At 47.7% G+C, this 115343-nt stretch carries 103 protein-coding genes, 2 tRNA genes and 1 other RNA gene (2 of these 106 only partly in view); 61 read left to right on the top strand and 45 right to left on the bottom strand.

Going from position 1 to position 115343, the window contains the following annotated elements:
* The 8 genes from aroA to BCT27_RS09285 all read left to right on the top strand — a co-directional run.
* On the top strand, positions 1-161 hold the end of the coding sequence (gene aroA, locus BCT27_RS09320; protein WP_102317711.1) for a 3-phosphoshikimate 1-carboxyvinyltransferase. It extends 1123 nt beyond the left edge of the window; the window shows 161 of its 1284 coding nt (coding positions 1124-1284); its start codon lies off the left edge, out of view; its stop codon occupies positions 159-161.
* 168 nt (positions 162-329) lie between these two features.
* On the top strand, positions 330-1016 hold the full coding sequence (gene cmk, locus BCT27_RS09315) for a (d)CMP kinase (RefSeq protein WP_026024552.1): 687 nt from the start codon (positions 330-332) through the stop codon (positions 1014-1016).
* Between the two features lie 103 nt (positions 1017-1119).
* A complete protein-coding gene (gene rpsA / locus BCT27_RS09310) occupies positions 1120-2790 on the top strand; it encodes a 30S ribosomal protein S1 (RefSeq protein ID WP_102317710.1) in 1671 nt (556 codons plus the stop codon).
* Between the two features lie 74 nt (positions 2791-2864).
* On the top strand, positions 2865-3146 hold the full coding sequence (gene ihfB, locus BCT27_RS09305) for an integration host factor subunit beta (RefSeq protein ID WP_017009646.1): 282 nt from the start codon (positions 2865-2867) through the stop codon (positions 3144-3146).
* 169 nt (positions 3147-3315) lie between these two features.
* A complete protein-coding gene (locus BCT27_RS09300) occupies positions 3316-3600 on the top strand; it encodes a LapA family protein (protein ID WP_017009647.1) in 285 nt (94 codons plus the stop codon).
* Between the two features lie 6 nt (positions 3601-3606).
* Positions 3607-4776 (top strand): lipopolysaccharide assembly protein LapB, encoded by a 1170-nt coding sequence (gene lapB, locus BCT27_RS09295; protein ID WP_102317709.1) that lies wholly within the window; start codon positions 3607-3609, stop codon positions 4774-4776.
* 6 nt (positions 4777-4782) lie between these two features.
* Positions 4783-5478 (top strand): orotidine-5'-phosphate decarboxylase, encoded by a 696-nt coding sequence (gene pyrF / locus BCT27_RS09290; protein WP_017009649.1) that lies wholly within the window; start codon positions 4783-4785, stop codon positions 5476-5478.
* Between the two features lie 239 nt (positions 5479-5717).
* A complete protein-coding gene (locus BCT27_RS09285) occupies positions 5718-8489 on the top strand; it encodes a M16 family metallopeptidase (RefSeq protein WP_102395632.1) in 2772 nt (923 codons plus the stop codon).
* 124 nt (positions 8490-8613) lie between these two features.
* Here BCT27_RS09285 and BCT27_RS09280 read toward each other — a convergent pair whose 3' ends face one another.
* The 6 genes from BCT27_RS09280 to pspF all read right to left on the bottom strand — a co-directional run bounded on the left by BCT27_RS09280 (position 8614) and on the right by pspF (position 14989).
* Positions 8614-9420: a peptide ABC transporter ATP-binding protein gene (locus BCT27_RS09280; protein ID WP_017012179.1), complete on the bottom strand. Its 807-nt coding sequence runs from the start codon at positions 9418-9420 to the stop codon at positions 8614-8616.
* Positions 9404-10414 (bottom strand): peptide ABC transporter ATP-binding protein, encoded by a 1011-nt coding sequence (locus BCT27_RS09275; protein WP_102317707.1) that lies wholly within the window; start codon positions 10412-10414, stop codon positions 9404-9406. The genes BCT27_RS09280 and BCT27_RS09275 overlap by 17 nt, the downstream gene beginning before the upstream one ends.
* Positions 10414-11301: a putrescine export ABC transporter permease SapC gene (gene sapC, locus BCT27_RS09270; RefSeq protein ID WP_017012181.1), complete on the bottom strand. Its 888-nt coding sequence runs from the start codon at positions 11299-11301 to the stop codon at positions 10414-10416. Before sapC ends, BCT27_RS09275 begins: the two co-directional genes overlap by 1 nt.
* Positions 11288-12250 (bottom strand): ABC transporter permease, encoded by a 963-nt coding sequence (locus BCT27_RS09265; protein WP_017012182.1) that lies wholly within the window; start codon positions 12248-12250, stop codon positions 11288-11290. Before BCT27_RS09265 ends, sapC begins: the two co-directional genes overlap by 14 nt.
* Before the next feature lie 3 nt (positions 12251-12253).
* Entirely contained in the window at positions 12254-13873 is a 1620-nt protein-coding gene (gene sapA, locus BCT27_RS09260; RefSeq protein ID WP_017012183.1) for an ABC transporter substrate-binding protein SapA, read from the bottom strand.
* Between the two features lie 111 nt (positions 13874-13984).
* Entirely contained in the window at positions 13985-14989 is a 1005-nt protein-coding gene (gene pspF, locus BCT27_RS09255) for a phage shock protein operon transcriptional activator (protein WP_102317706.1), read from the bottom strand.
* 186 nt (positions 14990-15175) lie between these two features.
* Between pspF and pspA the strand changes: the two genes are divergently transcribed.
* The 6 genes from pspA to tyrR all read left to right on the top strand — a co-directional run bounded on the left by pspA (position 15176) and on the right by tyrR (position 21006).
* The gene (gene pspA / locus BCT27_RS09250; protein ID WP_017012185.1) at positions 15176-15841 is read left to right on the top strand and encodes a phage shock protein PspA; all 666 of its coding nucleotides are present in this window, start codon (positions 15176-15178) and stop codon (positions 15839-15841) included.
* Positions 15842-15869: 28 nt separating this feature from the next.
* Positions 15870-16097: an envelope stress response membrane protein PspB gene (pspB, locus tag BCT27_RS09245; protein ID WP_017012186.1), complete on the top strand. Its 228-nt coding sequence runs from the start codon at positions 15870-15872 to the stop codon at positions 16095-16097.
* A complete protein-coding gene (gene pspC, locus BCT27_RS09240) occupies positions 16097-16483 on the top strand; it encodes an envelope stress response membrane protein PspC (RefSeq protein WP_017012187.1) in 387 nt (128 codons plus the stop codon). The genes pspB and pspC overlap by 1 nt, the downstream gene beginning before the upstream one ends.
* Before the next feature lie 176 nt (positions 16484-16659).
* Positions 16660-18054, top strand: a complete 1395-nt coding sequence (locus tag BCT27_RS09235; RefSeq protein WP_102317705.1) for a YcjX family GTP-binding protein — start codon at positions 16660-16662, stop codon at positions 18052-18054.
* 8 nt (positions 18055-18062) lie between these two features.
* Positions 18063-19088 (top strand): YcjF family protein, encoded by a 1026-nt coding sequence (locus tag BCT27_RS09230; protein WP_102395631.1) that lies wholly within the window; start codon positions 18063-18065, stop codon positions 19086-19088.
* A 379-nt stretch (positions 19089-19467) separates the two neighbouring features.
* Positions 19468-21006, top strand: coding sequence for a transcriptional regulator TyrR (gene tyrR / locus BCT27_RS09225; RefSeq protein WP_102317703.1), 1539 nt, complete (start codon positions 19468-19470; stop codon positions 21004-21006).
* A 247-nt stretch (positions 21007-21253) separates the two neighbouring features.
* Here the strand turns inward: tyrR and BCT27_RS09220 are convergent, their stop codons facing one another.
* A complete protein-coding gene (locus BCT27_RS09220; RefSeq protein WP_102395630.1) occupies positions 21254-21733 on the bottom strand; it encodes a methylated-DNA--[protein]-cysteine S-methyltransferase in 480 nt (159 codons plus the stop codon).
* 29 nt (positions 21734-21762) lie between these two features.
* On the opposite strand from BCT27_RS09220, the gene rimJ reads away from it, so the two are divergent.
* Both rimJ and BCT27_RS09210 read left to right on the top strand, forming a co-directional pair.
* Complete coding sequence (gene rimJ, locus BCT27_RS09215) at positions 21763-22350, top strand: ribosomal protein S5-alanine N-acetyltransferase (protein WP_102395629.1); 588 nt, start codon at positions 21763-21765, stop codon at positions 22348-22350.
* Positions 22351-22366: 16 nt separating this feature from the next.
* Positions 22367-22954, top strand: a complete 588-nt coding sequence (locus tag BCT27_RS09210) for an HD domain-containing protein (protein ID WP_198597542.1) — start codon at positions 22367-22369, stop codon at positions 22952-22954.
* 115 nt (positions 22955-23069) lie between these two features.
* Here BCT27_RS09210 and BCT27_RS09205 read toward each other — a convergent pair whose 3' ends face one another.
* A complete protein-coding gene (locus BCT27_RS09205) occupies positions 23070-23432 on the bottom strand; it encodes a HopJ type III effector protein (protein WP_102317699.1) in 363 nt (120 codons plus the stop codon).
* Positions 23433-23811: 379 nt separating this feature from the next.
* Between BCT27_RS09205 and galK the strand changes: the two genes are divergently transcribed.
* From galK to BCT27_RS09140, 12 genes are all read left to right on the top strand, one after another.
* On the top strand, positions 23812-25011 hold the full coding sequence (galK, locus tag BCT27_RS09200) for a galactokinase (RefSeq protein WP_102395628.1): 1200 nt from the start codon (positions 23812-23814) through the stop codon (positions 25009-25011).
* Positions 25008-26066, top strand: a complete 1059-nt coding sequence (gene galM / locus BCT27_RS09195; RefSeq protein WP_102395627.1) for a galactose-1-epimerase — start codon at positions 25008-25010, stop codon at positions 26064-26066. The genes galK and galM overlap by 4 nt, the downstream gene beginning before the upstream one ends.
* A gap of 108 nt (positions 26067-26174) precedes the next feature.
* Positions 26175-26265 (top strand) — tRNA-Ser (locus tag BCT27_RS09190).
* A 151-nt stretch (positions 26266-26416) separates the two neighbouring features.
* Positions 26417-26555: non-coding RNA, RtT sRNA (locus BCT27_RS26040), on the top strand.
* Between the two features lie 441 nt (positions 26556-26996).
* Positions 26997-28505, top strand: a complete 1509-nt coding sequence (locus BCT27_RS09185) for a DUF3360 domain-containing protein (RefSeq protein ID WP_102395626.1) — start codon at positions 26997-26999, stop codon at positions 28503-28505.
* Between the two features lie 740 nt (positions 28506-29245).
* Positions 29246-29848, top strand: a complete 603-nt coding sequence (locus tag BCT27_RS09170; protein WP_102395624.1) for an SLATT domain-containing protein — start codon at positions 29246-29248, stop codon at positions 29846-29848.
* Positions 29849-29884: 36 nt separating this feature from the next.
* Positions 29885-31162, top strand: a complete 1278-nt coding sequence (locus BCT27_RS09165; protein ID WP_102395623.1) for an SIR2 family protein — start codon at positions 29885-29887, stop codon at positions 31160-31162.
* A complete protein-coding gene (locus tag BCT27_RS09160) occupies positions 31159-33117 on the top strand; it encodes an ATP-binding protein (RefSeq protein ID WP_102395622.1) in 1959 nt (652 codons plus the stop codon). The genes BCT27_RS09165 and BCT27_RS09160 overlap by 4 nt, the downstream gene beginning before the upstream one ends.
* A gap of 415 nt (positions 33118-33532) precedes the next feature.
* On the top strand, positions 33533-34519 hold the full coding sequence (locus BCT27_RS09155) for an amidohydrolase family protein (RefSeq protein ID WP_102395621.1): 987 nt from the start codon (positions 33533-33535) through the stop codon (positions 34517-34519).
* Positions 34509-35063, top strand: coding sequence for a non-canonical purine NTP pyrophosphatase (locus tag BCT27_RS09150; RefSeq protein WP_017012882.1), 555 nt, complete (start codon positions 34509-34511; stop codon positions 35061-35063). The genes BCT27_RS09155 and BCT27_RS09150 overlap by 11 nt, the downstream gene beginning before the upstream one ends.
* Positions 35063-35851: an SIR2 family NAD-dependent protein deacylase gene (locus tag BCT27_RS09145; protein WP_017012883.1), complete on the top strand. Its 789-nt coding sequence runs from the start codon at positions 35063-35065 to the stop codon at positions 35849-35851. The genes BCT27_RS09150 and BCT27_RS09145 overlap by 1 nt, the downstream gene beginning before the upstream one ends.
* Before the next feature lie 87 nt (positions 35852-35938).
* Positions 35939-36313: a hypothetical protein gene (locus BCT27_RS09140; protein ID WP_102395620.1), complete on the top strand. Its 375-nt coding sequence runs from the start codon at positions 35939-35941 to the stop codon at positions 36311-36313.
* A gap of 480 nt (positions 36314-36793) precedes the next feature.
* Here the strand turns inward: BCT27_RS09140 and BCT27_RS25470 are convergent, their stop codons facing one another.
* On the bottom strand, positions 36794-36967 hold the full coding sequence (locus BCT27_RS25470; protein WP_157939234.1) for a hypothetical protein: 174 nt from the start codon (positions 36965-36967) through the stop codon (positions 36794-36796).
* Between the two features lie 473 nt (positions 36968-37440).
* Entirely contained in the window at positions 37441-37746 is a 306-nt protein-coding gene (locus tag BCT27_RS09130; RefSeq protein WP_102317691.1) for a monooxygenase, read from the bottom strand.
* A gap of 154 nt (positions 37747-37900) precedes the next feature.
* Between BCT27_RS09130 and BCT27_RS09125 the strand changes: the two genes are divergently transcribed.
* Complete coding sequence (locus BCT27_RS09125) at positions 37901-38821, top strand: LysR family transcriptional regulator (protein WP_102395619.1); 921 nt, start codon at positions 37901-37903, stop codon at positions 38819-38821.
* Positions 38822-39133: 312 nt separating this feature from the next.
* On the opposite strand, the gene BCT27_RS09120 is transcribed toward BCT27_RS09125, so the two are convergent.
* Positions 39134-40990 (bottom strand): MFS transporter, encoded by a 1857-nt coding sequence (locus BCT27_RS09120; protein ID WP_102395618.1) that lies wholly within the window; start codon positions 40988-40990, stop codon positions 39134-39136.
* Between the two features lie 253 nt (positions 40991-41243).
* Here BCT27_RS09120 and BCT27_RS09115 point away from each other — a divergent pair, with 253 nt between their 5' ends.
* Positions 41244-42089, top strand: a complete 846-nt coding sequence (locus tag BCT27_RS09115) for a hypothetical protein (RefSeq protein ID WP_102395617.1) — start codon at positions 41244-41246, stop codon at positions 42087-42089.
* 19 nt (positions 42090-42108) lie between these two features.
* Positions 42109-42465, top strand: coding sequence for a hypothetical protein (locus tag BCT27_RS09110; RefSeq protein WP_102395616.1), 357 nt, complete (start codon positions 42109-42111; stop codon positions 42463-42465).
* A 105-nt stretch (positions 42466-42570) separates the two neighbouring features.
* Here BCT27_RS09110 and BCT27_RS09105 read toward each other — a convergent pair whose 3' ends face one another.
* The 3 genes from BCT27_RS09105 to BCT27_RS09095 form a co-directional block, all read right to left on the bottom strand.
* The gene (locus BCT27_RS09105; RefSeq protein WP_102395615.1) at positions 42571-43416 is read right to left on the bottom strand and encodes an enoyl-CoA hydratase/isomerase family protein; all 846 of its coding nucleotides are present in this window, start codon (positions 43414-43416) and stop codon (positions 42571-42573) included.
* Positions 43417-43518: 102 nt separating this feature from the next.
* A complete protein-coding gene (locus BCT27_RS09100; protein ID WP_102395614.1) occupies positions 43519-44301 on the bottom strand; it encodes a CmcJ/NvfI family oxidoreductase in 783 nt (260 codons plus the stop codon).
* Between the two features lie 170 nt (positions 44302-44471).
* Positions 44472-45371 carry a LysR family transcriptional regulator gene (locus BCT27_RS09095; RefSeq protein WP_102317685.1) on the bottom strand — a complete coding sequence of 300 codons (900 nt, stop codon included), beginning with the start codon at positions 45369-45371 and terminating at the stop codon, positions 44472-44474.
* A gap of 129 nt (positions 45372-45500) precedes the next feature.
* Between BCT27_RS09095 and BCT27_RS09090 the strand changes: the two genes are divergently transcribed.
* Positions 45501-45926 carry a PACE efflux transporter gene (locus BCT27_RS09090; RefSeq protein ID WP_102317684.1) on the top strand — a complete coding sequence of 142 codons (426 nt, stop codon included), beginning with the start codon at positions 45501-45503 and terminating at the stop codon, positions 45924-45926.
* Positions 45927-46299: 373 nt separating this feature from the next.
* Entirely contained in the window at positions 46300-48144 is a 1845-nt protein-coding gene (locus tag BCT27_RS09085) for a hypothetical protein (protein ID WP_102318754.1), read from the top strand.
* Between the two features lie 290 nt (positions 48145-48434).
* On the opposite strand, the gene BCT27_RS09080 is transcribed toward BCT27_RS09085, so the two are convergent.
* The 3 genes from BCT27_RS09080 to ppsA form a co-directional block, all read right to left on the bottom strand.
* Entirely contained in the window at positions 48435-49919 is a 1485-nt protein-coding gene (locus BCT27_RS09080) for a diguanylate cyclase domain-containing protein (RefSeq protein ID WP_241908543.1), read from the bottom strand.
* A 14-nt stretch (positions 49920-49933) separates the two neighbouring features.
* Positions 49934-50458, bottom strand: coding sequence for a hypothetical protein (locus BCT27_RS09075; RefSeq protein WP_102395613.1), 525 nt, complete (start codon positions 50456-50458; stop codon positions 49934-49936).
* A 376-nt stretch (positions 50459-50834) separates the two neighbouring features.
* Entirely contained in the window at positions 50835-53204 is a 2370-nt protein-coding gene (gene ppsA, locus BCT27_RS09070) for a phosphoenolpyruvate synthase (RefSeq protein ID WP_102395612.1), read from the bottom strand.
* Positions 53205-53379: 175 nt separating this feature from the next.
* Here ppsA and ppsR point away from each other — a divergent pair, with 175 nt between their 5' ends.
* Both ppsR and BCT27_RS09060 read left to right on the top strand, forming a co-directional pair.
* Positions 53380-54213 (top strand): posphoenolpyruvate synthetase regulatory kinase/phosphorylase PpsR, encoded by an 834-nt coding sequence (ppsR, locus tag BCT27_RS09065; RefSeq protein WP_017010095.1) that lies wholly within the window; start codon positions 53380-53382, stop codon positions 54211-54213.
* A gap of 424 nt (positions 54214-54637) precedes the next feature.
* Entirely contained in the window at positions 54638-55828 is a 1191-nt protein-coding gene (locus tag BCT27_RS09060) for a diaminopropionate ammonia-lyase (protein ID WP_102395611.1), read from the top strand.
* An 85-nt stretch (positions 55829-55913) separates the two neighbouring features.
* Here the strand turns inward: BCT27_RS09060 and BCT27_RS09055 are convergent, their stop codons facing one another.
* Positions 55914-56405 carry an Lrp/AsnC family transcriptional regulator gene (locus BCT27_RS09055; RefSeq protein WP_102395610.1) on the bottom strand — a complete coding sequence of 164 codons (492 nt, stop codon included), beginning with the start codon at positions 56403-56405 and terminating at the stop codon, positions 55914-55916.
* A 262-nt stretch (positions 56406-56667) separates the two neighbouring features.
* Here BCT27_RS09055 and BCT27_RS09050 point away from each other — a divergent pair, with 262 nt between their 5' ends.
* The 6 genes from BCT27_RS09050 to BCT27_RS09025 all read left to right on the top strand — a co-directional run bounded on the left by BCT27_RS09050 (position 56668) and on the right by BCT27_RS09025 (position 63174).
* Positions 56668-57429 carry a maleate cis-trans isomerase family protein gene (locus BCT27_RS09050; RefSeq protein WP_102318748.1) on the top strand — a complete coding sequence of 254 codons (762 nt, stop codon included), beginning with the start codon at positions 56668-56670 and terminating at the stop codon, positions 57427-57429.
* Between the two features lie 64 nt (positions 57430-57493).
* Complete coding sequence (locus BCT27_RS09045; RefSeq protein ID WP_198597541.1) at positions 57494-58711, top strand: M20 aminoacylase family protein; 1218 nt, start codon at positions 57494-57496, stop codon at positions 58709-58711.
* A gap of 161 nt (positions 58712-58872) precedes the next feature.
* Entirely contained in the window at positions 58873-59916 is a 1044-nt protein-coding gene (locus BCT27_RS09040; protein ID WP_074925957.1) for a TRAP transporter substrate-binding protein, read from the top strand.
* 159 nt (positions 59917-60075) lie between these two features.
* Entirely contained in the window at positions 60076-60615 is a 540-nt protein-coding gene (locus BCT27_RS09035; protein ID WP_102395608.1) for a TRAP transporter small permease, read from the top strand.
* Complete coding sequence (locus BCT27_RS09030) at positions 60615-61958, top strand: TRAP transporter large permease (protein ID WP_102395607.1); 1344 nt, start codon at positions 60615-60617, stop codon at positions 61956-61958. The genes BCT27_RS09035 and BCT27_RS09030 overlap by 1 nt, the downstream gene beginning before the upstream one ends.
* 37 nt (positions 61959-61995) lie before the next feature.
* On the top strand, positions 61996-63174 hold the full coding sequence (locus tag BCT27_RS09025) for a M24 family metallopeptidase (RefSeq protein WP_102395606.1): 1179 nt from the start codon (positions 61996-61998) through the stop codon (positions 63172-63174).
* 69 nt (positions 63175-63243) lie between these two features.
* Here the strand turns inward: BCT27_RS09025 and BCT27_RS09020 are convergent, their stop codons facing one another.
* The 3 genes from BCT27_RS09020 to BCT27_RS09010 form a co-directional block, all read right to left on the bottom strand.
* Positions 63244-63903: a Qnr family pentapeptide repeat protein gene (locus BCT27_RS09020; RefSeq protein ID WP_102395605.1), complete on the bottom strand. Its 660-nt coding sequence runs from the start codon at positions 63901-63903 to the stop codon at positions 63244-63246.
* Between the two features lie 330 nt (positions 63904-64233).
* Positions 64234-64845 (bottom strand): response regulator transcription factor, encoded by a 612-nt coding sequence (locus tag BCT27_RS09015; protein WP_102395604.1) that lies wholly within the window; start codon positions 64843-64845, stop codon positions 64234-64236.
* Positions 64846-66657, bottom strand: coding sequence for a sensor histidine kinase (locus BCT27_RS09010; RefSeq protein WP_241908542.1), 1812 nt, complete (start codon positions 66655-66657; stop codon positions 64846-64848).
* Between the two features lie 352 nt (positions 66658-67009).
* On the opposite strand from BCT27_RS09010, the gene BCT27_RS09005 reads away from it, so the two are divergent.
* The 8 genes from BCT27_RS09005 to BCT27_RS08970 all read left to right on the top strand — a co-directional run bounded on the left by BCT27_RS09005 (position 67010) and on the right by BCT27_RS08970 (position 75674).
* Entirely contained in the window at positions 67010-67996 is a 987-nt protein-coding gene (locus BCT27_RS09005; RefSeq protein WP_102395602.1) for a sulfurtransferase, read from the top strand.
* A 49-nt stretch (positions 67997-68045) separates the two neighbouring features.
* A complete protein-coding gene (locus tag BCT27_RS09000) occupies positions 68046-69842 on the top strand; it encodes an FAD-dependent oxidoreductase (protein WP_102395601.1) in 1797 nt (598 codons plus the stop codon).
* The gene (locus tag BCT27_RS08995) at positions 69839-70609 is read left to right on the top strand and encodes a heterodisulfide reductase-related iron-sulfur binding cluster (protein ID WP_102395600.1); all 771 of its coding nucleotides are present in this window, start codon (positions 69839-69841) and stop codon (positions 70607-70609) included. Before BCT27_RS09000 ends, BCT27_RS08995 begins: the two co-directional genes overlap by 4 nt.
* Positions 70610-70767: 158 nt before the next feature.
* On the top strand, positions 70768-71445 hold the full coding sequence (locus BCT27_RS08990; RefSeq protein ID WP_102318736.1) for a TVP38/TMEM64 family protein: 678 nt from the start codon (positions 70768-70770) through the stop codon (positions 71443-71445).
* 140 nt (positions 71446-71585) lie between these two features.
* Positions 71586-72740: an ABC transporter substrate-binding protein gene (locus BCT27_RS08985; protein ID WP_102395599.1), complete on the top strand. Its 1155-nt coding sequence runs from the start codon at positions 71586-71588 to the stop codon at positions 72738-72740.
* Between the two features lie 4 nt (positions 72741-72744).
* On the top strand, positions 72745-74451 hold the full coding sequence (locus BCT27_RS08980) for an ABC transporter permease (RefSeq protein ID WP_102395598.1): 1707 nt from the start codon (positions 72745-72747) through the stop codon (positions 74449-74451).
* A complete protein-coding gene (locus BCT27_RS08975; protein WP_102395597.1) occupies positions 74417-75061 on the top strand; it encodes an ATP-binding cassette domain-containing protein in 645 nt (214 codons plus the stop codon). The genes BCT27_RS08980 and BCT27_RS08975 overlap by 35 nt, the downstream gene beginning before the upstream one ends.
* Positions 75054-75674 carry a CDP-alcohol phosphatidyltransferase family protein gene (locus tag BCT27_RS08970; RefSeq protein ID WP_102395596.1) on the top strand — a complete coding sequence of 207 codons (621 nt, stop codon included), beginning with the start codon at positions 75054-75056 and terminating at the stop codon, positions 75672-75674. The genes BCT27_RS08975 and BCT27_RS08970 overlap by 8 nt, the downstream gene beginning before the upstream one ends.
* Positions 75675-75805: 131 nt before the next feature.
* On the opposite strand, the gene BCT27_RS08965 is transcribed toward BCT27_RS08970, so the two are convergent.
* From BCT27_RS08965 to BCT27_RS08925, 9 genes are all read right to left on the bottom strand, one after another.
* Positions 75806-76813 carry a substrate-binding domain-containing protein gene (locus BCT27_RS08965; RefSeq protein WP_102395595.1) on the bottom strand — a complete coding sequence of 336 codons (1008 nt, stop codon included), beginning with the start codon at positions 76811-76813 and terminating at the stop codon, positions 75806-75808.
* A 12-nt stretch (positions 76814-76825) separates the two neighbouring features.
* The gene (rbsK, locus tag BCT27_RS08960; protein WP_102395594.1) at positions 76826-77752 is read right to left on the bottom strand and encodes a ribokinase; all 927 of its coding nucleotides are present in this window, start codon (positions 77750-77752) and stop codon (positions 76826-76828) included.
* A gap of 307 nt (positions 77753-78059) precedes the next feature.
* Positions 78060-78941 carry a ribose ABC transporter substrate-binding protein RbsB gene (gene rbsB, locus BCT27_RS08955; RefSeq protein WP_102318729.1) on the bottom strand — a complete coding sequence of 294 codons (882 nt, stop codon included), beginning with the start codon at positions 78939-78941 and terminating at the stop codon, positions 78060-78062.
* 110 nt (positions 78942-79051) lie between these two features.
* A complete protein-coding gene (gene rbsC / locus BCT27_RS08950) occupies positions 79052-80038 on the bottom strand; it encodes a ribose ABC transporter permease (RefSeq protein WP_102395593.1) in 987 nt (328 codons plus the stop codon).
* Positions 80035-81540 (bottom strand): ribose ABC transporter ATP-binding protein RbsA, encoded by a 1506-nt coding sequence (gene rbsA, locus BCT27_RS08945; protein ID WP_102395592.1) that lies wholly within the window; start codon positions 81538-81540, stop codon positions 80035-80037. The genes rbsC and rbsA overlap by 4 nt, the downstream gene beginning before the upstream one ends.
* Before the next feature lie 22 nt (positions 81541-81562).
* A complete protein-coding gene (rbsD, locus tag BCT27_RS08940) occupies positions 81563-81982 on the bottom strand; it encodes a D-ribose pyranase (RefSeq protein ID WP_102395591.1) in 420 nt (139 codons plus the stop codon).
* Positions 81983-82343: 361 nt separating this feature from the next.
* Positions 82344-82778 (bottom strand): flagellar protein FlgN, encoded by a 435-nt coding sequence (locus tag BCT27_RS08935; protein WP_102395590.1) that lies wholly within the window; start codon positions 82776-82778, stop codon positions 82344-82346.
* Positions 82779-83060: 282 nt separating this feature from the next.
* On the bottom strand, positions 83061-83831 hold the full coding sequence (locus BCT27_RS08930; RefSeq protein WP_102315430.1) for a helix-turn-helix transcriptional regulator: 771 nt from the start codon (positions 83829-83831) through the stop codon (positions 83061-83063).
* 39 nt (positions 83832-83870) lie between these two features.
* Positions 83871-84401 (bottom strand): YbhB/YbcL family Raf kinase inhibitor-like protein, encoded by a 531-nt coding sequence (locus tag BCT27_RS08925; protein ID WP_102395589.1) that lies wholly within the window; start codon positions 84399-84401, stop codon positions 83871-83873.
* A gap of 295 nt (positions 84402-84696) precedes the next feature.
* Here BCT27_RS08925 and BCT27_RS08920 point away from each other — a divergent pair, with 295 nt between their 5' ends.
* Both BCT27_RS08920 and BCT27_RS08915 read left to right on the top strand, forming a co-directional pair.
* A complete protein-coding gene (locus BCT27_RS08920; protein ID WP_102395588.1) occupies positions 84697-85104 on the top strand; it encodes a GNAT family N-acetyltransferase in 408 nt (135 codons plus the stop codon).
* Positions 85105-85132: 28 nt separating this feature from the next.
* A complete protein-coding gene (locus tag BCT27_RS08915; RefSeq protein ID WP_102391355.1) occupies positions 85133-85672 on the top strand; it encodes an isochorismatase family protein in 540 nt (179 codons plus the stop codon).
* A gap of 110 nt (positions 85673-85782) precedes the next feature.
* Here BCT27_RS08915 and BCT27_RS08910 read toward each other — a convergent pair whose 3' ends face one another.
* Positions 85783-87258 carry an OmpA family protein gene (locus tag BCT27_RS08910; RefSeq protein WP_102395587.1) on the bottom strand — a complete coding sequence of 492 codons (1476 nt, stop codon included), beginning with the start codon at positions 87256-87258 and terminating at the stop codon, positions 85783-85785.
* A 378-nt stretch (positions 87259-87636) separates the two neighbouring features.
* Here BCT27_RS08910 and BCT27_RS08905 point away from each other — a divergent pair, with 378 nt between their 5' ends.
* Together BCT27_RS08905 and BCT27_RS08900 are read left to right on the top strand one after the other, a co-directional pair.
* Entirely contained in the window at positions 87637-88734 is a 1098-nt protein-coding gene (locus BCT27_RS08905) for a redoxin domain-containing protein (protein WP_241908541.1), read from the top strand.
* Between the two features lie 60 nt (positions 88735-88794).
* Entirely contained in the window at positions 88795-90546 is a 1752-nt protein-coding gene (locus BCT27_RS08900) for a hypothetical protein (RefSeq protein WP_133153376.1), read from the top strand.
* A 31-nt stretch (positions 90547-90577) separates the two neighbouring features.
* Here BCT27_RS08900 and corA read toward each other — a convergent pair whose 3' ends face one another.
* Positions 90578-91534 (bottom strand): magnesium/cobalt transporter CorA, encoded by a 957-nt coding sequence (gene corA / locus BCT27_RS08895; RefSeq protein ID WP_102395584.1) that lies wholly within the window; start codon positions 91532-91534, stop codon positions 90578-90580.
* A 204-nt stretch (positions 91535-91738) separates the two neighbouring features.
* Positions 91739-92509 (bottom strand): transporter substrate-binding domain-containing protein, encoded by a 771-nt coding sequence (locus BCT27_RS08890; RefSeq protein ID WP_102391350.1) that lies wholly within the window; start codon positions 92507-92509, stop codon positions 91739-91741.
* A gap of 235 nt (positions 92510-92744) precedes the next feature.
* On the opposite strand from BCT27_RS08890, the gene BCT27_RS08880 reads away from it, so the two are divergent.
* The gene (locus tag BCT27_RS08880) at positions 92745-93632 is read left to right on the top strand and encodes a DMT family transporter (RefSeq protein WP_102395672.1); all 888 of its coding nucleotides are present in this window, start codon (positions 92745-92747) and stop codon (positions 93630-93632) included.
* 49 nt (positions 93633-93681) lie between these two features.
* Here BCT27_RS08880 and BCT27_RS08875 read toward each other — a convergent pair whose 3' ends face one another.
* A complete protein-coding gene (locus BCT27_RS08875; protein ID WP_102395582.1) occupies positions 93682-94584 on the bottom strand; it encodes a LysR family transcriptional regulator in 903 nt (300 codons plus the stop codon).
* Positions 94585-94694: 110 nt separating this feature from the next.
* Here BCT27_RS08875 and BCT27_RS08870 point away from each other — a divergent pair, with 110 nt between their 5' ends.
* Positions 94695-95021: a hypothetical protein gene (locus tag BCT27_RS08870; RefSeq protein WP_102395581.1), complete on the top strand. Its 327-nt coding sequence runs from the start codon at positions 94695-94697 to the stop codon at positions 95019-95021.
* A gap of 38 nt (positions 95022-95059) precedes the next feature.
* Here BCT27_RS08870 and BCT27_RS08865 read toward each other — a convergent pair.
* From BCT27_RS08865 to BCT27_RS08840, 6 genes are all read right to left on the bottom strand, one after another.
* A tRNA-Gly gene (locus BCT27_RS08865) sits at positions 95060-95134 on the bottom strand.
* 115 nt (positions 95135-95249) lie between these two features.
* On the bottom strand, positions 95250-95978 hold the full coding sequence (gene btsR / locus BCT27_RS08860) for a two-component system response regulator BtsR (protein WP_102395580.1): 729 nt from the start codon (positions 95976-95978) through the stop codon (positions 95250-95252).
* Between the two features lie 22 nt (positions 95979-96000).
* The gene (locus BCT27_RS08855; RefSeq protein ID WP_102395579.1) at positions 96001-97668 is read right to left on the bottom strand and encodes a sensor histidine kinase; all 1668 of its coding nucleotides are present in this window, start codon (positions 97666-97668) and stop codon (positions 96001-96003) included.
* A 150-nt stretch (positions 97669-97818) separates the two neighbouring features.
* Complete coding sequence (locus tag BCT27_RS08850) at positions 97819-99303, bottom strand: carbon starvation CstA family protein (protein WP_102391344.1); 1485 nt, start codon at positions 99301-99303, stop codon at positions 97819-97821.
* A gap of 297 nt (positions 99304-99600) precedes the next feature.
* Entirely contained in the window at positions 99601-101364 is a 1764-nt protein-coding gene (locus BCT27_RS08845) for a sensor domain-containing diguanylate cyclase (RefSeq protein ID WP_198597533.1), read from the bottom strand.
* A gap of 489 nt (positions 101365-101853) precedes the next feature.
* Positions 101854-105057, bottom strand: a complete 3204-nt coding sequence (locus tag BCT27_RS08840) for a glycoside hydrolase family 3 protein (protein WP_102395578.1) — start codon at positions 105055-105057, stop codon at positions 101854-101856.
* Between the two features lie 409 nt (positions 105058-105466).
* Between BCT27_RS08840 and BCT27_RS08835 the strand changes: the two genes are divergently transcribed.
* On the top strand, positions 105467-105751 hold the full coding sequence (locus BCT27_RS08835; RefSeq protein WP_102259709.1) for a Bor family protein: 285 nt from the start codon (positions 105467-105469) through the stop codon (positions 105749-105751).
* A 170-nt stretch (positions 105752-105921) separates the two neighbouring features.
* On the opposite strand, the gene manA is transcribed toward BCT27_RS08835, so the two are convergent.
* Both manA and BCT27_RS08825 read right to left on the bottom strand, forming a co-directional pair.
* On the bottom strand, positions 105922-107118 hold the full coding sequence (manA, locus tag BCT27_RS08830) for a mannose-6-phosphate isomerase, class I (RefSeq protein WP_102395577.1): 1197 nt from the start codon (positions 107116-107118) through the stop codon (positions 105922-105924).
* A gap of 211 nt (positions 107119-107329) precedes the next feature.
* Entirely contained in the window at positions 107330-109240 is a 1911-nt protein-coding gene (locus BCT27_RS08825) for a PTS fructose transporter subunit IIABC (RefSeq protein WP_102318708.1), read from the bottom strand.
* A gap of 397 nt (positions 109241-109637) precedes the next feature.
* Here BCT27_RS08825 and BCT27_RS08820 point away from each other — a divergent pair, with 397 nt between their 5' ends.
* Positions 109638-110498, top strand: a complete 861-nt coding sequence (locus tag BCT27_RS08820) for a helix-turn-helix transcriptional regulator (protein ID WP_102318707.1) — start codon at positions 109638-109640, stop codon at positions 110496-110498.
* Between the two features lie 23 nt (positions 110499-110521).
* Here the strand turns inward: BCT27_RS08820 and BCT27_RS08815 are convergent, their stop codons facing one another.
* From BCT27_RS08815 to BCT27_RS08805, 3 genes are all read right to left on the bottom strand, one after another.
* Positions 110522-111319, bottom strand: coding sequence for a PTS sugar transporter subunit IIA (locus BCT27_RS08815; protein WP_102395576.1), 798 nt, complete (start codon positions 111317-111319; stop codon positions 110522-110524).
* Positions 111316-111618 (bottom strand): PTS fructose transporter subunit IIB, encoded by a 303-nt coding sequence (locus tag BCT27_RS08810; protein WP_102318705.1) that lies wholly within the window; start codon positions 111616-111618, stop codon positions 111316-111318. Before BCT27_RS08810 ends, BCT27_RS08815 begins: the two co-directional genes overlap by 4 nt.
* Positions 111619-111710: 92 nt before the next feature.
* Positions 111711-112091: a C1orf53 family protein gene (locus tag BCT27_RS08805; protein WP_338417997.1), complete on the bottom strand. Its 381-nt coding sequence runs from the start codon at positions 112089-112091 to the stop codon at positions 111711-111713.
* A gap of 273 nt (positions 112092-112364) precedes the next feature.
* On the opposite strand from BCT27_RS08805, the gene BCT27_RS08800 reads away from it, so the two are divergent.
* The 4 genes from BCT27_RS08800 to BCT27_RS08785 form a co-directional block, all read left to right on the top strand.
* Complete coding sequence (locus BCT27_RS08800) at positions 112365-113216, top strand: ABC transporter ATP-binding protein (RefSeq protein ID WP_102318703.1); 852 nt, start codon at positions 112365-112367, stop codon at positions 113214-113216.
* The gene (locus BCT27_RS08795; RefSeq protein WP_102395574.1) at positions 113213-114163 is read left to right on the top strand and encodes an ATP-binding cassette domain-containing protein; all 951 of its coding nucleotides are present in this window, start codon (positions 113213-113215) and stop codon (positions 114161-114163) included. The genes BCT27_RS08800 and BCT27_RS08795 overlap by 4 nt, the downstream gene beginning before the upstream one ends.
* A complete protein-coding gene (locus BCT27_RS08790) occupies positions 114160-114645 on the top strand; it encodes a hypothetical protein (protein WP_102318701.1) in 486 nt (161 codons plus the stop codon). Before BCT27_RS08795 ends, BCT27_RS08790 begins: the two co-directional genes overlap by 4 nt.
* 370 nt (positions 114646-115015) lie before the next feature.
* Positions 115016-115343, top strand: the start of a protein-coding gene (locus BCT27_RS08785; protein WP_102318700.1) for a dicarboxylate/amino acid:cation symporter. Its footprint extends 1022 nt past the window's final position; 328 of the gene's 1350 nt are visible here — the first part of the coding sequence; the start codon lies at positions 115016-115018; the stop codon falls past the right edge of the window.

The raw sequence follows: 115343 nt of genomic DNA, 5'->3' as shown, positions 1-115343 counted from the left end.
TCAAACACGCAGCGATTGATACCTATGACGATCACCGCATGGCGATGTGTTTCTCTCTGGTTGCATTGAGTGATACCCCAGTGACGATTAACGATCCGAAGTGCACATCAAAAACCTTCCCTGACTACTTCGAGAAGCTTGAAGGGCTGGCGGAAAGATAACGCAACAGGGTGTAATAAAAATGAGAGCAGGCCAGTTTACAGCTGGCCTGTTTTTTTTGTCTTAACTTCCTTATAATACGCCCCCGATTCTTCGGAGTAGGTATTGCCGTACTGCATCTGATGATGCTCTGCTAACCTATTCTGAACGTAAATGATTTGGAGAAAAGAATGTCTACCCAAGCGCCTGTAATTACCGTTGATGGTCCAAGTGGAGCCGGAAAAGGAACTCTTTGTATGCTATTGGCGGAAAAGCTGGGCTGGCATCTGCTGGACTCTGGCGCGATTTATCGCGTGCTGGCGTTGGCGGCTATTCACCACGGTGTAGATCCTGAATCTGAAGATGCGCTAGTGCCTCTGGCTGCGCACCTTGATGTGCAATTCAAAGCAGAAGGAGAGCTTGTAAAAGTGATCCTTGAAGGCGAAGACGTCTCGAGCGAATTGCGCAAAGAAGAAACAGGTATGGCCGCATCAAAAGTGGCGGCATTGCCACGTGTTCGTGAAGCATTGCTGCGTCGTCAGCGTGCATTTGCAGAAGCGCCAGGATTGGTTGCTGATGGTCGCGATATGGGCACAGTGGTTTTTCCGAAAGCAGAAGTGAAAATCTTCCTTGATGCAAGTGCTGAAGAGCGCGCCACTCGCCGCATGAACCAGTTGCAACTAAAGGGGTTAGATGTTAACTTTGACCGCCTTTTGAACGAAATTCAGGAACGTGATGATCGAGATCGCAACCGCGCAGTCGCGCCATTACGTCCCGCGGACGATGCACTATTGCTAGATTCAACCTCTCTCAACATTGAGCAGGTGCTCGAGCAAGCTTTGTCCTATATTGAAAGTAAATTTACCGTTACTTCTTGAAGTAGCGGCAAAGCCGTTGGTCGCAAGGATGATGACCGACATTAATATCAACCCCACGCGGTAGGATACCCGTGGACGTTTAAACTAATTGAAGATCAAATTAATGACTGAATCTTTTGCTTCACTCTTTGAAGAATCGCTAAAAACGATTGAAACTCGCCCAGGTGCCATCGTTAAAGGTACTGTTGTAGCTATCGCGAACGGTTACGTTCTTGTTGATGCTGGCCTGAAATCAGAGTCTTCTATCCCTGCAGAGCAATTCAAAAACGCTGCTGGCGAACTAGAAATCGAAGTTGGCGCTGAAGTTGACGTTGCACTTGACGCTATCGAAGATGGCTTCGGTGAAACTCAACTGTCTCGTGAAAAAGCAAAACGTCACGAAGCTTGGATCCAACTTGAGAAAGCTTACGAAGAAGCTGAAACTGTTATCGGTGTTATCAACGGTAAAGTTAAAGGCGGTTTCACTGTTGAGCTGAACGGCATCCGTGCGTTCCTACCTGGTTCACTGGTTGACGTTCGTCCAGTACGTGACACTGCTCACCTGGAAGGCAAAGAGCTGGAGTTCAAAGTTATCAAGCTAGACCAGAAGCGCAACAACGTTGTTGTTTCTCGTCGTGCTGTTATCGAATCTGAAAACAGCGTTGAGCGTGATGAACTGCTTGCTTCTCTGCAAGAAGGTATGGAAGTTAAAGGTATCGTTAAGAACCTAACTGACTACGGCGCATTCGTAGATCTAGGCGGTGTTGACGGCCTGCTTCACATCACTGACATGGCTTGGAAACGCGTTAAGCACCCATCAGAAATCGTTAACGTTGGTGACGAAATTCTGGTTAAAGTTCTTAAGTTCGACCGTGACCGTACTCGCGTATCACTAGGTCTTAAGCAACTTGGCGAAGATCCATGGGTAGCAATCGCTAACCGTTACCCAGAAGGCCACAAGCTGACTGGTCGTGTAACTAACCTAACTGATTACGGCTGCTTCGTAGAAATCGAAGAAGGCGTTGAAGGTCTAGTACACGTTTCTGAAATGGACTGGACTAACAAAAACATTCACCCATCTAAAGTTGTTAACGTGGGTGACGAAGTTGAAGTTATGGTTCTGGACATCGACGAAGAGCGTCGTCGCATCAGCCTAGGTCTGAAGCAATGTAAAGCGAACCCTTGGAACTCGTTTGCAGACATGCAAAACAAGGGCGACCGTGTAACTGGTAAGATCAAGTCTATCACTGACTTCGGTATCTTCATCGGTCTAGACGGTGGCATCGACGGTCTTGTTCACCTGTCTGACATTTCTTGGAATGTTGCAGGCGAAGAAGCAGTTCGTGACTTCAAGAAAGGCGACGAAATCTCTGCAGTAGTTCTTCAGGTTGATGCTGAGCGTGAGCGTATCTCACTTGGTATCAAGCAAATGGAAGAAGACCCGTTCAACAACTATGTTGCTGACAACAAAAAAGGCACCATCGTAACGGGTAAAGTGACTGCTGTTGACGCTAAAGGCGCAACTGTTGAGCTAATCGAAGGCGTTGAAGGTTACCTACGTGCTTCTGAAGCATCACGTGACCGCGTTGAAGATGCAACTCTTGTTCTAGCTGTTGGCGACGAAGTTGAAGCGAAGTTCACCGGTGTTGACCGTAAGAACCGCGTAATCAACCTTTCTGTACGCGCGAAAGACGAAGCAGACGAGCAAGAAGCTATGGCTACTCTGAACAAAGCAGACGATGCTTCGTTCGGTAATGCAATGGCAGATGCTTTCAAAGCTGCGAAAAGCGAATAATTTAGTGCAATGAGGGGGAAATATTCCCCCTCTATGTTTATACTGTTGAGAAACTTACTAAAAGCGGGGTATTCATGACCAAGTCTGAGTTAATCGAAAGACTGTGCAGTCAGCAAACCCATCTTTCTGCCAAACAGGTAGAAGATGCCATCAAGGAAATCCTTGAGCACATGGCCACTACGCTCGAAGAGGGGGACCGAATCGAGATCCGTGGTTTCGGCAGTTTCTCATTGCACTATCGCGCTCCTCGCGTTGGACGCAATCCAAAAACTGGCGATAAAGTTGAGTTGGACGGTAAATACGTTCCTCACTTCAAACCTGGCAAGGAGCTTCGTGATCGCGTCAACCTTGGTTGATTCGCTTTCGAACAAAAAAACGGCATGCTATACGTATGCCGTTTTTTTTATGTCTAATGCAATGGTCTGACAAGCCAAATTACTGCATAATCACACATAAATAGCTCGGCGAATGATATTGGCTTATTCTCGGTATTCGCTGATGGCTGAATTTTAAGAGGGAGTGACTGTGAAGATTATTGGTATCGTAATACTCGTTCTGTGTTTCCTAATCACACTCGCCTTAGGCGCGCAAAACCAAGAAGTGGTTAACTTCAATTATTTGGTCGCGCAGGGAGAGTTCAGATTATCATTGCTCCTGGGTGTAGTGTTCGGCACTGGATTTGCACTCGGTTGGCTGATTTGCGGCATGCTCTACCTTCGAGCTCGTATGTCTACAGCGGTATTGAGAAAACAAGTTAACAAGCAACGCCAAGAGCTGGACAAACTGCGTACGGACCCAGTTAAGGAATAATCGTAAATGCTTGAGCTGTTGTTTCTATTGCTGCCAATTGCCGCCGGTTACGGTTGGTATATGGGTAATAGGAATGCTCGTCATCGTCGTCAGGATCAGTCTCACCACCTATCACGTCAATATGTAGCGGGTTTAAACCTTCTCTTATCTGATCAGTCTGATAAGGCGGTTGACCTCTTCATTGAGCTGCTCCAAGTCGATAACGAGACGATTGATACCCATTTAGCGCTCGGGAACTTATTTCGTTCTCGCGGGGAAGTCGATCGTGCGATTCGCATCCACCAAAACCTTATAGCTCGACCCAATCTAACGCTCGACCAACGCAACCTTGCTTTACAGCAACTCGCGAAAGATTACATGGTCGCTGGTTTCTTTGACCGCGCAGAAAAAATCTTCCATCAACTCATTGATGAACCCGATTATCGTGAGTTTGCATTGCAACAATTGCTCGCCATTTATCAGCAAACCCGAGAGTGGGAAAAAGCCATCGACATTGCCAGTCGTTTGGTGAAAGGCGGCAAGAGCAAGCTCAAGCGAGACATCTCGCACTTCTATTGTGAACTTGCCATGCAATCGAAGGCAGACAGCGACGAAAAGGCCGTAAGGCAATTGCTGCGAAGAGCATTATCGATTGATAAAACCTGTGTACGTGCGTCTTTGATGCTGGCTAGCATCGACATTGATAACGACGATTACAAAAGTGCGGCGAAATCCCTGGAGTCTGTCCTCGACCAAGACCCTGATTTTGTCAGCGAAGCACTTCCTATGCTTGAAGACTGCTATCAAGAAATGGACAAAGAAATGGCCTTGGTCCGTTTCCTCAAGCATTGCATCGAAAAGAACACCGGTGTGTCTGCTGAATTAATGATGTCTGATATCATTAACTCCCACGAAAGTGCCGCCATGGCGCAAACCTTCCTGACTCGACAACTCACGCGAAACCCAACAATGAAAGGCTTCCACAAATTGATGGAGCTTCATGTCGAGCAAGCCGAAGAAGGGCGCGCAAAAGCCAGCTTGAACACGCTAAAACACCTTGTAGAAGAACAATTAAAAATCAAACCGCATTACCGTTGTCGTAAATGTGGCTTTTCAACACACTCGTTATACTGGCACTGCCCTTCGTGCAAAGGGTGGGGCTCAATTAAGCCTATCAGAGGGCTAGACGGAGAATAAGCAAGAATGCAGGACCCTAAAGTAATAGTTGCATTGGATTACCCAAACATTGATCAAGCGTTAGCCTTTGTTGATCGCATCGAGCCGGGTAGTTGTCATCTGAAAGTGGGTAAAGAGATGTTTACCCTATATGGTCCTGACTATGTGCGTCAGTTACACGCGCGTGGCCATACTGTGTTTCTTGACCTTAAGTTTCATGATATTCCAAACACCTGTGCACGTGCTGTTGCGGCAGCGGCAGAACTTGGCGTATGGATGGTGAACGTTCACGCAACGGGCGGCGAACGCATGATGGTTGCGGCGCGTGAAGCGCTGGAACCTTATGGTAAAGACAAACCTCTACTGATCGGTGTTACCGTGCTGACCAGCATGGAACAAAGTGACCTTGAAGGCGTGGGTATTGCCCGTGCACCACAAGATCATGTGATGTCTTTGGCAACCCTTACCCGTAACAGCGGACTGGATGGCGTTGTATGCTCAGCTCACGAGTCGAGCATGTTAAAAACGTCACTAGGGAGTGATTTCAAACTTGTTACTCCAGGTATTCGCCCTGCAGGCAGTGACGCTGGTGACCAACGCCGTATCATGACTCCGGTTGAAGCCGTGGCAGCGGGTTCAGATTACCTTGTGATTGGTCGTCCAATTACACAAGCGGCCGACCCTATGGCTGTTCTGACTGAAATTAACGCCTCACTGGCGTAAGCAAACCCCATACGTTTATCTTAAGGCCGCTCAATGAGCGGCTTTTTTGTTTCTGAAATTCAAAGGCATTCATCGTTTGAACACGCAGTGCCATTGTGTGGATGCTAGAAGAGCCAAACTACATCTTTGATGTGAATTCTCTCGCAACATATTGAATGCTCGGTGGGTGTTAATGGTTGGTGCTCGTTTGTATTCAGGATGTGAATTACTATTAATCCCTATTTTACAAGGAGGTAGTGATGAAGTTATTCGTTGCGTTGGTTACCCTGTTTCTCCTGATTGGGTGTCAAAGTACGTCGAGCAGCAAGCTGGACGCAGATCCTGAATGGGTGAGAGGGGAACTAGAAAACGGTCTGACTTACCATATTTACGCGTCAGACAAACACACACCCGTCTCTCTCCGATTTGTATTTGAAGCGGGCAGCCTGCAAGAAACAGAGACGCAGCTGGGGTATGCGCACTTTGTTGAGCACATGGCGTTCAACGGATCTGAGCACTTTGAACAGAATGGTATTCTCGATTACATGCGGAGTATTGGTGCAACCTTTGGCCCTGATGTGAATGCCTACACCAGCGAGAAAAACACGGTGTATGTTCTCGACCTTCCCAATAATGCTCACCTCGACAAAGCCTTTAATTGGTTCAACGACATTGCAAATGGATTGAACCTTGACGCGAATGAAGTTGAGAAAGAAAAAGGGGTCATTCTTGGTGAATGGCGTGACTCCCGAAGTGAGAACAAATCTGCTTACACCTATATGTACGAGAAGGCAGTTGAGCAATCTCAACTTGCAGCGCGTGATCCTCTCGGCACCATTCCAAGCATAGAAAGCGCGACGGACGCTTCTCTTCGTCAATTTTACCAAACTTGGTATCAGCCGCAGCTAGCGCACCTTGTTGTCGTGGGTGATGTTGCCGTTGAAGAGATTGAAGCGCACATTCAACGTGAATTTGGGGCATGGCAGCGAGGGGACACTCTTGCGCCAGAAACCTACGTCATCCCAGCCCCGCTTCCTGAAACCGTGTTGTACCCAGCATTGTCTACTGAAGGGGCTTCCGTCAGTTTTACCTATGATTTAGGACCGACGGCGACGGAAAACAAAGGGCAGCTCTTTACTCAATGGACCAACGAAGGCACGGCGTATTTGATTCGTGAGCGTTTATCGGATGAACTGTTGAGCATTACGGGTAAGCCGAACAGTGTCGAGGTGGGAATTACGAGCGCGGGAGAGCGTGATTTCCTCGTGGTCCGTGGGTTATTTCCTGCTGAACGTCGTGCAGAAGCGCAAACCGAGATTGCTAAGATACTCGCCAGCATGCGTGATCGTGGCGTAGACGAAAAAGCGGTCGGTAACCTTCGCTGGTATGACGATTCGCGAAAATACTATCAACAGTATGACGATAACTTGTTGCCTAAAGATCGTATTAGCAACTTCACGTGGGCGTTAATGCGTGGAGAGCCTTCCATTGGTAAGGAAGATCTCTTGTCATTACGTCTCGCATGGTCAAGAACACTTAATCGTGACGGTGTGAGCGATCACCTTGAAACCATGCTGTCGAGTGAGCCCGTGGTGTTTGGTTTTTGGTTAGACGATGAGCAAGAAGCACAGGTTGAACACCTGCTTGTCGACGCGCATACACGTCTCATGGAGCAAGGAAAGAAGCGAGGTTCTCGTGGCGGTAATACCTTGTTGGCCGGGGTAACACATAAAGGGACGGTGGTTTCTGAGCAGAAGAAAACCGAGACGCTCAATGTGTGGACATTAAGCAATGGCGTCGAGGTGTGGTATCAACAAAACCCGAAAGCTAAAGAACAAGTGCGTATTGTTGTCGGTGATAAGGGCGGTCGTGCTCTGCTTCCTGAACCGTTGGTGGCAGCAAGTTTCTTGATGCCGGATGCACTCTTCTTGTCTGGTTTTGCAGGACAGGATGCGCAAGGTATCTCGCGTTATCTCAATGAGCGCAGTACCGCGATTTGGCCTGAGATTACGCCAACACGACACGCCATGCACATTGATACCAACCGCTACTACATGGACGATGCATTAGCGCTTGTTCATCACCTCATTCAAAGCCCTGCGTTTACGGAGGAAGGGTTGGCGCTGTCCAAGCAGAAGGTGAGTGAAGACTTCAAGAACTTCCATGCATCCATCAATGGAAAGTATGACGATGCCGTCTTCAGTAAACTGAGAGACGACAACCCTGCGTACCGTTTATCGACGGTAGAAGACATTGATGCTACGTCGCTTGCGGATATATCCGCCGTGCACGATGTGTATTTCAGCAAGGCGAGAAACACCAAGGTATACATCGTAGGTAACCTGTCCCCGAACCGCTTAAAACGTGTCGTGGCGAAAAATCTAGGGGGAATCGTGTTTGCGGAGCCTTCTGTATCAGAAAAGAACATTCAACCGGATACTTGGTCGCCAGTGTTGTCTGATGTGCTTGGCGTTTCTGAGGAAGAAAAGGGCAAGGGGCTGTCTGCACTGTATGTGTTGTCTGAGGTGGAAAACGATCAAAGTGCTGAGGTTGTGTTCATTGATGACATCCTTAGCCGTATTGCCACCCGAAAAGTACTGAACAGCGTGCGCGAGCAAGCCTCTTTGTCGTATTCGCCAGGGTCGTTTGAGTTATCGATTGATAATGAAAAGTACACGGGGTGGGCGTTTGCTGCATCGGTGAACCCGCGTGAAGCCAAACAAGCGAACGACCTCTTTGAAGGTGTTGTTCAAGACATGGCTCAGGGCGTAAGCGACGATGAAGCAAATGTGGCATCGACACAGTTAAGAGAAGCGCTTCAAGGCTTAGATGAAAATGCCCATCACCAAGCGAATACCTTTAGTCGTTATCTCTTCAATGGATGGGGCGTGGATGCACTGCTTGATGTGAATAAGACCATTGACGGTATTTCACCGGAAGAGATCTCAGATCGTGCGAAGCTCATCTTTGGCAAACAGAGTAAGGTCGTAAGGGCCTACAACATGCCGGAAGGTGTGGCGTTGCCAGAGTAAGGCATCGAGCACTTAAAGTATTGGCCTGTTAGCTAGGCTGTTAAAGCGAAAAACGCCCCGCAATTTGCGGGGCGTTTTACCTTGAAGCTTTCATATTTAAGCTTAACAGCTAACAGCTAACAGCTTAAACCGCGTTGTAGCGAGAACGTCTATCCAGTGATGGCGCCGTGAAATGGCTTTCAATCAAGCGTTGCGTCAGTGCGTGTTTAGGGGCGGAGAACACCTCTTCCGTTGCACCGACTTCAACCACTTCGCCGTTTTGCATCACCATGACCTTATCAGCCATGTGCTTTACCACACCCATGTGTTGAGACACATACACGTAAGACAGGCCCATCAACTCTTGAAGCTCAATCAGAAGGTTGAGTATTTGCGAACGCATGGACATGTCCAAGCCGTTCAAAGCTTCATCGGCAACCAATACGCAGGGTTGAAGAATAATCGCTCGTGCGAGTGATACACGCTGTTTCTGGCCCGTCGCAAGCATCTGCGGATAGAAATACGCATGCTCGGGCAGCAAACCCACTTGGCGAAGCGTGTCTGATACGCGTCGCTCTCGCTCTTGCGGTGTCATGTTCGTGTTTCGTTTTAACGGGCTTTCTAAGATCTGGCCGATCTGATTACGTGGGTTGAGTGAGGTGTTTGGATCTTGAAAAATCATGCGGATCAACTTACAACGCGTTTTGTAGTCGTTGGGTTGCATGATTTCGCCATTCACACGGATTTCACCACCCGAGGGATCAACAACGCCCGCGAGCATTTTTGCCAGCGTCGATTTTCCCGAGCCATTTTCGCCAATGATTGCCAATGTCTGACCCGCATCCAACGAGAAAGACACGGGTTTTACCGCCTCAATCACGCGTTTGGTAAACAAGCCTGTGCGGTACTGATAGTTCTTACACAAGCCATCAACTTCAAGCAGTGCGGTCATGCTTTTTGACTTCCATATTGAGAGGGAAATGGCAGGCAAATTTGTGGTTCTTCACTTTTCGCGTGCGTGGTACTTCAACACATTTACGTTGCGCATACGGGCAACGCGGGCCTAAACGGCAACCAATCGGTAAGTGTTGAAGCGGTGGAATTGCACCGGGTAGCGCTTCCAGTTTGCTCTTGTGAGGGATGTCTTTACTGAAATCAGGCATTGCGCGTAACAAAGCATCGGTATACGGGTGGTGTGGCGATTGAAGAATCTGTTTTCGGCTAGCTGATTCCACCGATTGCCCACAATACATGACGGTAATACGGTCAGCCCATTGGGTGACAGTGGTTAAGTCATGGCTGATCAGCAAAATCGTGGTGTTTGAAAGCTGATTGGTTCGACTCAACAAACGGAAAATCTGGGCCTGCGTAATGGGGTCCAAATCGTTGGTGGGTTCATCGGCAATCAAAAGGCGAGGGCGGTTAGCAATCGCCATGGCAATCATGACCTTTTGACACTCTCCGTCGGTTAGCTCATACGGATAGCTGTTCATGATGCGCTTGTGGTCTTTGATACCCACTTTGTGGAGCAAGGCAATGGATTGCTGCTTACGCCAATTCAAACGCTGCCACCAACTGCCACTGAATGAGCTCGGTGGAATGGCTTCTTCAAGCTGATAGCCCACGGCCTCCGAAGGGTCGAGACAGGTCGATGGTTCTTGGAAGATCATCGCAATGTCTTTACCAACCACATGTCGGCGATCGCGCGCAGGCAGAGAGAGCAAATCGATGTTACCCAGACGCAAACGGTCAGCACTGATGCGCCAATTATCTTTGGTCACGCCACAAATGGCTTTTGCCACCAAACTCTTTCCGGAACCGGATTCACCCACAAGACCACGAATTTCACCATCGTTGATCGTCAAACTCATACGATCGACGGCTTTAACTGGCCCTTGAGGCGTGTCGATTTCAATGGTCAGGTGTCGAATATCTAACAACGGCATTATTCAGTCCCCGAGTTAATCGCTTGAGTCAGCCCATCGCCGACGAGGTTAACGACCAAGACACTCATCATGATAGCCAAGCCCGGTAAGGTCACGGTCCACGGTGCGGTGAAGACGAGTTCAATGGAATCGCCCAACATGGTGCCCCATTCTGGTGACGGTGCTTGCGCGCCCAACCCCAAAAAGCCGAGAGCAGCGATATCCAAAATAGCCACTGAAATCGCACGTGTCAGCTCAGTGCTGAGCGTGACGAAGATGTTCGGCAGCACCGAGTGATATAGCAAATAGAAACTGTTAGCCCCATCGAGACGGGACGACAAGATGTATTCTTTTTCCATTTCCGCGTGAACAGCGGTATACACCGAGCGGATAAAACGTGGGATCAACGCCAACCAAACCGCCAACAGAATGCTAGTTTCACCGGGGCCGTAAAACGCCACCATGATAATGGCGAGTAGCAAAGACGGGATGGACAGCACAGTATCAAGTAAGTGGTTTAGGAGGCTGGATTTCAAACCCGATGTCATCCCCGCCAAAATACCAATAAAGACCCCGATGATACCTGCGGCTAAGGCAACAGAGATGGCGTAGCCAAAGGTTAATCGCGAACCGGCAATCAAGCGAGACAACATGTCTCGGGTCAGGTCATCAGTCCCAAGGAAGTAATCGACCGAACCCAAATTATCCCAAGACGGTGGCAGCAAAAGCTGAGCCGTTTGGTACTGAGGGCCGTAAGGCGAAATCCATGGGGCGAAAATCGTAATAAGGATAAGCAAACATAAACACCACAAACCAAATACGGCGAGGGTATTTTCACGAAACGCATACCAACAGCGTTCAAACTGATTGGGAATGTGCTGCTCTAGGTAAACACTATTTGAGGGCATACCATTCCTTCCTTGCCAGTGGGCTGATCGCAGCGCCGGCTAAATCGGAGAAAATATTGGCAAGCAATACGATGCTACCTACGGTGAGTACGCCAGCTTGAACTGCGACGTAATCTTGGAAACTCAATGCATCAAGCAGCCAAGTGCCAATGCCTGGCCAGTTAAAGATGGATTCCGTGATAATGGCGAATGTCATCATGGTGGAAATCTGAATACCAAATTTAGGGATGATGGGGGGCAGGGCATTTTTCAACACATGGCGCATCACGATTTCTGATTTAGACAAGCCTTTCGTTGCCGCCGCCTTGATGTAGTTTTGCCCCATCACGTCAGACACTGAATCACGCAACAAGGTGATGATTTCCGTGGTAGGCGCAACCGCAAGTACCAAGGTTGGCATAATCAAGTGACGAATAATGTCTTCGAGTGCCTGCGAGCGTTGAGGGTGGTTCGACATCAACACATCCACCAAGGCAAACCCGGTGACTTGAGGGATTTCGAAGAGCAGGTTGTAACGACCGGACACCGGCAGCCAACCCAAGTAAAGCGAAAACACCATGATCATCAAAATCGCCATCCAGAAAATAGGGATGGAGAACGTCAATAAGGTGATTGATGAAATGGCGATGTCAGCGGGTGAACCACGGCGAATGCCTGCAAGTGTTCCTAAAGGAATGCCAATGATCAGCGCTAACAGGAACGCAAAAAAGCACAACTCCAATGTCGCTGGGAATACCCGCGCCAGTGACTCAGTGATCGGTGTGCCATTCGCTGCAACCCCCAAATCACCTTGTAAAAGTTGTTTCAAATAATGCATCCAGCCGACCCAGAATTCTTGCTGGTTAAAAATGGAAGAAGGGTCGAGTCGTAAAATGTTGTAGCCAATCAAGGTGAGGATCAGCAACGTGATGATGAATAGATTGAGCCGACGCAAAGCATAGATCAACATAGATCAGCGGCTCCTAGACACGTTTGCAAAAGATTTATCTCCGAAAGGACTAAGCGTAATACCCTGCAGTGTGGCGTTTCTCGCTTGATAATGAACACCGTGGGCAAGAGGGATAATTGGCATACGTTCGCGCAAAATCCCTTGCGCTTGCAGATAAAGATCGCGACGGTCGGCGCGCACATCAGTTGCAATGGCAGCGTCGAGGAAACGGTCAAAATAGCGGTTACACCAGTTCGATAAATTCCATCCGGTAAATTTAGCGTTGCATGTAAGTAGTGGACGTAGAAAGTTATCAGGGTCGCCATTATCGGCAATCCAGCCCGTTAGCACCATATCTAAACTGTCTAAATCTTCCCTTAATTGCTTGCGGTTGACGTCTTCTTGAGCAATCAGCTTCACCGTGATGCCAATGGCCTTCAAATTCGATTGAATCAACTCAGCGGTTTTGCGCGGACTCGGGTTGTAAGGTTTTGGGGTGAGCGGCACAAGAAGGTTCACACTAAAGCCATGGCGATACCCTGCTTTTGCCATTAAACCAATGGCGAGTTGAGGGTCGAAATAGGTTTGTGTCTTCTCGTTATACGCCCAAGACATGGGTGGCAGCATGCCCGTTGCTGGCGTGCCTGTGCCGTAATATACAGATTGGATCAGCGCTTCACGATTGATTGCCAAGCTAATGGCTTGTCTGACTTCAAGCTCAGACAGCGCAGGGTGTCGCGTATTGAGCGACAGAAACGCCACGTTCATGCCGGTTTGTGAAGAGAGAATAAAATCAGGATCTTTTTCGATAACAGAAAGCTGGCTGGCGATGGGGGATGACAGTACATCACACTCACGTGTGACCAATTTTGCCAATGTACCCGTTCCGCGAATACTTACGTCATACACCACCTGTTCCATGGGGGCTGCGCCGTTCCAGTAACCCCAATGGCGTTTCAAGCGAATGATTTGCTGAGGCTTGTATTCATCAAGGTAGAAGGCACCAGAACCAACAGGGTGTGTGTCGATGCGCGAAAGAGTATCTTCGCGGCGCAATTTTTCAGCGTATTCCGCAGAATGCACAACAGCGTAAGTGGTGGCTAGCGTAGAAAGGAACGACACATCAGGGCGAGAGAGGGTGAACTTAACAGTGTAATCATCGAGGGCTTCAACCCGTTCGACTAGGCCGGAAAAATCCATACTGTCGAACCACGGGTATTCACCGCCTGACACCTCGTGGAACGGGTGATCCGAGTCAATCAAACGATTGAAACTGAACACCACGTCTTCTGCATTCACACCGCGATGGGGAATGAACCAGTCCGTGACTTGGAATTTCGCACTGCGACGTAGCGAGAAGGTGTATTCCTTGCCGTCAGGACTCACCGTCCAGCTTTGCGCAAGCATAGGCACAGGTTGATACGTTTTCGGATCAAGCTGCAGCAGACGGTCAAATATCTGACTTGAAAGTGCATCCGCTGTCAGCCCACCATCGGTCAACTGTGGGTTGAATGTGTTGGGTTGACCCGGACCACAGTAAATAAAGCCGCGGTTGCGAACTGAATTGTCTGAGAACGGATCTTCGCATCCTGCCAAAAGGAGAATGGTTACGCTTGCCAATAGCAAGCGGCTTAGTGCTCTCATAAGCCAATGAATACGTAATAAAGTTAAGTGAGACAATTTACCACTTTAGCGCGCTTGTCACCAAGTAGCCGTATGAATATCGGTTAAAAATCAGGACATATGGCGGCGATTCTATTCAGATTCATCTTTTTCATCGCCAACCAGATTGTACTTTCGCAATAATCCCCTTACTTGATGGTAGCTTAACCCGAGTTGCTCTGCGGCGCGTCTTTGGTTGTACTTGGCTTGTATCATCGCAAATTCAACAATTTCTTTTTCTTGCGCCTGTTGCCATTGGCGCAAATCCATTGGCAGCGAAAAGGCAGGTGAAGAAGCCTCTTTCTCATCCACAACAAGGGTCTGCCAAGGCGCGATGAAGGGGTCTAAGTGAATGGTATCAACCGGAGAATTTTCATCGTCATGGCGATAAATCGCCCGTTCGACCACGTTTTTTAGCTCACGCACGTTACCCGGCCAGTGATACGTGTTTAAGGTGTTTTCTGCCTCTTTGGTAAAGCCCGCAAAGTAGCCGTAACCCAGTTCACGGCACATTTTCAGCGCGTAATACTCCGCCAGCAGCGAAATATCGCCATGGCGCTCACGCAAAGGCGGAAGGTGAATCACGTCAAACGCCAAGCGGTCGAGTAAATCAGCGCGAAACTTTCCTTCTTCGGCCAAGCGCGGCAAATCTTCATTGGTGGCGCAGATCAGCCTGACATCGGCATTGAGAATGTCGCTGCCGCCCACGCGTTCGTACTCGCCGTATTCAATCACGCGCAGTAATTTTTCTTGCACGCCGAGCGGGGAGGTTGCCAGCTCATCCAAAAACAAAGTGCCGCCTTCCGCACGCTCAAAGCGCCCTTTATGACGGCCTTTTGCGCCACTGAACGATCCCGCTTCATGGCCGAACAATTCTGAATCAATCAACCCATCACTGAGCGCAGCACAGTTTAAGCTCACCAAGGGGCCATCCCAACGACGTGACAAATAGTGCAGGCGTTTCGCGATAAGCTCTTTACCCGTGCCTCGTTCACCCAAAATCAAGAGAGGGCGGTTGAGAGGCGCAATGCGGGAGACGTGATCGAGCACAGAAAGGAAGTGGTCGGATTCACCAATCAGGTTGTCAGGCTTTTGCATGGTTAAATTTACCAACTGTTAGTTTATTTCATCATACGCGGATTGGCATAAAATGCACATAAGATGTTAAGTGTATGATATTTATGATTTATAAAAGTTGGCACGCACTTTGATATAGGTATGACATATGAGGATTACCTCGTCACCTGATAGCGCACTCAGCGCGATTGTAAAAGGAGCATCACAATGGGTATTTTTTCTCGCTTTGCAGATATCGTGAATGCAAACGTAAACTCACTGCTTGATAAAGCAGAAGATCCACAAAAAATGGTTCGCCTGATTATTCAGGAAATGGAAGACACCTTGGTTGAAGTGCGTACTTCATCAGCACGTGCTCTTGCTGACAAAAAAGAGCTAGCGCGTAAAGTCGATAGCATTGAACGTCAAATGCACGACTGGCAAGAGAAGGCGACACTGGCACTGCAGAAATCTCGTGAAGACTTGGCGCGCGCAGCATTGATTGAAAAGCAAAAAGTGCATGATATTTTGCTGACGCTAAAAGAAGAGTACAACTTGGTTGAAGAAACCATTGGAAAACTCGGAAACGAAGTGGCGGAGCTGGAGACCAAACTGACAGAAACCCGTGCGCGTCAAAAAGCCTTGGTGATGCGTCGTGAAGCAGCGGGTAATCGTCTTGATGTTCGCCGTCAATTGGACACTGGCCGCACTGATGAAGCAATGGCAAAATTCGAACAGTACGAGCGCCGCATTGATGAGCTTGAAGCAGAAGCCGACAGCCTCAGCATAGGTAAAGGCAAGCGTTTAGAAGACGAGTTCGCCGACCTTCAAGCGCAAGACGACATTGAAAAAGAACTGGCTCGCATGAAAGCAGAGCTGAAAGACAAAGAATAATTATACCTGCTTAGGTAAGGAGAAAAGCATGTCAATGGCGTTTCTATCAATCCCACTGGTGGTGTTTCTGGTATTCGTTGCACCCATCTGGCTATGGCTCCATTATCGCAGTAAGCGTCAGGTTGGTCAGGGTTTGAGTGGTGATGAATTCGCACAGTTACAAGCGTTGGCAGATCGCGCAGAGTCACTGCAAGACCGTATCCATTCCCTAGAGCGCATTCTTGATGAAGAAGCGCCAAACTGGAGACACAAATAATGAGCAAAACGCTGTATCGTGACCCCGTAAACGGGAAAATCGGCGGTGTTTGTGCAGGCGTCGCCGATTACTTTGGTGTTGAAATATGGTTAGTGAGGATACTCACCGTGACAGCATTTCTTATCGGCATGGGCTTCTTTGTGTTGGTGGCGTATCTCGCAGCAATGCTGATACTCGAAAAAATGCCACCGGAAGAAGTGCAGCAAACGCAACACATGCGTGATCACCAAGTAAAGCAAAAACCTTGGCAACGCGGTAAAACAGCGAACGATTTGTTGGTTGATATCGACAGTGAAATGAAAGAGATGGAGCAAGATGTGGCAAAAATGGAGGCGTATGTAACGTCGTCAGAGTTTGACTTAAACCGTAAGTTTAAACAGCTATAAGCACATTCCTCTCATTCCCCCGCATCATGCGGGGGACATACCCAAATTTCTTCTTATCATGTTTCTCGGTTTGGTTTCCTCTTTCGGCGTAAACTCTTCCGTGAGCCTTGTTGGGCTGAAGATGTTTTCACACAGAAGTGATTTGGGTATGTGTTTATTAGGAGTCATTGCTTTTAATGAAATCCGTTAAAAATCAGGTTAACAAATGGGTTAACCGTGGCTTAGATCGCCATGTTCGTCTTGCTGTTACTGGCCTTTCAAGGGCGGGTAAAACGGCGTTTATTACGTCGATGATTAACCAGCTTCTTCATAGCGCGACAAACCCAAGAATGCCGCTTTTTCAGCCTGTCAGAGATGGGCAAGTCTTGGGTGCGCGCCGCGTTCAGCAAACTCAGCTTCATATTCCTGCGTTTGATTACGACATCGGCATTCAGTCATTGCGTTCTCAGCCGCCGACGTGGCCTTCGCCAACCCGAGACGTGAGTGAAATTCGCTTAGCGATTCGCTATCGCCCGAAAAAAGGCGCCATGAAGCTGTTGCAAGAAACCGCCACCTTATACCTCGACGTGGTGGATTACCCCGGCGAGTGGTTGTTGGATTTGCCGTTGTTGAGCATGAGCTTTGATGAGTGGTCGCGTAAGCAAGCCGCCATTTTGAAAGGGAAACGCAAAGCACTGGCTGATGATTGGCTTCAAGCGCTGGATGCATTTGACCCATTGGCAGAAGCCGATGAACAGCGCATTGCGGCGTTATCAGAAGGCTATACCTCGTACTTGCATGCCTGCAAAGATGAAGCGGGTTTACATTGGGTGCAACCTGGTCGGTTTGTGTTACCGGGTGAATACGCCGGTGCACCAGTGCTGCAATTCTTCCCATTGGCCAATGGGCAATACAGCGAGAGCCAATTGGCGTCGGCATCGCCGAACAGTAACTACGCCATTTTGAAGCAGCGTTACGACTATTACTGCCAGCACATTGTGAAAGGCTTTTACAAAGACCACTTTTCGAAAGTGGATCGCCAAATCGTGCTGGTGGATACCTTGCAACCCCTAAATGCAGGGCCTGAGTCGTTCAACGATATGCGTTTGGCGCTCGAACAATTGATGCAGAGTTTTCGTTACGGCAAGAGCGGTTTGCTCCGCCGTTTGTTCTCGCCGCGCATTGATAAGATTTTGTTTGCCGCGACAAAGGCAGACCACGTCACGCCCGAGCAGCACCCGAACTTGGTGTCCTTGTTACAACAATTGATTCATGAAGCGTGGCAATCTGCGGCGTTTGAAGGCATTGATATGGAATGCGTTAGTCTCGCCTCCATTCAAGCCACTGAACCTGGCATGGTTGACCATAAAGGCGACACCCTTTCAGCACTGCGAGGCACGTTAGAAAACGGTGAGCCGATGCTGATGTACCCAGGCGATGTGCCTGCACGGTTACCGGGGGATGCGTTCTGGCAAAACAACCATTTTGAGTTTCGCCAATTCCGCCCGATGCCGTCAGATGTGGATGAACCTTTACCCCACATTCGTGTTGATAAAGCGCTGCAATATTTGCTGGGCGACAAGCTCAGATAAGGTAAGACATGACTGAATATAAAAAAGCGATTGTGTTTGATGAGCCTAAAGACGACGCCGATGTTTCGCCAGAGTTAACGGCTCAGCAACAATTCGATCATGACGCGACGAATTTCGCCATCACAACCGTGAACGAAGACAGCGACGCTGAACAAGCACTTGAAGCCACGTTAGCACCGCGTAAAAAGCGCTGGGGCTTGCGTGCATTGGCTGCTGCTGGCTTGGCGTTGGTGGGTTGGCAAACCGTTGATAACGTGGTCACCGCAGTCCAAACTGCCGATTGGCTTGCCGTCGGTTGGAGCGGCTTTGTTGCGGGCCTTGCCGTGCTGGGCGTGTCTGCGCTCGGAAAAGAATTTCTCGCGCTTCGTCGCTTAAAGGGCCGCCAAGATGAGCGCGACACTGTTCAAGCGATCATCGATGCAGATGGCATTGGGAAAGCGAAAGCCGTTTGTGAAAAGCTGGCGCATCAAGGCCATGGCGAACTGACCGCAGGGTTTGATCGTTGGCAGAATTCCCTCGCCGCGACCCACAATGACAAAGAAGTCTTTGAGCTTTACGACAGCATGGTCGTGACAGAACAAGATGTCGCCGCGAAAAAAATGGTCACCAAATACGCCAGCGAAGCCGCTGTCATGGTTGCCATGAGCCCGTTAGCGCTGGCTGACATGCTGCTGGTGGCGTGGCGTAACTTCCGTTTGTTGGAACAAGTGGCGACCATTTACGGTGTTGAGTTGGGTTACTGGTCTCGCATTCGCTTGCTGCGTTTGGTGCTCGCAAACATGGCCTTTGCGGGCGCAAGTGAAGCGTTAACGGATGTTGGTGCGGATTTGCTTTCGGTTGATCTTGCGGGTCGATTGTCAGGGCGGGTTGCGCAAGGCTTGGGTGTCGGTCTGCTCACCGCACGTTTGGGTTATAAAGCGATGGCACTGATGCGCCCGCTGCCTTACTTGAGTGCGCCAGCCCCTAAGCTGTCAGACATGCGTCGTCAACTGCTTGGCAAGCTGACACCGAAAGGCAGTTCATCAAACGGTTAATGTAAACAGCGAACGCAAACAGTGAACGTAAACAGGCAGGGCTTCGGCCCTCTTTGCTTTCCCGCTTTCCCTTCGAATCCTTTTCTCGCCTCTCGCTTAGTGCGCGCCAAAGCACGCTTTTTCGTCAGCGTTTGCAGCGAAAAAGGCATTCCTTCCCCTCATGTAAATTTCTTTCTCACGTTTTCTAGCACATCGCTTGACTCATACAGTGTTCGGGCGCAAACTTCTGAAACTGTCAACATTTCCTGACACTTTTTACATGCGCTAATTTGCGCAAAAAATGTACGTGCCAGAAAGTGCGAGCTTCTTTCCTGATCAACATGTCGGAACGCAGAAGTAACACATACAGTGTGTTTCGACTTTCAAGTAGGACATCAACGTGAGATTACAGGTCTATTGTGAAGATCGACTTGGATTAACCCGCGAACTTCTCGACATTCTCGCAAGACGCAGTATCGACCTCCGTGGTATTGAAATCGATCAAGTCGGCATTATTTACCTTAATTGCCCCGAAGTAGAGTTCGATGAATTCAGGCAACTTATGTCTGAAATCCGCCTTATTAGCGGCGTCACAGACGTACGAAAAATCCAATTCCTACCCGCAGAGCGCGAACATCGCGAGCTGCGTGCATTGCTAGAAACCCTGAGCGATCCCGTCTTTTCCCTGAATCTTACGGGGAAAGTGGACATGGCCAACAAATCTGCTTTTAGGCTAATGGGGTCGCACCATGAAAACCTCATTGGTGAATCGGCCAATGTGTTGTTCCCCGATTTCAATTTTGCACATTGGTTAGAGCGAGAAAAAGCCAGCCAAGTGTGTCGACAGGTGGTGTTAACAGGCATTGATTACTTGATGGAAGTGATGCCCGTGTATGTTACCGACAGTGAAGACAATGATGTGTTAGCCAGTGCTGTGGTGCAGCTAAAACAAGTGTCGATGAATCACCTGCCAACCACCTTGTACCGCACGCCGGGCGAGCACGGTTTTGAGCACCTTGTGGGTCAATCCAGCAAATTTCGCGCCTTGGTCAATCAAGCGAAAAAATTTGCACTACTTGATGCGCCATTGCTGATCCAAGGTGAAACAGGCACGGGTAAAGAACTGCTCGCGAAAGCATGTCATCAACGCTCGCACCGCGCAGAGCACCCGTTCTTGTTAGTGAACTGTGTGTCCATGCCAGACGATGCGGCAGAAACCGAATTGTTTGGTTGCGCGCCTGGCCCTGAACGCGAAGGCAAGAAAGGCCAGTTCGAACAAGCGGATGGCGGCACAGTATTCTTGTACGAAGTGGGTGAAATGAGCCCGCATCTGCAAATCAAATTACTGCGTTTCATGCAAGACGGAACCTTCCGTCGCGTGGGCGAAGAACACGAAGTTAAAGTGGATGTTCGCGTTATCTGTTCAACGCAGAAGAACTTGTCAGAGTTGGTCACAGCAGGGCAGTTCAGGGAAGATTTGTATTACCGTTTGAACGTGTTGTCACTCACGGTGCCACCGCTACGTGAGCGTCCATCGGATGTGCAACCGTTGGCGGAACTGTTCTTGAACCAGTTCTCTGCCGAGTTAGGTCAAGAGCGCCCAGCATTGCAATCCGGTGTGCCAGATTTTCTGTCGCAATACTCATGGCCCGGTAACATTCGCCAATTGCGTAACGTGCTTTTCCGCGCGGTCACGCAAATTGAAGATGGCACATTAACCAAAGAAGACATTCAGCTGCCAGAAACCGAACAAAGCGCCTTCTTAACCGAAGAGTCTATGGACGGTTCGTTGGATGACATCATGAAGCGCTACGAGTCCGGCATTTTGAGCAACTTGTACCGCAGCTATCCGTCAACGCGTAAGCTGGCTAAACGTTTGAGTGTGTCGCATACCGCGATTGCCAACAAACTGCGTGAATACAGCATCGGCAAAAAGTAGTGTGGGTTCTGTTTATCTGAATGGGAGCGTGTAAGCGCTAAATCTGCTAAATCCGCTTAGGGCGAGCAACCCAATTTACCCTGAGCAACCCAAGTTACAGTAAGCAACCAAACGAAAAAAGGTGACAGAATTTCTGCCACCTTTTTTGATCAGCGTATCTCTCTGATCGGTCTATATCTTTATGATCGGTCTACACCTAAGCAGTCTGCACGTCAGGTTGCTTGGGTATAAGTAAAGCGAGAACAGACTACTCCGTTACAATCGGGCAACCCTCAATATCGAGCAGTTTTTGTTTGATCTCAAGGCCGTAACGGTAACCTGTTAATTCACCTTTGCTGCCGATAACGCGGTGGCAAGGAATGATGAAGGGAATCGGGTTAACGTTATTCGCCATGCCGACAGCGCGACAGGCTTGAGGATTTCCAATTTCGTTAGCGATTTGACCGTAAGTGCGGGTTTCGCCATAAGGAATGCTGCGAAGTTGCTGCCAAACCTTGTGTTGGAATTCGGTGCCTTCGGGGGCGAGGGGCAAATCAAACGATGTCCGCTCACCAGAGATAAACTCGATAAGCTGGGTGCGATACCCCGAAAGTTGCGCCGGAGAGTGATGCCAATCACGGCTATGCTCAAAAGGATGCCTTAAGCATAACGTCAATTGTCGAAGGCCAGTATCATCGGCCAGAAGGTGTACTTTTCCCAAATCTGTTTCAAAACTATCATAGAACATAGGCATGCTGCATTTAGACTGGAGGCAAGTTGACTGTCGAAATTATAAACCCTTTCCCGTGTTTGAGTGTGGATAATCTTGTCGTACGTGCAATACAGAAGGCAGATGTCGCTCGAATTGTTCGCTATTTCCAATTAAATCGCACTTATTTGACATCTTGGGAGCCACTTCGCCCTGAAGGATTCTTCACTTTCGAGGGGTGGGAGCGACGTGTTATCCAGTTGGTGGAGCTTCAACGTCACGGTTTGGCCTACTATTTCCTGATCTTCGAAAAAGACACCGATGAGATAGCGGGCGTGATCACCTACAACAACATCATGCAGTTTCCTTTTCACGCCTGTAATGTGGGTTACTCCCTCGCAGAAGCCGCACAAGGCAAAGGATTCATGCGACGTGCGCTCAACTTAACGAACCAATGGCTGTTCGATAACCTCAACATGCACCGCATCATGGCCTCTTACATGCCACGAAATACACGCAGTGAAGCGGTATTAAAAGCGGCAGGCTTCCAAGAAGAAGGGCACGCGAAAGACTACCTCTTGATCAATGGGCAGTGGGAAGACCACACACTGACATCACTGATTAATCCAAATTGGGTGGCAGCTATCAATGAATAAGGTGTCTGAAACGTCACTGTCACGGCTGGAAAAACAGCTCGCACTGCTGATTGAAATCGACAAACTCAAAGCCGTGCTGCGAAGAACGCGTATTAAATCCGACAATGCACGTTTAGAAAATTCCGCCGAGCACAGTTGGCAAGTCGCACTCATGGCGCTCTTGCTCGAAGAGCACGCGAATGAACCTGTCGATATCGCCAAAGTCGTGAAAATGCTGCTTATTCACGATGTGGTGGAAATTGATGCGGGCGATACCTTTGTTTACGACCTAGAGGCCGCAAAGTCTCAGGAAGAAAATGAAAAGAAAGCCGCAGCGCGTTTGTTCGGTATGTTGCCGAGTGACCAAGGCGATGAGTTGCTTGCGTTATGGCATGAATTTGAAGCCGCGCAATCGCCAGAAGCACAGTTCGGCAAAGCGTTAGATAGGCTTATGCCCATGCTATTGAACGTCAATACCAACGGACAAAGCTGGAGGGAACACGGCATCTCTTTAGAGCAAGCACTTACCGTGAACAGCAAAATTGAAAAAGGCTCGACAACGCTGTGGGACTATACCCAAACCATGTTGAAAGACGCCGCAGACAAGGGCTGGTTAAAGCAGTAGTCTTTTGCTGAAAAGTCGGCAGCGCTTTGACGCCAGAAATGAAACCAGAAACGAAAAAGGGAGCGTGATGTGATCATCACGCTCCCTTTTCTTATGCTTGTTGGTTGAACGTCGCTTAACTGGAAGACACCGTTGCTTTGGGTGTTAACGCAGGGCGATCAAACTGAACACCTTTCCAGCCCGACACCATAAAGTTGCGGATGTTCTGATGGTCATTCCCTGATGGATGACAAAGTACATCATCGCGGTAGTAACCCCCGAAACACGCAAGCACCGCGCTTTCTTCTAACTCATGCAACTGACCAAACGACAATATTTTGCATGATCCTGAATTTTGCCCCGCTTTGTTAACGAGATCGCCATTGGTAAAGCGTGTAGGCGAGAAATCGTATTGCCCATCGATAACACGCATGGTGTCTTCAAATTCAATAAGCGCAGGGGTATTCGCCAGTTTTGCGAGAAAGTCGTTGAGTTGCATTCTGTTCCTGTTTCGATGTGTCGCGTCCATTTCTCCCCCTTGTATCAGGATGACGCGCCAAAGTGAAGTGCCAATCTTGAATCTCGTGGGGCTCTGCAAAGCTTTACTCAACCAACGCGATTTATTGCATCTCTTTTACCGTCTAGCAGGTTGTTCTTTGATTCACTGTCTACAATTATCATAACAATTGGAAACGTTTACATTTTTCTCGTGTACTTTAGGTCACTGACGGTGATTTTATGACAACGCATTCTTGAGCAAGGGAGCGGCAGCTCACCTTGGGTATTCTCTCAGTAGTCGATTGATTTTATTGTCAAAGCAATCCATGACACCGTGGTGGCGCGTTAGGTACAGGGAGTGATTTTTTGTTGAGGTGAAAATGACGGATCAGCAGCGCAATCAACAACAGCGCCAGTTTGTACAATCGACGTTCGAGCACCATTTCGGTTTTGCTCCTACGCATTTATTCAGAGCGCCAGGCCGCGTTAATCTCATTGGAGAGCACACCGACTACAACGACGGCTTTGTGCTGCCTTGCGCTATCAACTACCAAACAATCATTGCAGGCCGAGCGCGTACAGACGGCATCGTGCGTGTTATCGCAGCCGACTACGACAACGCGGAAGACACCTTCTCCCTCAATGACGTCATCGCTCACAACCAAGAGGCGCAGTGGACGAATTACGTGCGCGGTGTGGCGGTGCACTTAATCAAACATGGATTAACGCTGACCGGCGCAGACATTGTCATCACAGGTAACGTCCCACAAGAGGCGGGGCTGAGCTCTTCGGCGTCGCTGGAAGTCGCCGTTGGGTTGGCGTTGTCGCACTTAAGCCAAGATGCGGCTTCTGATATATCACTGCAAGACATCGCGCTGGTGGGGCAAGCGGCAGAGAACTATTTTGTCGGCTGCAACTGCGGGATAATGGATCAGCTGATTTCCGCGCTTGGCGAGCCGGGACATGCATTGCTGATAGATTGCCGATCGTTAGAAACGAAGCCTGTCAGCTTAAACAGCGACATGGCAGTCATGATCATTAACTCGAACAAGCAACGTGGTTTGGTGGACAGTGAATACAATAGCCGCCGAGAACAATGCGAAGCCGCCGCAGATTTCTTCGGCGTGAAAGCGCTTCGAGACGTGTCTGTTGAAACGTTTGAAGCGCAGAAACATGAGCTTAATACCGTCATCGCGAAGCGTGCCAAACATGTTGTCACCGAAAATGCCCGCACCTTGGCCGCAGCCGATGCGTTCGAACGTGGCGATTGGACAACCCTTTCCACCTTAATGGCGGAATCTCACCGATCGATGCGCGATGATTTTGAAATCACCGTGCCAGAGATCGATGCAATCGTCGATATCGTGTCTAGTGTGATCGGTAATGAAGGTGGCGTAAGGATGACGGGCGGCGGCTTTGGCGGCTGTGTCGTTGCGCTGGTGCCTGTTGCTCAAATTCAATCGGTGACCGATGCTATTGTGAAACAATACGATCTCACATCAGGCCTCGTGGCCGACATTTATGTATGTAGTGCTGAGAATGGCGCAGAAGTGATTGTGCTCAAGGAGGATGCACTATGACAACACACGAAAAAGAACCAATACAAGGCGTTCACACCCACACCCCCTCGGATGGAGAGTCTCCGAATCTGTATGAACTGACCAATGCCAACGGCATGTCTATTGCCCTTATGGATATCGGCGCAACATGGGTAAGTTGTCTTGTCCCTGTCAATGCCACCAAACGAGACGTGATACTAGGGTGCTCAAGCGCCGAAGATTACGCAAAACAAACCGCTTACTTTGGCGCGACGGTAGGGCGGTACGCAAACCGGATTTCCAAGGCGCAGTTCTCGCTTGATGGGGAAACCTATTCCCTTTCAAGCAACCAAGCAGGGAACACCTTACACGGCGGGGAAGCCGGCTTTGATAAACAGCGCTGGCATGCAGAATCCCTCAGCCATAACTCCGTCACCTTCTCGCTCATCTCGCCAGATGGCGACCAAGGCTTTCCTGGCACACTCAAATTGTCGGTGACTTACACGCTGAACGATGACAACGCCGTAACCATTCGTTACCAAGGCGGTTGTGACAAAGCTAGCCCAGTGAACCTCACCAATCACGCCTATTTCAACCTTTCAGGCACCGATGAAGATTGCCTCTCACACCGGCTTCGACTCAATGCCGACCATTATGTTGATGTGGATGAAAACCTGATCCCCACAGGCACCTTGATTGCGGTTGATGGCGATGACATGGATTTTCGCGTGAGCAAAGTCATTGGCCGAGATCTCATGCAAAGCCCAACCCAACGCATTGCCGAAGGGTATGATCATGCTTATCTACTGAATGACGAGACAGCAGACGCGAGAGAAGTGGCTGCATCACTCATTTCACCTGATCGTAAACTGATGATGGAAGTGTTCACCACCAAACCCGGTTTGCAGGTGTACACCGGCAATTACTTAGCGGGCGAACCCTCCCGTTCAGGCCTATACAAAAAACACAGCGGCGTGGCACTCGAGACAGGTTATTTGCCAGATTCACCAAATCAGCCAAGTTTTCCCAATTCCGTGCTGCCGAAGAACGCGCCTTACAACCATGAGACCACGTATAAATTTACGATCATGGGGTAGTGTTGATGTGATTATCACCAGATTGCTGAGAAAGTGCGCGAACGAACGAATTTAGGGAAAAAAGGGTTTACAGCCCCCCGAGAGGACTATAATATTCGCCGCAACCACGGAGAGATGGCTGAGTGGTTTAAAGCACCGGTCTTGAAAACCGGCGAGGGTTTATAGCCCTCCTAGGGTTCAAATCCCTATTTCTCCGCCAAATTGAAAAGGCCGCTGTTCTTACAGCGGCCTTTTTGCATTTCAGCGATGGTGATTTCAGGCAGGGATTTGAAAATCCCTCTATACCTCGATCTGGCTCCGCAAAATTAGATTAAGCCCGCTCATTGAGCGGGCTTTTTCGTATCTGGAGTAAACCTCTTAGATAGGGATGCAGAACCCTAGTCAGGGTTCAGCCGAGCGAAGCGAGACAACGTTGCCCCGACGCAGTCGGAAAAGGCAACGGCCCGAAGGGCAAGGGAACGAAGTGACCAAGTAAATCCCGCTTTCGTTTTTCTCTTGGCTCCGCCAAATTGAAAAGGCCGCTGTTCTTATATAAAAGAGACAGCGGCCTTTTTGCATTCTGGCGATGGTGATTTCAGGCAGGGATTTGAAAATCCCTCTATACCTCGATCTAACTTCGCGAAATGAGATTAAGCCCGCGAGCTCTTATTAACAGGAGCGAGCGGGCTTTTTCGTGTCTGGAATCTGCCTCAATTCAGGACAGTTAGACATTAGTCGTACCTTACGACTAATGTCTAACTGTCTGAGACTATTTGTGTTTTTTCGTTTGGTATAAGGTACTAGCAACTACATTCCAAAGGTTCATAAAAATCCGTCATCGAGTTCTTGTGGCAGAAAAGAAATAGACAACTGCTCGCTTAATCTTCGTTTGGTGAGTAAACAACGCTGGTTGGAAAAACACACCTTAGAGTGTGAACGAAAGGAATCATAATGAGCACTACGTTAGAGTCCGCACACATACCAAAAGATAAGCCTCAAGCCAATGAGGATGCACTCACTTATGAACAACAACATAAACCGAGATCGGAATTTGATTCCCGCGAACAGTATCTAGAACATGAGTTACAAATCATGGCGCCTAAACGCTGGCGTCCTAATTTGCCGTTTAAAGATTATCGATTCGAGATAGAAGACACCATTCCAGCGATGGCAGCGACCATTGGTAAAGTCGTTATGGTGGGTGCCATTGCAGCAACGTTTGCCGGAGCGCTAGGGCTGAATGAAGGCTTTGTTTTAGAAAATGTGCGTTATGAACTACTCATCGCCTCTGTTTTCATCATTCTTTTCTCAGGCTTTCTATTGCCGACCGCGAACCTCGCGGGTACACACGGCCCACTCATCCCTTTAATACCTATCGTCGTTGCAGCAGGCGGACACCCAATGGCGTTTGGCTTGCTGATTGGCGCTTTTGGCTTACTCTTAGCCATCAGTAAAGGTGGCAGCATGTTGGCAAACCTCACCAGTAAAGGCGTGTGTGGCGGTCTACTGCTCTACCTTGGCTTTGTTGGAACCGCTTCTCAAGTGAAAAAGCTGTTCGCTTGGGCTGAGGGCATCGGAATGAGCCACATCGCTTTTGTCGTGATCTTTTGCACCATTATTCTGTATGCGTTATTGGAACATTTCCGTAAACGTTGGCTAGCCGTCCCTCTTAGTTGCTTGCTGGGTGGTACGTTAGCTTTCGCCATGGGTGCGCCGTTCTCTTTCCAAACCGAACCCGGTTTACCCAACATGAACCCAATGTATTGGTGGGGAGAAGATACAGGCTGGATGCTAGGCCTACCGACGCTTGAACATTTCATGGTGGTGTTACCGTTTGCGATTCTAGCTGTGGCGATGTGGTCGCCAGATTTCTTAGGGCATCAAGTATTTCAAAAAATCAGCTACCCAAAACGTACCGAAAAAGTACACATGAACATCGACGACACCATGACCACAGCTTCCATTCGTCAAACGTTCGGTTCACTGCTTGGCGGTACAAACTTTACGTCTTCATGGGGGACTTATATCGTACCGGCAGCGATTGCTAAGCGTCCTATTCCTGCTGGCGCGTTGCTCACGGCGCTGTTCTGTATCATCGCTGCTATTTGGGGTTACCCGATGGATTTAGCTATCTGGCAACCTGTGCTTTGTGTCGCGCTCATTGTTGGGGTATTTGTGCCTTTGCTAGAAGCTGGAATGGAAATGACGCGTGAGGGTAAAACCACACAGTCAGCAGCGATTGTTGTCTTTTCTTCAGCGCTCGTTAACCCTGCATTTGGTTGGGCTCTCACCATGCTGTTGGACAACTTAGGCTTAGTCGGTTGTAAAGAACGCAGTAGTGAGCTGAGTAAAATGAGCCGTTGGGTGTTGCCTGGCATTATGTTTATCGTGCTAAGCAGTGTGATGGCATTGGTGGGTTTACTTCCAGGGATACCAGCGATTATCCCAAGCTTTCGTTAACCCTTGAATAAGCGCTTTTAAATTGGCAGCAGGATAGAAAACTGGTTTGCGTTTATAGCGCATCGGGGGTTCAGCCAAGCGAAGCGACCGAGTAAATCCCGCTTTCGCTTTTCTTGGCTCCGCCAAATGAGATTAAGCCCGCGAGCTCTTACTAACAGGAGCGAGCGGGCTTTTTTGTATTTGGAATTTGCCTCAATGCAGATAGGTATGCAGAACTCTAGTTCTAGTTCTAGTTCTAGTTCTAGCTGCTTTTGATTTTGATCCTCCCCACTTTTCAAGGGGGGAGTTAGAGGGGGGTTATTGCTACGGAGAGAGGTGTTTGGTGGAGAACATTAAATGGTTTTTCCCAAAAGTGTGTTACCCAATTTTTCAATAGTTTCCAATTGAGGAATATATTCATGGAGAGGTATTTTTTAGGTGTTATCCATTCATTAAACAAATCTTGCTTCCATTTCTGCTTAATCATTCGTCACTCTCTCTGCTATGAGATCGCAATCAAGTATTGCTTTATGCACTTCGTGCTACATTCCAGCCGGATAATTTAGACAGTGATGGCGTGTTGCATGCCGATGAGCAAAGGGCGGTAGCGCAAGAAAGTTTTGCCCCAAAATCATTTAGAGCAAAAAAGCCTTTCATACTATTGAAATATGAGTTCACCCTACATAACTTCATCCGAAAACAAGTGATTGAATGTGTTTTTGCGTTCAAAGTAATACTCAACATGTTGAGTAAGATGTAGAATGTTGCTCTTTTTACTCCGCAGTATCACTTCCTTAATGAACCAGAGAAAACAGAACGATAGTGATTTTAAGCTCCCAGAAACCATCTGTATATTGCACTCATGGCTCAATCGTTGCCGAAATGCGCGCGATAGTCATTACAAGAGAGCAGAAAAGCTCTTTGAACTATCAAACTTCCTTGGCTATGTACTTATTTATTCAACTGTATTTGTCACAGTATTCTCGTTTGTTTCTCATAACTCTGCATCGACTCTATTTGGTATCAATAAGCAGCATGTTGTAGTGCTTGTCGGATGTATTGCAGCAGTCATATCAGGGATAGTGACCCAAGCAAGATTTGGTGAAAGAGCTGAAATGCACCGTTCATCTGGTGCTCGCTACGCCAACTTAGCTAGAGACATTGAAGAACTACAAATAAAGATTAATGCTGGTCTCATACCCGATGACGCACTATCTATTCAAGTCAGCTTAATAATAAAGGAATGGAATAACTTATCTGAGGACTCGTTGTTAACTCCGCATAACAAAACTCACTCAAAATATACTCTTCACATCCTCATTGCATTATTTTTTATCACAATGTTTTTCTTTGTTGCAATCTAATGACGTCGAAAAATCGTTTTATAGGAATATCTAGTCATGTGTGAAAATACAGACGCAAAGCAGCTTGCTAAAGACCTGCTTATTTTCAAGCAAGGTCAGGACTCACTATTTGGTGAGTCAGACGGAGTTGAGGAGGGACTTGAGAAAATTAGAAGTAAGATGTCTGATCTTACTAACATCAAGAACCTTCATTTCCTTTTAGGAGCTGGAGCTAGTGCTGATGCAATACCAGCAATGGAGCCATTGATAAAAATTGTCGAGGATGAGGTAAACAGCGGAAATACAGAAGCGCTTGTAGCACTAGAGGAATGCGCTTTTAGTCATCACGACTTAAAAGAAGGGTTTCAGGCTGTTAAGAAGCACTCACCTAAAAACCTTGAGAACATATTGGGAACTCTCTATTCAAAGCGCTCTTACATGAATGGGGTTGGAGAAGTTGACAAAATTAATGATTACTTAATCAACTTAATTGAATCGCAGATTTATAAATCTATCAACATTGATTGCAATGCAAGCGATGCTGAGAAATCGCTTAGCTTATACAAGCAGCTATATCAAAAACTATCACTGCGAAACAAAGATCTTGCCAGAGTTAATGTATTCACCACAAACAATGACCTGTTAAGTGAAACTGCCCTTGGCTATCTTAACGTCAACTACAACAATGGCTTTAGTGGTGGTCTATCTCGAACCTTCAATCCTGCGCGTTTTTCTTACACCTTTTCCCGAAAAATTGACTCAAACATGGAGAAGTACGAACCATTAGAAAACATGGTTTATCTATACAAATTACATGGTTCGATTAGCTGGATTGAGTCTGATGATAATTCTTTTTTTAATATCAAGGAGGTCGATGTTGAGCCAACTCAGGCACCACCAGAAAAAAACATTCTCATCTACCCAACCCCTTTAAAGCAAAATAAGAGCTTAGGTTCACCCTATGCTGATTTGATTCGAGAGTTTCAGAACAAGTTACTACTCCAGCATGGAGTGTTAATTGTCATTGGTTACAGCTTTAGCGATGAACACATTAACAATGCTATTTATGCAGCACTTGCATCGAACTCAAGTTTAAGCGTGGTAATATTTGGAGATTATTATCCTACAGAAAACCTTACAAAACTGACAGACAGACGCATCTATCAAATATCTGGAGAAATAGTTGAAAATATTGAAGGGGGCAAAGAATCTATAAAGATACATTACTTCGAATACATAGTTAACAATCTGATACCTGATCTAGATAAGAGTCGTGACAGCGACTTACTTGAGGACTTTATTTCATCACTTAAGCAGGCAAGGGGTGAGAAATGAGAGTTGGAACAATTACCTCAGTTAACTTTAACCAGTTTAAAGTTAAGGTCTCAACAGAGATTCGGGGCAACTCAGTCAATCTTGCAGGTGTTATCTACTACTTCGGTAACATTGGTAGTTACCTGAAAACTATCAACTCGATCGGTGAGCAACTTATCTGTGAAGTGGTCTCTATCTTTGACAGTGACATGAAAGTTGGCAGTGCGGCTTATGACGTAGATAGCAGTAGGGAAATACTCCTGAAGCCTATCGGCACGATTACGAGAGAGGGCCGATTTAATCTTGGGGTTGGAATATTTCCCTCTATATACAGTGAAGTCAACATTGTAACGTTTGAAGATATGGAGTTGATACTCCAAACTAACAGAGATAAAGAGCTGTGCAAAAAAGTCCACCAAAGCTTTCACTTGGGGGAGAGCAAGAACTTAATCAACTACCCCATCGATATCTCTATCAACTCGTTTTTTAATATTCACACTGCCGTACTAGGAAACTCTGGTAGTGGTAAATCGAATACGATTGCCCACATCATTCAAGATATCCATAAGAAAAAAGACTACTCCGCTATTGGCTCTAGGATATTGATTTTTGACGTTAACGGGGAGTACCGCAATGCGTTTGAAGCCCATCAAAAATGCCAAAATTTAAGTGTCCGATTTCTTAAACCAAATATTGAAGCTGCAGAAGATGGTTATGAGCCTTTTTTTCTACCTCACTTTTTGATGAGCATTGACGAGTGGAGTGCCTTCTTGATGGCAACAGACGCCACTCAACGTCCATTCTGGGACAAGGTGCTACAGGAGAGCTATAAGTTCTACATGATCTCGACTCGTGAGGGGCATGAGCGCCAAAAATTAATCAACTACCTGAGATTTAAGATTTGCAATCTGCTCCAGACTCTCCATGCACAAGGTGACAGTGAAACCGCGATTATTACTGCTGCAAAGAGCATTATCTATGGAATTGTGGAACTTATTAAAATTGATGGTGAATTAAGTACAGCTTGTCGAGAAGAAGGAATTATTGAAGATCTTCAAAATTTGTTAGCTAGTTGTACTATTTCATTCGGCGAAAATAAAGACAGGCTAAAGAATGCTCTCCAAGTCGTTCGTCAGAAGGTAGACGATGATTATGTGCGTGAAGTGATGGATTTCAGGGCTACGAATGAGGAGTTTTTCGACTACCGCTTTCTAAAACAAGCTGCAAACATGGCTCTACTTGAGGAAGACGCCCGAGGTAACGGTCGAATCAGAGAGTACACATCTACGATGATGACTCGATTGGATTTTTTCCTTGATAACGATAATTGCTTATTCATGCGAAGAAGCCCTGAAAGGGTTAAAAAAATTGAGGATTACCTCGATTGGCTGTGGCAGTCCAAATGTACCGTTTCTCCACAGACCAATATGGTGATTATTGATACTAGTGAGCTGTCTAGAGATGCACTTGAAACCTTAACTTCAGTGACATCTAGGTTGCATTTCTCTTTCAGGAAAAAGCTTAAAGGCACTGAAAGGCGTGAGAAACCAATCCATCTAGTGTTGGATGAGGCTCATCGCTACATTAAGAAGGATTCAAAGTATCTTCTGAGAGAGAACATTTTTGAGCAGATAGCTCGTGAAGGACGCAAGTACGCTCTGTATCTATTGATTTCTTCACAACGTCCGTCAGAACTATCTGGAACCGTATTATCACAGTGTTCTAACTTCATTATTCATCGTATTCAAAATGAAGTTGATATGAACTATGTCTACTCTATTCTGCCTTATTTCTCAGATGATTTTGCAAACAAAATCAAACAGTCAGTTCCGGGGGAGGCGCTAGTCTTTGGCAACTGTGTTTCAATGCCTTTGCATGTACGCATCCAACAGGCATTTCCTGAGCCAAATAGTGAGAATTGTAAAGTGCATGAAGAGTGGTTTAAGGAATTTCAGGTGCCACCTCCAGAGTCTTAGTAGGACATAGCTAGCTCAGGTAATTTCTCCATGCCTGAGCTAATTTATGGATTACTAAATTAGCAAGGCCACTAACTCACTTCTGTCCATAATCGTGCGAGACAGATCTTCTCTAGCACGTTTCTGCCCCAAAGTGAGCTAGGCTATTTCTCTGCTCGTATAATAGCTCCCCCGATTGGCCTTATTCTTTCTAATCTGAACCGACTTTTTACTGTTGATAATAAATGAAATTTTGGCGCTTTTTCACAAATCTACATCTTAAATGATTTGAAAATATATTAAAATCAGAAGTTAATGAGCAGATAAAGTATAATGCATTTTTATTAAAGGATAAAATGTCGTATCTAACTCCGACATTTTGTCATCTAATACACTGTTAGCTGCTCTTAATTATTCGAATTCCAAGTGATTGACGATGAATAAAAATGAAATTCAGTTAATGAAAAAAGGTGATCTTCACGTTCATTTAAATGGATTGGTGAGTACTGATGTTATTCGAAGCTTATTGGTAAGAGATAGATCTGAACTACCTTCCGGATTTGATTTGGAAAGAGATTTGAACATATCACTACCCGCAAATTCTCTAGCCTCATACTTGAAACCCTGGCAGGCGTTACGACTTATACCTAAGAGTAAGAGTAGCCTTAGACTGATTGTGGAAAGTGCTTTTCTAAATTTGAAGTCTCATAATATTACATTTGTTGAGATTCGTAATAGTGTCATTTACATGGCTTTGTTAAATAATATTTCGGTAGATGAAGCTTTGTACTGGGTTGTATCTGAAGTTGAAGAGGCATCTGAAAGGCATAAAATAAAAGCAGGATTGATTTTAACAGTTTCTAGAGGTGATTATGCTCAAGAGCACTTGCGAGCTCTTTTAGATGCATATGAAAAACTAGGCAGGCCGAATACTGTGGTTGCGCTTGATTTAGCGGGTAATGAAGATATTACATCACCAATTGAAATTGGTTCGCTTTTTTTGCATGCAAAAGATAAGTATGGACTTAAAGTGACAATTCATGCGGGAGAAACTGGAAGAGTTGAAAATATAATTAGTGCAGTCAATGACTTTGGCGCTGATAGAATTGGTCACGGAACTGCTGCGTCAAAATCAGTTGAGGTAATGAATTTGTTGAAAGATCGAAATATATGTATAGAGGTTTGCCCCATTAGTAACAGATTAACTAATGCAGTTAATGAAAATGAGTCTCACCCTGTTATTGACTTCATTGATCATAAGGTTCCGTTTGTTATATGTTCTGACAACCCTTCAATACATTCATCGACCCTTACTGATGACTATTTAGAATTTTATCGTGAGACAAATTCGTCACAGCATTTACGCGACATGTATACCAATCAAAAAAAATATAGTTTTATTAGGGGGTTGTATGGAAATTAACTTCGTTACAAAGAATTCTCATAAAGCTCAAGAGGTGGAAGATATTCTGGGAAATATTGGTGTTTCAATAGTCCACGCGCCTTTAACAATTCATGAAATACAGACAGAAGATGTTAACGATATTGTAAGGGATAAAGTTTTAAAGGCGTTCAGTAAAGTTGGACGACCTGTATTTGTAGAGCATACTGGCTTATATATTGACAGCTTACAAGGATTTCCTGGCGGCCTAACCCAAGTGTTCTGGGATAAATTAAAGGCAGAAAAGTTCTCTGAACTATTTGGGGGGTTAGAAAATACGGCGCTAACGGCAAAAACCATCATTGCATTCTGTGACGCCAAAAGAGTTTATACGTTTGAAGGGGCTGTAGAAGGAAACATTGCTCCCGAGCCAAGAGGTAATCAAGATTTTCAATGGGACTGTGTCTTTATACCCAAGGGCTTTCAAGAAACATTCGCTGAAATGGGCGAAAAGAAGAATGAGATATCTATGCGAAAATTAGCTTTTGACAATTTTAGAAAATTTCTTGTTTCGGAGATTCTGTAATGGATGACCTTATTGCGTCTTATCGAGAAAGAAATGTCATCCTTTTTGTGGGTGCAGGCGTATCCAAAAACCTTGGCCTTCCGACATGGTCAGAACTAATAAATCATATTGCTGATGAGCTAGGATATGACCCTGAAATATACAAATCTTTTGGTGATAGTTTGGCCTTGGCGGAATACTACAGAGTGAAAACAGGTGGCATTGGCCCTCTCAGAAGCTGGATGGATACAAATTGGCATTCTGCCAATGTAGATTTGCAAGGCTCAGAGATACATAAGCTTATTGCAAATTCTAAATTCCCAATGGTTTACACTACGAATTATGATCGATGGCTAGAGAAATCATATGAACTATATGAAAAGAAATACACGAAAATTGCGGGCGTATCCGATATTGCCAAGATTAAAGACGGTGTAACTCAAGTGATAAAATTCCATGGTGACTTTGATAACGATGACACTATCGTATTAGACGAATCAAGTTACTATGAGCGCTTAGAATTTGAAACCCCTTTAGATATTAAACTTAGATCAGATGTTCTTGGGAAATCCGTCCTATTTATTGGATACAGTCTAACTGATGTAAATCTTAGATTTCTTTTTTTTAAGCTGGCCAAATTATGGAAATCTAATAATGGAGGCGGGGTTCAGCCCAAGTCTTATGTCTTTACACATAGACCAAATCCGATTCAAGAAACAATATTAGAACAATGGGGTATAAAAATGCTTACCTCAAAGGAAAATGATCCGAAAAAAGCATTATTAGAGTTTCTATCGAAGTTCCAGTAATGCAGCTAACAAACGCGTCAATTAGTACGCTAGCAAGCTCGCGCCTATTACGCGGTCGTTAGCTGAATTGAGTATAGGGAAAGTAATATGCGCTTGATAAGAGAAAAGGATGATGTACGTATTTATGAACTCGAAGGTAATGAAGTAAAGTTAACAGTTGATGAATATTCTGTCCGAGTCGTTGACCATAATAATTGCAAGGTTGGTCAATTTGAGTTTGATCGAAGAGAAGAATATCGCAGTGATTATTACATTATTACTAATATGTATTTAGATGAGCAGGGAGATAAATATCTTAGAAAAGGTATTGGCGAGCAGTGCGTTAAATTTTTCAAGGATTATCATGATACGCCAATCGCCACCGGAGGTAATAATGGGTACAAGAGTGACGATGGTACTCATCTCACTGGTAATGGTCCTTCGTTTGCTGAAAAAATGCGCAGAAAGCGACTTATTAGTTAATGATTTCTTTAGATTTTAATTAACTGAGAAATTAATTGGTTATCAATGCAAAGTGAAATTGCGTGCGCTGAAAGTAATTCAGCTAACACATATGAGCCCTTCTCCGGTCTATAGGCAATAGCATTATTTTGGCTGCATTTGAAGCCAATGTTCTCGAACATTAAAGCCGTCTACTCCGTTTGCCAGAATCTGAGGTTATCCGAGTTAGACGACTGAGGGCACCGCCGCCAACTCACTTCTGTCCAAGAACCATTCAGCACTAGCCTCAAAATCCAGCTCTCCGTAGCAATAACCCCCCTCTAACTCCCCCCTTGAAAAGTGGGGAGGATCAAAATCAAAAGCGGCTCATACCCGTTGTTCTAAGAAATTCGGGGCTGATTCTGTTCGAGAACCACAATAGCTCCACAAAAACACCAAAACCCAAAAGGCCGCCAACGCTTATACAAAAGAGCTGACGGCCTTTGTCGCATCTAGCACCCATTAATTCAGCAACAACTCTCGCACCTGTGCTTTCGCTACATGGCGGTCTACCGTGTCTGAATGCATCGTTTCACCGATGTTCACCTCGAGTTTTGACCAAAAGCGCGCAGGGCGGGTGGTGAGGGCGTGGCCGCCTTTGTGACTGAAGAATGACCCCCACTGAATTTTAAGCATGCCTGTCCTTAGTTTGTTGTTAGTTTGTTGAGAGTGGTGTTTGGTGGCCAGCGCTTAAGGAAAATAGGGACAGACATTCTAAGAAAACCATAATACTTCGCCGCCTCTTCAATAAAGGCTATGGGTTGACGCTAAAAGTTGGTTGGCAACAGGCACGCGCATTGAGCAAGTTTGTATTGTCGGCAAGGAAACTGCCATAAAAGCGGCATTACCTCACTTGCAGCGGGAGCGATTTTCCGGTGCTAGACTGCCAAACAGCTAAAAAACGCCCCTCCAGAAAAAACGAATACTCAGGCACTAGCTTGAGGTTTTTGCTGCGTGTCATTCAGTCAAACTCTGTAATTTATTACTCTTACCTAGGGATAAGATATTTTTGCTTGAAAGAATGAATTGTTCTACAGAGTGAAAGCGTCACTTCTTAAGCATGCCTGTCCCTAGTTTACCTATTATTTCTATTTTCACTCAGAGGTAAACTAAACGCTCAGTGGACCTTTATTGATGTTAGATAATGGTTGGTTCACATCAAAAATCATACCGCGTACTTCTTCCACGCCCATCTTTTTTAAGCGTGCGGCATGCATTGTTAGGTAAGCTTCTGCACTGCTTTGATCTTCAAAAAGGTAGACGCCACCAGCTACATTGGCAGCTTGATCTTCCGTCCAAATTTTCCAGATCATACCTGGCTCATCGTTAATAGACTTTGCTAGGTCAACGAGAGCGTTTGACATTTCTTCACCAAATGGGCCGTTAAATGCAAAATCGACTTGTAACAGTTTCATAGTTTTTTCTCCAAATAGGTACTGGGTATTGCGCTAAGACTTATTGTCATATTGCAGAATCTAAGAGGCTTGATTGCCTGACTAAAGATATTACCTGTAAAAAAAAGACAGAAAAGTTCATAATATTGCCATTAACTGTTAGGAATTTAGACCAATGAGATTGAAGACCACCCTAGATCAATGGCAAACACTCTATGAGATAGATCGCGCTGGTAGCATTCAAGCTGCGGCATTGCGACTGAAAAAGAGCCATACCACATTGATTTATGCGTTGAGAAAACTAGAGGATCAGCTCGGTGTATCGTTGGTTCAAGTTGAAGGTCGAAGAGCTGTCTTATCTGAAAATGGCAAAGCATTATTGCGCAGAGCCAGCAGTATGTTGGAGCAGGCTAGAGAGCTTGAGCTTATCAGTGAACTGTTAGTTCAGGGGATTGAGTCTGAAATAGTCGTTACGGTTGATCATTTGTGTAGCCTTGAGCGCCTGTATGAGCCGATGGCTAATTTTCTGGCGGAGAACAAAAGTACATCAATACAAGTAATAGAAACTTCGCTATCGAGGACGACGGAAGTGGTCACACAAGAATTGGCGGACGTTGCCATCATTAATCTACCAATAACTAATTACTCTGCTGAAGCTTTTGGTTTTACGAAAATGATGCCTGTTGTAGCAAGTTCGCACCCATTAGCTAAGTCGGAGTCGATATCACTTAACCAGTTATCCTCACTGCCACAAATTGTTGTGAGAGATCTAGGGTCGGTAGAAAAACTAGGCGAGAAAAAAAATGCAGGGTGGCTGAAATCGAGACAACGAATTACAGTTGATAATTTTGACCATGCATTTAATGCGGTAGTGCAAGGAGTGGGGTATTGCAGATTACCTAAACATATTATTGACAGTCGAGGTAATGAAAAACTGACGGTGCTTAATGTGGAAAATGGAAGTAGTTATCAGGTTCCGCTGCATCTCTCTTTACCTAAAGGGGTCAAAACAGGACCTGCAACACAACGCTTTTATGAATTGCTTCTTGAGTCAGTTACCCCTTTATCTTCTGAGCAACTTTCAAATCAAATATAATATGAAGTTAGCAAGGCAGTTTTCCGTAGAGGAGTTACAAAATTAGTAATGTAATTAGCTCACTTTTGTCCATAAACGATTCAGCACTAGCTTCAAAATCCAGCTCTCCGTAGCAATAACCCCCCTCTAACTCCCCCCTTGAAAAGTGGGGAGGATCAAAATCAAAAGCGGCTCATACCCGTTGTTCTAAGAAATTCGGGGCTGATTCGGTTCGAGAACCACAATCTCTCCACAAAACGCCTCCCCCAAAACCCAAAAGGCCGTCAACGCTTATACAAAAGAGCTGACGGCCTTTGTCGTATCTAGCACCCATTAATTCAGCAATAACTCTCGCACCTGCGCTTTCGCTACATGGCGGTCTACCGTGTCTGATTGCATTGTTTCACCGATGTTCACCTCGAGTTTTGACCAAAAGCGCGCTGGGCGGGTGGTGAGGGCGTGGCCGCCTTTGTGACTGAAGAATGACCCCCACAAGCCTTTGAGGGCGATGGGAACGACCAAAGTCGGAGTGCGCGCCAGAATCTTCTCAACGCCTGCTTTGAACTCGCCCAATTCACCGTCTGACGTTAATCGACCTTCAGGGAAGATGCAGACCAATTCGTCATTGTTTAACGCGGCATCTATTTCATCGAAGGCGGCCTCATAGGTGTTTGCGCACTTGTGTTTTGCGCAGATAGGAATGACTCCCGCATGGCGAAACACGTATTTGAGTAGCGGCAGTTCACTGATGGATTTGTCCATCACGAATCGCACGGGGCGGGTAGACGCACCCATTAAAATTAATGCATCCACATAGCTGACATGGTTGGCAACGATCAGGGCTGCGCCTTTGGTTGGAATGTGTTGGCGGCCCTTTACGGATACGCGGTATAAGCAATGGCTAATTACGTAGCTAATAAAGCGCTGCGTAAACTCAGGCACTTGGCGATATACATACACGGCAACCACGAAGTTCCCCAAGGCCATTAAGGCAAACAATTCGACAATGGAAAAATCCAGCACACTCAGCACCAAAATTGACACGGCCGCCGAGACCACCATGAACAACGCATTCATGATGTTGTTCGCTGCGATAGATTGCGCGCATTCCCCATCGGCAGAGCGTGATTGAATGAACGCATACAAAGGCACAATGAACACACCGCCACTCACGCCGACAAAGAACAAGTCAATCATCACTCGGTAATGCATGGATTGCGCTAAGAAGGCTTGTACGTTGTAAAACTGCGCAGGGAAAGAATCGATGCTCGGCACGGCCCACAACAAATCGCCCGTGAACAGGGTTAATCCCAAAATACCAAAAGGAAGAATGCCCAACTCAACATGGTTAAAAGAGAGCTTTTCACACAGCCACGAACCTGTGGCGACGCCAATGGAGAACAGCGCGAGCAACAAGGCCACGACCGTGCTGTCGGCATGCAGGTGTTCGCGTGCAAAGTTGGGGAACTGGGTTAAGTAGGTTGCACCCATAAACCAGAACCAACTGATGGCGAGGATAGCCATCCAGATCCCGCGTTGTTTGTTCGCAATTTTGAGGGTTTTCTTTAGCCCTGAAATCGGTTCAAAACGCACCTTTTTAGGCTGCTGGCTCGGCATAGACGGAATGCGCAAGCTACTCAAAAAGCCCAACACTGACAGCATGACGACAATGCACGATGCGAGGTAAGTACCGCCCGGCACGGCGAGCAACAGGCCTGCACTTAGCGTGCCGATAAGAATGGAAAGGAAGGTGCCCATCTCGACCCATGCATTGCCTTTTACCAGCTCACTCGGTTTCAAGGCTTGAGGCAGCAATGCGTATTTTACGGGGCCAAAGTAAGCGGATTGCGTGCCTGTCATGAACAGAAGCGCGAGCATGAGCATCACACTCTGGGTCATGATGGCCATGGCGGCACACATCATGATAAGCAGCTCGACCACTTTCAAACGACGAATGAGCGTGGCCTTATCCATGCTGTCAGCCACGGCACCGGCGTGCGCTGAGAACAAGAAGAAAGGAAGAATGAAAAGGCCAGCAGCTAAGTTGATGAAGAGGTCAACGGGCAAGGGCAGCGCGTCGATTTGGCTGTACGTCACCATCAACAACAGCACGTTTTTGTAGAGGTTGTCGTTCAATGCGCCAAGGCACTGTGTCATGAAGTAGGGGAAAAAGCGTGTTGAGAAAAGCATGCTGGCTCCGTAGATGCAAATCACTGAGATGACTGCACCTTACGTGATGCTCTGTGATAAACCAGCGGCATTGCAAGAGTGACAATATGGTAAACCAAAGGTAACAAAAGATGGGACTTTTCGTGGTAAGCCTCAGTAACTATTCATGTATTCTGATAGGGTTTAACGGAGCTTTTCATTCTTAAAGCGAGTTATCTAAACACGTGTTTCGCGTGGCGCTCGTGTTGAAAACGTGAGTACTTAGGAGGATTCTTTGAAGTTTGCGAAATATTGGAAGAAGCATGATGTCACTGTCGATAGCGATATCTTTGGACGTGAGAAGATCTCAATCTGGGGCGCATCAAATACAAGTGAAAATGACGCGGGGCTCCATGCTGAGAAACGTCTGGCATCGATGCAGGCATTCCTCAAAGGAGACTTTTCAAAGGAAGACGAGTACGAGTATTGGATCGACTTTGTTAAAGAGGAAATACTCGACGAAGTGGACGCAACTGACGGTGGTCAGCTTGCGGTGCTAAGTCGCAATGGCTATGGCGCGAGGGTGTTGAACACTGACAATGTTGTGTTTGGCGATATTGATATTTCCCCTGACTCAGCCGGCTTCTTTGATCGCATCATGCATCTGTTTGGTCGACCTAAAAAAGATAAGCCTTTTGTTGTCGAACAAATAGAGAGCTATCAACGTGAGCACCCCTCTCTGTCTTTTCGTGTCTATGAAACGCACTCTGGTATTCGATTTATGCTGACCAACCAGCACTATTCTCCCGGTGATGCTGTGATTGAGGCAATGTTCCAAGCGCTGAATGTTGACCCGTTATACACCACTTTGTGTAAGCAGCAAGATTGCTTCAGGGCAAGGCTGACACCGAAACCTTGGCGAGTGGGTTTGGCGCGACCTGGCAGCCGTTACCCGCGTTCAAGTGACAGTGAACAGCGCGAGTTTGAACGCTGGCTAAGAGAATATGAATCGGCCTCTTCTGCGTATACGGCAACAAAACACCTTGCCTCGTTTGGCGAGGAACGCGTCAGTGCCGACATACAGAAAGTGATCGACATTCATGATGGCCGCCATTCGAAAGCATCAGCGGCTCTTGCGTAGATTGAGATGAGTGTGAAACATGAAATTTAGAAGCAGTATCGGAACAATTGAGCATGGTAGCGCTTTATGTGGTGAGCTTAAGCAGTTCTTGATTGAGAATGAACCGGATTATGGCGCGTCATTGGTGCCTAATTTGTCCCATATTAGTTTTCTCGCTAAAAACAATACGGGTATCGATATTGATGACGTCACGCATTTGGTTGGCAATGAATATCAACTCAAGTATCGCTACAAATGGTCAATATACAATGGCTGCGCTGATATGGATCTTGATGGCGAAGAAAGCACCACAGTGTCATTTTCCATGGATGACCTAGGCAGTATCAAATTCAACATTCACGATAATGAAGCGCGTGACACGCTCGACGAGTTTTAGTGCCCGCGGAATTGGCATCAATGCTTGAAAAAGGGAGGGTGCAGGTTGGGAAACATGGAGCCTATAAGGCAGACTCCATGTTCGGAAAAGCAGTGAGCGCGCGATTTATTTAATGTCTTGCACGTTCATGACTAAGGCGTCCCAGTTACGCTGGTTTTCAATGTCATGTTGAAGACCTTGGTCATCCGCAAGGGTGAAGCGTTTTAGCGCTGGCGTTTTGCTGGTGGCTTGGTACAGCCAGTAAGCTTCTGCTTTTAGTGCTTCGTTGATTGGCTTATCAATGGACTCATACACCGCTTGTTTACATGCATTGATCGACTCTGCTGGGAATTGCGCGATACGGTTCGCTAAGTTATCCACGTATTCGCCAATTTCTTCTGGGTCGAGCGCGCGGTTGATGGTGCCCATTCTTTCTGCTTCATCGGCGTCAAAGTCACGGGCGCTAAGGATGATTTCCAATGCACGGCCAAGGCCAGTTTGACGGGCCATGCGTGATGCACCGCCGCCACAAGGCAAAATACCCATTGCCACTTCCATTTGCATGAACTTGTATTTGCCGCGTGCGGCGAAGCGCATGTCCAATGCCAGTGCCAATTCATGGCCGCCCCCACGCGCAAAACCTTCCAGTTTCGCGATGGTGGCTTGTGGAACCTTGCTGATGCGCTCACACACTGATTGCAGGTCAAGAAGCTGAACATCTTCGCGAGAAACGGCTTCGTCTGACATGTCTTTTAGCAGTTCTGTGTCGTAGTGGCACACCCAAATTTCTGGGTTTGCTGATTGAAACACTACCACTTTGGTGTCTCGGTCTCGCTCTAGGCGCATTGCTAGGCTGTTCAAATCAGCCAGCATTTCTTGCCCTTGAAGGTTCACCGTTCCGAAGTTAAAGGTAACGGTCAGAATGCCGTTGTTCTGTTCAGTGGTGAAGGTCGTAAAGCCTGCATATTTCATCATTTCATCCTTTTTTATTCGCGTTATATTTTTGTTTTCTCTTCTTTTCTTTTCTCATGCCTCAGAGGTGTTGAGCCCTCTGGGTTTTCTCTTTCGCAACGCTTATGCGTATCTCACCAAGGTGCGTGTTTCTATACTCATTCGCGGTGCGCTTGCAGCGGATTGGCCCACAATATCCAGTGCGCTGTGCGCCAAATAAGGGCGACCTTGATTGTCGTAAACATTGAAGATCACCACTTCATCCGAACGCATGTTGGACTGATAAAACCACTCATGCTTGGGGTTTGCAGCAACGCCAAGAATTTCACCTCGACGGTTAGGATAGACCAGATCGATGGTCATCCAATCCTCGTTATCCATCGATGTCGGATGAATAAAGCCGAGCGGAGAAGTGGTGATGACCGGACTGATTGGACGCCATACATTGACGAAGGCAAATGCGCCTTCTTGGAAGGTTTTCGCACGCTCTTTGCCCACTAGGTTGACCAAGCGTTGGTTTGCGCCGTCAGGGCTGTAATCGTTGTGAACGTTTCTGGCGGGTTGGCGCGCTGAACCTTGGTCATCAATCCTGACGGTGTGGTCAAAGACGATCACGTCGAGCGCATTAATCTCTTGCGCAAGCAGTGCTTGGATTTCTTGGTCGTAAGCGGGTTGCCATGCACGGTCTTCATCAAATTCCGTCACAGCAGAAGGCTGGGTAACAAAGGTAATACCGTCGTTGGCAAAATTAATATTGCTGCCGCTGTCTCGGTTGTCCCTGACATTCACTTGCGTGGAAACCAACTCTGGGACAATCAAGTTGCCGGAAATGCCATCAACATCAAACTGGAAGGCCTGTGCTTTATGGCTTTGTACGTGGTAATTCACTGAGGCTTTAAGTGTCATGATTGAAGACTCCATTCCATGTTTCACGGCTACACATCGGTACCGCATATCATGGAAACAGAGCTTAATCATTTCAGAGAGGTTGAAAAACAAGCGGGAAAAAGAATCAGAATTCTGGTTTTGAATATAATCGCTACCGGTGAGAAAAATAGGCGCACGAGCGCCTTGATTTAGGTTTCCCAGTGATCGTTAACAAAATGGGTGCGTTGCAGGGATTGAATGACATTTTCCAGCACGGGGCCGACGGCATGGCGGCGGGAAACTAAGCATCCGACTGAGGTCATCCAACCGTTATATTCATGGGCGACGGGCAGGGCGATGACATCACCTTTTTGTATAAAAGACTTCGCAGAAAGCTCGGGTACGTTTGCCCATCCCACGCCTTTGCTGACAAGATCAACCAAGGTTTGGTGAGTATTGGCGTACCACATTTTTGAACTGATGCCGTAGCTGAACCAAAGCTCTTTGTGCTCTGCGCTGCGGTGCACGCATTGGCGATACCGCTTTAAATCTGCGTCATGAACGACAGGCAAGGTTGCCAATTCATGATGAGACGCTGCAATGGTCAAAAACCGCGCTTGCCCGAGCAAAAAGAAATCCATATCTACTTTCAATTCCCCGTCTGCATAGATGATCCCCACGTGCGCTTTGCCGTCTCGCACTAAATTTTCAACATCAAACGTGGAAGCCGTGATGATGTCGAAATGTGTGATAGGAAAAGCGTCCGACAGCGGCGCAAGAATGGCAGTAAGGTTTTCGTCAATCAGACTTTCATCGACGGCAATCACCACTTCATGCTCGTGCTCTTGGGTCAAGGATTCGACTTTCTGATCGAAGTACGTTTGTTGATGAAGAATGGACTGAGCAATGGGCAGCAGTGCCTTTCCGTTATCGGTAAGAACGGGGGTGTTTTTCTCTCGGTTAAACAATTCCTGATCAATGGCAATCTCAAGGTTTGCGATGGCCTGGCTGACACCGGATTGGGCACGTTTCAATTTGCGAGCGGCGGCAGAAAAGGAGCCACTTTCGCACACCGTCACGAATATCTTTAATTGTTCAAAGCTGTACATGAGGGCACCAACAAAAAAGCAGTGCGTTCAAGCTATCACTAAATGTGATGGCTGTTAACTTTGTTTATGGTTTTTGCCTGCCATAATCGCGCCTCGCAAACTTAGCTATCTTTCTTTTTGAGTTACCTTATGACCACGTTAGAACGCATTTTTCACTCGGTTTTATTTGAAGCACTTGCCATCACATTCTCGGTAATTGGTTTGTCTGTCTTTACTGATCACGACCTTAAAGCACTATCAGGAACCATGATAGTTGTGGCGACCATCGCCATGATTTGGAATTATTTCTTCAACCTGACGTTTGATCACTTTGTGAAGGGCGAGAAAACGGCGCGTTCATTGGGTACTCGGGTATCCCATGTCTTGTTGTTTGAAGGGGGGTTACTGTTTTTCACCATCCCTGTGATGGCGTATTTGCTGAACGTGAACCTATGGGATGCGTTCATCATGGACATTGGTGTGACGATCTTTATTACGATTTACGCGTTTTTGTTCAACCTGATTTATGACCATACGCGCGTGTTTATTCTCCAGCAACGTCAGGTGAGCGTGTAACGTTTACGGATGTTGAAACGAGAAAAGCCCGCAGCGGGTTAACGGAAAATCGTTAACCCGCGGCGGGCTTTTTTGTCTGCGCGAGACTTGTCCAAGTATCAACCACAATATCTGGGTTCAACGACACAGAACAATACCTTGGGCCATCATCGTTTGAGCTGCAGGAGAAGTAATCGAAATATTCGTTTCCGATTATCCATCATGATTCAATAGCGAAGCAAAAGTTAATAAGTATTTGATTGGATACTGTATGCCTCAAGATAACTTTATAGTGCGGAGTATCACAACAGTTACATATCTCTACATTTAACTTTCATTATAGTGAGCGTTGAATACAGGTTAATTTGGTTGTTCCATTTGAATGGAGTTGGAAATGGAAAATTATCCCAATATAGCTGCTTTGGCGCTAATTGCTGCAATTGGATTGTCTGGTTGTGGTGGGGGCGGAGGTGATGACGGCGGAGCTCAGTCTTCTTCGGTAAGCAAAATCACTACATCTAAATCAGAATTTACAGCCACACCGAGAAAACACGATGCAATTAACGTCAATATTCCATTAGACGTTAGCTTAACCAGTGATGTCGATAACTTGTTTTGGCGTGCTACGACTGATGCAGACTTGAGCAGTATCAGCAATGTGGATACAGAACCATTCGTGTCTGAACCATTCATTTCGTTCAGCTTGAAACCCTATAGTGAAAAAGAAGAAAGAGTATATTCAGAAGTCGTAACTTTTGATTTCTGTTTCGATAGTGAGTGTGAAAGAAAAATTCAAGGGTCTCCTTTCACTATTCGTTTGGATTATGATGTTGTGCACCCAGGGTTTTCTTCAGGTACTCAGGAAAAAATAAGTTTTGAAACAAGAGAGGATAATCCATTTTCATTAAGTCAAACAGTTGAAATTCCACTGAATGGATTTAACAAAGAGGAATATGTCTTTTTGGTTGACACTGTAGTTCAGTCTAACTCTTCTGATGTGGCTTGTTATTTGTCAAGTGGTAATGAAAGCGTAGTCTGCTCATACACTGGGTATCTAGGTCAACTCGAGGAAGAAGATAAGTCAAAAGAAACTGAAATCTCTCTTCAGTTGTGTGGTTTTTTTGACTACGACTGCGAAAATCCTGAAGATTCTTTATCTGTATCATTTGCATATGATTTTATAGAAACAAAAACTGCTGAATATACTGTGCAACATAAGTATCCACTACTAAATTCTAAATCTGGAATGGTTTATCTTCCTTACTATGATGCTGTTTTGGGGACTGATGAAAACGGTTATGCATTGATTTTTGGTGATCTTTCTTCTGGTGAGTATGTTGACTTCTATCAATACTTCCATTTCGGCATACCGATAGATTTAAGGGGCAATATCCAAGGGGTTTTTAAACACCCCACAAATGAAAAATTAGTTCTGCTCGTTCTCAGTGATGCGCTTGTTGTATTCGAACCTAATATGAGTGAACCAACTGAAAGTAAGTTTACTGCCATTGAGCTTAAGAAAGATTCGCTTAGTCATGGTGTTATTTCTTCATATTACTCATCTGGAAACTTCGCTTATGTTATTGAAGGTGGTCAGTATCAGAACTATCAGAGGATTCACGCAATAGACCTAACCGTTAATGAAGACAGGGCTATGAAGCCACTAGATGAGCCTGTAAGTGTTGTGTCGATTGATGGGAAAGCAATTACTAAGGAATTTACAACCAGTGGCGACGTTGGTGGAGTATATGAATTCTCCCCTCCTAGTTATGCAGTGAGTTTGGATCATATTAAGGATGTATCTTCATTTTCAATCAGTGACTCTAATGAAGGTTGCAAATTCTTAGGTGTTAATGGAAATGAAATATACTCGATTTGTGGTGAGAGATTTGTTTTTAATTCGTCGATGAATCAGGTTTCAAAACTAAGTGATGTTCCGATGCCCTCTTGGTCAGATCCTAGTGATTGGTCCAAGAGAGTTGATTTGGTTTCATACACAGTTGATTTGAATGGGAATGTGTATTTTGCTTTAGCGCACAGTTCAGATTCTCGAAATCGTGGTAAATACATACACAAATTTTCACAAGAACTTAATTCCTTCATAGAGTATGAGTTGATGTATGACGCTGCAGGGAGCCGATTTGGGAGTATATTTGTACGGGTAAACGGAGAAATATGGGCGGCCATAGGTGAAGTTGATTCCAACGAGCTTGGTGTAGGTAAAGTAGAGTTCAGGTAGTCGGTTACTTGAAAGTCATGAGTTGCTGTGTAGAGCCTTTATTTCTCATGTGTATGGGGGCAATAGATGGATCACGATTTACGCGTTTTTGTTCAACCTGACTTATGACCATGCTCGCGTGTTTATTCTCCAGCAACGTCAGGTGAGCGTATAACGTTTACGGATGTTGAAACGGGAAAAGCCCGCCGCGTTGTTAACGGAAAATCGTTAACCCGCGGCGGGCTTTTTTGTCTGCGCGAGACTTGTCTTTGTTTGAGAAGAGCAGTTTGAGAAAGCCAGCTAAGGTGCATTCATGTAGTTTCGGAAAGATTACCTTTTTCCTGTGTCGTTGAAGAGGGTACGTGAGGCGTTAGTGTGCCGATGGCGATGCGGTTTCTTCCTTTGTCTTTTGCTTTGTAAAGAAGCGCATCTGCTTCATCGAACGCGTTAGAGTAAGTCCATTTTTTTGCTGATGGTGTAACGAGCAGTGCGCCCACAGACAGTGTGACGATGCCGTTTTCTGTGATATGAGGAATAGACAGATTTTCTACGCTGCTGCGAATTCGTTCAGCAATGATATTGAGAAACTTGGCGTCACTTAATGGCAGTAGTGCCACGAATTCTTCTCCGCCAATACGGAAACACAAATCATCACTTCTCATTGCGTCATGCATGGCATCGGCGATCGATTTAATGACATCGTCGCCACGTCCATGGCCGAACGTATCGTTATAGAGTTTGAAATTATCGATGTCACAAACAATGATGCCAAGCAATTGGTTTTCAGCCCGCGTCTGATTAAAAAAGCGTTCGGCTTGCTGCGCGTAACTGTTTCTTCCGGGCAGTCCGGTTAATGCATCCGTGGCTGACTCATGGCGGAGGAGTTTCATTTGAGACTGTGTTTGAAGGGTAAGCGTATTGATGCCTCGTGCTAATACGCCAATCTCATCGTTACGTTTAAGTTCTTTTAACTGACTCATATCCATTGCTTCTACATCTTTACCCATTTGTCTGGCGAGATGACGAAGAGGCTCGACGAGTGTGTGCGAGACCCAATAAACCAGAACGATCGAGATGATTAAAGAAACAAAAGCTTCAGCGATAAGCGCATCATAAATTTGCTTTTTCAGTGAGAAGAGATGGGATGCATCAAAGATGGCGAGAACATGCCCCCCATTTCTGTTCAGAAGAGGCAACTTGAAGTAAAAAACTTGTTCTGAGTATGACAAGACATAATCTTTACCTGGCGGGATGGCGGGAAACTGCCACGGAATGAAAGTGCTCTCTTCTAAACGAGCGCTGTCTTGAAGGATATTGATGTCTCTCTTTGATTTGTTGATGAGAAACTCAAGTTTTTGCATTCTGGTTTTTTGTTGATTACTCGGGTGTTTTTGCGCATTCACTAATTCTTGTGTCTTGGCTTTAGCTGCGTCGATTTCCTGTTGGGTAACGTTAGATCGCCACACTTTATTGAGCGACCGATGATACCGCAAACCGTAGTCTTTATTGGAATAGTCGGATGTGCCTTGAATATCTAAGAAAAGGAGCTTTTCGATATTGTGAAATTGCGCTTTCTTCTGTGGCATCAGGAGTTTGGAATAACTGCGACCCGCGACGGCAAGGGAAACATCATGGAGCATAGGAACCAACGCGCCTTCAGCGGTTCCTGCAGCAAAGTTAACTCTCGTCGTCCACTCGGTTTGGTACCGAGAGTAACTCATACCCAGTATGAGGATGAGCACTAACAGTAAGTGAGAGAGGAATAGGGTTTGGTTTATCGAGAGTCTTTGTAACATCGTCTGCACTAATCTTAGTTGTTACTGTCGGACTGATAGATAGAGAGAACGGGCTCTGCGCAGGTGCCGTTAATGCAGACATCCTTGTAGGTGTCATGGCAGCGTTGGCAAAACTCTGCTTCAAGTGTGGGGTGCATGCCGCTGATATCTTGCCCTTCTCGGTTATAGCTTCCATAAATCGGTAAGCCGCCAAAATGTTCTGTCACCCAAATGATCCCTTGTACTTCAGATACGCCGATGGCAGTAGGGCCATCCGTATATGGGCCGTGGGTTTTGTATTGTTCGAGTTTATCTGGGTTGACGCGAATGGTAAGTGGAGAACCTTCGCCATTGTTTATCCAAGAGTAGGCATCTACTGTCTCTTGGATAAACAATGTTGTGTCGGAGGGCAAAATGGTATTTGAAGGCAAGCTTACTGTTTCTTTGACGATGGGCCAGCTTTCCCAGCCTTCAGGGTAACTGGCAATGGATTCGGACGCACTTTGTGTACTAACGAAGGTCAGAGATAGTATGAGATAAAATGAATAACAACGTTTCATATGGTGGTCCTAATTATTGATGCTCAGAAATAACAATCAATCGCTATTTGTGTATCATAATTGCTACTTATTTTTTATGAATAATAAACATATCAATAATTAGGATTAAATCTATTTGTTAGATCGATGTTGTTATTTTCAATGGTCGGGTTTGAATAATATATTTTTTGTTCTATACGTTTTATTTTTGGCGGGATTTTTCAATTAAAACAGTCGGTTGAGCGAGATGTGATATTTTCCCTTTTGGGGTCTCAATATTGAAACAGTTCCACGTGTCTGTGTTTTAATAATTTAGAATGTTCTTATGAAGTGTGCGAAAGAGGTTATTTTAAGGTGGTAAAAAAGCCTGTTCTATTGAACAGGCTATGACATTCATTTACTTCGCGACTTTGCCGAGCTTAGTCCACGTATCCACCACGGTATCGGGGTTCAGCGATACCGAGCTAATGCCTTGCGCCATCAACCACTCCGCCAAATCATCATGATCTGACGGGCCTTGACCACAAATACCGACGTATTTGCCTGCGCGTGTTGCTGCGTCAATCGCCATTTTCAGCATGGCTTTCACTGCGGGGTTACGCTCGTCAAACAAGTGCGCCACATCGCCTGAATCGCGATCCAAGCCCAGCGTTAGCTGTGTCATGTCGTTCGAACCAATCGAGAAGCCGTCAAAGTACTTCAAGAAATCATCCGCAAGCACGGCGTTTGATGGCAGTTCACACATCATGATGACTTTCAGACCTTGTTCGCCTCGGCGGAGATCGAACTTCGCCAGCAAGTCATTCACTTCTGCCGCTTCACCTGTGGTGCGAACGAATGGGATCATGATTTCAACGTTCTTGAGCCCCATCTCATTGCGCACGCGCTTAATGGCTTGTGTTTCTAACTCGAAGCAATCTTCAAACACCGGAGAGATGTAACGCGACGCGCCGCGGAAGCCCAACATTGGGTTTTCTTCATGCGGTTCGAATTCGCTTCCACCAATCAGGTTGCTGTATTCGTTCGATTTGAAATCTGACATACGCACGATAACGCGCTTCGGCCAGAACGCGGCTGCGATGGTAGCGATCCCTTCCGTCAGTTTGCTCACGTAGAAATCAACTGGGTCTTTATAGCCGCGAATACGCGTGTTGATTTGTGCTTTCAGCTCATCGCTCTGTGCGTCAAAGTTCAACAGGGCTTTCGGGTGAATACCGATCATCTTATTGATGATGAACTCTAAGCGAGCAAGGCCAACGCCTTCGTTTGGAATTTGTGCGAAATCGAACGCGCGGTCAGGGTTGCCGACATTCATCATCACTTTAGTGGGTAGCAAGGGCAGTTCATCAACCGCAGACTGGCGCACCACGAAATCGAGTTTGCCTTCATAGACATAGCCGGTTTCGCCTTCTGCACACGAAATGGTGACGTCTGCGCCGTCGCTCAGTTTGCTGGTGGCATCACCACAACCCACGATGGCGGGAATACCCAGCTCGCGGGCAATGATGGCGGCGTGACACGTTCGGCCGCCGCGATTGGTGACAATCGCTGCCGCTTTTTTCATCACAGGTTCCCAATCAGGGTCTGTCATGTCGGTGACAAGCACATCGCCTTCTTGCACTAACGACATTTCATCCAGCGAGGCAACAACGCGTACGCCACCACTGCCGATGCGTTGACCAATGGCGCGGCCTTCAACCAGCACACCCGCTTTGTCGTTCAGTTCATAGCGTTCGATGATGTTGCCGTTCTTCTGCGAACACACGGTTTCTGGGCGCGCTTGCACAATGTACAGCTTGCCGTCGATCCCGTCTTTCGCCCACTCAATGTCCATCGCACGTTGGTAGTGCTTTTCGATGATCATGGCTTGTTTTGCCAATTCTGCGATTTCATCGTCAGTGAGTGAGAATTGGTTTTGTTCTTCTGGAGAGGTATCAACGATCTCGACCTGTTTGCCAATCACTTGGCTCTCGGCATAGATCATCTTGATAAGTTTTGAGCCAAAGGTGCGCTTAACCACGGCGGGCGTACCTGCTTCAAGCAGCGGCTTGTGCACGTAAAACTCATCAGGGTTTACGGCACCCTGCACGACCATTTCCCCCAATCCCCATGATGATGTAATGAACACCACTTGATCGAAGCCAGATTCGGTATCCAGTGTGAACATCACGCCAGAAGAGGCTTTGTCTGAACGCACCATGCGTTGAATACCCGCTGAAAGCGAGATACCACGGTGATCAAACCCTTGGTGAACGCGGTAAGAAATGGCGCGGTCGTTAAAGAGTGACGCGAAAACATGTTTGGTGGCTTCAATGACCGCATCAATGCCTTTCACATTGAGGAAGGTTTCTTGTTGGCCTGCAAACGACGCGTCTGGTAAATCTTCCGCGGTCGCAGAGGAACGCACAGCAACGGAAAGCTCAGTATTTCCTTCCACTAACGTTTCATAGTTATCTCGAATGTCCTGCTCAAGATCAGCAGGGAAGGGGGCATCTAAAACCCATTGGCGGATCGTAGAGCCAGCTTGGCGAAGGGCGTCTACGTCTTCAACATCAAGTTCATCAAGTATTTGGTGAATACGTTCATCTAGTCCTTCAAAATCAAGAAACTGGTTAAACGCGTACGAGGTGGTTGCATACCCATTTGGCACGGATACGCCCGCGTTGGCGAGGTTTGACACCATTTCGCCGAGGGACGCATTCTTGCCGCCGACTTTGTCGACATCATCCATTGATAGGGAATCGAACCACAGGGTGTTCTTTTGCATTTCTTTCTCCAGAAATAGTGCAGCAATTGGGATTTTGGTAGCAACCTAGGTCTCTGAGCGAATAAAACCATGATGAGTTTTAAAAGCTGTGGAGACACGACTAGCTTGCCAAGTGTCGTTATTGTTATCGTTGTGTTTATATCCTATGAAAATTTTGCGAGAAGATTAACCATCTATGCATAAAGATATTCAAAGACGAGACGTCTTCTATGTTTCGGATGGGACAGCCATCACATGTGAGACGTTAGGGCATGTCGTACTGGGACAATTTGCGTTCGACGTGAATGAGAAAACCTTTCCGTTCGTCGAGACGGAAGACAAAGTCTGCGAGCTGATAAAACACATTCAGCACGCGTATGAACGTGATGGCGTGAAGCCGTTGGTTTTCTTTTCTATGGTGGTGCCGGGCATTCGCGAGCGTTTGTTGGAAGCGCCCGCGTTTTTCTATGATGTGCTGGAAAGTGTGGTGCAACGGGTCGCGGAAGATACGTTGATGAAACCCAAACCAAAACTGCAGCGCTCACGCAGTGTCGGTAAAGATTCAGATACCTATTTTGACCGCATTTCTGCTATCGAATACACGCTGGCGCATGATGACGGCGTCTCGCTAAAAGGCTTAGAGCACGCGGACATCATTTTGTTGGGCGTATCACGCAGCGGCAAAACCCCCACCAGTTTGTACATGGCGATGCAGTTTGGCTTACGTGTGGTGAACTATCCGTTTATTGCAGAAGACATGAAGATGCTTCGCTTGCTGCCTGAGTTTGAGTTTCATCGTCACAAGCTGTTTGGCCTGACGATTGATCCTGAGCGCCTCACGCAAATCCGTGAAAACCGTCTTTCAGGAAGTGAATACGCCAGCACAGAGCAGTGCGAACAGGAAGTGAATACGATTGAATCGCTGTTCCGCAGAGAAGCCATCTCTTACATCAACACCACCGCGCTGTCTGTGGAAGAAATCACGACGCGTGTACTGGAAAAAACAGGGCTGAAACGCCGTTTGTTCTAACAGCCTTATTGTCTAACAGTCTGAAAAGTGCCGTGATCTGAACGGGCTCTTATTCAGCGCAGCACCCGATTCAGCGCAAGGCGCGAGAAATCTCAAGGCCCATTTGTGTGAATGACGCGCAGGTGGGCTTTTTGATTTTAGGGCGCTAAGGGTTTGTGTTTGCCGTTCACGTCTGCGGAAATCCGTCATGTCGGCGAATGCCTGTCCTACCAGCGAACCTGTCCTACTAGCGAAACCTAGCGATGGGTGCATAAATTCCGCGTGCGCTTAGGGGAAATTGCACATAACCCTCACGACATTGCGCAAGAATAGAGAAATGACGCGTGATCTCTCAGTAAACTTTCTAGTATCAAGCGCGACGTGGTTTCGCCTTATACGGTAAACAGGTCTGCGTATTACAGATAGGAAAAGGATTTTAAATAACATGCTGAAACTATCAGGGTCTCTTACCCATTTCTCAAATCCTCTTGCGTCTGCCGAGCACGTTTACAGTGCAGAGCAACGCTCAGTGCTAAATGTTGAACATGCGCAAACTGCGATTCGAGACATTACTCGCTGGCCCGGATATGCGCCCACACCGCTGCATGATTTGAGTACCACGGCCAAAACGGCGAAGTTGGGTAAGCTCTGGTACAAAGACGAATCTTTGCGTTTCGGTTTGAAAAGCTTCAAGGCGTTAGGCGGCGCGTATGCGGTAGCCAAACAGCTTCAGCTTGTGCTGCAAGCACGTCATGGCGAAATGCCCACCATGGACGATTTACTGGCGGGGAAATGGCAGAAAGAAGCTGCAGATGTCGTTGTGAGTTGTGCGACGGATGGCAACCATGGTCGCTCAGTGTCTTGGGGCGCACAAATGTTTGGCTGTCAGTGCATTATTTATGTTCATCGTGATGTGTCAGAAGGCCGCAAACAAGCGATGGAAGCGTTTGGTGCGCAGGTAATTCGCATCACGGGTAACTATGATGAGTCGGTGCGAACCGCTGATGTTGAAGCGAAAAAGCACGGCCGCGTTATCGTGTCGGACACGTCCTACGAAGGGTACATGGAGATCCCGAAAGACGTGGCATTAGGTTACACCGTCATGTTGTCTGAAATCGTCGAACAACTGGATGGTGAGATCCCAACGCATGTGTTTGTGCAAGGTGGCGTGGGGGGCTTGGCATCTGCAGTGTGTGGCTATTTCTGGGATATCTGGGGAGAAGCGCGTCCTCGATTCGTTGTGGTTGAACCGGAAGAAGCGAACTGCCTTCAACAAAGCGCCCAAGCAGGGAAACCCGTGGCTGTGTTGGGTGACTTAGAGACCTTAATGGCAGGGCTCGCCTGTGGTGAAGTGTCTAGCTTGGCGTGGACGATTCTCTCCAATGGCGCTGATGATTTTATGACCATCAGCGAAGAAGCCATTCCTCAAGCGATGAGAATATTGGCAAAGGGCCGAGAAGCCGAACCTGCGATCGAAGCGGGCGAATCGGCGGTGCCTGGGTATGCAGCGGCAATCATCGCAAACCATTCACCTGAGTATGCAAATAAACTGGGTTTAGACAGCACCAGCCGTGTGTTGGTGTTAGGCACTGAAGGTGCAACAGATCCTGAGCTTTACCGAGAACTTGTTGGCTAAGCGTTAGCCAAATAATGACGAGATATTCACGTCAAAAAGCGGCGCGTTTTCGTGCCGCTTTCTTTTAAAAAACACAGGGAAATGCTTACTCTGTGTGCTCATCAATCGGCACGGACAGACCCACTTTGACAGGGTCCATCACCACATTGGTTTGAAAGCTTTTGATGTTCGCGTTATCGAAAAACGCTTCTCGGGTGAAGGTGTCATATCCTGCCATGTCTGCCGCGGTCACAATCAGAATAAAATCCGAACTTCCCGTCACGTAATAGCATTGCTGCACTGAGCGATTGGCTTTCATTTCCTTTTTAAAATTGTGCATCAAATCTACACGCTCTCTTTCCAGAGTGACTTGCACAACAAAGGTCATGGCATAACCTAAGGCTATGGGGTCAACCACCGACACATCCGCTTGAATGATCTTCTGCTCTCTTAGGCGCTTTAAGCGGCGCTGTACTGCGGCGGGTGAAAGCCCCACTTGGTCGGCTATGTAGTCAGATGTTGCACGATTCGACACCTGAACAATGTTCAGTATCTTTCGATCAAAGCTGTCTATCGCTGTGGTGGAAGAGTGCGCCATACCCGTTCGTCCTTTGAAAATAGGTGTTAATCATGGAAGCGTTTTATGCCCGTTTTTGAGACGAAAAGTGGTTGCTAACCCCTTGTTAACGCCTTTATTTCTTATTGGTACTAAAAAACCACTATAGCGCATAAAAAATGCGGATTTTCTTCATTCACTGCCATCTTTATTAGGAAATTCTTCAAACTCTTCGGGGGATTATTGCACTTGTGAAAAAAATGTAACGAACAAACCGGCGTGCAGATTGAAAGAAGTGGATGAGATGAAGGTTGAAACCTTAGTACCTGCGTATGCATTGGAGCACCTTGCACCATTAGGGCGGATCGGCGTGATTGCGCTCGCGACAGATTTCAATATCGAGCAAGACCTTAATCGCTTGTACCCGAACGATGTTCGCGCCTTCACCAGCCGAGTGAGAAACGTTAACCCGCTGACGGTTGAAAACCTTCGCACCATGGCGCCAGGCATCAGTGCGGCGGCAGACGCGATTCTTCCGAATACTGATTTGGACGTGATCATCTATGCCTGCACGTCAGGCACGGTTGCCATTGGCAATGAACGTGTGACGGAGCTTGTGCATCAAACGCGCCCTAATGTTGCTGTTACTAACCCTGTGACTGCCGCATTGAATGCATTTGATGTCTTGGGGGCGAAAAAGTTATCCATATTGACGCCCTACACTGACGCCGTTAACCGTGAGATGGCCGCGATGTTTTCAGCGCAGGGGTATGAGGTGCTCAACATTGCGGGATTTGGCTTTGAAGATGACACCGCCATGACCTACATCTCGCCGGAAGACATTGCGCAGGCGGCCATTTCACGCTGCGACCCCGAAGCGGATTTACTCTTTATCTCATGCACCGCTTTACGTGCTACTTCGGTGTTAGCGCGTGTTGAAGCGGCACTTGATAAGCCCGTGGTGAGCAGTAATCAAGCGTTGGTATGGGATTCATTGCGTTTACTGAAATACCCAAAGCCGATTGAAGGTTTTGGCGTGTTGCTTGAACAGCATCTCGCGCAATAGCGAATCTGTTTCTATTGTCTGAAATAAGGATGTTTTTTCAATGACGGCTTACGGAGCGCACACCATGTCATCGTCTTCTTCTGAATCACCTTCTTTGAAAACAGGGTCGTCGTTGTCGCCACAGTTGATTGCGGACATGACGACATGGCGTCAGCACCTGCACCAATTTCCAGAGTGTGGGTTTGATGTGAACCTTACGGCGGACTTCATCGCTGAAAAACTCGAAAGCTTTGGCGTTCAGGTCGAGCGAAATATCGGGAAAACGGGGCTGGTGGGCATCCTTAAATGTGGTAACAGCAACGCCAGTATTGGTCTTCGTGCAGACATGGATGCGCTGCACATTCACGAACAAAACACCTTTTCACACTGCTCTAAACACGATGGAAAAATGCATGCCTGTGGGCACGATGGGCATTCAGCCATGTTACTCGGCGCGGCCTGTTATCTGGCACAACATCCACATTTCAATGGCACGGTGTATTTCATTTTTCAACCGGACGAAGAGCACGGTTGTGGCGCGCAAGCCATGATTGATGATGGCCTGTTTACGCGCTTTTCGATCGATGAAGTTTATGGCATTCATAATTTCCCCGGTCTTGCGGAAGGCGAACTCATGGTGCGCCCGGGGTCACTCATGGCAAGTGAAAGCGGTTTTGAAATCACCATTAAAGGTATTGGCGGCCACGCTGCACTGCCGCATCAAGGCATCGACCCCATGGTGGTCGGCGCGCAAGTTATCCTCGGGCTGCAAACCATTGTGTCTCGAAACCTCAGTGCCATCAGCGACACTGCTGTGGTGTCTGCGACCGAATTTATTACAGATGGCACCGTCAATGTCATTCCCACCCAAGTGACCATCAAAGGGGATTGTCGATGCTTCACAGAAGCGACGTTAGCCCGTATTGAAGAAAGCATGGCGCGGATAGTGGCAGGGATATGTCAGGCGGCGGGTGCAAGCCACACATTCACGTTTGCCAACACGTTTTACCCGACCGTGAATGCGAAAGCGCAAACCGTTTACGCGATAGAAGCTGCGCAGAAAGTGTTGGGGGCTGACAAGGTGAATGCCGAGTGTGAGCCGCTGACCATATCGGAAGATTTTTCTAGCATGTTGCGCGTTAAACCTGGCTGCTATGTGTTGCTAGGCAATGGTGTGAACTCTGTGGGTGGCTGTGCGCTTCATAACCCTAAGTATGATTTCAACGACCGTATCCTTCCCCTAGGTGCGCGTTATTGGATCCAACTGGTCAACGATCGTTTGAGTACTGCCATGGTCGATTGAATCAGTCCCATGCTGCGATAAAACGCAGCCATTAGCTAACCACCTACATCACGATGTCTTCAAGTGACATGTCTCCAAGTGGCCCCTTCCACTTGGGTGCATCAGTGCGGCGAAAATTCGGTGAAGGTGATTCTTGGATAGCGAAAAAGAAGGAAGAAAGGATGAAGCGATTTGGCGTAGCTCTACTGAGTTTAGGCATGATGTTCAGCGCACAAGCTGAAACATGGAAGTTTGCCTCAGAAGAAGACAAAACCGATGTGCAGGACATTTACGCGCAGAAATTTGCCGAGGTGATGAAGAAAGAATCGGACGGTGATATTCGTGTTCGTATTTATTATTACGGTCAGCTAGGCACTGAAAATGACATCGTTGAGCTTGCAGCGAAAGGCACGATCCAGTTTGTGTCTGTTGGCTCGGGGCATTTGGGTTCGTACGTGCCAGAAGTGCAAGCGGTGAGCCTGCCGTATGTGCTGGGTACGGACGAAGAAGTGACGCACAAAGTGCTGACGACCAGCCCAACCATTTACAACGAACTTGCGCCGAAATTTGAGAGCGTGAATTTGAAACTGCTTTCCATGATGTCTGAAGGCGAAATGGTCTGGGGTGCAAACAAAGCCGTGCGTTCACCAGAAGATTTTGCCGATCAGAAAATCCGCACCTTTACCTCAACCATTCCCGTTGAAACGTACAAAACGTTTGGCGCGACACCAACCCCTTTGTCTTGGGGTGAAGTGTACGGTTCGCTTCAGCTCAAAACCATTGATGGCATGGTGAACCCGATTTACTTCATCTACAACGCCAAATGGCATGAGGTGCAGGACTTCCTGATGTTCCCTGGTCAGCAACCTTATGTGAGCACAGTGTCGACCAACAGCAAGTGGTTCAGCGGTTTGTCTGAAGAGAAACAAGCTATGATCCGAAAAGCGATTAAGGCGGCAGACAAAGCGGCGTATGACTACCAAATCCGCATTAACAGCGAAAACATGGAGAAAATCCTGAAAGAGCGCCCTGACATGCAAGTGGTGGTGTTGACGGAAGAAGAGCGCAATCGCTTCAAAGCGTTGAGCGAAAACCTCCACGGCACATACTACGATGTGGTCGCGAACGCGTATCCGGATGATCAAAAAGCAGCCGCACGTGCAGGCGCTCAAAACATCCTTCAACGCTTACTGAGTGAAGTCGACGCGGCGTCAGGCGGGAAATAACCGCCAGCCTTTGTCTTCGGTGATGCGTCGGACATTCCTGTATGGAAGGTGGCGCATTTACCTGTTGAGTCAATAACATCAAACGCGGTCGGCAATCGGCCAAGCACAGCTTTTTGTGAATGGCTGGGATGTATTGCCGACACGCGTGTAGGACGTGTTATGAAAAACTTGTTGAAGAAGATCAGCATCATGACGGAGAAGCTAGAACGCTTTCTGATCATGGCAGGCATTCTCGTGATGATGGCAAATTCGACGGCGAATGCCATTGGTCGCTATGCGTTTAACAAAAGCATCTTCTTCTCTGAAGAGCTGAATCAATTCCTCATCGTTGGCGTCACCTTTATCGGCTTTGCGTACGCGGTGCGAAAAGGGCGGAACATTCGCATGACCGCTGTGTATGACTCCCTCAGCCAGCGTGCCAAGAAAATTCTCACGACAGTGATTGCACTCACTACCTCGTTGCTCTTGTTTTATCTCGCCTATTTGTCGGTGTTTTATGTGTTAGAGCTCAAGAGCATCAACCGCCTAAGCCCAGCTTTACAGATGCCTGTTTATTACGTCTACGCCATTATCCCTGTTGGCTTCGCCATGGCGGGATTGCAGTACGCGATGAGTTTTGTGATGAATCTGCTCCACAAGGAAATCTATGTGTCTTTTGATGTCACGGAAGATAAAACCGACAAAGGGAGCGCATTGTAATGAGCGATGTAATGCAGTTTTTTGGCGACATTATCGCCGGTGAACTCGATATCTATGTGATCACGTTTACCCTAGTTTCAATGATGATAGTGCTGCTCTTTCTGAGCTTTCCCATGGTGGTTCCCCTCGCCGTTGGGGCACTGATTGGCTTGATTCATTTCTCGCAAGTTGACCCTGAAGTGCTGATTCAGCAGATGGTCACGGGCATTTCTCCCAATGCCTTGATTGCGGTACCCATGTTTATTTTGGCCGCAGACATCATGACGCGCGGACACACGGCGCATAACCTGCTTGGCTTGATTCAAGCGTTTGTTGGACACCTGCGTGGCGGATTACCGATCACGACGTGTATCAGCTGCACCTTGTTTGGTTCGGTGTCTGGCTCGACGCAAGCGACCGTGGTCTCTGTGGGGCAGATCATGCGCCCTAAGCTGTTACAGGCGGGCTATAAAGACAGCTTTGTGATGGCGCTGATCATCAATGCCAGTGACATCGCTTTTCTTATTCCCCCGAGCATTGGCTTGATTTTGTATGGCACGTTAGCCAATGCCAGTGTGGGCGAGTTGTTCATTGCAGGTATTGGTCCTGGCATCGTGTTAACGGGTTTCTTCGCGATTTATAGCTATCTCTACAGCGCCAAGCATGCGGATTCCATCAGCTTGGTGGAAGAAACCAATACCGCAGAAAAAATCGAAGCCATCAAAAAAGCCATTTTACCTTTGGGTTTTCCTGCGCTCATCATCGGCGGGATCTACTCAGGCGTGGTAACACCGACGGAGGCGGCATCTTTTGCGGTGCTTTACGCCATTATCGTCGAATGTGTTTTTTATCGAACCTTGGGTGTGAAAGACATCTGCGACGCTGCATTGAGCACTGGCTTGATCACGGCGGTGGTGTTTGTGTTGGTGGGTGTTGGACAAGCGTTTTCTTGGTACATCTCGTTTGAGCAAATCCCTCAAGAATTGCTCGCGCCGCTGGATTTAAGCAGTGCATCCCCTGAGTACATTTTATTTGTTATTGCCTTGGCGTTTTTCGTCGGCTGTATGTTTGTCGATTCGCTGGTCGTGCTGTTGATTCTCACGCCGATCTTTATGCCGATCGTCAATGCGGCGGGGCTGGATCCCATCCTTGTGGGGGTGTTGATTACCCTGCAAATGGCGATTGGTTCAGCTACGCCACCGTTTGGTTGTGACATTTTTACGGCAATCGCGATATTTGAGCGTCCTTATCTGGAGGTTATTCGCGGGACATTGCCGTTCTTTTTAATTCTATTGCTCATGTCCGCATTGTTGATTTTCTTCCCGAGCATCGCCTTGCTGCCAAGGGACATATTATTCAGTTAGACCATACTTAATAACGTATCGAAAGAAGGATAGGGACATGCCAACACCGCCCTTAGTGGCACCGCTGCGTGGTTTCGCATTGGTTGAATTTGAACATAGAACACTGCAATTGCAGAAACGCATGCGTGAACAGCAAATCGACGCCGTGTTCTTCACTACAGAACCCGAGTTTCGCTATTTTAGTGGTTTCAAATCCCAGTTTTGGGAGAGCCCTACGCGTCCCTGGTTTCTGGTGGTGCCCGCGGATGGTAAGCCTATTGCGGTGGTACCAGAAATTGGTGTGTCGGGTTTCGACCAAACATGGATTGATGATGTAAGAAGTTGGCCTTCACCCCAGCCTGACGATGACGGTATTTCACTGTTGGCGGCTGCGTTGGCGGAGGTTAGCGGTCGCTTTCGTCGAGTGGGTGCCATGCTGGGGACTGAAACACATTTACGCATGCCAGCGCATAACTTTGCTGCATTACAGCAGATTCTGGCACATCACGAACTGGTCGATGTGTCGACCAATGTTCGAGATATTCGCAGCATCAAATCATTGGCTGAGATTGAAAAAGTTCGCTTTGCCTGCAATGTTGCTGCCGCGGGCTTTGAGTATCTTCGTGGACACCTTTCTACGGGGATGACAGAACGAGAAGCATGCAAAGCCATGCATCTTGAAATGTTGCGTTTAGGGGCTGACAACTGCCCGTATTTGATTTCAGCATCGGGGCTGGGTGGGTATGACAACATCATCATGGGCCCCACCGATCGCGTGCTGAATGACGGGGATGTGTTGATCATTGACACGGGCGCGAATTTTGATGGCTATTTCTGTGATTTTGACAGGAATTTTGGCTTTGGAGAGGTAAAGCCCGACACCCTCCGTGCGTATGACACCGTCTATGCCGCCACGGAAGCGGGGCTGAATATAGCAGCGCCGGGACGAACCACGGGCGATGTGTGGCAAGCCATGTGGGCAGAACTAGAAAGAGGGGGCGCACTGAGCAACAACGTGGGCCGAATGGGGCATGGGCTGGGTATGCAGCTTACCGAGTGGCCTTCGCATGTGCCGAATGGCGACGTGGAATTGAAACCCGGTATGGTGTTGACGCTTGAACCGGGAATGGCGTTTGCGCCCAACAAGATGATGGTGCATGAAGACAATATTGTGATCACCGAAACGGGCTGCGAATTGCTGCATGAAAGAACGTGGCAAAGCATGCCGATTATTTGAACCGTGGGTCATCGCAAGTGAAGAACAGAGGTAAGACGTTAAGGTTTTGGCCTTAACGTCTTGTGTCTATTAGTCAGGGAGAACAATCAATCCTAGTTGTTCAAGCAATTGTTCTTGTTGCCATGAGCAGATCTGAACACCAGTGAGGTCGACACGCCTTGGGTTCAACCCATGCAATTCGGAATGGCCTAAATTGCATTCTTGAAGATTAAATTGCCCCCAACAGTCTTCTGAAAACGACCCTCGACTTAAGTCTGAACCTTTCAACGACGCGCCCTGTAAGTTCGCACCGTGCCACTTGTTCTCATACAAATCGCATTTTTCTAAACATTGCCGTTCAAAGTTGGCATAAGAAAGGTTACAGCCCGTGATATACGCAGAGCAGAAGTACATACGGTTGCTAACTTGATTCGAAAAACTGGCTTGTCGGAAATTCGCCCCTTTTAAATCGCACTCTCTAAATTCAATGCCAAAACATTTCGCACCGGTGAAGTTCGCGAATGCCATTTTGCATTGTTTAAATGATGCATCGCGGAGATCGGCATAGTCAAAATGGCACCCTTCTTCCACGTCCCCCTGTTCTAAAAATGCACACTCGATAAACTGTGCATCTCGCAAGTTGGCGCGTCCAAAGTCACAACGGACGAATTTGCAACGGGTAAAAATGGCGTCGCTGAGGTCTTGGTTAGCGAAACTGACGCGGTCATAGATTTCATCGTTTTTTGTCATAACACTTCCTCGTTTCTAATGAGGCGAGATTATCATTTTCGACTGCGATGACAATAAATATAACTCTATTTAAAACAGTGATTTAAAAGTGCTAAATTCGCCAATTTAAGACGCCAAAATAGCGCGTGATAAGCCGAAGGCGGTGCTGAACGCCTGAGCGTTCAATGAAAATAATTTCGAGGCCTGTGAGAGGCTGGACGCATTGGTCGGTCACTTATTGTTCATGGCAAGTTTTGTGGCGAATCTTGTGGCGAATATTGGCAGCCGGTAATACTCGACATACGCCTGTTAACCTGCAAAAACGGATCGAGAACGCACTAGCCCCATCGGTTAGAGTTTGTTTTGTTGTACCAAGGTGCTAAGTCGCAGCACCAAGTCCGCCACATTGGTGGCTTCAAACTTCTTCATCATGTTGCCGCGATGCACTTCAATCGTGCGCAGCGAGACACACAGTGTTGTCGACATTTGCTGATTCGTTTGGCCTTTCAATACCAATTTCAATACGTCTTTTTCACGCTCAGTCAGGTTCTCGTATCGATTCTCTATAGACACGTCTTCCGCACGTTTAAACGAGTAAACGAGGGCTTTCTCAATGGCCTTAACCAAGGGTTCGCCATCGACAGGTTTTTGGAAGAAATCGACCGCACCGTCTTTAAGCGCATCCACTGCCATCGGGACATCGCCGTGTCCAGTTAAGAAAATCACCGCCAGTGGGCTTCGCGCTTCGATCAAAAAGGCATGTACATCTTGCCCGCGCATTTCTGGCATGCGGCTGTCTAAAATCACGCAACCCGGTTGTGAAATATCGACGCCGGCTAAAAAGGCTTTGCCTGAATCAAAGTCCCGTAGCTGCAAATCGAAACTTTCCAGCATGAAAACGAGGGAGTCACGAACAGGTTCTTCGTCATCAACGACATAGACTGGGCCGAATTGTGTGTGCATTTATTCCTGACTCCTTGTGACGGGAATGACAATAGTGACCTGACAACCGCGCGGGCGATTAGGCTGAATCATAAATTGACCGTGGTGCGCTTCGACAACGTCGCGACAAATGGGTAAGCCGAGGCCTAAACCATCACTTTTGGTGGTGTAAAAGGCTTGTTGTACTTCTTCTTCGCTGGCTGCTAGCCCGATGCCGTTGTCTTCCACTTTGATGACGATTTCATTGGTGCCATACAACAACTCCACCTGCACCATTGGGATCACTTCCACGTCCATGGACGCTAAACAGGCTTCTTTGGCATTCTTGAGCAAGTTCAACATGACTTGCTGCATGCCGATGACGTCAAACTCCCCTTTGAAGGGATCGCCATCCACGCTCAGTTGCAGGCCAATGTTCAGTGCTTGGAAATCGTATTCCACAAGCTGAATTGAATCGCTGATGAAATCGACAGGGCGACACACAACCCGTGCTGTGGGTGTGCGTTTTATCAATCCTCGAAGGCGCTGAATAATGTCGCTGGCAGCGCCAACTTGTTGCTGAATTTTGCCCAATATTGGTGTGAGATCTTTGGGGTCCATGCCTTGTGCAATGCGGCGCTGTACGCCTTCGGAATAGTTCTTGATGGAACTCAGTGGCTGATTTATTTCGTGCGCGATACTGCTGCCAAGTTCCCCGACGATCATGGTGCGCTGCACGTGTTCGAGAACGGCGTTTTTCTCTTTTAATGCGAAAAGGGTGCGTTCAAGTTCTTGCTTGCTGCGTTTGAAATGGTATTCGACCCACAGGTGATAAACGTTCAATAGAATCAAAATCAGCACGGTCGAGAAGGCAAGGAATTCATTGCGATCGAGCCATTTGTAAAAGCTTTCCTGCCATGTTTGTTGCAAAGGGTGCATGTCGAGATGCTTGAAGACTTTATCCACGTCGACGGGGCTTTCAGGAAGTGTCCAGCCTATGTTGCTTGCCGCTTTCGCCGCGGCCGCATTTTGAGGCATCGCAAGCAAGGCTTGGGCGACCTTTTCCCCGATTTCATTGGTGGCACGCGCTGTTTTAGTGAAGGTCCAGTTAGGGTAGAGCGGGGTACTCACACCACACACTGAGCCGTCGGGATATTGCACATCCAACACGCGCACGCTGGTGGTATCCACCAAGCCTTCTTTTGCCATGTTTTCAAGCGTACAGGCTGGCACAACTGCCACATCAATGTTGTTGTCGAGCACGTCATAAATCAGCTGATCCGTTGGTGGGCCAGTGAACTTGATCTTTTTATAGAAAGACGCGTTGAAGTAGTCGAGTTTGTCTAACTCGTAGCGCAGCGCGATAAATCCGCCAAAGGCTTTTTCCGACACCGCAGCAACCCGTGCTTGTTCAATGTCTTTCAATGACGTGAAGTGTGAATTTTCACGAACGACCACCACAGACGCAATCGAGCGGCTTGTTTTCTTACTGTACGCGGTTTTTTGTGTGGCTAACCAATTGAGCTGATGCTGGCGCGCAATCTTTGTGGCTTGGCCTGGGCTCGTCAGCAAGAAGTCGAGTTGATTATGTTTAAATGCGTCATCGAGCTCATCGAAATCATACGGGTGCAGTTCAAACGTCACCCCGGGGATTTCTTTTTCAAGCCAATCAAGAGTAGGCCGCCAAGAAGATATGGCATGCGCGTCGCCACGCAGTGCTAGCACACCCACATCGTAATGCTGAACGATGCGAGCCTCCGCTTTACAACTGCAAAGACAGCACACACTGACGAGCACCATCGCGAGCGCTTTAATGCAGAAAAACGGCGAGCTTCGTAATAAATAGTTGTTCAATGAGAGGTCACTGTGATGGAAAGCTTTTCGCCGCGCATCTTACATTAAATAACCCTGTTTTCTATGCTGCTTTAGATCAAACTACTGACAATATTGTGGTTTACCACAATATCCCGCAGACAATTCTTTCCTCACAATCCGTGCTACAAGCCCAAAAGGCAACCATGTGTTTATCCATGTCGCTACGCGCGCGGGAAAACATATCGAAAAAATGTAGCGCATACCGCTGACCGTCATTGGCACTAACAATAGAAAACAAAGCCCGTTAACGATCAGCGTTATGACAGACACCCGATTTCATTCGGCTCATTGATGAGCGAATAACTTTATAAACAATCTTGGGATAATCACGATGAAAAAATCGACTGTCGCAGTAGGTGTTGTTGCTGCGCTGATGGCCGGTGGCTACGTTGCGTATACGTCAATGTTTGGCGCTGAAGCGGTACAAGTTAGCAATCAAGTTCTGCAAGAAAAGTTTGCAGAATACGCTAACCCAGAAGCGTTTGTGTCTGCACAAGACCTGAAAGCAATGATGGAAAGCGACAAGAACGTGGTGGTGATTGGTGCACTCAATCCAATGAAACCGGATGCGCCGATCTCAGGCTCATTCACCATGTGGCGCAATGATTATTCCGCAGCAAAAGAAACGTATGGCTACGACGGTATGCGTAATTCTGTGGAAGACATGGAAGCACTTCTGAGCAAATTTGGTGCGACACCAGACTCAACCATCGTTGTTTACGCAGCCAATGCTCACCACGATGCCGCTCGCCTGTTCTGGCAAATCGAAAACCTTGGTCATCAAAACGTTCGCTACCTTGATGGTGGTTTGAATGCATGGATTGGTGCAGGTTTCGCGACGGGTGATGCGAACCCAAGCGTTGAAGCGACTGCTTACAAAGCGCCACAACCTGAAGCAGAAACCAGCGGTTTAGCCACCATAGACATGGTACTGAACGCGCAATCGGCGAAAGATTGGGTGATTTTGGATACCCGTGGCCAAGAAGAGTTTGACGGCACCACGACAGTGGGTGGCGCTTACGGCCCAGGTACGATCCCTGGCAGCGTTCACATCAACTGGACCAAAGCCCTAAATGCAGACAGCACGCTGAAATCAGCAGAAGAACTGCAAGCGCTTTACGGCGACATCATTAAAGGCAAGAAAGTCATTGCTTACTGCCAGTCTGGCGTTCGCTCTGCACACACCATGATGGTGCTAGAAGAAGTCTTAGGGGCAGAAGGCGTCTACAACTACGACGGTTCATGGATTGAATACAGCTTTGCGCACTACGAGCAAAATCGTACTGACGTGAACGTGCAGAACGGCACCAAAAGTTAATCGACGCCACCTACGTACGTAATTAACCAAGACTGGAATCATAAAAATAATGAGCAATGTAATTTTTAGTCAAAAGCTATACGACGCGGCGCAGAACGTGGTTGATGGCTGTATGGGTGATGCGGATCCTGCGTGTCAGACTGCGTGTCCAATGCACACTGATGTGAAGCAATACGTTCGCCTTGCGGGTGAAGGTAAATACCAAGAAGCACTAGACACCATTCGCGGCAAACTGTTTTTGCCACAAACCTTGGGCCGCATTTGTGCGCACCCATGTGAAGCAGCGTGTCGTCGTAATACCGAATACGGTCAAGCGATCAGCGTGGCGGGCATCAAACGCTTTGTCGCTGAAAAGATGGACAACAAAGAAAACTGGGATCTGGCGATCCTAAATTCAACGGGTAAACACATTGCTATCGTGGGCGCAGGCCCTGCGGGTGCGCAGGCGGCGATTGAACTGCGTCGTAAAGGTCATGACGTAACCATCTATGAAAAATTGGATGTGTACGGCGGCATGATGCGTGTGGGTATTCCTGAATACCGCCTACCGCGCAACGTGATTGATTTTGAATTCAGCTACCTAGAAATGTTGGGTATCACGACCAAGTTTGGCGTTGAAATCGGTAAAGACATTAGCTTTGAAGAGCTGCGTAACATGCACGACGCGGTGGTATTGGCACATGGCGCGCACGTGGGTTCAATCATTCCGCTGCCGGGTCACAAAGCGGAAGGCGTGTTCTCTGCGGTTGAGTACCTGAAAGAAATTTCTGAAACCCGTGCGTTCCCGCGTGCTGGTAAGCGTGTGATGGTGATTGGCGGCGGTGACGTGGCGATGGACTGTGCACGTTCTTCATGGCGCATCGGCGCAGACGAAGTTCACCAATGCTCGCTAGAAGCAATGGAAAACTTGCCTGCAAGTCATGTCGAAATTGAAGAATCGTTGGAAGAAGGCGTGGCATTCAACGCAGGTTGGGGCCCGATCTCTATCGAAGAAAAAGACGGCAAAGTGTTCTCGATTACGTTGAAGCGCGTGCTGTCGATTCTTGATGAAACCGGCAACTTCGCCCCTTCTTATGCGGAAGATACTCGCACGATCGAAGTGGATACCGTGGTATTCGCGACAGGTCAGGTGGTTGCAGACATCACTGGCGGCGCACTAGAAACTGGCCGTGGCGGTCGCTACGTGGTTGATAAGAATACGTTGGTCTCTTCGGTTGATGGCGTTTACGTAGCAGGCGATGCCTGTGGCGGTAACATCGTTATCGAAGCAATGGCGCTTGGCCGTAAAGCGGCGATGAGCATTGAGCGTCAATTCGCGGGTCGTCCTTTGGAAGAAGGTCGCGATTTCAAAGAAGAATACAGCTACCCATCGCGTTTAGACATTCCATTGCCAAAAGGCACGGTAGATGTGCCACGTCTACACGGCGAATTGCGCGATGCGGAAGAGCGTAAGCGCGACTTTGCTCAGGTTGATTTTGGTTTCACGCAAGAACAAGTGAAGCAAGAGTCAACGCGCTGTCTGCAATGTACCTGCAAGCTGTGTATGAGTGAGTGCATCATGATGAACGACTTCGGCGACTGTCCGAAGACGCTGTTCGGTGATTTCGTCAATAAGAAAGAGATGGACCCATTGCTGGCTTACTCCTGTAACGCCTGTGATCAGTGCACCATCGTGTGTCCGAAAGATTACCCAATGAAGGAAATCTTCCTTGGTGCGCGTGTTGATTTCGTGAATGCGAACAACGGCGAATCACCAATAAAAGGTCACAAAGCGATCAACATGCACCAAAAACTGGGTTTCTCAAAACTCTTCACTATGGCTAAACGTGCGGTAACAACAAAATGAGTAATAAAGTATTCATGCCAGGATGCAGCCTGCCATCCTACTCGCCAGAAGGTGTCGCGGCGATCGCGAAACACTTGAAAAATGTATTCCCAGACATGGGTGCGGTTCAAAAATGTTGCGGTAAGCCAACCGCAGCGATTGGCCAAGCCGAGAAATTCAAAGAACGTTACGGTCAACTTCAAGCTGACTTTGACAAGCTTGAAGCAGAAGAAGTGATCGTGGCGTGCCAAAGCTGTTACGGCATGATCAAGAAATCGGGCGGCACGCAAAAGCCATTGTCGCTTTGGAAACTGCTGCCAAAAATCGGACTGCCACCTGAGCTTGTGGGCAAAGCGAAAGACAGTGACGTGGTGTTCACCATTCACGATTCTTGCTCAACCCGCTACGAAAGCGAGCTTCAAGACGGCATTCGCTGGATCTTGAATGAGCTGGGTTACAAAACGACTGAACCAGAGCACACACGCGAAAACACCCGTTGTTGTGGTTTTGGCGGCATGGTCGTGCCTGCAAACCCGAACGTGGCTGAGCGTGTTGTTCAACGCCGTGTTGATGAGTTTGAAACCGACCATGTTGTTGTTTACTGCGCAGCATGTCGTGCATCCATGATGGGTGTGGGCACGAACGCTTGGCACATTCTTGATTTGATGTTTGGCCCGGTTGTGATGAAAGACACTGCGCCACCTGTCAACGTGCTAGCAAGCCCTGCGAAAGCGTGGTTCAACCGCTACAAATCGAAAGCGGGTCTGATCAAGTGCATGGCGGTTTAGTCGTCAGCTATCTCTGATTTAAAGGAATCGCCGAGTACGTGACTCGTGAAATTGAGTGCAGTTGTCTCCTGCCTTATGCACTCGGCGACTTTCTTTACCCCTGATAAATGTATGCAGGGGTTACTCAAGAACATTGAACTTTATTCGGGTATTACTTCATGAAATTTCTAAAAATTGGTGTGGCAATTCTGGCTGTAGCGCTGGCGCTATTTGCTGCAAAACAAACGGGTATTCTTGAAATCATCACTGACATCAAGAGCCTTCAAGAGTGGATCGCGGGCTTTGGCGCGATGGGTTACGTTGTGTTTGTAGCGGCGTTTGTTTTTGCGTGTGTGTTCTTGCTACCGGGCAGTGCGTTCACCATTGTGGCGGGCATCGTATTTGGCCCAATCAAAGGCGGCGTATTGGCGCTGTTTTCTGCAACATTGGGTGCGGTTGTCGCGTTCGTGGTTGCGCGTTTCTTGCTACGCAATACCATCATGAAGAAATTTGGTGATAACCCAATCTTCAAGAAAATTGATGACGGTGTAGCGCAAAACGGTACCAGCTTCCTGATCCTGACTCGCCTTGTGCCAGTGTTCCCATTCAGCCTGCAGAACTACGCGTACGGCCTAACCAGTTTGAACTTGGGTACTTACGCATTGGTGTCGTTGATCACCATGGCGCCGGGTGCATTCATCTTCGCTTACATGGCGGGTGACATTGCGACTAACGGTGTGTCTGCCATGCTGCTGGTTAAGTTCGCGGGCGCGGGTCTTATCCTGTTTGGTATGTCTCTGATTCCGAAGTACATCGCGAAGAAAAAAGGCATCAACATGGCTGAGTTAGCGAAATAACTTGCGCTGGCGTTATAAGTGATTAGATTTATCGTCCCTTACCTCATGGTGAGGGACGTTTTTGCGTTTATAGCTGCTGAAAATAGTGGCGATGAGTGGTTATTACGGCATCAAATAACGATAAGAATAAAAGACTTTTTATGAAAACTCTGTTCTCAGCGATGGCTTTGTTGACCGCGTCTTTTGCGGTGTTTGCCTCGTCCCCTGATTTAAACGATTGGTCGCACGTCGAAGTGAAGGCGCAAGGCCAGCATGTCTATTTTCATGCGTGGGGTGGCAATCAGGAAATTAACCGCTACATCCAATGGGCGGGAAAAGAGCTGCAACGTCGTCATAACATCAAACTTCATCATGTGAAAGTGACGGACATTTCCGAAACCACCACGCGATTGATTGCTGAGAAGGCCGCAGGGAAAACCTCTGGCGGTAGCGTTGATTTGGTGTGGATCAACGGTGAGAACTTCAAATCCCTCAAAGAAAATCAGTTGTTGATGGGCAGCTTTGCGCAGCAATTACCGCATTGGTCGCTCGTTGATCAGAACTTGCCTGTCACTGTCGATTTCTCTGAACCGACAGACGGCATGGAGGCACCGTGGGGCTTAAGCCAATTGGTGTTCATTTATGACAAAGAAACCCTGAGTACGCCGCCGCGCACCTTCGGCGACATGCTGAATTACGCCAAACGCAACCCGAACCGTTTGAGCTACCCGCGTCCTCCTGAATTCCATGGCACCAGCTTCTTGAAAGCCTTGCTGATCGAGTTAACTAACGACTCTCCCTGCTTGTCTGAACCTGTTGATCGCATTGATTTTGACAAGGTGACTGCGCCACTTTGGTATTACTTGGATGAGTTCCATAAAGTGGCTTGGCGTGGCGGTAAACAGTTCCCCGCCGGCACGGCCGAAACCCTGCAATTGCTCGATGACGGTCAAATTGACTTAGCGATTACTTTTAACCCGAACGCAGTGTATGCCGCGCAATCAGCAGGGAACCTTGCTGAAACCACCGAAGCGTACGCGATGGAAATGGGGGCGTTGTCGAACATTCACTATTTGACTGTGCCTTGGAATGCAAATGCCAAAGAGGGAGCGTTAGTCGCCATTAATTTCTTGCTGAGTCCGCAAGCGCAATCCCGTAAAGGTGACCTTGATGTATGGGGCGATCCGGCGGTGTTGAAAGACGCGCATTTGTCCGGTTCAGCCAAAGAAAACACCCCGTTTACTGCGGTCGCTGAGCCGCACCCAAGCTGGCAAAGCGCGCTTGAGAAAGCGTGGCTGCAACGCTACGGAAGCTAACGCCATGTTAAGAGCGCTCTATCTGATCATTGCGGTGTGCTGCTTCTTGCCGACGCTTCCGGGTTTACTGGGTGTGTTGGTGTCGTCACTCGGCTATGTGCCGCCGCTGGGCATGCACCAATTCGGATTGGCAGGCTTTGCCATGGTGCTCGAATGGGAAGGTGTGTGGCAGTCGATCTGCATGACAGTGTATTGCGCTATCGCCAGTAGCTATCTGGCGTGTTTGATTACCTTTGCGATTTTACAGGCCAGTTGGGGCACTCGGTTTTGGCGTCGTGTGGAGATCTCGTTATCGCCTTTGCTCGCCATGCCACATGTGGCGTTTGCCATTGGCTTTGCGTTTTTGTTCGCGCCAACGGGCATGGGGCCAAGGCTGCTTAGCCTTGTTGGTTATGACGCCAATGCTCAAACCGTGAATGATTTAGCGCTGCTGGTCAAAGACCCGTATGCGCTGGGTTTGATTCTGATGCTGGCGATGAAGGAAGTGCCGTTTTTACTGCTGATGAGTATTTCTGTGCTGCGCCAACTCAAGGTCGATCAGAGCGAGAAAGTGAGTGCTTCGTTGGGCTACAGCAAAGCGCAGACGTGGTGGAAATGCGTTTTTCCGCAATGGCTCGCCAAGCTACGTTTTCCGATGTTGGCGGTGATGGCGTACAGCCTGTCTGTCGTCGATGTGGCGCTGATCATTGGCCCAACTAACCCGCCGACGTTTGCGGTATTGGTGTGGCAATGGTTCAACGACCCTGATCTTGCCTTGCTGCCAAGGGCGGCGGCAGGGGCTGTGGTGCTGTTTGTTATCGCGATCTTGATGATTGCGTTGGCAAGGCTGGTGGAGTGGGCGATCACAAAAGGGTTCCGGGAATGGCAATTCTCGGGGCGAAGTGGTTACTCACTGCCGGGTAAATCTATATTCTCCGCGATTTTGCTTACCAGTGTGGTCATGGTGCCATTGATGGTGGTGTGGAGTATCGCCCAACGTTGGCGATTCCCCGATTTACTTCCAAGCCGTTACAGCCTTAGATTCTGGGAATATGAGTGGGACTCGATTCTCGGCACCGTATCCCAAAGTTTGCTGATCGCCTTGATCACTGCGTCGGTTGCATTGGGTTTTGCATTGGTGGCACATGAATATCGGCTTCGCTATAAGCTTCAAGTGCCGGGCTATATCATCGCGATCCCTATGTTGATTCCACAACTTTCCGTGTTGTTTGGTATGCAGGTTGCCACCTTGTACCTCAGCAGCGATGCACACTTTTTCTGGGTGTGTTGGGCGCATGTTTTCTTCGCATTTCCGTATGTGTATTTGTCGTTAGATGGCCCGTGGCGCAGCTATGACGAAGGGTTAACCCGCGTCGCGTTGAGTTTGGGTAAATCGCCGCTCCGTGCGTGGCTTCAAATAAAAATGCCTATCTTGCTGCCTGCCATTGTGTTTGCGTGGGCCATCGGGATCAGCGTGAGCTTGGCGCAATATCTGCCAACCTTGGTATTGGGGGCGGGACGCATTAGTACCATCACGACCGAAGCCGTGGCGCTGTCGAGCGGGTACGATCGACGCGTGACCGCGATATACGCAATTTGGCAAGCCTTGCTGCCGTTAGTTTTCTTCTCTTTTGCGATTTTAGTGAGCCGTTTACAGAGCCGCTATCGCCGTTTATCCATGAAAGGTTTGCTCCCGAATGAGTCTTTGTATCGAAAACCTCGCCATCCGTAAATCGACGGGCGAGGTGCTGTTTTCTTCCCTGAACATGCGTGTTGAAAAAGGGGAGATTTTGACGCTGATGGGGCCAAGTGGCTGCGGAAAGTCGACCTTGCTAGATGTGATCGCAGGGCATCTGTCAGATGAGTTTTGTTACTCCGGCAACGTTGCGTTGGATGGTCAGTATCTGGATGGCAGACCAGCACACAAGCGCGATGTCGGCATTCTGTTCCAAGAAGATTTGTTGTTTCCGCACCTGTGCGTGTGGGAAAACTTGGCGTTTGCACTACCTGACACCATTAAAGGCGCAGAGCGCAAACACCGCGCCATGCAGGCGTTGAAAAACATTTCGTTGACCAAGCTTGCGGATTCTTACCCTGATCAAATTTCTGGGGGGCAGCGTGCGCGCATTAGCCTGACACGCATGTTGTTGGCGAAGCCCAAAGTGGCACTGCTCGATGAACCGTTCAGCAAACTGGATAAAGGCTTGCGTATGCAGTTTCGCGATTGGGTGGTGGAGCAACTGAAAGATGCCAATATCCCTGCACTGATGGTGACTCATGATGTGGAAGACATTCCTGAAGGCAGCAGATTGCTGACGCCATGGGAGCCTGCTCATGCTTGATGCTATGGCAATTAAGGTCGTGCGCTGGCCGCTGACACAAACCGCAAAGTTGGTGGATAAACTTGGTGTCACCGCCAATCAAACCACGCTTGCGGGTTTCGTACTTGGGTGTTTCGCTCTGCCTGCCTTGGCGTTTGAGCAATACACTGTGGCCTTGGTGTGTATTCTGCTTAACCGTGTTTGTGATGGTATGGATGGCGCATTGGCGCGTATTCAGGGTATTACCGATGCGGGTGGCTACCTTGATATCAGCTTGGACTTCTTGTTCTATTCTCTGATCCCGTTTGGTTTTGTGTTGGCAAACCCAGAACAAAATGCCGTCGCGGGCGCGTTTTTGATTTTCTCTTTCATCGGATCTGGCAGCAGCTTTCTAGCTTTTGCCGTGATGGCGAGTAAGCGCGATATCGCTGACCCCGTGTACAAAAATAAATCGCTTTACTACATGACAGGGCTGACCGAAGGCACTGAAACCATCGCTTGTTTTGTGTTGCTTTGTTTATTCCCAACGCACTTTGTGCTGATTGCCAGCGTGTTCGGTGCCATGTGTTGGTTTACCACGGGTTCGCGGATTTATTCGGGGTTTCATACCTTGGCGGATAAACCGGCTGCGTAAAACTTGGTATCAGCTGAATGTAAAAACGCCCGCGATGTGAATCGCGGGCGTTTTTGTTTAAAGCAGTTTTTGGCTTTTTAGCTTTTGCCTTTTTGCCTTTTAGCCAGAAACAAGAAGCCAGAAGCCCTTGATTAGGATCTGGGTTTCACTGTTTTACGTTCCACAACGCTTGGCTCCAGCTCGACCACTTTCTTTTCACCGTCATTGTCACCAATACGCGCAATCAAGGCATCGACCGCCGCTTTGCCGAGTCGATATTTCGGTTGGTGAACCGTGGTGAGAGAAGGGGTCATGAACTTGGCGATGTGGATGTCATCATAGCCAATGATCGACAAATCATCTGGCACATTAATGCCTTGTTCGTGGGCGCTGTTCAATACGCCCATCGCCATCATGTCGTTACAGACGAAGATGGCGCTTGGTTGGTGCGCTTGTTGCTGCATCTGTGCAAAAGCATTTGCACCGCCCTCACATTCGAAGTCTGATTCGATGATCCATTCTGGTTTGAGCGGTAACTTGGCTTCGTGCATGGCGCGTTTGAAGCCTTCAAAACGGGTCTGAGCTTGGCTTTTCACCAACGGTCCTGTGATACAACCAATCTCTGTGTGGCCGTTATCAATGAGGTGTTTGGTGGCGAGATAACCGCCGTGCAGCGAGTTATCTTGAATTTTGTCGCACGCAAACGAGGTTGGGCCCCAATCCATTATGACCACGGGAAGATTGCCCATGCGATCGTAAATTTCGTCTTGTTCACCTTCGAGCGTTGAACACATCAATATCAGCCCATCGACACGCTTTTGCATCAGGGTTTCAATCGATGCTTTCATGCGGGTCGCATCGCCTTCTGTGTTGCAAAGAATCAGGTTATAGCCAAGGTGGTAGCAGCTGCGCTCTACGCCTTTGACCACTTCACCAAAGAACGGGTTGGTGGAGGTGGTCACAAGCATACCAATGGTATTTGTGCGGTTGATTTTGAGGCTACGTGCGAGCGCAGAAGGGGCGTAATAGTGCAGCTCTTTGGCTGCACCGTTAACGCGCTCTGCAATTTCGTCACTGACAAATCGGGTTTTGTTGATCACATGGCTAACGGTGGAGGTGGAGACCCCCGCAAGCTTTGCAATGTCTTTCATTGTCGCCATGTGATGCTCCGGTTATTGCTGGTCTGCCAAAAAGGTATCAACCTCTGCGCGGCTTGGAATAGACGTTTGCGCACCAAAGCGTGTCACCGAAATGGCAGCGGCAGCGTGGGCAAACTTAATCGCTGATTCTAAAGGCATTGCTTCCAATAGACCAGTGACGAGTGCGCCATTAAAGGTATCGCCAGCGGCTGTGGTGTCTGTTACTTCTACGCGGAAACCGGGAATGATTTGGCCTTTCGCTTCGTGTTGCTGACTCACCCACACACCTTTCGCGCCGAGCGTGATCATCACGGTGTCAATGCCTTTCTCGTGCATCACAGCCGCGGCTTGTTGGGCGCTTGCTTCATCGGTCACTGCAATGCCCGTCAGCACTTCGGCTTCGGTTTCATTCGGGGTGATCATGTCCACGCGCGCCAGTAGTTCATCGGATAACGGGCGGGCAGGGGCCGGGTTGAGGATCACTGTGGTGTTGTTTTCTTTGGCGACCAACGCCGCGCGTTCAATGCCGTCCATTGGGGTTTCAAGCTGCATGAGTAGGTATTGCGCTTGGCGAATCGCTTCAAGATCAGATTCGATGGCGTCGGCGGTGAGCTTGGCGTTGGCTTCGGCAGAAATACAAATGCTGTTTTCGCCGCTATCCGACACTTGAATCATGGCGATACCCGTCGGTGTGCCAGCCTCGATTTTTACGCCATCAACGGCGATGCCGTCTTCTTTGAAGCTCTCGCGAATGTTGATGCCAAACGCATCGTCACCCACACAGGCGATAAAACCGATGTCTGCGCCTAAACGCGCCGCTGCAACCGCTTGGTTCGCGCCTTTTCCGCCAGGAATCACTTGGTAATTACGGCCATGCAAGGTTTCACCCGGACGCGGGAAAGAAGGCACCTGAAGGACATGGTCTGCGTTAACACTGCCGAGTACGACTAACTGATTCATTGTTTGTTCTCCGACGCTCAAGCGCCTATTCGTTATTCTTCGTCACCGGCAGCAATGTGTTTGTTGCGGTGACGTAATCAGATAAAAAAGAGCATTGGGCTTTCGTGGGCCACGCGCTCATCCCTGACCATTTTTCTTATTGAAAGTGGAGGGGACTAAAAGCACAGTGCTGTTTTCTCGCTTCTCGCTTTTTGTCCTCCCCACTTTTCAAGGGGGGAGTTAGAGGGGGGTGCTCTGGCTCTTAGCGAGAATCAAACATTCCCTTCATTTTCTATGTGGAGGGAATGTTCGAATATCGCGTCAGCGTTTATTCCTGCGTGATCACTTTCAGTGGCACAGGAATAGAAGCTTCAACGTTTTCACCTTTCAATACCTTGGCAGCAGTTTCAACGCCGATTGCGCCGATCATGTCTGGCTGCTGTGCAATGGTTGCGCCTAGCTTACCGCGTTTTACTGCTGCAATGCCGTCGTCTGTGCCATCAAAGCCCACAATCAGCACGTCTTTGCCTGATGCTTGGACAGCGCGAAGGGCACCCAGGGCCATTTCATCATTTTGTGCGAACACGGCTTGTACATCAGGGTTTGCCGCCAGCATGTTTTCCATGACGTTCAGACCTTTTGTGCGGTCGAAATCCGCAGGTTGGCTTGCCAGCAATTCCATGTCGCTGTTGTTCACGGTGTTCATGAAACCTTCACCACGCTCACGCGCCGCGGATGTCCCTGCGATGCCTTCAAGTTGGATGATCTTCGCGTTGGCACCGACTTTCTCCATGATGTAGCGGCCTGCCATTTCACCTCCTGCCACGTTATCGGAAGCTATGTGGCTCACCACGTCTCCGCGCGCTGCACCACGGTCAAGCGTTAGCACAGGAATGTTTGAACGGTTAGCGATACGAATTGCGTTCGATACCGCCGTTGAATCTGTTGGATTAATTAGGATGGCTTTCACGCCACGAACCGTTAAATCTTCCACGTTTGACAGTTCTTTGCTTGGGTCATTTTGAGAATCAAGCACGATCAGGTCATAACCCAATTCTTTCGCTTTGGCTTCTGCGCCGTCTTTCATGGTCACGAAGAACGGGTTGTTCAGGGTAGATAACACTATCGCCATGGTGTCTTGCGCGTGGGCTGCCATGGAAGCGGTGGATGAAAGTAGGGCGGCAGAGATGAGCATTGAGAGTTTTTTCATGTCACTTTCCTTTAGTTTTTGTTTGCGCGTCTTGCCGCGGGGACGGCAAGCGCGCTTTCTACACGTTTTTGGATGGGTTTTCGTCTTGCAATAAAAATGGGTTTTTCGGTTTACTTGTTTTTGTTATCCACCATGACAGCCAGCAGAATCACGACGGCTTTGGCAATCATTTGGTAGTAAGAGGACACATCCAGCAGGTTCAGGGCGTTGTTCAAGAAGCCGATGATCAGCGCACCAATCAGGGTACCCATGATGCGGCCTTTACCGCCTATTAAGCTGGTGCCGCCCAGCACGACCGCGGCGATAGCATCAAGCTCGTAGCCCATGCCAGCGGTTGGTTGTGCGGAAGAAAGGCGAGATGTCACGATGATGCCCGCCAATGCAGCCAGCAGACCACAGATGGCGTACGCGCCAATTTTGACTTTGTCGACGTCGATACCTGAAAGACGCGTTGCAGATTCGTTGCCACCTAATGCATAGATGTAGCGACCGAAACGGGTGTGGTTAAGCAAGTACCACACCGCCGCGAACACAATCACCATCAACCAGACAGGAACAGGAATGCCCAGTGCGTAGCCAGTACCGAACCAAGCAAATGCATCAGCGGTGTCCGTAAAGCCCGTTGAGATAGGGCGACCTTCGGTGTACACCATGGTCACACCGCGTAGTAAGGTCATGGTAACCAGTGTGGCGATGAAGGCTTGCACCTTGCCTTTGGCGATGATAATGCCGCTGATCGCGCCCAATACGGCACCTGCAAACAGGGCGGTTGGCACGGCAATCAGGACGGGCACTTCCATCGCAATCAAGCTGGCAGCAAAGGCACCACACAAGGCGAGCACAGAGCCAACGCTCAGATCGATACCTGCGGTAAGGATGACCAGTGTCATGCCGACAGCAATGATGGCGTTAATCGAGGTTTGACGCAGGATGTTGAGAATGTTGTCGACGGTAAAGAAGTTCGGACTTAAAAACGACACAACAACAATCAGAAACAGTAAGGCAATCAAAGATTTTTGTTCAATCAACCACGCTTTGCTAAACAGCTTTTTGCTGTTGTCTTGGGTGTTTGGTTGGGCGATTGGGTTGCTACTCATGCTGCATCCTTCTTAACGTATTTACCTACAGCGCAGGCTAGTAATGTTTCTTGGTCGGCGTCTTTGGCGTTGAATTCGCCGGTAATGCGCCCTTGGTGCATGACCATAATGCGGTCGCTCATGCCGAGCACTTCTGGCATATCAGAAGAAACAAGGATGATGCTCATGCCGTCGGCTTTGAATTTATTGATTAATTGGTAGATTTCTTTTTTTGCCCCAACGTCTACGCCGCGGGTGGGTTCATCGAGGATCAGAACATGTGGCTTGGTCATTAAGCCTTTGGCGATGGCGACTTTTTGCTGATTGCCCCCGGATAGGTTGCCAATCAACTGTTCGCGACTCGGGGTTTTAATATTGAATAATTTGATGAAATCGTCGACGGCAATCACTTCGTCACCGTGACGGATTTGCATGCCGTTGCTCAGTGTGTCGAGGGTGCATAACGACATGTTTTCTTTGACGGAAAGGCCGAGGATTAAGCCGTCGCCTTTGCGGTCTTCTGAGATATACGCAATACCGTTGGCAAGGCCATCGCGCGGGCTAATCGGATTGATGAATTTGCCGTTGAGTTTGATGTCGCCGCTGTGAAGGGGTTTTGCGCCATAAATGGCTTTCATCAATTCAGTGCGGCCTGCACCCATCAAGCCCGACACGCCAAGAATTTCGCCGCGTTTGAGCGTGAAGCTCACGTCGTTGATCCCAACGCCAGAGACACTGATGACTTCTAAGCTGGTCTCACCATGGGTGGCTTCGATACGCGGGTATTGTTCGTCGAGCTTTCTGCCCACCATCATTTCGATGAGCTGATCTTCGTCGATGTCAGCCACTTGGCATTCGCCAATGAAGCGGCCGTCGCGCAATACCGTGACGTCGTCACAAATGGTGAAAATTTCTTTTAATCGGTGGGAGATATAAACAATCCCGCAGCCTTGGTCGCGAAGCTCATTGATCACGCTAAACAGCGATTCGGTTTCGGTGTCCGTCAGCGCATCGGTCGGTTCGTCCATGATGATCACGTTTGAATCGAACGATAGCGCCTTGGCGATTTCCACCATTTGCTGCTCGCCCAGCGACAAATCACCTAACAAGGTTTTGGCACTGTGCTTCACGTTTAGCCGGGCAAGGAGCTTATCCGCTTCGGCATACATCTTGTCCCATTCAACACGACCAAATTTGCTGGTGAATTCGCGGCCAAGGAAGATGTTCTCGGCAATGGTCAGTTGAGGGATCAAGTTCAGCTCTTGGTGGATGATGCTGATCCCCGCGAGCTGAGAATCTCGCGGGCCTTTAAATGCCACAGGTTGACCTTGGTAATGAATACTGCCGCCATCCAGTGCATGGATACCTGTCAGCGCTTTCATCAGCGTGGATTTTCCTGCGCCATTTTCGCCCATTAACGCCATAACGCGACCGGGATAGACATTCAAACTTGCCTTATCCAGCGCTTTCACGCCGGGGAAGGCTTTTTCTATCTCGTTCAGCTGCAAGATTGCTTGAGTCATATTTCGTCCTCAGAACGTTGGATTAAAACACCACACCCGTTTGGAAAATCACATTGGCGTAAGGGGTGCATTCGCCAGTGCGGATCACGGCACGACTGTTGTCGGTACGTTGTTTAAATATTTCATGGGAAACGTATTGGATGGAGAAGGCTTTGCCGCAGCGCTGTTCTTCCTGCTTGAGCTCTTCTAGCAATGCTTGGTGGCATTCAGGGCTTACAGAGGCGAACTCTTCAGCCATGATCACGCCTTCAATCTGTGAGTCCGTCAGGTAAACACGCACGGTGTTTAAGAAGCTCGGAACGCCATGGGTGAGCGCCAAATCAATACGCTGAACATGTTCAGGGATCGGCAAGCCAGCATCGCAAATGGTCACTTCATCGGTATGACCAAGGGTGCCAGTGAGGTAGGCAATGTCAGCGTTCAGTAGGGTACTTTTTTTCATTTTTTAACCTTGTTATGTCGGTTATTTGTGATGACGTGTCGTCTTTCTTCTTGGGTAAAGACATCAAGGCACAGCGTCATTTAGGTGTCATCGAAACGTTTCGCCAACAGTAATCGAAACGTTTCGATGAGTCTTGTTTCACGTTTATGGTTGTGATTTTGATCGGCTATTTGGGGCGATGTTGCGTGCTGAATTTGAGCTAATTCACTAACTGGTCATTAGTGGCGAGGGCAAAAAGAGAGAGATAGAGGGAAACAGTCAAAGCACATGACACACGTTGTTGGTCTCGGTAAACAGTAACGTTCGAAGATGGTCATCAGGGGCAAATGAAAAAGCCCGTGGTCGTCACGGGCTTTAAAAATCAGAGTGGGCTAGCCTGTTGCGGTGTGTCTGTTTGTGTCATTTGACGCGCGAGTTCGTGGAAGGTAGCAGACTCGTGTCCGGAATTTGCACTGTACTCTTGGCACTCAAGAATTAACTGATGAAGACTGGTCCACTGAAGGTTTGCTTGTGCGGCAATCTTTTCTGGTAGCTCGCGCATTAGTTGCGCCACGCCGTCTTCATTGGCGGGTAAGCCTAACGAGATTAAACACTCCATACGTTCTTTGGAGGTGCGGCGCAGTTGTTGAAGAAGTGGCGCTTGAAGACGGATGTTCGCTTCATTCGCTTTGCCGTCGCGTTCGGTATAAAGGCTTTTTTGTTGTTTCAATAGAGACAGCAGTTTGTTGTAGGCTTTAACGTCGTTACTCATTGAACGAAGAAAATACTGAATGCGTTGAGGTGCGGCTGATTCCATGGTTGTTCCTTATGCTCAGTGCCTGTTTAGCTCATTTAGCGTCATACAATTTGACGGTCGCCAAAGAGGTTAGGCCTGAGACGTTGCGCAGCAAAACAGTCTTGCTAGCGAGTAGTGGCGCGAATCCATCGCGTTGAGAGGCGTCCAATGTATTGCGGGTGTTCTGTTATACATTTAAGTATAGACCCAGAGTTGTACTCGAACTATCAATATAAATTCGAGGGGAAAAAACCAGAAATGCCAACTTGCATCAATAAACCATGTTTTTAGCGTCTGTTGACCCTAGAGCGTTTTAAGATACTGACGAGGTGTGAGGCCGAACTCTTGTTTGAATCGGCTGGAAAATCGTGCTTCAGATTGGTAGCCACACGTGAGTGCAACATCCAATTGCGATCGGGATGACTGCATCAAACTCAGGGCGTAATTCATTCTTACATGCGTGAGCACTTGGCGGAACGAGGTGCTTTCAGCATTCAGCCGACGCACCATGGTCGCGCGACTCATCGAAAAGTGGTTGGCGACGGTTTCGATGTGGTGTGCGTCGCCAGGATTGATGCTGAGATAACTGGCCAAACGCTCCCGCACACTTTTCCTTTCCCCAGGGAACAATAAATGCAATGCACCCACATGCTTGAGTTCGGCATAGAAACCCAATAAAAACTGCCGTTGTGTATCGTGTGAGAGGGCTTTCTCTGACATATCAAACAAGGCGTTGAAGCAATAATCCAGTTGCGGTGTAACCTGCACGCGCGGTTCAGCGTGAAGTGCCTTTTCTGCTGACTCTTGAATCCATTCTGACGGAGGCGCTTCATGAAACGTCATGGTGCGCGAATAAAACTGGGTTTGGTCGGGTTCGTTCACAAAGGTCAGGTAATGACTGGCTGGCACAACCAGCCAGTCTGACGGTGTATAACGGTGGGGTGCATCATGCCACCACAATTGCTTGTGACCGCGATGCACCCAAACAATGGTGGGTGCATGAATCAGCACATTCCGAAGGGGTTGGCGTTGTGTGCCTCGAAATTGGCCAGTCTGCACCAAAAGTTTCGTCATACGTTTCCGTCTCGTTACCTGTTTTCGTTTTTGGTCGGTTTACTCAGTGACAAACGTTGCCGTGAGTGTGGCTTTGTCGAGTGCAGAACTATTTAGCATATAGCCAATGAGTGCGTTCGACGGCTTTTCTGGCAGACCTAGCGTTTCAGTTGGCAACGCCCATACAGTGAACTGGTAACGGTGCATGCCATGACCTTTTGGCGGACATGCGCCGCCAAAACCTGTCGCGCCATAATCGTTACTCATTTCTTTCGCACCTTTAATGTCGCCTGACGCACCGCGCTTTACGCTGAGTGTGGATGCAGGAACATCTAAAGCGACCCAGTGCCACCAACCGCTGCCCGTTGGTGCATCAGGGTCAAATGCGGTGATGGCAAAGCTCTTGGTGCCTTCGGGCGCATCGCTCCAGCTTAACTGCGGGGAAAGGTTGTCTCCCGTGCAGCCAAAACCGTTATAGGCAAACGTATTTGCCATGCGAGAGCCTTCTTGAATATCTTGGCTGGTGAGTGTCATCGCGGAACTTGTAAAAGACGTCGCTGCAAGCAGTGCAACCAATAGTGTTGTTTTCATCATGCTTCCCTCAGTAAGTGAACGAGAACCAGTGTATGAAGAAGCTATACGTTCAAATGAACATAGAGACTCAATGTTGACATTATAATGTCTTATTTGAGCCTTATGGTTATTTCTTGAAATGTTGACCGACATTTATCTTCGGTGAGAGTGATTTTTCTCATGCGGTTTTTCGTTAAGCCCTCGGCAGATTCTGCATGATAGTGCGGTAAATAGGCTGGAAACACGCACTTAATTCATCGTTTCTGGTATGGTTTTTTCAGGCTCGTACAGCATTGAAATTAGAAGGAAAGGGATGACCAACAACAGGGAAGGGTTTTCGATCAGCAATGATGAAAATAAGGTTGATGTTATACGGTTGAAGGCACTGCTCGCAGGATCTTACTGGGCACATGATCGAGATATCGACACCATTGCGCGGTCAATTAAGCATTCTGAATGTTTTTCTCTGTGTGATAACGACTACTTTGTGGGCTTTGCTCGTGTCGTAACGGATTACAGCACCTTTGCGTATGTGGCGGATGTGATTGTTGACCCGGATTATCGAGGTAAAGGATTAGGGAAATGGTTGGTTGATACCGTAGTGAATGACGCGCGTTGGAAAGGGCAGCTCATGATGCTTGCTACTGACGACGCCCATGCTTTGTATGAGAGACATGGGTTCTCAACCAGCCAAAAATTCATGGGCATTAACTGTCGATAACAGAACAACGAAAGAGAAGGGCAAGCCAATGCTAGACCGCGAAAACACAGGCCTGATTGTCGTTGATGTACAAGGCAAGCTCGCACGATTGGTGCATGACAGCGACGTACTGATCGCCAACACCGTGAAGCTGGTAAAAGGCGCCCAAGCCTTGGGTTTACCGATTGTTTTGGTCGAGCAGAACCCTGAGCGACTTGGTTCGACAGTTGATGAGCTTCAAGCGCTGTTAACGGGTAACCCCGCCATTCCTAAGTTCACCTTTGACGCCTGCAAAGCCCCCGCTTTTCTTGAAGCGATAAAACACGCCAATGTGACCACTTGGCTCATTTGCGGCATCGAAGCGCACATCTGTGTATACCAAACCGCCCAACATTTGCACCAACTCGGCTGCACGGTTGAGCTGGTTCAAGATTGTGTTTCTTCTCGCGCCCCAGAAAATACACACCTCGCTATCTCAAAGCTTTCCTCTAAAGGTATCGGCATCACAGGCCTTGAAATGTGCCTTTATGAGCTTGTGGAAGATTGCCGAGCCGATGGATTCAAAACAGTGCTTGGGTTGGTGAAGTAAGTGGTTTAACCAACGCTAAGATCCATCGATCAGCAAATGAAAAAGGGCCGAGAAATACGGCTCTTTTTCATTGTTACGCGAAAGCGACAGGCATATTTGCTTTTCTCTTCCTACTTTTCGTCAGAGCGCAGCACCAATTCAACGCGTCGGTTTTGCTTCTTCCCCTCGTCGGTAAGGTTATTCCCAACAGGCGAGTATTCACCCACACCTTTTGGGGTGAGCTGATGTGCGGGAATGGTGTGTTTTTCAGTGAGTATGTCCACCACGCGTTTTGCGCGTTTTTCAGCAAGGTTTTGGTTGTACGCTTGGCTGCCTTGATCGTCTGTGTGACCGACGATGTAGAAGCGTCGATTGGGTTTGTTTTTCAAATAGGTCGCGAGCGTTTCTACCACCACATGAGCTTCGGGAAGTAAGGTGTCGCGGTCGAACTCAAATAAAAGACCATCAAGGGCGACGTGTCCAGATTGCTCAATTTTGTTGGTTAAGCCTTCTAGGTCAATCACTAACCTTTCATCGTTTAACGCTGTTTCCTCAATGATACGAAGCTCCGCCCATAAGCCTCTTTGAAAACCTGTGATATACACCATGGCATGAACAGTGCCCTCTGAGCGATCTAGATGGTAGAGCGAATAGAATTGACTTTCATCATTGCCGATATTGATCAGGGTGTTGAGTGTCTTTTGTAGTGTGTCATCTTTCCCGCATTGAATGCCGTGACAACTAAACATTTTTGTAAAGCCGAGTTTGCGCAATGCAGCAGCATAGTTCGCGTTCACTTCATACTCGGAATAGGTACGCGGTAGCTTATAACCAATGTCCGTGATACGGCCCTCAAGATTGCGTGCGATGAGGTTTTTCTTTTCATCAATATTTACCATTACATCGCTTTGGCCGAAGTCATGTTGTTGATATTTTTGAATGTAAGCGCCAGGTAGTCGCTCAACCATGGGGTGGTCAGACGTGTTTTTAATGTCTTTTTTTGACATATCTTTGAACACTTTAGGGACACGTTCTTCGCTGAGGTAGTTTGGGTTTACAACGACTAAATCTAAGGGTTCTGGGATTTCTTCGAGGATATCAAGCTGCAGTCCGCCTCCATTTTTCCAGCGGGATGAATACACGGAAATGAAGAGCGTCTTATCTTCAGTTTGGATTTTTGCGGTAAGCATCGACGTTAGATCTTTGGAAATATGGTCTTCAGGACGAACCACGTTGATCAGGGCTTTAATATCCCCACAGGCTTCCTTTTCGCACTCAAATACGATCTCGCCACCTAGCTTTTCAATTTGTGCTTTGTAGTTGTTTACCGCGAATGACGGTTCGTAGTTGGTGGGTAATTTGTAGCCAAAACGATCAAGTTTGCCGCCAACATCCTGAGTTGTGATGCCCTTTTTATTTATGCTCACAACCAAGGGGTAGTAGGTGAAGTGACGGTCATCTCGTTTGGGCTTTTTAGTTTCTGGAAGCGCGGAGAAAAGCGATGTGCTTTCTGCGACTGCAAATCCACAGAAGAAGAGAGACATGGTGGTCAAAGTGACTATGTGTAACCATTCAATGAATGGTTTTCTGTGGTGATAAACGTGCATGATACATATTCCTTTATATCGCCAAACTGAGTCTCACTCACGTATTCGGTATGGGTTCGTGAGCGTGTTTTGTTTTATCTTCCTTTGACTGAACTAGGATGCTAGAAAGTCGCCTGAATGCTGTCAATCGAGTGGGTGACTCGAATGTTGGCAGTCTTAAATTCAATGATGGCTCAGGGACTCTCATTACCGTTGTATATACGCTTCTTTTCCCTCTTTGCCTTCCACTCTCAAGCCTCAGACAGATTTTATCCGCCTAGTTGAATAGAGTACGCAGATACACATGCTTCGCGCTTTGTTGCCCAATCGAGTTTACCTACTTGGACGGCAATGATGCGTGGTGTAGTCAGCTTCGATTCGCATCTAGGTTTATTGGTTATGGATATAAAAAAGCCGAGGCTTGGCGAGCCTGCACCATGGTTTGAATGCCGCTCTCCGCAAAGCCCTAAATTCAAATTTCATACGGTTGCAGGGCGCTATATTGTTCTGCATTTTTTCGGTTCTCTCACACAGGACATGTGCCGAAAAACCGTGGATGCCTTTTTTCAGTTTGAAGATACGTTCGATGCCTTTTCGTGTTCATTCTTTGGCGTAACAACCGACCAGAATGACGGTTCGGAGCCTCATTTCGATGGGCGCACTTTGGGTGTGCATCTGTTTCAAGATTTCAATAAGTTGGTGAGTGCGAAGTATGGTGCGGTGAACGCACAAGGAACGCCATTGCCACAAACTTACGTGCTGGATGAACGCCTTCGTATTGTTGCGAATATTGCGGTGTCATCGACGCAGTTTGGCGAAATGCATGTTGCTAAGGTGCTCTCGGTGTTGTCGAGCTTACCGACGATGAAGCCTAGCACCATCGCTGATATTCCAGCTCCCGTGTTAATTGTTCCTCGCGTTTTTGAACCTGCCTTTTGCCGAGAGTTAATCAAATTCTACGATGAGAGGGGCGGTAAAGAGTCTGGTTACATGCAGGAGATTGGTGGCAAGACGGTTTACGTTGAAAACCACAAACACAAGCGACGAAGTGATGAGGTGATCGACGATAAACAACTGCGAGAAGCGTGCATGATGCGGATGAAATTTCGTTTATTACCTGAGATTCAAAAAGCCTTTCAGTTTAGTACCACACGAATCGAGCGATATATCGTTGCTTGCTATGACAGCGCGACTTCTGGGCATTTTCGCGCCCACCGCGACAACACGACCAAAGGCACGGCACATCGACGCTTTGCGGTATCGATAAACCTCAATACGGATGAATACGAAGGTGGCGAACTCAGCTTTCCCGAGTTTGGTCGCCAGCGGTATGTTGTGCCAGCAGGGGGGGCATGCGTGTTCTCGTGCTCACTACTGCACGAAGCAAAGAAGGTGACAAAAGGCTCGCGGTACGCGTTTCTTCCATTCTTGTATGATGATGCCGCCGCCGCGATTCGAGAAGAGAATCGACAGTTTATCGAAACAAACGATGCGTAGTTTTCCTTCCTCGGAGGTTGGATCTTGTTCTTGGTGAGTAAAAATGTGTTTTCTCGGGGCATGAAGCTCCGTTTTTCGACGCTTGTTTCTTTCGGGCTTTCTTTGGTTTACGCGGCAAATGCCTTTGCCAGCAGCGATGCATATATCGATGATTTCCGTCTTATCGAACCAAGCGTGAGCGAGGTCGTCTCACACAATAATTCCATTGTTTATGAGACGGATTTCAACATTCCTCTTCAACTCTCAGATGCCGAACTGTATGCAAAACAACACGGTTTAGCGCTGGCAATAACGTCGTTCGAGCAGAAAAGAGGCGGTGGTGGGTCTGGGTGTGCGCACTCTCCTGTATGCATCATCGTTCTGCCGTTCGTTTTGTTTCATGCCATGTCTTCTTACACCATTGATGTGGCCACGTTTTCAAAAGACGATGTGTTTTTGTTTAGCACCGAATATGACCAACGTAGTGGTTTATTATTGGACGTGACCTTTGATGAATCGCTGAACGCCAGTGTATCCATTGAGTCAAGCCAACTTATAAATCGTGTGTTTGTTCAGTCAGCCTCTCGTGATGACAACGCAAACATTGTGGAAGCGTTGTATACGGCGTTGCCAACACTTCCTGATGATAGTCCGTTTCATTTATTCGCTTCCGAGGTTGTTTACTTCGCTCAGTGGCAAAACCCTGATTGGAAATCTGAGCAATTAGAACGCGCAAATGCGGCATTAAAAAACGGTAAAAACTATTCGGAAAATCAAACCACAGCGTTAGTCAGTCTTGTGTGTCAGGTCGTTGACGCCAAAAGTGGAGAGTCTCCGAGTGCTGTGTTGTCTTATACCTCGGCAATCCAATCGATAGAAAATAGCCAGAGTGTGCTGGATTGTGTGAAGGACGATGAAGCTTATACGGTTGAACATTATGCGGAAATAGATCGATTGGCCAATAGTCAGCTTTCCGCGTTTTGTCATGATGCGGATAGTTTTGACGTTACGGATTGGCATGAAAACATTGAACGCTTCTATCGTGATTACTCACCTATGATGCAAAGCGCAGCGATGCGTTGTTCTGTTCCACCGTTCAACATCTATCAACGCTGGTATGAAGACCAAAAGGTGTCTCAGGCTGATTATGAGTATCTTGCGAAAGAGCACGCGAAGAAGAGCCGGACACTGCGTGATAGCATGACGGTGGCTGACCCTAACGTGCTTGCTGCGAGGTTAAATCTGGCTACGGAATCTCGATATGCGGCTGCACATATCCTGAATGAAATTGAAAAGCATCAACCCACAATAAGCGAGCAAACCGCACGCCAACTGACGCATTTATATTGGTTGGATCTTTATAGCGTAAGTTCTTTTCCTTTCTTACCCGATACCGATCGAGACATTGAGAAACAGGCGCGCATTTTACAGCTTCTTTCCAGCGCGCCCTCTGAAATGAAAAGACACATTTCAAGCGAGTTTTCAGCACATTTAGATGATGAAGCGTTATTTGACCCTTACGCCAAGGCAGCATTTCGTGTTCTGTTTTCGAATGAAAAACCTGACGACCTAATGCGCCTGCTTGTTGAAAAAGCGCCGAGTGTTGAAGACGTTTCGCTAATGCAGTCACAGTATCAAGTCTCGACAAATGTTGACGACAGCGGTGAGCCTGAACACTCAGATTTGATCTGGCTGGCTCTGTACCTAAATCCAGCGTTGGGGCATTCGGTTGTGGACAGTTATCCGGAAGCATTGGCTGAACATAACGCCAATAAACCCGACTGGATAGACAGTGGGCGATCACTGCTTAATCAAGTTGAAGGCTTGTTTTGACTGTCTGTCTCCTCTGTCGATCTCCTTAGGGTTACAACCACCCCTTTCGCTTGAAATACAGCAATGGCGCGATGCCTGATGCCACCATTAAGCAGAGGGCAAAAGGGTATCCGTAGTGCCACGACAGCAGCGGCATGTTTTCAAAGTTCATGCCGTAGATGCTGGCGATAACCGTGGGTGGAAGAAAGACGACAGCAGCAATGGAAAATATTTTGATGATTTGATTTTGTTCGATGTTGATGAAGCCTTGCGTGGAGTCCATCAAAAAATTGATTTTGTCGAACAAGAAAGTGGTGTGAGAGAGCAGGGCGTCAATGTCGCGCACGATTTCGTTCAGATCTTCTCTGTGTTCACTGCGAGATTGAAGGTGGCGCAGTAAGAAAGAGATGGCGCGTTGCGTATCCATTAGACACAACCGAACCTTCCCGTTGCTGTCTTCTTGCCGAGCCAATTGACTGATGCATTCTTCAAGATCGGAATCGTCATCTTCTAACACGGCATGACTGATTTTCTCTAGCCCACGATGCAAATCTTCCAACATATCTGCATGGTTTTCGACCTTCTGTTCCAAGATCGTTAGCAATAGCGTTTCAATGTCTTTGCAACGGATCTGACCTCGACGCGCCCTCAGTCTCAACAAACGAAAATCGGCAATGTCACCATCTCGGATCGTGATGAGTCGCTTGCTTTGTAAAATGCTGGCGACCGACACTGTATTGTGTTTGCCTTCGCTTTTCGCGAGGAACAAAGAGTGTACGTGAAGACCACGTTTATCGAGGAAAAAGCGTGCAGAGGATTCGATTTCATCAACATCATCCGATTCGGGCAACTCAATGCTGAGGAGCGAACTGATAACGTCTCTCTCGTACTCGCTGGGGTCGTGTGCATCAATCCATACTGCTTTGTCGACGAGCAGGTTCATGTCGTCGTAATCATAGGCATGTATTTCGGTAATGAGCCCGGCGTCGATGGTAAAAAAACGCAGCATGTCGCCTCCTCAGATCGGTTTGGCTTAGTCTAGCGTGACGTGGCTTTCTAACGAGAAGTGTTCACTCACAGTGTGGTAGTGAATATAGAAAATCTTCAAGGCAACGGATGACTTATTGTCGAATATTTGAAGAAGTATTGTGAAAGAAGGCTAGGAAAGGGCCATCCTCCCCATTTACGTGGGGAGGACACTGCGATCGTGAACTTACTTGAGTGAGTTCTTCTGCATGAGTTCTTCAGCTACGCCTTTAAGCACCATTTCATCCATGACGAAATTCACGGTATTCAGCAAGCGCTGTTCGCCTTTCGGGATCAGGTATCCGAACTGGCTGCGGGTGAAGGGTTCGTCACAGCGAGCGGCTTCTAAACGCGCGTCGGTCACTTGATAGAACATGCCTTCTGGCGTTTCAGTCACCATGACATCAACATCACCGGCTGCCACGGCTTTTGGCACATCAAGGTTGTTTTCGTAACGGGTAAATGTCGCGTTAGACAGGTTTTTGTCTGCGAACTTTTCATTGGTTCCACCAATGTTGACGCCAACGCGAACCGACGCTTTGTTCACTTCTTCAAGTGAATTGAATTTCTCAACGTTGCCTTTTGCCACCAAGAAGCACTTGCCAAACACCATATAACCTTGCGTCTGTTCTGCTGCTAATTGGCGAGACATCCTGCGCGTAATGCCACCCATGGCGATGTCGTATTTGTCTTCTTGAAGGTTGCTCACCAGGCCTTTCCATGTGGTTTGAACCAGCTCAAGCTTCACGCCAAGTTGGTCGGCGAGGTGCTGCGCCACATCAATGTCATAACCTGAAAATGTCTTACCGTCATAAAATGAAAACGGTTTGTAATCACCCGTGGTACCTACACGGATAACGCCAGCTTCTTGAATGTCTTCTAACTGATCTGCGTTCGCAATGCTAGAAAGGCCTAATCCACTTAGACCCAGCGCCGCGATAAGGAGTGCTTTTTTCATTGTTCGTCCCTTTTGTTTTCGCACAAGTTTGCTTGTGCATGCATCCAATTTTCATCGTATCAGTATGGTTGAACGAAAAGGGTCAAACAATTGAGAAGAGGTTTAGATCAAACGCTGTCATTTTCGGCTTGAACGACGCGTGTTTTTGGATCTTTTCACCGACTGTGATGTTCAATTTCCCTTTCCAGTGGAATAATGGCGGCCGCTTTTCCTTCCCTATTTGATGTGGTGTGTAATGTTGTCTGAAAGACGTGCGTCTTTGGTTTTGCTTATTGTGACCGTGTTGGCCGCGTGGGGATGGATTTTCTCTAAAGAAGCGATACAGGGTTTGCCTCCGTTTGGCTTTATCGGCCTCCGCTTTTTGTTGGCGTCTGTCTGTTTACTGCCGTTTTGTATAGGCAGTTTGAAGCGCGTTGAGAGAGGCGACCTTGTTCGAGCATCGGGTGTTGGCAGTCTATTATCTGGGGCGTTGCTGTTCTGGATTTTTGCTATGTCGGTCAGTACGTCGCTGGGGGAGGGGGCATTCATCATGAGCCTTTCCATGTTAATCGTGCCCTTGGTTGCGTGGGGGCTGTTTAAACAAACCCCGCCGCGAATCTTCTGGGTATCCATGCCGATCGCGGTTGCTGGCTTAGCGCTCTTGTCATTGGGTGGTGTGGGCTGGCAATTGTCGCCTAGTCAGATTTGGTTCCTGTTGGCCGCTGTGTTTCTTGCCATCCATTTTAATGTGAACAGCCGTTATGCCAAGCGTATTCCAACCTTGGTACTCACCTGTGTTCAACTGTTTACGACGGGTGTGATTGCTTCATTGGTGTCGTTGTGTGTCGAAACTTGGCCTGAGGTTATACCCCCTGCCATTTGGGGTTGGTTCACCCTGAGTGTGATTGTGGCGACGAGCTTGCGCTATTTGCTGCAAACCTTTGGGCAAAAAGGCGCGAACGCGGCAAATGCGGCCATCATCATGATCTTAGAACCCGTCTGGACCGTGGTTCTGAGCGTGGTGTGGTATCACGAAGCCATGCCTGCGCATAAGATTGCAGGCTGTTCGTTGATTCTGCTGTCATTGCTTATCTATCGTGGTAGCCAACCATTGAGAAACTTTCTTCGTAAAAAACTAAGTTAAACATTTACCAAAATGAATCCAACCTTGTGAGAGCATGAATCATCATGCTCTATACATATTGCGCCTTCAGAAAATCAATCATCACACGACATTTTCTGGGTAAATAGGCTTGCTTTCGATAGTAAGCAAACAGTCTAAATGGGCGGCTAATGCCTACCTGGGGTAACACCGGAACCAGTGCTTTTTCTTGCACTTCTTTTTGAATGATTAAGCGCGGTATGTAGACGATGCCTTGGTGTTGAATGGCGGCTTGAATCAATACCTCTGTGCTGTCAGAACGCACCGTCGAGGTCACATTGACGGACTCTCCCTGTTCGAATGTCCATTCGCTTCCCATTTTTCCTTCGGTACTCTGTTTTCCATTTCCTACGCCGTAAGTGAGGCATTGATGCTGTTCAAGATCAGCAATGCGACGGGGTGTGCCGTGAGTTTCAAGGTATGACGGAGATGCAAACAGGCCGTTCTGAAACGTCATTAATGGCACCCCAACAAACATTGCTGCATCGAGGTGTTCGACTTCTCTCGCGATAGAAATATCAGCGCCTTGCACCGGAATCTCGTCATAGTGTGTATTGGTCAGGTTGAGTGAGATGTCTGGAAACTGTTGTCTGAATGTGTCGAGTTGAGGCATAAGCACTCGGCTAAGCACAAGACTGGGTGATGCCAGAGAGAGAACGCCCGCAGGTTGCGTTTTTCGGTGTTTCGTTTCGGCGAGTAGCTCTTCCCAGTCGGTACCGATTTGGCAGAAGGTTTGATAAAAATGCGCACCATCTTCTGTGACGGCCACATTCCGTGTTGTGCGAGCCAATAGCTGCACCCCCAAGCTCGCTTCGAGCTCTGCAATCTGCTTACTCACCACGGAAGGCGTGATATTCATGACCTTTGCGGCAGATGCCATAGAACCTTGTTCGACGACATGTTTAAACAAAAGGGCATGTTTGAAATTGGTCATGACGGCATTCGTTCATTTTTGGAAACTGATACTTCTAATATTTGGTGATTATCTCGATATGGGCAATAGCTAGAGTGTCTCGATATTCATCAAAGAGGGAAAAGAAGCTAATGAATTTGAAGGACTATGTGGTTGAAACCGTTACGTGGCAGGCCAAACAGGGCGTGAGTACGGAAGACATGTCAGCGGCCATTGATGACATGCTGGTGGATCTGAAAACACTACCAGGTTTTCTGCACGAGACGCTTTGCCAAGCCAGCAATGGGGATTGGATGCAGCTTTATTATTGGGAAACGGAACACGATGCGCAGCAATCAAGTGCCTTGATGGCAGATAAAGTGTCATTTGTGCAGTTGCTGTCTTTGATTGCGCCAGAATCTGTTGAGATAAAAGTGTACACGCCTGTGCAGGCATCATCTGAGGTTGCTTTTACTTAACGGGAAACAGGAAAGGTGGACTGCGGGGAGGAAAAGGTTGGAGCGTGCAGCGGGAATCGAACCCGCATCATCAGCTTGGAAGGCTGAGGTAATAGCCATTATACGATGCACGCGCTTGGGATTAATGTAGATCGGTGGTGTGTTCGCTGCAAGATATTGCTTTTTGATCAATGCATTAATGTGAAGGTGAAGGGCGAATGGTCAGGCTTTGAACAATTATTGGCGCTGTTACGCGCCAATACCGATCAATTCTTTGACGTTTTTCAGGTAGCGACGGCTAATGGGCACCGTATGTTGGCTCAGAGTGATGATTTCTGCCAATCCGTTCTCGAGCAGTTTAATCTCGCTGATGTGATGAACACTCACTAAATATTGGCGATGGCAACGCACCAAGGTGGTTTTGTCTTCCAGTGTTTTCAGTGTCAGTTGTGTACTGGCGGATTGACGATCGGAGCGCACATGCACGCCGCTAAGGTCGCTGTATACGCATTCCACTTGTTCGATGGGAATAAGAAGAATGCGGTGATGACCAACACAAGGGATATGTATGAGCCGCTCGGGAGCAATGGCGGAGTAGTGTGGTTTCGGTTCGACCTTTTCACTTTGCTTATTGAGGCGTTGCAAGGTTTTCAGCAGGCGTTTGTGCTCAACCGGCTTGAGTAAATAATCAAAGGCATTGTCTTCAAAGGCTTGAATTGCATACTGATCGTAAGCGGTTACAAACACCACCTGCGGCATGGTATCTGGATCTAACATGCTCAAGAGTTCGATGCCGGTGACTTGTGGCATTTGAATATCAAGAAAGACCACGTCGGGTTTCAATTCATTGATTTTTTTTAGTCCGATAATGGCATTGGATGCGTCACCAATCACCTCAATCAGCCCAGTTTCTAATAACTGTTCTGCCAGTTCCTCACGAGCAAACTGCTCATCGTCAATTACCAGCGCTGTTAACATTGCCTTATGCACTCTTACGCATTCAAGAAGCGGGGATAATAAACGTCATTCTTGTAAAGATGTTCGGCTCACTCGTGATTTTTAGCGATGCGTCACGCCCAAATTGATGCAAGAGGCGTTTTGAAACGATATCCAACCCCAATCCCACATGTTCTTCATCAGGCGCTTGGTAACACCCTGCATTGTCTTCAACGGTGATGGCGGTGTGTCCGTTGATGGTTTCGCTATAAATTCGCACAGTGCCACCTTCAAGCAGGGTGGATATACCGTGTTTAATGGCATTCTCAACCAAAGGCTGCAAGGTGAAGCTCGGCAGTTTGGTATCGAGCAGGGCGCTGTCAATTTCCACGCTGACTGAGAGCCTGTCAGTGAAACGGGCTTTTTCAATGCTGAGGTAAGCATCGACATGGGCGAGTTCTTCGCGAAGTGTCACGGTGTTGATGTTCTGTTTTAAATTGCTTCGGAAAAACTGAGACAGATTTTGGATCAACTCTCGGGCTTTATCGGGGTCACGGCGAATGATCGCACTGATGGTGTTTAATGCATTAAACAGAAAGTGTGGGTTCACTTGTGCATGCAGCAGCTTGATTTCTGATTGGGTCAGCAGGGACTTTTGTTCAAGGTAGCCACTGAACAGGATTTGGCTGGATAACAACTGCGCAATGCCCTCTGCCATCGACATGTTGATGGTTGAGAATAACTTGTGTTTTCGCTCATACAGTTTGATGGTGCCGACCACTTCATCGCCAGTGCGAAGCGGGATAATGAGTGCAGAACCGAGCTTGCAGTCGGCAGACAAGCTGCATTGGTAAGGACGCTCAGCACCATCAAGGTAAATGATGCTGTTCTTCGTCATGGCATCTAGCGTGCTCTGAGAGGAGATGGGTGTGTTCGGTTTGTGGTGATTATCTCCGATACCGACGAAGGCGAGTATTTTGTTTTTGTCGGTGATTGCGACTGCGCCTACCTTGGTTTCTTCGTAAATAATGCGGGCGATTTTCTCGGCATTTGTGCTGTTAAAGCCACTGTGCAGAATGCCAACACAACGATCAGCAATCGTTAACGCTCGGCGGGAAAAGGTGGCGGAATATTTTTCGAAGATGGTTTTTCTGTCCTGCAAGATACTCATGAACAGGGCTGCACCAAAGGCGTTTGCAATGATCATCGGCGCGGCAATGGCTGAGACCAGATCGTAGGCTTGGTCAAAGGGCTTGGCGACAATCAAGAGAATGAGCATTTGCACCACCTCTGCCACAAAGGTAATGCCGAACACCACAAACGGGTTAAACAACTGTGCGCCACGGTTTCGTTTGATCAAGTACACATGCAAAAAGCCACCAATTAAGCCTTCTGCAGTGGTGGAGATTGCACAGGCAACATCGGTGAATCCACCCAAGGTATAACGATGAATTCCCCCGGTTAACCCCACCAGAAATCCGACAACAGGCCCACCAAACAAGCCGCCCATGACGGCACCAATGGCGCGGGTGTTGGCGATGGCATCATCAATTTGCAGGCCAAAATAGGTGCCGAGAATACAAAAGCCAGAAAACAACACGTAGCAAATGAGTTTGTTGCTCAAGCGGGAAGAGATGTTCAGCAGAGGAAGGATAATGGGTGTCTTGCTCAGCATATAGGCCAACACAAGATACACACACATTTGCTGAAGGAGCGAGATAATCAATTCCATGTTGCGCCTTTAATGGGCAATGCCCACGCTATTGAAAAGTGTCATGGTAGAAAGTAGGGGCATTTTAACGTTCAAAAATCTATAAACAACAAGAGCCTGCCGAAGCAGACTCTTCATGTTGCGTTTTCTAGGATCTACTGACCTTGGTGTCTACGCCGTTTTGGTTTTGACTTGTGGTTTTTCATCATCAGGAAGTTCGTCTTCACCTTTCCCTTTTGATGTTTTAATCACGTAGCCTGTCGCGGTGAGTGCGAACAGAATACCTGCGACGGTGGAGACGTTCATTGGCAAACCAAAACCAAGTGTGCTGCTGTTCAAGATGAACGTGACACACACGGTTGTCATGAACATGGCTGGAATCGTGGTGACCCAGTGCAGTTTGTTATGACGGAGTAGGTACGCAGAGGCGGTCCACAACATCATCACGGCGGTCGCTTGGTTAGCAAAACCGAAGTAGCGCCAAATAATACCGAAATCCACTTGAGTAAGAATGCCACCGATAACGAACAGTGGCATTGCCATCAGTAGGCGGTTACGCAAGGTCTTTTGTTCCATGTTGAAGTACTCAGCAAGAATCAAACGGCTAGAACGGAACGCGGTGTCGCCAGAGGTGATAGGCAGAATCACCACACCGAGGAAGGCAATAACACCACCAAACACACCGAGCAACCCAAATGATGCGCCGTAAACCACATTACCTGGGCCACCGTTAGCCACTGCATCGCGCAGGCCTTCCAGTGTGCCGAAGAATGACAACGCAATCGCACACCAAATCAGGGCGATAATGCCTTCGCCGATCATCGCACCATAAAACACGAAGCGACCGTTCTTTTCGTTTTCCATGCAACGCGCCATCAGTGGCGACTGGGTTGCGTGGAAGCCAGATATTGCACCACAGGCGATGGTAATAAACAGTGCAGGCCACAATGGTAGGTCATTCGGGTTCATGTTGGTGAACATGTCGCTGAATTCAAAGCCACCCATGACGGTGTGCTCGCTTGATAAGCCAATGGCTGTCATCAAACCCACAGACATGAAAATCAAGAGGGCGCCAAAGAACGGATAGAAGCGCCCGATAATTTTGTCGACTGGCACAATGGTCGCGAGAATGTAGTAGGCAAAAATCACCACCACCATAAAGGTCATGCTGATATCAAAACTGGTTTGTTCGTTCACCAGTGTGGTGATCATGCCAGCAGGCGCAGAGACAAACACCACACCAACAAGCAACAGAAGCACAATGGCAAAGATGTTCATAAAGTGTTTTGCGCCATTGCCAAGGTATCGGCCTGTGATCGTCGGAACGGATGCACCGCCATTGCGGATCGATAACATGCCGGAGAAGTAATCGTGAACGGCACCCGCGAAGATACAACCAATCACAATCCACAGCATGGCTGCTGGGCCATACAAGGCACCCATGATCGGGCCGAAAATAGGACCCACACCTGCAATGTTCAGTAACTGAACCAAATACACTTTCTTGGTCGACATAGGCACAAAGTCCACGCCGTCGGTTTTTGTGTGTGCAGGTGTAGGGCGATTTTCATTGATACCAAAAATCTTCTCAATGAAAGCCCCGTAGAGGAAGTAGCCGCCGATCAGAGCAGCGACACAGGTAAGAAACCACAGCATTGCAATCGTCCTTATTGAATGTAATCACAGCGCTACTATATGGCGCAGTCAGGACGTTGGCGCGGGCTAACTCGGTGAGTGGAAGAATAGCGTGTTAAGCGGCAAAAGGAGCGGGTAGGCGGTGGTGCAATCTGTTTAGCGGTAGGCTTTTTGTGTTAAGCGGTAATGGATTGGTTTAAAAATGAAATGGCGGACTGAATGGTTTGGCTGTGACAGGGAGGAGACCACAGTGCGGCATGGTCTCGCACTGTGGTGGTTCATGTTCTCGCACTGTGATGGTTAATGAAAAACGCAGATCTAACGGCTACAGCGGTTCTTACTGGCTTCTTTCGCGCGGTACATGGCTTGGTCTGCATGATGGATGAGCGATGCAGCGTCACGTCCGTCTTCTGGGTAAATCGCAATGCCTAAACTGAGCGTCACTTCTACCGTGCTGCTCACGACACTCAATCCCGCTTTGGTTGACGACACCAGCTTGTTCGCCATCGCCATAACAGCATCATCATCTTCAACATTGGTCAGCAGAATAATGAATTCATCGCCGCCGATGCGGGCAACAAAATTACTCTCAGTGACCACGTCTTCAAAAATTCTTGCGGCGGTTTTTATCACTTCATCACCAATGTTATGCCCCAAGGTGTCATTGACGGCTTTGAAGTTATCAAGGTCTGCAAACATCACGGCGAATGACAAGTTTCCCTGCTGAGACTCTACCGTGATGTCAGACAGTCTCTCCATGATGAGTTGACGGGTTGGAAGACCCGTTAGCAAATCGTGGTGCGCAAGGTGAGTCAGTTCTTTCTGTAGCTTGTCTCGTTCAATGGCGTTGGCTTTGAACACCTCTAAGGTGCTTGCCATCGTTCCCAGCTCATCTTGTCGCTCCGACACAGAGATATTGGTGGTGAGATCGTTGTTAGCGAGCTTGTTCATGATTTTTGTCATCGAGACGATGGGGTCTGCAATGTTGGATGCCAATTGAAAGCCCGCAGCAAAGATGAAGATAAGCACTGCACAGCCAGCGAGAAGTAAGAAAGTCGTCATTTTATGGAGTGAGGCGAGAATCTCGGTTTGTTCGATTTCCGCGATGGCGGCCCATTTCAACCCCATAAACTCAATGGGTGTAAAAGCGGTGAATACCGGGACGCCACGATAATCGTTTTCGACAAAAATACCACTCAGACCTTTTAATGCAAAATCGGCGGATTGGGTGTCGACTCGGGTATTAAGTATGCTGTTTGCACCATAGAAGCGGGAGTCACTCCGCATGAGCTTATCTTGGCCAACGAGGAAGGTTTCACCGGTTAACCCCATGCCCGCAGAGACATGCATGACGGAGTTGAGCGTATCAATGGGCATTTGGAAGATCAATACACCGATGTATTGTCCCAAATCTGTGTGAATGGGCGCGGAGATAAAGCTGGCGGGTTTGTTGTTGCTAGTAGGGTGTCGACGATAATCGGTGATAAAAGAAACTCCCAGTGCAGGGTTTCGATTCACCAGTGTAAATGCTTCAGCAAGGTTGCTGTTTTTTAGCGTGCCCGTTAGTAGGTTTAATCCGAAGTCATTGTCCTTTTTGACTGTGTAAATAATGTTCCCTTGGGGATCTACTAACAAAATATCGTAATAGCCTCGCGTCGCAGCCAAATTTCTAAAATAATGGTGATACTGCTTGTGGCCCTCACTGTAGGAGGAACCATCTTCTGCGTAGAGTAGCGATTCTTTTTGACCTTGAACGAAAGGATTATTAAAAATGTACAGGTCTTGAATGGTTTCTTGTTTTGGGTTTTGTAGTTCATTCCATGAGGCTGATAACGACGTCATGGCATTTTTTGTGAGTGGGTTTTGAGAGTGAAATTTCACATCTTGATTAGTCACGTTGAAATGAAAAAGTAAGGACTCTTTTCTCGACTCCAAAAGCGCTGTTAGCTTGGACTCGGCAGATGCTATCAACTGGTTTGCTGCATAGTAGTGGGATACCGTCCCGATGAGTGCGGCTGAAATCAGGGCAAATGAAATCATGATCAGCGGTAATTTCTTCTTAATCTTTATATTCTCGAGCATTCGCAGCCACCATTCTTCCGCGTATAAAATATGAAACGGTACACGCTCCATTATAGGTACGGACAATGCGGTTTGATGGGCGTACACCCAATTGTTTTGAGGAATCATTTTATTAATCGATTCTCATCGCAAATTAAGAAATAAAGATCAAAAACAGCCGTCAATTTAATGGCGATATTTTTGGTTTGAAAATTAAAATTCAAACATGAAGGGGTGGGTATGAATGCCCTAATGACTTATTTACGTTAATAAAGTCTGTGAGAGAAAGGTTAGATTTAAATGCGGCTGGGATATTATCCCTTTTTTGTGAGGGTCAATAGTTTGACGTTGCAATGAAGGGAATTCCGTATTGATGGGTGAGTTTGAGCTCGCAGAATAACCATTAAGACGTCACGAAAAAGAAAAAACCCACCAGTGGAACTGGCGGGCTTTAGGGTTTCATTCACTCTCGTGGTTCACTGACACAGTGATCATCTGTGAGCGAGTAGATTATTTCTCCAACTGAATGTTTCTCACGCGGTAACTGATACCTGCTTGAGAGGCATTCCATTCGCCCAACGTTGCGAATGGCTTGTTCACTTTGGTGATATCCAACGCGCCAGTATTCAGATCAGACACAGGAATGGATACCTGATGCCACATACCGGTTGAAAGGCCACCAAGGAAATAGTCATCACCAGTGCCTTTGGTCGATTCCATCTTCACAACAATGTCGGTGCTTGGGTTTTCACCCGGGTTTGCAACCTCGCCATAGCTGTCGATGTAAATCTCAAAGTTCAATGTACCGCTGTCGGTAAATTGGATGAGGTTCTGAGTTGTTCCTTCTAGCGTGATGATGCCTTTGTAGTGCTCAGGGCTGCTTGCGTCATACGTGACAGTGAACTCACGGCTTGCGTCAGACGCATCCGGTTCCGTCGCGGTGACGTGGCCGCTGATGTTCGTCCAATCATCGGTGCGTACTTGCCATGAACCCAGTACTGGATCCCACGTGTTCCACACATCAACCACGTCATCCGTCACTGGCGGAAGGCTTGGTTCAGTAAAAACACTACAGGCAATCGCATCGTCGGCTTGGTCAACACTCTTCGGTACGAGACGCACTTCACCTAAGTTGAACTCAACAGCATCATCGGTGTAGATGAGGAAAGGTGTGTTCAAGATAGAGAATGCCATGCCTTGGTCTGCGAAACATTGCAGTGGGATCTTAATGGTTGTCCACTTGGTTTCATTCGCGCCTGATGGCGCAGGAAGCACCTTGTTAATGGCAACTTGACCTAAACATGGCCACTCACAGTGCATCGCCAATACCATGCTTTCTGGTGCCGCAGACTTCATGTCGATATCGAACTGCAGCGTTGCGTCAGCATTGAGGTAAGACTGTTTGTCAGTCACGGCTTGATCCAGCGTTTGCATGTAAACTTGCGCTGGCGAATCACCGTTGAATTTCACGTTAATGGCATCTTGCTGGTGGAGGTAATCCATTGGCGTTGTGGTCACTGAACCAATGGTGGTAGGTGTGCCGTTAGACACGTTCTCACCGACCCAACCATTCGCAGATCCCGCGATGCGAGGAACAAATTCACCTTCAGCGCTTCGACCATAAACTTCTAGGTTTGTGGTTGCGATGCCATTGTCTGGTGCATCTTGACCACAACCGTAGTCGCGAGGGTCAAGTTCCAGATTATTCAGATCGGCATCCACGCCCATGAGGTCGCTTTTCTTCGCATTGTAAGAAAGGCCATATCCATACGGGAACAAGGGTGCATGTTCGCCTTCAATGTCTTGTTCCATGTCTGGGGTGACATAGTCTTTCAAGTTTGGCGCTTTGCGGTTGATGGTGGTGGAACATTTCATCCCAGGCCAAGAGTATGACAAACGGCCTCGGAAGTTTTTCCCTTTTTCACGGAACAACACATCGGTAATACCGCCAGCTTCCGTGCCTGGTAACCAAGCTGCGACAAACGCATCTGAGTGATTGATTTCTTCATTGACGTAAAGTGGACGGCCAGAGAAGAACACGGTCACGACGGTGAAGCCACGATCTTTCAGTGATTTAATCAGTTCAAGATCGGCGGCATACGTGGATTTAAGTGATGCGTATTCAAGCGTTTTGGTGGCGTTGATGTCGCCAAACATTTCCGCATAAGCATCTTCACCTATCACGACAACGGCAATCGCGTCGTCTGGTGCAGTATCCACTTCGGTAAAGACGTTGTCTGTACCCACTTGATCGCGCATTGCCATCAACATGGTGGTTGCACCGGGGAAATCACGCTCTAGGGTGTTTTCAGTGCCTTGCCATGTGAGTGACCAGCCGCCTGTTTGCTTCTGAATGTCATTCGCTGCGCTACCTAACACAAGATAGTGTTCATCTGATGAAAGGGGCAGGGCGTCATTTTCATTCTTCAATAGAACCAATGACTGGCTAGCGGCTTTTCTCGCTAATTTACGGTGTTTGTCAGAACCCAGAATATCCTGTTGACCCGCCAATTGGCGTTGAGAAGGTTGTGGTTTCTTCCAAAGGTTTGCACGCATTTTCACGCGAAGAATTCGGGTGACCGCATCATCGATGCGTGACATAGGAATGGTGCCGTCATTCACTTGATCGATGACATTTTGATAGAACACAGTCCAGTCTTTACGCGCCGTGACCATGAAAACATCGTTTCCGGCTAATACGGCTTGTGGACAGTTCGATGCAGTACAGCCATTGATTTCACCGTGACCGTTCCAGTCTGTGACAACAATGCCGTCAAACCCCATTTTTTCTTTTAGTACATCGGTAACGAGGTACTTACTGCCGTGGAGTTTTTTGTTGTACTCGTCGGTGTTCATGACATCGTAGTTTTCTTCATTGTGCCAAGAGTTAAACGATGTCATGACCACTTGCGCACCCGCATCAAGGCCTGAGAAGTAGCCCGTCGCGTGAATGTTACGCAGATATTCTTCAGAGTAGTGGTTCTCACCGCGATCGACGCCTTTGTTGGTGCCGCCGTCACCGACCCAGTGCTTCACGTTAGAGATAACATGACGCTGGCTTTTTAGGCCTTTGGTGCCACCTTGCAAGCCTTCAACCATTTGGCCTGCGTATTGATAGATGATTTCAGGATCTTCTGAATACCCTTCATAAACGCGACCCCAACGGTAATCACGAGGAGAAGCAACGGTAGGTGCGAATGTCCAATCCAAACCTGTTGCTGATATCTCACGAGCGGTGGCTTTACCGATTTGCTTGATGAGTTTTGGATTGTTGGCGGCACCTAGGCCGATGTTGTGAGGGAATACCGTGGCGCGGAATACGTTGTTGTGGCCGTGTACTGCATCTGTCGCCCACATAAAGGGAATGCGAAAACCGCGATCGGCATAGGCTTCTTCAACAGCGAGGTAATACTTGTCAGCCTCTTCTGCCCAGTCCAATGCGGTGGCATATTTGTTTTCATCTGGCCAAGAACCACCACCGTTCAACAAAGAGCCCAATTTATATTGCTTTGCTTCTTCTGGCGTGACGCCACGAAGGTCGGGCTGGATCATCTGACCCACTTTTTCTTCAAGTGTCATCTGCGCCAAAATATCCGAGACTTTGGCTTCAATCTCAGGATCCTTTGCTACGGCGCTCTTTATTTCCGGCCAGTCGGGGAAATAGGGCACTTTTGATTCTTCCATACAGCCCGCTAGTAACACGAGCGACGCCATTCCTGACACTACTAACTTTCCTTTGAGCATACTGCCCCCTTTGAGGGTTATTTCTTTTTAAGATTGGTCACTCACCACAAGCATATGAACCAGAAAGCGCTTTCTTCGTCAGGCTGCTTGTGTCCCTCGAGTGGAAGATTGACGCGAATGTTCTCGACAACATTTCGCCAAAATTCTGGACAATCTTAGGGGCTGTTTTGGTGGTTTCAATAAGTACACATAAGGCAATCTTATCTTATTTAGTGTTCGATACACTTTCTTATTATAGAGAGCGCGCCGTAAAAAATCGGGGCGAAAAAATATGCTTTTCTTATCACTAATACCAAGTAAGTAGACAATCTTTTCTACACTTTAGGGGCAATTGTGAAAAAAAACACCCAACCGGTTGATAACGATAAGGATAAAACACATGAAGAAAACAGCAGTTTTGGTCGTTGGCGCGCTAATGCTTTCAGGGTGTGCACAACAAACATTTGTGGTGAATGACAAACAGGGAAACTTGGAAGAAGAGGCCATGCAGAGCTTTTTCGTTTCAGGTATTGGTCAAAAGAAAACCATTGATGCGGCGAGTATTTGTGGCGGTGCAGAAAATGTCGCAAAGGTTGAAGTGCAACAGACGTTTCTTGATGGTTTTTTAGGCGTTGTTACTTTCGGTATTTACACGCCGCGTGATGCGCGTGTTTATTGTCGCTAACGATGCGTGCTCGATCGGTAAGTATTTGAATGTTGCGTGCTCTGGATACGCATCGAATACGTGAATTCCTTTAAGCTAACGTGTGTTCCATATTTTACACAGTGCGCATAAAGAAAAAGCCTGACGACGAAAACGTGGTCAGGCTTTTGTGTTATTTACCGATGATTACGTTAGTTATACGCACGAGCAAACTTGCCGTTGGATGAAGCAAAGTATTCACCGACGTATGCAGGAATAAAGACAGATTCGCCTTTCTCCAGCGTCACGCTGTTTCCTTCCGCATCTTCTACGGTCAGTGTTGCATCAACGGCCAGCAAAATTTCAGCGCTGTTGGTGTGCAGCGATTCTTTTGCTGTTGCGTTGTAAACACTGAATTTGAAGTCAGGCACAGGAATAGGGTAATGCTCAGCATTGCCGACTTTCTCTGGTGCCAAACGGATAACGTCTTTTGCCATTGGTACACAACGTGTACACGCAGTTAGCTCTTGCACGTCCATGTGTTTAGGTGTGAGTCCTGCGCGCAGTACATTGTCAGAGTTGGCCATGATCTCAAGGCCTGTGCCTTTGATGTATGCATGGGGGGTGCATGCATCCAAGAACATGGCTTCGCCTGGCACCAATGTCAGCGTATTGAGGATAAGCGGCGAGAATAGGCCGATATCACCCGGGTATTGCTCAGACAACGTCAGCAGCAATGCAAACAATTCATCTGATTGGTTCTCTGTCGCAAATGCCAATAGTTCAGCAACTGCTGTGTCTTTTTGTTCGCCTTCAAGAGAGAGTAGCGCTTCAAAGAATGCACTTAGCCCTTGCTCGTTTTGGTTGGCATCAAGGTTGGCAACCAATGCTGAAAGCACGTCGATATTGAGCTGGTGGAAGAAAGCGAGAATATCAGAATAATCACGGAAACCATTCATCGCGGTGTATGGGGTCAGTGCGTAAACCAGCTCTGGTTTGTGGTTTGGATCTTTGTAGTTACGAAAGCTCGCAGACAGCGGAATACCAGCAGCTTCTTCTTTCGCATAGCCCGCTTCTGCTTGTGCTTTGCTCGGGTGAACCTGCACTGAAAGTGCATTGGCTGCACACAGCACTTTGAAAAGATACGGCAGTTCGCCAAACGTCTCTTGTGTTTGTTGGCCAATCATCTTGGCCATGTCGCCGCTGATAAAATCAGAGAGCAGCATTTGCTCACCGTTTACATCAATTTTTGAACAACCATTTGGGTGTGCGCCCATCCAAATCTCAGCTTGAGGCTTGTTGTCTGGGTTTGGCATATCGAAAAGCTCACCCAATGCGGTGTGGCTTCCCCAAGCATAATCTTGGATAACGTTGGTCAGCGGGAAAAAATGTTGGGTTGTCGAGGTCATAATGTTCTTCAATTTTTGCGCCAATTGGCGTGCTTTATTCTGTGTAAGTCAGCGTGACGCGTTGTCAGATTTCTGTGCTGACCGACGCGAGCAAAGTGTACCAGATGTTGTTTTCATTGCATTGACACGGTGGCGAAAAATCGCTCCCATTGGGTCTATAAGCAATGTTGCTCTTTCAACCATGGGAGCGATATAGGTGTGTCTGTTTAATTTATGCCGTTGCGGTTTCTGATGCTGCTACTTTTGATTGGCGCATTTTCTTCAGCGATACTGCAACCAGTGCTGTCACAATCGCACCTGCCGCCATACATGCCAGTGCAAGTACAGGTTTGTTCATCGCACCTAGGAGTGCAACCACAGGGCCACCGTGAGCGACGCTGTTGGTGATGCCGAATGAGAAGGCCATAACAGCGGCAACCATTGAGCCGATGACGTTCGCTGGAATCACAGACATTGGATCTTGTGCTGCGAATGGAATCGCACCTTCAGAGATACCCACCAAGCCCATTGCACCTGATGCTTTACCTGCTTCAATTTCAGATTCTTCGAAGATGTTGAACTTGCGGCCGATAACGGTTGCCAGTGACATACCCAGTGGCGCAACAGGGATGGCACACGCCATCGCCCCCATGAATTGTGTTTGGCCGCTTGCGATCATGCCAACAGAGAACAGGAAGGCCACTTTGTTGAATGGACCACCCATGTCGAAGCCAGCCATGCCACCAAGCACAATACCCAAAAGGATTACGTTACCTGTGCTCAGGTTGGTTAGCATGGTGTTCAAGCCTTCCATCAATCCTGCAATCGGTGCGCCGATAACAAAGATGAACAGACCTGCAATGAACAAGCTACCTGTGATTGGCGCGATCATGATGGGTACGAGAGGTTGAATGAACTTGTGATAATTGCGCGTCGCAATCCATTTCACAAAGTAACCGACCAACAGACCCGCAACGATGGCACCGATGAAACCTGTACCCGCCTCAGCGCCATAGAACGAACCATTGTTGGCAATCCAACCACCGATAAGACCCGGCGCCAGACCTGGACGGTCAGCAATCGCGTAAGCAATGTAACCAGAAAGAATTGGGATCATCAGGGTGAAGGCAACCACGCCCACATCCAGCACTTTGTTCCACAGGCTACCAGGAGGAATCGCCATGCCTGCTTCTGAGGGTTGACCACCAATCGCCAGTGCTAAAGCAATCAGCAGACCACCGGTTACAACGAACGGGATCATGTGTGATACGCCGTTCATGAGGTAGCGGTACAAATCTGAACGTGCTTGTGATGACTTGCTTTCAGTGCTCTCGCTTGACCCTTCATCAGAAGACGCCGCGTATGCTGGCGCGTCAAGTGCTTGGGCAATCAGGCCTTTCGCATCTTTGATAGGCGCTTTTACGCCAGTTTTGATCAAGCGTTTACCCGCAAAGCGCGCCATGTCGACCTGTTTGTCACAGCTCACGATGATGGCTTCTGCGCGTGCAATTTCTTCTGCGGTTGGGCTGTTTTTCACGCCGATAGAACCGTTGGTTTCTACCTTCATTTCATAGCCCATTGCCGCCGCGCCTTTTTCAAGGGCTTCAGCCGCGAGATAAGTGTGTGCGATACCCGCAGGGCAACCTGTTACGCCAATCAGCAAACCTTTGTTCGCTTCAATGGCTTGTTCGTCGGCTTTCTTTTCCATCAGAAGTGCTAGTGCATCTGATGCAGAGGTTGCTTGCATGAATTGTTCAATGAAGCCGTCTTCAATCAATTTTGACGACAATTCAGCAAGCACTTCGATATGGTGGTTTGCGCCGCCATCTGGCGAAGCAATCATGAAAAAGAGTTTTGAAGGCTGACCGTCTTCGGCACCGTATTCAATGCCATCACGGCTGATACCAATCGCAACCGCAGGGTTCGAGACCGCGGCACTTTTTGCGTGTGGCAGTGCAACACCGTCTTCAAAACCTGTGTTACCCAATGCTTCACGTGCATGGATGTCAGCGAGGAATTGGGTTTTGTCACTGACTCGGCCTTGAGCGTGAAGCAGTTCAATCATTTCGACGAACACGTCTTCTTTGGTGGTCGCTTTCAGGTTTAAGCAAATCAGCGCTTCGTTGATTAACGTATTAATCATGAGTTTTACCTCTGAATGTTGTTCTTATTGTATGGGCATATTTTCCCGTGACAGGGCGAGACTCGAAAGAGGAAAAGAAAGGCTTTTACTGGAAAAATGTAACATTGATTTGTTGGTGTGATCTGTTTCTCACTGGGGGTTATGTGAAGGTAATATCGGGTAAAAAATAAAAAAAGCTTATATGCAAGGGGTTAAATGGTATTTTTGTCGTCATGCTTGCAGGGTATAAAAGACGGTTTATTTCTTTTGACTAGAAATTCGTAACCGAAAGGCGGGGTTTGTATTCTCATTTTATTGAGCAAGGTCACGAATTTACAGCGGTTTGTTCTGAAGTGCTCGGCAGTCGCCAAAATGGGGCAGATAATGCGCGCCATGTTTTCGCGTAAGAATAGATGTTATGAGTCAGGTCTTTTCGCTGTTGCTCGACAACCTTTTGGGGGAAAGAGAGCATTTCAATCGCATTTGGTTTGCGAGCGACCAAGTCACACCACCCACCTTCAGCTATCAAGTCAACTTTCCGCGCCTTGAATTGGTGATCAGCGGTGAATATCCCAACCAAATAGAAAACGCCGATAAGTCGATCAGCGAAGTGACCTTGTTTGCGGGCGATGCGCTTTATGTGCCACCCAATAGTTGGAATAAACCCAACTGGGAAACAGATTGCTCCGTGTTGAGTTTACTGTTTGGTAAGCGACAACTTGGGTTTAGCTTGGTGGGGAAGGCGAAAGCCCAGCCGAATTTTTATGACGTACAAAAACACAGTATTCAAACCCGTACTGGCCATGCCATCGACCACATTCTTAGTGCGTTGAACAGTTTGGCGAAAGAGCCTGTTCAGTCACCGATGGACAGCCACCTGCTGCACGCTTTATTAAGCTACAGCCAGCAAATGTTGCTTGCGCCAGAAGCGGGGCGTCGCAATCGCGTTGAAGATTTGTATCAAGGGATTTGTATCTACATTCAAGAGAACTTCCACCGCGACATCAGCAGAGAGTCTATTGCTTCGCGCTTCAGTATTACACCCAATCACTTGTCGCGGTTATTTCGCCAACAAGGCCATATGCGAATGGCGGATTACATCACCTGGGTACGTGTTGATCGGGCGAAATTCATGTTGAAGCGATATGACTTTCGATTAAGCGAAGTGGCAACGCGATGCGGCTTTCAAGATGTGAACTATTTCTATCGTGTGTTTAAAGCTAAAACTGGGTTAACGCCGTCTGAGTATCGTGGTAGCAACTATGCCCAATCTTCCTGAGGATAACGCTCAACGTTGTCGCTTTAGTGGTTAGTTAATGCGGTTTCCAGTGAATGAAGCACGATAGTTTCGACAATGTCTAACGAGGTGTTTTCCTCAAGGTAACGGCAAAACGTCTTGTCGAGAAGCTGCTGTGAAAATGTTGAAAAGGCCACGATATGCTCTCGTACGGGCGGCTTGGGTAACATTACACCAATAACACGCGTTACCTCCCCACGTTTTGACAGCCAATCGAGCGGTTGTGCCGTGGAGGCAATAAAAATGTGAATCTGACTAACCAAAGGTGTCATTACATGGGGAAGTGCAACCCCATTGCCCATGCACGTCGATGAAACGTTTTCTCGCGAGTACAAAGCATTAAACAACGCTTCTTGGGTGGACTCTTCGTTATGTTCATTTTGGGCGACGCGCAAGGCAAATTCCGCCAGTAGCGCGTGTTTATCAAGGTTCGACTGGGGAGCTTGATAAACCTGATATGAGAAAGGCAGTGAGATAAAGGTGCTGGTGGGTGTCGCTTTAGCACGCTTACCGCCGCATACCAAGACACCGTGCTCCGCAGCGAAATCGGTTAGAACCATGGCAGCAAGTTCGGCATCATTGCCTTCAATCAGCAATTGGCAAAGGTCATTGGGGCGCGAGCTAAGACTCAGAATACGGATAGGCTGTTCCGCGTTCGCGGCATTGCGCTGAGAAAGGTTGCAAAATACGGTGACGGAGCGGAATAAACCCGCCAATGTTTTTAATCGATTCAGCTTCCATGCTGGTAAACCTTCTTCGCCGATCAGAAAGGTGATGCGCCGACTGATGGTGGGCATTGTCATAACGCTTTGCAGCGCTCCAACACTCTGACTGGGTCTGTCAGTACTTCCTCAATAGTGACACAGTGGATTTTGCTTCCAGAGAAACGGGCTCTGTCTTCAATCTCAATGTCAGACGCAATCAGCACAACGTCCGCCTGTGCAATGTCACGAATGCTTAATGGGTTTTCGATGCCCATCGCCCCTTGGGTTTCGACGCTAATGTGAATGTTTTTTTGTACCGCTGCTTTTTTCAATTCAGCAGCGGCCATGTAGGTATGCGCAATGCCTGTAGGACAAGCGGTTACAGCGACAATTTTCATAGTGCTATCTTTTCGATTAAAAAGTAAATCTCGCACGGCGTGCGTGCTAGAGGGCGCGCATTGTCTACGAAGACTTGCGCAACGTCAGTGACTTAGCCCACGTTGTTGAAACGTGATGTGTCGCTTTTGCCATATGGGCAGTGGCGGCATCCATTTCCACAGCAGGTGCCACGCTTCAAGTGATACCAAGCAGAGAACACCATAAAACCATTTTCCACGGTGTAATCCAGCCCTTCAATAAGTTCAGGGCTGTTTGCATAGGGTTTAGCTAAGCGTATCAAGTCATTGACGCTGTATTCTTGATATAGCACGTCTAATTCTTGGTTAATGAGCTTTGCTAAACACGTTGGGCACAAGCATGCCAAATTGTTCTTATCGGCAACGGGCAATATGTGTGGATATTGCATGCACCAACACGCGCCAGTATCGGCTGTGCAGGTGAGTGGAGCGTCGCACTGAGGGCATGATGTCATCGTTGTATCTTCGTGTAATTGAGCAAAGCCTTTCACCGATAAGCGTATCGGCGAAGTATGAAGCACGCATTCTACCTAATTTTATACCTTTCCTTCACCCTCGGATTCATCGGGTGTCCGTCATGCTCCAGTGAAACCCAAGCGAAATCCACGTGAAACCTTTCACACTTGAGGGGCCCTCGTGCGATCCACTTCTCTAATTTATGTCTTACACTTTACTGATAAACGAAATGATAATAATTTGCATTCAAGTTATTTTTGGAGTGAATATAAATGGAACATGAACAGGCTTTTCATCATGACCCTCTGCTTAGAGTCCGAGATCTGTGTGTTGATTACATCATGGATGATGGTCACTTCCGAGCCGTAAACACCGTAAGTTTTGATATTGGTCGCGGCGAGATATTTGGTTTGGCGGGTGAATCTGGGTGCGGAAAAAGCACCATCGCATTCTCTGTGAACAGCTTGCACAAACCGCCTGCGTTTATCTCTGGTGGCGAGATTTGGCTTGAAGACCGTAATCTTCGTGAATTGGCGGAAAAAGATCTCAACATGGTCCGATGGAGTGAAATTGCCATGGTGTTCCAAAGTGCCATGAATTCGTTGAATCCTGTGTTGACGGTGCAAGAGCAGTTCGTTGACGTGATCCAATGGCACAAAGGATGGAACAAAGAAGATGCGATTGATCGTGCAATGAAAATGATGGATCTAGTGAACATTCCACGAGAGCGTATTTTGGATTATCCCCATCAGTTCAGTGGCGGTATGCGTCAGCGTTTGGTGATTGCGATAGCGCTGAGCTTGAGCCCAAAACTGATCATCATGGATGAGCCAACGACAGCGCTGGATGTGGTGGTACAGCGTGAAATTCTTCAGCAGATATTCTCATTAAAAGAAGAATTTGGTTTCTCAGTGCTTTTCATCACACACGACTTGGCGCTAATGACCCAGCTAAGCGATCGCATTGCCATCATGCGACACGGTGAAATTGTCGAGGTGAATACCTCGAGCCGTATTCGCAATCAGCCTGAGCACCCTTACACACAACAACTTTGGGCATCATTCCCCAATATTCATGATCGCGACGCCAGTAAAGAGAAATTTGAACAAGGAGAGCCCGCATGACGCTGCCATTGACCCAAGAGTCACCGATCATTCAATTGAAGAATGTCTCTAAGAACTTTGCTGTCGGTGGCGGGTTTTCAAAACAAGATGTGTTTCAGGCGCTGCGTGGCGTGAGTTTCGACCTTCACAAAGGTAAAACCCTCGCTCTGGTAGGAGAATCAGGGTGCGGAAAAAGTACGGTCGCGCGTTTAATCACCAAAGTGCACGATGTGTCTTCTGGAGAGATCTTATTCAAAGGACAGAATATCAACGACATTCGTTCTGGTAAGCCACTCCGTGACTATCGCAGCAATGTCCAAATGGTGTTTCAAGACCCCTTTGGTTCTTTAAATCCTGCACATACGATTGATCATCACGTTGCTCGCCCGTTGAAAATTCACAATGCGATCGCCAGTAAAGCGCAATTAAAAGCGCGCCAGCGCGAACTGATGGAAATGGTGGAATTAGATTCTGCATGTTTATCTAAATTTCCACACCAACTCAGTGGGGGGCAACGCCAACGCGTCAACCTTGCAAGAGCATTGGGGGTCGGCGCAGAAATCATTCTGGCTGATGAGCCTACTTCCATGCTGGATGTGTCTATTCGTCTGGGTGTGTTGAACCTTATGCAGCGAATGAAAAAAGAGATGGGAATAGGTTTTCTGTATATCACCCATGATCTTGCTACGGCGCACTATATCGCAGAGGAAACGGCAGTGATGTACCGCGGTCAAATTGTGGAGTGGGGTGATACGCAGTCTATTCTCTCGAATCCTCAGCACCCTTACACCCAATTGCTGATTTCTGCGGTGCCTGATCCTGATACGCCATTCAGTGAACTGATTAAGCAAACGGATAATTATTCGGCGAATGCCGATGAAATTCGTGCGCTCAGTGAAAAGCTTCAGCCTGTGATCAATCAGGTGAGTGACAATCACTTTGTACGTTGTTGGGAGTCCGCAGCATGACGAATACATTTGAACCTGAAATGACGGTGAATGAATGGCTATCTTTGGCACAGCAATGGTACTGCAATCAGAACATCAATGAGATCTGCTGTTTAGAAGAATTGGTTAAACATGTGCCAGCTGCATTGTATGACCCACACATTGATGAGGCGAAAAGTTTAGCCATTGGATATTGGATGGATGCGTGTATGCGCATTCATCATCACTCTGCTTCTCTTGGCGAGGTGGAAACAGCTTATGGATTTCTTCAGTTTAGCTACAGCAAGATGCAAGAAATGGCGAGTGATATTCGACATGAATTAGAGGTTAAGAAGTGGTGTTTGCAGCGCATGGACACACTTATTGTGGTGTTATTGGAGTTTTGTCAGAGCCAGTGCGCAGAATACTGGCAAAAAGAAGCTAAAACCCTGATAGAAGCCCATGTTTCCTTCATGACCGCGCAACATCATCTCAATTTGTCTCAAGAGGTCATTTCAGCGTAAATATGCTCAAAGGCTGCATGAATACTGCATATCAGATGGTTGTTAATGATTTGTTGCATTTTGGCCGGTGTTGTGGTTTTGATTATTTGAGGCATAAATTAATTTAAAGGCTCATTTTAGAGACGAACAGGAAGTGCGAATCAAGATATATCTATGGCACGTCACACCTGAAATATCTTGAATCGGTTTTGTTCGTCGGCTAAATAACTACCATCTAAATTCAATTTTACATACCTCAGCACCTTTATTGGCTCAAAGGTGAGGTTACACAATTTTTAGAGGAAAGCGCTTCCAAAGCGCAGTTTTGCTATTGGCAATCTGAAACAAGGTCTTTCATGACGGGAAACACTACTTTAGTCATGGAGGCAATATGAGTAATGCAGCATCAAACGGTGAAGGGAAGATGAGCCTCACCGCCAAGGTGATTGTCGGGTTAGTCGCCGGTATTCTTCTTGGTTTAACCATTAACATTTTGGGTTTAAACCCAGCAGGTGGCTTTGTTGACACCTACATCACAAATGGCTTGTTCCACGTCGTGGGCAAGATGTTTGTTAACGCGCTGAAAATGCTCGTTGTACCTCTCGTACTGTTCTCATTGATATGCGGTGTCTGTGGCATCGGTGATATCAAAATGTTGGGAAGAGTTGGTTCGAAATCTTTCGGTCTCTATATCCTTACTACAGCCATTGCGATTGCTG

The organism is Enterovibrio norvegicus (assembly GCF_002876705.1).
In the GTDB taxonomy this organism is placed as follows: domain Bacteria; phylum Pseudomonadota; class Gammaproteobacteria; order Enterobacterales; family Vibrionaceae; genus Enterovibrio; species Enterovibrio norvegicus_B.
This window is presented reverse-complemented; position numbering and strand designations above follow the sequence as displayed.

Excerpts from the sequence above, each read along its gene's own strand:
- BCT27_RS08835 (WP_102259709.1), top strand. The coding sequence starts at position 105,467 with ATGAAGAAAACAGCAGTTTTGGTCGTTGGCGCGCTAATGCTTTCAGGG.
- BCT27_RS09220 (WP_102395630.1), bottom strand. The coding sequence starts at position 21,733 with ATGTTCTATGATAGTTTTGAAACAGATTTGGGAAAAGTACACCTTCTG.
- BCT27_RS08980 (WP_102395598.1), top strand. The coding sequence starts at position 72,745 with ATGTTAAGAGCGCTCTATCTGATCATTGCGGTGTGCTGCTTCTTGCCG.
- BCT27_RS09060 (WP_102395611.1), top strand. The coding sequence starts at position 54,638 with ATGCTGAAACTATCAGGGTCTCTTACCCATTTCTCAAATCCTCTTGCG.
- BCT27_RS09040 (WP_074925957.1), top strand. The coding sequence starts at position 58,873 with ATGAAGCGATTTGGCGTAGCTCTACTGAGTTTAGGCATGATGTTCAGC.
- lapB (WP_102317709.1), top strand. The coding sequence starts at position 3,607 with ATGCTTGAGCTGTTGTTTCTATTGCTGCCAATTGCCGCCGGTTACGGT.
- BCT27_RS09160 (WP_102395622.1), top strand. The coding sequence starts at position 31,159 with ATGAGAGTTGGAACAATTACCTCAGTTAACTTTAACCAGTTTAAAGTT.
- BCT27_RS08805 (WP_338417997.1), bottom strand. The coding sequence starts at position 112,091 with ATGACATCATGCCCTCAGTGCGACGCTCCACTCACCTGCACAGCCGAT.
- BCT27_RS09085 (WP_102318754.1), top strand. The coding sequence starts at position 46,300 with ATGGAAAATTATCCCAATATAGCTGCTTTGGCGCTAATTGCTGCAATT.
- BCT27_RS08975 (WP_102395597.1), top strand. The coding sequence starts at position 74,417 with ATGAGTCTTTGTATCGAAAACCTCGCCATCCGTAAATCGACGGGCGAG.
- BCT27_RS08935 (WP_102395590.1), bottom strand. The coding sequence starts at position 82,778 with ATGGAATCAGCCGCACCTCAACGCATTCAGTATTTTCTTCGTTCAATG.
- BCT27_RS09025 (WP_102395606.1), top strand. The coding sequence starts at position 61,996 with ATGCCAACACCGCCCTTAGTGGCACCGCTGCGTGGTTTCGCATTGGTT.
- BCT27_RS08815 (WP_102395576.1), bottom strand. The coding sequence starts at position 111,319 with ATGACAATGCCCACCATCAGTCGGCGCATCACCTTTCTGATCGGCGAA.
- BCT27_RS09095 (WP_102317685.1), bottom strand. The coding sequence starts at position 45,371 with ATGTACAGCTTTGAACAATTAAAGATATTCGTGACGGTGTGCGAAAGT.
- BCT27_RS09075 (WP_102395613.1), bottom strand. The coding sequence starts at position 50,458 with ATGAAACGTTGTTATTCATTTTATCTCATACTATCTCTGACCTTCGTT.
- galK (WP_102395628.1), top strand. The coding sequence starts at position 23,812 with ATGACGGATCAGCAGCGCAATCAACAACAGCGCCAGTTTGTACAATCG.
- BCT27_RS09265 (WP_017012182.1), bottom strand. The coding sequence starts at position 12,250 with ATGTTGATCTATGCTTTGCGTCGGCTCAATCTATTCATCATCACGTTG.
- BCT27_RS08890 (WP_102391350.1), bottom strand. The coding sequence starts at position 92,509 with ATGAAAAAAGCACTCCTTATCGCGGCGCTGGGTCTAAGTGGATTAGGC.
- BCT27_RS08965 (WP_102395595.1), bottom strand. The coding sequence starts at position 76,813 with ATGGCGACAATGAAAGACATTGCAAAGCTTGCGGGGGTCTCCACCTCC.
- BCT27_RS09030 (WP_102395607.1), top strand. The coding sequence starts at position 60,615 with ATGAGCGATGTAATGCAGTTTTTTGGCGACATTATCGCCGGTGAACTC.
- BCT27_RS09185 (WP_102395626.1), top strand. The coding sequence starts at position 26,997 with ATGAGCACTACGTTAGAGTCCGCACACATACCAAAAGATAAGCCTCAA.
- BCT27_RS09045 (WP_198597541.1), top strand. The coding sequence starts at position 57,494 with ATGTCATCGTCTTCTTCTGAATCACCTTCTTTGAAAACAGGGTCGTCG.
- BCT27_RS08915 (WP_102391355.1), top strand. The coding sequence starts at position 85,133 with ATGCTAGACCGCGAAAACACAGGCCTGATTGTCGTTGATGTACAAGGC.
- BCT27_RS09125 (WP_102395619.1), top strand. The coding sequence starts at position 37,901 with ATGAGATTGAAGACCACCCTAGATCAATGGCAAACACTCTATGAGATA.
- BCT27_RS09005 (WP_102395602.1), top strand. The coding sequence starts at position 67,010 with ATGAAAAAATCGACTGTCGCAGTAGGTGTTGTTGCTGCGCTGATGGCC.
- BCT27_RS09055 (WP_102395610.1), bottom strand. The coding sequence starts at position 56,405 with ATGGCGCACTCTTCCACCACAGCGATAGACAGCTTTGATCGAAAGATA.
- BCT27_RS09235 (WP_102317705.1), top strand. The coding sequence starts at position 16,660 with ATGAAATCCGTTAAAAATCAGGTTAACAAATGGGTTAACCGTGGCTTA.
- BCT27_RS25470 (WP_157939234.1), bottom strand. The coding sequence starts at position 36,967 with ATGCTTAAAATTCAGTGGGGGTCATTCTTCAGTCACAAAGGCGGCCAC.
- BCT27_RS09165 (WP_102395623.1), top strand. The coding sequence starts at position 29,885 with ATGTGTGAAAATACAGACGCAAAGCAGCTTGCTAAAGACCTGCTTATT.
- corA (WP_102395584.1), bottom strand. The coding sequence starts at position 91,534 with ATGCTGCGTTTTTTTACCATCGACGCCGGGCTCATTACCGAAATACAT.
- pspB (WP_017012186.1), top strand. The coding sequence starts at position 15,870 with ATGTCAATGGCGTTTCTATCAATCCCACTGGTGGTGTTTCTGGTATTC.
- BCT27_RS08820 (WP_102318707.1), top strand. The coding sequence starts at position 109,638 with ATGAGTCAGGTCTTTTCGCTGTTGCTCGACAACCTTTTGGGGGAAAGA.
- BCT27_RS08880 (WP_102395672.1), top strand. The coding sequence starts at position 92,745 with ATGTTGTCTGAAAGACGTGCGTCTTTGGTTTTGCTTATTGTGACCGTG.
- btsR (WP_102395580.1), bottom strand. The coding sequence starts at position 95,978 with ATGTTAACAGCGCTGGTAATTGACGATGAGCAGTTTGCTCGTGAGGAA.
- BCT27_RS08810 (WP_102318705.1), bottom strand. The coding sequence starts at position 111,618 with ATGAAAATTGTCGCTGTAACCGCTTGTCCTACAGGCATTGCGCATACC.
- BCT27_RS09285 (WP_102395632.1), top strand. The coding sequence starts at position 5,718 with ATGAAGTTATTCGTTGCGTTGGTTACCCTGTTTCTCCTGATTGGGTGT.
- BCT27_RS08925 (WP_102395589.1), bottom strand. The coding sequence starts at position 84,401 with ATGAAAACAACACTATTGGTTGCACTGCTTGCAGCGACGTCTTTTACA.
- BCT27_RS08900 (WP_133153376.1), top strand. The coding sequence starts at position 88,795 with ATGAAGCTCCGTTTTTCGACGCTTGTTTCTTTCGGGCTTTCTTTGGTT.
- BCT27_RS08990 (WP_102318736.1), top strand. The coding sequence starts at position 70,768 with ATGAAATTTCTAAAAATTGGTGTGGCAATTCTGGCTGTAGCGCTGGCG.
- pspF (WP_102317706.1), bottom strand. The coding sequence starts at position 14,989 with ATGCAAAAGCCTGACAACCTGATTGGTGAATCCGACCACTTCCTTTCT.
- BCT27_RS09140 (WP_102395620.1), top strand. The coding sequence starts at position 35,939 with ATGCGCTTGATAAGAGAAAAGGATGATGTACGTATTTATGAACTCGAA.
- BCT27_RS09275 (WP_102317707.1), bottom strand. The coding sequence starts at position 10,414 with ATGCCGTTGTTAGATATTCGACACCTGACCATTGAAATCGACACGCCT.
- sapC (WP_017012181.1), bottom strand. The coding sequence starts at position 11,301 with ATGCCCTCAAATAGTGTTTACCTAGAGCAGCACATTCCCAATCAGTTT.
- BCT27_RS09100 (WP_102395614.1), bottom strand. The coding sequence starts at position 44,301 with ATGACACTTAAAGCCTCAGTGAATTACCACGTACAAAGCCATAAAGCA.
- sapA (WP_017012183.1), bottom strand. The coding sequence starts at position 13,873 with ATGAGAGCACTAAGCCGCTTGCTATTGGCAAGCGTAACCATTCTCCTT.
- rbsD (WP_102395591.1), bottom strand. The coding sequence starts at position 81,982 with ATGAAAAAAAGTACCCTACTGAACGCTGACATTGCCTACCTCACTGGC.
- BCT27_RS09230 (WP_102395631.1), top strand. The coding sequence starts at position 18,063 with ATGACTGAATATAAAAAAGCGATTGTGTTTGATGAGCCTAAAGACGAC.
- BCT27_RS08995 (WP_102395600.1), top strand. The coding sequence starts at position 69,839 with ATGAGTAATAAAGTATTCATGCCAGGATGCAGCCTGCCATCCTACTCG.
- BCT27_RS09280 (WP_017012179.1), bottom strand. The coding sequence starts at position 9,420 with ATGACCGCACTGCTTGAAGTTGATGGCTTGTGTAAGAACTATCAGTAC.
- BCT27_RS09090 (WP_102317684.1), top strand. The coding sequence starts at position 45,501 with ATGACCACGTTAGAACGCATTTTTCACTCGGTTTTATTTGAAGCACTT.
- BCT27_RS09020 (WP_102395605.1), bottom strand. The coding sequence starts at position 63,903 with ATGACAAAAAACGATGAAATCTATGACCGCGTCAGTTTCGCTAACCAA.
- BCT27_RS09050 (WP_102318748.1), top strand. The coding sequence starts at position 56,668 with ATGAAGGTTGAAACCTTAGTACCTGCGTATGCATTGGAGCACCTTGCA.
- BCT27_RS09015 (WP_102395604.1), bottom strand. The coding sequence starts at position 64,845 with ATGCACACACAATTCGGCCCAGTCTATGTCGTTGATGACGAAGAACCT.
- BCT27_RS08985 (WP_102395599.1), top strand. The coding sequence starts at position 71,586 with ATGAAAACTCTGTTCTCAGCGATGGCTTTGTTGACCGCGTCTTTTGCG.
- BCT27_RS09170 (WP_102395624.1), top strand. The coding sequence starts at position 29,246 with ATGTTGCTCTTTTTACTCCGCAGTATCACTTCCTTAATGAACCAGAGA.
- BCT27_RS09155 (WP_102395621.1), top strand. The coding sequence starts at position 33,533 with ATGAATAAAAATGAAATTCAGTTAATGAAAAAAGGTGATCTTCACGTT.
- cmk (WP_026024552.1), top strand. The coding sequence starts at position 330 with ATGTCTACCCAAGCGCCTGTAATTACCGTTGATGGTCCAAGTGGAGCC.
- BCT27_RS08920 (WP_102395588.1), top strand. The coding sequence starts at position 84,697 with ATGACCAACAACAGGGAAGGGTTTTCGATCAGCAATGATGAAAATAAG.
- BCT27_RS09130 (WP_102317691.1), bottom strand. The coding sequence starts at position 37,746 with ATGAAACTGTTACAAGTCGATTTTGCATTTAACGGCCCATTTGGTGAA.
- BCT27_RS08905 (WP_241908541.1), top strand. The coding sequence starts at position 87,637 with ATGGATATAAAAAAGCCGAGGCTTGGCGAGCCTGCACCATGGTTTGAA.
- BCT27_RS09145 (WP_017012883.1), top strand. The coding sequence starts at position 35,063 with ATGGATGACCTTATTGCGTCTTATCGAGAAAGAAATGTCATCCTTTTT.
- BCT27_RS09110 (WP_102395616.1), top strand. The coding sequence starts at position 42,109 with ATGAAATTTAGAAGCAGTATCGGAACAATTGAGCATGGTAGCGCTTTA.
- BCT27_RS08850 (WP_102391344.1), bottom strand. The coding sequence starts at position 99,303 with ATGCTGTGGTTTCTTACCTGTGTCGCTGCTCTGATCGGCGGCTACTTC.
- rbsA (WP_102395592.1), bottom strand. The coding sequence starts at position 81,540 with ATGACTCAAGCAATCTTGCAGCTGAACGAGATAGAAAAAGCCTTCCCC.
- BCT27_RS09035 (WP_102395608.1), top strand. The coding sequence starts at position 60,076 with ATGAAAAACTTGTTGAAGAAGATCAGCATCATGACGGAGAAGCTAGAA.
- manA (WP_102395577.1), bottom strand. The coding sequence starts at position 107,118 with ATGACCTCGACAACCCAACATTTTTTCCCGCTGACCAACGTTATCCAA.
- BCT27_RS09105 (WP_102395615.1), bottom strand. The coding sequence starts at position 43,416 with ATGAAATATGCAGGCTTTACGACCTTCACCACTGAACAGAACAACGGC.
- BCT27_RS09000 (WP_102395601.1), top strand. The coding sequence starts at position 68,046 with ATGAGCAATGTAATTTTTAGTCAAAAGCTATACGACGCGGCGCAGAAC.
- BCT27_RS08970 (WP_102395596.1), top strand. The coding sequence starts at position 75,054 with ATGCTTGATGCTATGGCAATTAAGGTCGTGCGCTGGCCGCTGACACAA.
- BCT27_RS08800 (WP_102318703.1), top strand. The coding sequence starts at position 112,365 with ATGGAACATGAACAGGCTTTTCATCATGACCCTCTGCTTAGAGTCCGA.
- ppsR (WP_017010095.1), top strand. The coding sequence starts at position 53,380 with ATGCATAAAGATATTCAAAGACGAGACGTCTTCTATGTTTCGGATGGG.
- BCT27_RS08855 (WP_102395579.1), bottom strand. The coding sequence starts at position 97,668 with ATGGAATTGATTATCTCGCTCCTTCAGCAAATGTGTGTGTATCTTGTG.
- BCT27_RS08795 (WP_102395574.1), top strand. The coding sequence starts at position 113,213 with ATGACGCTGCCATTGACCCAAGAGTCACCGATCATTCAATTGAAGAAT.
- BCT27_RS09080 (WP_241908543.1), bottom strand. The coding sequence starts at position 49,919 with ATGTTACAAAGACTCTCGATAAACCAAACCCTATTCCTCTCTCACTTA.
- ihfB (WP_017009646.1), top strand. The coding sequence starts at position 2,865 with ATGACCAAGTCTGAGTTAATCGAAAGACTGTGCAGTCAGCAAACCCAT.
- BCT27_RS08930 (WP_102315430.1), bottom strand. The coding sequence starts at position 83,831 with ATGACGAAACTTTTGGTGCAGACTGGCCAATTTCGAGGCACACAACGC.
- rbsK (WP_102395594.1), bottom strand. The coding sequence starts at position 77,752 with ATGAATCAGTTAGTCGTACTCGGCAGTGTTAACGCAGACCATGTCCTT.
- BCT27_RS08790 (WP_102318701.1), top strand. The coding sequence starts at position 114,160 with ATGACGAATACATTTGAACCTGAAATGACGGTGAATGAATGGCTATCT.
- ppsA (WP_102395612.1), bottom strand. The coding sequence starts at position 53,204 with ATGCAAAAGAACACCCTGTGGTTCGATTCCCTATCAATGGATGATGTC.
- pspA (WP_017012185.1), top strand. The coding sequence starts at position 15,176 with ATGGGTATTTTTTCTCGCTTTGCAGATATCGTGAATGCAAACGTAAAC.
- BCT27_RS08875 (WP_102395582.1), bottom strand. The coding sequence starts at position 94,584 with ATGACCAATTTCAAACATGCCCTTTTGTTTAAACATGTCGTCGAACAA.
- BCT27_RS08845 (WP_198597533.1), bottom strand. The coding sequence starts at position 101,364 with ATGCTCGAGAATATAAAGATTAAGAAGAAATTACCGCTGATCATGATT.
- BCT27_RS08840 (WP_102395578.1), bottom strand. The coding sequence starts at position 105,057 with ATGGCGTCGCTCGTGTTACTAGCGGGCTGTATGGAAGAATCAAAAGTG.
- BCT27_RS08825 (WP_102318708.1), bottom strand. The coding sequence starts at position 109,240 with ATGATTAATACGTTAATCAACGAAGCGCTGATTTGCTTAAACCTGAAA.
- rpsA (WP_102317710.1), top strand. The coding sequence starts at position 1,120 with ATGACTGAATCTTTTGCTTCACTCTTTGAAGAATCGCTAAAAACGATT.
- pspC (WP_017012187.1), top strand. The coding sequence starts at position 16,097 with ATGAGCAAAACGCTGTATCGTGACCCCGTAAACGGGAAAATCGGCGGT.
- BCT27_RS09120 (WP_102395618.1), bottom strand. The coding sequence starts at position 40,990 with ATGCTTTTCTCAACACGCTTTTTCCCCTACTTCATGACACAGTGCCTT.
- galM (WP_102395627.1), top strand. The coding sequence starts at position 25,008 with ATGACAACACACGAAAAAGAACCAATACAAGGCGTTCACACCCACACC.
- BCT27_RS08910 (WP_102395587.1), bottom strand. The coding sequence starts at position 87,258 with ATGCACGTTTATCACCACAGAAAACCATTCATTGAATGGTTACACATA.
- BCT27_RS09150 (WP_017012882.1), top strand. The coding sequence starts at position 34,509 with ATGGAAATTAACTTCGTTACAAAGAATTCTCATAAAGCTCAAGAGGTG.
- pyrF (WP_017009649.1), top strand. The coding sequence starts at position 4,783 with ATGCAGGACCCTAAAGTAATAGTTGCATTGGATTACCCAAACATTGAT.
- rbsB (WP_102318729.1), bottom strand. The coding sequence starts at position 78,941 with ATGAAAAAACTCTCAATGCTCATCTCTGCCGCCCTACTTTCATCCACC.
- rbsC (WP_102395593.1), bottom strand. The coding sequence starts at position 80,038 with ATGAGTAGCAACCCAATCGCCCAACCAAACACCCAAGACAACAGCAAA.
- BCT27_RS08870 (WP_102395581.1), top strand. The coding sequence starts at position 94,695 with ATGAATTTGAAGGACTATGTGGTTGAAACCGTTACGTGGCAGGCCAAA.
- BCT27_RS09205 (WP_102317699.1), bottom strand. The coding sequence starts at position 23,432 with ATGCAACTCAACGACTTTCTCGCAAAACTGGCGAATACCCCTGCGCTT.